At 69.4% G+C, this 115343-nt stretch carries 91 protein-coding genes and 1 pseudogene (2 of these 92 running past the window's edge); 59 read left to right on the plus strand and 33 right to left on the minus strand.

The window, feature by feature from the left end; translation table 11 throughout:
- The 13 genes from ACIQNU_RS17415 to ACIQNU_RS17475 all read left to right on the plus strand — a co-directional run.
- Nucleotides 1-749, plus strand: the 3' portion of a protein-coding gene (locus tag ACIQNU_RS17415) for an ABC transporter substrate-binding protein (protein ID WP_401366773.1). 913 nt of this gene lie to the left of the window's left edge; 749 of the gene's 1662 nt are visible here — the last part of the coding sequence; the start codon falls outside the window, past its left edge; its stop codon occupies nt 747-749.
- 23 nt (nt 750-772) lie between these two features.
- Nucleotides 773-1807, plus strand: a complete 1035-nt coding sequence (locus ACIQNU_RS17420; RefSeq protein ID WP_401367116.1) for an ABC transporter permease — start codon at nt 773-775, stop codon at nt 1805-1807.
- 6 nt (nt 1808-1813) lie between these two features.
- Nucleotides 1814-2710, plus strand: coding sequence for an ABC transporter permease (locus ACIQNU_RS17425; RefSeq protein WP_401366774.1), 897 nt, complete (start codon nt 1814-1816; stop codon nt 2708-2710).
- Between the two features lie 37 nt (nt 2711-2747).
- On the plus strand, nt 2748-3782 hold the full coding sequence (locus ACIQNU_RS17430; protein WP_401366776.1) for an ABC transporter ATP-binding protein: 1035 nt from the start codon (nt 2748-2750) through the stop codon (nt 3780-3782).
- A complete protein-coding gene (locus ACIQNU_RS17435) occupies nt 3782-4852 on the plus strand; it encodes an ABC transporter ATP-binding protein (protein ID WP_401366778.1) in 1071 nt (356 codons plus the stop codon). The genes ACIQNU_RS17430 and ACIQNU_RS17435 overlap by 1 nt, the downstream gene beginning before the upstream one ends.
- On the plus strand, nt 4849-5889 hold the full coding sequence (locus ACIQNU_RS17440; protein WP_401366780.1) for a LacI family DNA-binding transcriptional regulator: 1041 nt from the start codon (nt 4849-4851) through the stop codon (nt 5887-5889). Before ACIQNU_RS17435 ends, ACIQNU_RS17440 begins: the two co-directional genes overlap by 4 nt.
- A gap of 114 nt (nt 5890-6003) precedes the next feature.
- Nucleotides 6004-7596: an FAD-dependent oxidoreductase gene (locus ACIQNU_RS17445; protein ID WP_401366782.1), complete on the plus strand. Its 1593-nt coding sequence runs from the start codon at nt 6004-6006 to the stop codon at nt 7594-7596.
- A gap of 56 nt (nt 7597-7652) precedes the next feature.
- Nucleotides 7653-9683 carry a beta-galactosidase gene (locus ACIQNU_RS17450; protein ID WP_401366784.1) on the plus strand — a complete coding sequence of 677 codons (2031 nt, stop codon included), beginning with the start codon at nt 7653-7655 and terminating at the stop codon, nt 9681-9683.
- Between the two features lie 116 nt (nt 9684-9799).
- A complete protein-coding gene (locus tag ACIQNU_RS17455) occupies nt 9800-11974 on the plus strand; it encodes a glycoside hydrolase family 3 N-terminal domain-containing protein (RefSeq protein ID WP_401366786.1) in 2175 nt (724 codons plus the stop codon).
- Nucleotides 11975-12004: 30 nt separating this feature from the next.
- Nucleotides 12005-13702, plus strand: coding sequence for a right-handed parallel beta-helix repeat-containing protein (locus ACIQNU_RS17460; RefSeq protein ID WP_401366788.1), 1698 nt, complete (start codon nt 12005-12007; stop codon nt 13700-13702).
- A gap of 295 nt (nt 13703-13997) precedes the next feature.
- Entirely contained in the window at nt 13998-14951 is a 954-nt protein-coding gene (locus tag ACIQNU_RS17465) for a hypothetical protein (RefSeq protein WP_401366790.1), read from the plus strand.
- 198 nt (nt 14952-15149) lie between these two features.
- Nucleotides 15150-16529 (plus strand): rifampin monooxygenase, encoded by a 1380-nt coding sequence (gene rox, locus ACIQNU_RS17470; protein WP_401366792.1) that lies wholly within the window; start codon nt 15150-15152, stop codon nt 16527-16529.
- 246 nt (nt 16530-16775) lie between these two features.
- Nucleotides 16776-18644, plus strand: a complete 1869-nt coding sequence (locus ACIQNU_RS17475) for a LamG-like jellyroll fold domain-containing protein (RefSeq protein ID WP_401366794.1) — start codon at nt 16776-16778, stop codon at nt 18642-18644.
- Nucleotides 18645-18734: 90 nt separating this feature from the next.
- On the opposite strand, the gene dacB is transcribed toward ACIQNU_RS17475, so the two are convergent.
- Entirely contained in the window at nt 18735-20087 is a 1353-nt protein-coding gene (dacB, locus tag ACIQNU_RS17480) for a D-alanyl-D-alanine carboxypeptidase/D-alanyl-D-alanine-endopeptidase (RefSeq protein WP_401366796.1), read from the minus strand.
- A 438-nt stretch (nt 20088-20525) separates the two neighbouring features.
- Between dacB and ACIQNU_RS17485 the strand changes: the two genes are divergently transcribed.
- From ACIQNU_RS17485 to ACIQNU_RS17510, 6 genes are all read left to right on the plus strand, one after another.
- Nucleotides 20526-21992, plus strand: coding sequence for a Gfo/Idh/MocA family protein (locus ACIQNU_RS17485; RefSeq protein WP_401366797.1), 1467 nt, complete (start codon nt 20526-20528; stop codon nt 21990-21992).
- Nucleotides 21993-22052: 60 nt separating this feature from the next.
- Complete coding sequence (locus tag ACIQNU_RS17490; RefSeq protein WP_401366799.1) at nt 22053-23045, plus strand: NEW3 domain-containing protein; 993 nt, start codon at nt 22053-22055, stop codon at nt 23043-23045.
- Between the two features lie 509 nt (nt 23046-23554).
- Nucleotides 23555-24403 (plus strand): CAP domain-containing protein, encoded by an 849-nt coding sequence (locus ACIQNU_RS17495; protein ID WP_401366801.1) that lies wholly within the window; start codon nt 23555-23557, stop codon nt 24401-24403.
- A gap of 88 nt (nt 24404-24491) precedes the next feature.
- Complete coding sequence (locus tag ACIQNU_RS17500) at nt 24492-25220, plus strand: oxygenase MpaB family protein (RefSeq protein WP_401366803.1); 729 nt, start codon at nt 24492-24494, stop codon at nt 25218-25220.
- A 158-nt stretch (nt 25221-25378) separates the two neighbouring features.
- Nucleotides 25379-25696: an SH3 domain-containing protein gene (locus ACIQNU_RS17505; protein ID WP_401366804.1), complete on the plus strand. Its 318-nt coding sequence runs from the start codon at nt 25379-25381 to the stop codon at nt 25694-25696.
- Nucleotides 25697-25734: 38 nt separating this feature from the next.
- Complete coding sequence (locus ACIQNU_RS17510) at nt 25735-27132, plus strand: M1 family metallopeptidase (RefSeq protein WP_401366806.1); 1398 nt, start codon at nt 25735-25737, stop codon at nt 27130-27132.
- Between the two features lie 185 nt (nt 27133-27317).
- Here ACIQNU_RS17510 and ACIQNU_RS17515 read toward each other — a convergent pair whose 3' ends face one another.
- Nucleotides 27318-28166 (minus strand): LacI family DNA-binding transcriptional regulator, encoded by an 849-nt coding sequence (locus ACIQNU_RS17515; protein WP_401366808.1) that lies wholly within the window; start codon nt 28164-28166, stop codon nt 27318-27320.
- Between the two features lie 463 nt (nt 28167-28629).
- On the opposite strand from ACIQNU_RS17515, the gene ACIQNU_RS17520 reads away from it, so the two are divergent.
- The 9 genes from ACIQNU_RS17520 to ACIQNU_RS17560 all read left to right on the plus strand — a co-directional run bounded on the left by ACIQNU_RS17520 (nt 28630) and on the right by ACIQNU_RS17560 (nt 44647).
- Nucleotides 28630-29649 (plus strand): LacI family DNA-binding transcriptional regulator, encoded by a 1020-nt coding sequence (locus ACIQNU_RS17520; protein ID WP_401366809.1) that lies wholly within the window; start codon nt 28630-28632, stop codon nt 29647-29649.
- A gap of 432 nt (nt 29650-30081) precedes the next feature.
- Complete coding sequence (locus ACIQNU_RS17525; protein ID WP_401366811.1) at nt 30082-31728, plus strand: alpha-galactosidase; 1647 nt, start codon at nt 30082-30084, stop codon at nt 31726-31728.
- A gap of 65 nt (nt 31729-31793) precedes the next feature.
- A complete protein-coding gene (locus ACIQNU_RS17530; RefSeq protein WP_401366813.1) occupies nt 31794-34724 on the plus strand; it encodes a hypothetical protein in 2931 nt (976 codons plus the stop codon).
- Nucleotides 34725-35007: 283 nt separating this feature from the next.
- Nucleotides 35008-36273: an enolase C-terminal domain-like protein gene (locus ACIQNU_RS17535; protein WP_401366814.1), complete on the plus strand. Its 1266-nt coding sequence runs from the start codon at nt 35008-35010 to the stop codon at nt 36271-36273.
- Between the two features lie 72 nt (nt 36274-36345).
- A complete protein-coding gene (locus ACIQNU_RS17540; RefSeq protein WP_401366816.1) occupies nt 36346-37743 on the plus strand; it encodes an ABC transporter substrate-binding protein in 1398 nt (465 codons plus the stop codon).
- 39 nt (nt 37744-37782) lie between these two features.
- Nucleotides 37783-38685 carry a carbohydrate ABC transporter permease gene (locus tag ACIQNU_RS17545; RefSeq protein WP_401366818.1) on the plus strand — a complete coding sequence of 301 codons (903 nt, stop codon included), beginning with the start codon at nt 37783-37785 and terminating at the stop codon, nt 38683-38685.
- On the plus strand, nt 38682-39638 hold the full coding sequence (locus tag ACIQNU_RS17550) for a carbohydrate ABC transporter permease (protein ID WP_401366820.1): 957 nt from the start codon (nt 38682-38684) through the stop codon (nt 39636-39638). Before ACIQNU_RS17545 ends, ACIQNU_RS17550 begins: the two co-directional genes overlap by 4 nt.
- Nucleotides 39635-43738, plus strand: coding sequence for a hypothetical protein (locus tag ACIQNU_RS17555; protein ID WP_401366821.1), 4104 nt, complete (start codon nt 39635-39637; stop codon nt 43736-43738). Before ACIQNU_RS17550 ends, ACIQNU_RS17555 begins: the two co-directional genes overlap by 4 nt.
- A gap of 18 nt (nt 43739-43756) precedes the next feature.
- A complete protein-coding gene (locus tag ACIQNU_RS17560; protein ID WP_401366823.1) occupies nt 43757-44647 on the plus strand; it encodes an NAD-dependent epimerase/dehydratase family protein in 891 nt (296 codons plus the stop codon).
- 37 nt (nt 44648-44684) lie between these two features.
- Here the strand turns inward: ACIQNU_RS17560 and ACIQNU_RS17565 are convergent, their stop codons facing one another.
- Nucleotides 44685-45305: an alpha/beta hydrolase gene (locus ACIQNU_RS17565; RefSeq protein ID WP_401366824.1), complete on the minus strand. Its 621-nt coding sequence runs from the start codon at nt 45303-45305 to the stop codon at nt 44685-44687.
- Between the two features lie 49 nt (nt 45306-45354).
- Complete coding sequence (locus ACIQNU_RS17570) at nt 45355-47544, minus strand: hypothetical protein (RefSeq protein ID WP_401366826.1); 2190 nt, start codon at nt 47542-47544, stop codon at nt 45355-45357.
- Nucleotides 47545-47803: 259 nt separating this feature from the next.
- Here ACIQNU_RS17570 and ACIQNU_RS17575 point away from each other — a divergent pair, with 259 nt between their 5' ends.
- From ACIQNU_RS17575 to ACIQNU_RS17585, 3 genes are all read left to right on the plus strand, one after another.
- Entirely contained in the window at nt 47804-48832 is a 1029-nt protein-coding gene (locus tag ACIQNU_RS17575; protein WP_401366828.1) for a LacI family DNA-binding transcriptional regulator, read from the plus strand.
- 237 nt (nt 48833-49069) lie between these two features.
- On the plus strand, nt 49070-51013 hold the full coding sequence (locus tag ACIQNU_RS17580) for a prolyl oligopeptidase family serine peptidase (protein WP_401366829.1): 1944 nt from the start codon (nt 49070-49072) through the stop codon (nt 51011-51013).
- 286 nt (nt 51014-51299) lie between these two features.
- Entirely contained in the window at nt 51300-55868 is a 4569-nt protein-coding gene (locus tag ACIQNU_RS17585; protein WP_401366831.1) for a glycoside hydrolase family 2 TIM barrel-domain containing protein, read from the plus strand.
- A 58-nt stretch (nt 55869-55926) separates the two neighbouring features.
- On the opposite strand, the gene ACIQNU_RS17590 is transcribed toward ACIQNU_RS17585, so the two are convergent.
- The 3 genes from ACIQNU_RS17590 to ACIQNU_RS17600 form a co-directional block, all read right to left on the minus strand.
- The gene (locus tag ACIQNU_RS17590; RefSeq protein ID WP_401366833.1) at nt 55927-56946 is read right to left on the minus strand and encodes a DUF5954 family protein; all 1020 of its coding nucleotides are present in this window, start codon (nt 56944-56946) and stop codon (nt 55927-55929) included.
- Between the two features lie 122 nt (nt 56947-57068).
- Nucleotides 57069-57710: a cysteine hydrolase family protein gene (locus ACIQNU_RS17595; protein ID WP_401366835.1), complete on the minus strand. Its 642-nt coding sequence runs from the start codon at nt 57708-57710 to the stop codon at nt 57069-57071.
- A 129-nt stretch (nt 57711-57839) separates the two neighbouring features.
- Entirely contained in the window at nt 57840-59207 is a 1368-nt protein-coding gene (locus tag ACIQNU_RS17600) for an amidohydrolase family protein (RefSeq protein ID WP_401366837.1), read from the minus strand.
- A gap of 382 nt (nt 59208-59589) precedes the next feature.
- On the opposite strand from ACIQNU_RS17600, the gene ACIQNU_RS17605 reads away from it, so the two are divergent.
- Complete coding sequence (locus tag ACIQNU_RS17605; RefSeq protein ID WP_401366839.1) at nt 59590-60252, plus strand: cupin domain-containing protein; 663 nt, start codon at nt 59590-59592, stop codon at nt 60250-60252.
- Nucleotides 60253-60360: 108 nt separating this feature from the next.
- On the opposite strand, the gene ACIQNU_RS17610 is transcribed toward ACIQNU_RS17605, so the two are convergent.
- The 5 genes from ACIQNU_RS17610 to ACIQNU_RS17630 form a co-directional block, all read right to left on the minus strand.
- Nucleotides 60361-61131, minus strand: coding sequence for an alpha/beta fold hydrolase (locus ACIQNU_RS17610; protein ID WP_401366840.1), 771 nt, complete (start codon nt 61129-61131; stop codon nt 60361-60363).
- A gap of 91 nt (nt 61132-61222) precedes the next feature.
- On the minus strand, nt 61223-61975 hold the full coding sequence (locus ACIQNU_RS17615) for an enoyl-CoA hydratase/isomerase family protein (protein ID WP_401366842.1): 753 nt from the start codon (nt 61973-61975) through the stop codon (nt 61223-61225).
- Nucleotides 61962-62408, minus strand: coding sequence for a Zn-ribbon domain-containing OB-fold protein (locus ACIQNU_RS17620; protein ID WP_401366844.1), 447 nt, complete (start codon nt 62406-62408; stop codon nt 61962-61964). The genes ACIQNU_RS17615 and ACIQNU_RS17620 overlap by 14 nt, the downstream gene beginning before the upstream one ends.
- 82 nt (nt 62409-62490) lie before the next feature.
- Nucleotides 62491-63693, minus strand: a complete 1203-nt coding sequence (locus tag ACIQNU_RS17625) for a thiolase family protein (RefSeq protein ID WP_401366846.1) — start codon at nt 63691-63693, stop codon at nt 62491-62493.
- Between the two features lie 47 nt (nt 63694-63740).
- On the minus strand, nt 63741-66341 hold the full coding sequence (locus ACIQNU_RS17630) for a CaiB/BaiF CoA transferase family protein (protein ID WP_401366847.1): 2601 nt from the start codon (nt 66339-66341) through the stop codon (nt 63741-63743).
- A 255-nt stretch (nt 66342-66596) separates the two neighbouring features.
- On the opposite strand from ACIQNU_RS17630, the gene ACIQNU_RS17635 reads away from it, so the two are divergent.
- The 5 genes from ACIQNU_RS17635 (at nt 66597) to ACIQNU_RS17655 (ending at nt 71293) form a co-directional block, all read left to right on the plus strand.
- Complete coding sequence (locus tag ACIQNU_RS17635) at nt 66597-67118, plus strand: DoxX family protein (RefSeq protein WP_401366849.1); 522 nt, start codon at nt 66597-66599, stop codon at nt 67116-67118.
- A gap of 46 nt (nt 67119-67164) precedes the next feature.
- Nucleotides 67165-68346 carry an acyl-CoA dehydrogenase family protein gene (locus tag ACIQNU_RS17640; RefSeq protein ID WP_401366851.1) on the plus strand — a complete coding sequence of 394 codons (1182 nt, stop codon included), beginning with the start codon at nt 67165-67167 and terminating at the stop codon, nt 68344-68346.
- On the plus strand, nt 68343-69416 hold the full coding sequence (locus ACIQNU_RS17645; protein WP_401366853.1) for an acyl-CoA dehydrogenase family protein: 1074 nt from the start codon (nt 68343-68345) through the stop codon (nt 69414-69416). The genes ACIQNU_RS17640 and ACIQNU_RS17645 overlap by 4 nt, the downstream gene beginning before the upstream one ends.
- Nucleotides 69417-69653: 237 nt before the next feature.
- Nucleotides 69654-70559, plus strand: a complete 906-nt coding sequence (locus ACIQNU_RS17650; protein ID WP_401366855.1) for a 3-keto-5-aminohexanoate cleavage protein — start codon at nt 69654-69656, stop codon at nt 70557-70559.
- Nucleotides 70560-70582: 23 nt separating this feature from the next.
- A complete protein-coding gene (locus tag ACIQNU_RS17655) occupies nt 70583-71293 on the plus strand; it encodes a class II aldolase/adducin family protein (RefSeq protein ID WP_401366856.1) in 711 nt (236 codons plus the stop codon).
- 145 nt (nt 71294-71438) lie between these two features.
- Here ACIQNU_RS17655 and ACIQNU_RS17660 read toward each other — a convergent pair whose 3' ends face one another.
- The 3 genes from ACIQNU_RS17660 to ACIQNU_RS17670 all read right to left on the minus strand — a co-directional run bounded on the left by ACIQNU_RS17660 (nt 71439) and on the right by ACIQNU_RS17670 (nt 73742).
- Entirely contained in the window at nt 71439-71975 is a 537-nt protein-coding gene (locus ACIQNU_RS17660; protein ID WP_401366858.1) for a GNAT family N-acetyltransferase, read from the minus strand.
- A gap of 127 nt (nt 71976-72102) precedes the next feature.
- Nucleotides 72103-72366, minus strand: coding sequence for a hypothetical protein (locus tag ACIQNU_RS17665; protein ID WP_401366860.1), 264 nt, complete (start codon nt 72364-72366; stop codon nt 72103-72105).
- Between the two features lie 89 nt (nt 72367-72455).
- A complete protein-coding gene (locus ACIQNU_RS17670; RefSeq protein ID WP_401366861.1) occupies nt 72456-73742 on the minus strand; it encodes an amidohydrolase family protein in 1287 nt (428 codons plus the stop codon).
- 390 nt (nt 73743-74132) lie between these two features.
- Here ACIQNU_RS17670 and ACIQNU_RS17675 point away from each other — a divergent pair, with 390 nt between their 5' ends.
- The 11 genes from ACIQNU_RS17675 to ACIQNU_RS17725 all read left to right on the plus strand — a co-directional run bounded on the left by ACIQNU_RS17675 (nt 74133) and on the right by ACIQNU_RS17725 (nt 87385).
- Complete coding sequence (locus tag ACIQNU_RS17675) at nt 74133-74522, plus strand: MarR family winged helix-turn-helix transcriptional regulator (protein WP_401366863.1); 390 nt, start codon at nt 74133-74135, stop codon at nt 74520-74522.
- A gap of 94 nt (nt 74523-74616) precedes the next feature.
- The gene (locus ACIQNU_RS17680) at nt 74617-75288 is read left to right on the plus strand and encodes a GntR family transcriptional regulator (protein ID WP_401366865.1); all 672 of its coding nucleotides are present in this window, start codon (nt 74617-74619) and stop codon (nt 75286-75288) included.
- Nucleotides 75289-75403: 115 nt separating this feature from the next.
- Nucleotides 75404-76543: a thiolase family protein gene (locus ACIQNU_RS17685; RefSeq protein WP_401366867.1), complete on the plus strand. Its 1140-nt coding sequence runs from the start codon at nt 75404-75406 to the stop codon at nt 76541-76543.
- An 8-nt stretch (nt 76544-76551) separates the two neighbouring features.
- The gene (locus tag ACIQNU_RS17690) at nt 76552-76977 is read left to right on the plus strand and encodes a Zn-ribbon domain-containing OB-fold protein (RefSeq protein ID WP_401366868.1); all 426 of its coding nucleotides are present in this window, start codon (nt 76552-76554) and stop codon (nt 76975-76977) included.
- A gap of 59 nt (nt 76978-77036) precedes the next feature.
- A complete protein-coding gene (locus tag ACIQNU_RS17695) occupies nt 77037-77846 on the plus strand; it encodes an enoyl-CoA hydratase/isomerase family protein (protein WP_401366870.1) in 810 nt (269 codons plus the stop codon).
- Nucleotides 77843-80224: a CoA transferase gene (locus ACIQNU_RS17700; protein WP_401366871.1), complete on the plus strand. Its 2382-nt coding sequence runs from the start codon at nt 77843-77845 to the stop codon at nt 80222-80224. Before ACIQNU_RS17695 ends, ACIQNU_RS17700 begins: the two co-directional genes overlap by 4 nt.
- Before the next feature lie 71 nt (nt 80225-80295).
- Complete coding sequence (locus tag ACIQNU_RS17705; protein ID WP_401366873.1) at nt 80296-81159, plus strand: alpha/beta hydrolase; 864 nt, start codon at nt 80296-80298, stop codon at nt 81157-81159.
- Nucleotides 81160-81206: 47 nt separating this feature from the next.
- A complete protein-coding gene (locus ACIQNU_RS17710) occupies nt 81207-82844 on the plus strand; it encodes a flavin-containing monooxygenase (protein ID WP_401366875.1) in 1638 nt (545 codons plus the stop codon).
- 7 nt (nt 82845-82851) lie between these two features.
- Nucleotides 82852-84423 (plus strand): class I adenylate-forming enzyme family protein, encoded by a 1572-nt coding sequence (locus ACIQNU_RS17715; protein WP_401366877.1) that lies wholly within the window; start codon nt 82852-82854, stop codon nt 84421-84423.
- 50 nt (nt 84424-84473) lie between these two features.
- Nucleotides 84474-85910: a 4-hydroxyphenylacetate 3-hydroxylase N-terminal domain-containing protein gene (locus tag ACIQNU_RS17720; RefSeq protein WP_401366879.1), complete on the plus strand. Its 1437-nt coding sequence runs from the start codon at nt 84474-84476 to the stop codon at nt 85908-85910.
- The gene (locus ACIQNU_RS17725; RefSeq protein ID WP_401366880.1) at nt 85907-87385 is read left to right on the plus strand and encodes an aldehyde dehydrogenase; all 1479 of its coding nucleotides are present in this window, start codon (nt 85907-85909) and stop codon (nt 87383-87385) included. The genes ACIQNU_RS17720 and ACIQNU_RS17725 overlap by 4 nt, the downstream gene beginning before the upstream one ends.
- 18 nt (nt 87386-87403) lie before the next feature.
- Here ACIQNU_RS17725 and ACIQNU_RS17730 read toward each other — a convergent pair whose 3' ends face one another.
- The 5 genes from ACIQNU_RS17730 to ACIQNU_RS17750 all read right to left on the minus strand — a co-directional run bounded on the left by ACIQNU_RS17730 (nt 87404) and on the right by ACIQNU_RS17750 (nt 92833).
- Complete coding sequence (locus tag ACIQNU_RS17730) at nt 87404-88594, minus strand: glycerate kinase (protein WP_401366882.1); 1191 nt, start codon at nt 88592-88594, stop codon at nt 87404-87406.
- A 165-nt stretch (nt 88595-88759) separates the two neighbouring features.
- Entirely contained in the window at nt 88760-90172 is a 1413-nt protein-coding gene (locus tag ACIQNU_RS17735) for an SLC13 family permease (protein WP_401366884.1), read from the minus strand.
- A gap of 196 nt (nt 90173-90368) precedes the next feature.
- The gene (locus ACIQNU_RS17740; protein ID WP_401366886.1) at nt 90369-91031 is read right to left on the minus strand and encodes a response regulator transcription factor; all 663 of its coding nucleotides are present in this window, start codon (nt 91029-91031) and stop codon (nt 90369-90371) included.
- A 31-nt stretch (nt 91032-91062) separates the two neighbouring features.
- A complete protein-coding gene (locus ACIQNU_RS17745; RefSeq protein ID WP_401366888.1) occupies nt 91063-92589 on the minus strand; it encodes an ATP-binding protein in 1527 nt (508 codons plus the stop codon).
- Nucleotides 92507-92833 carry a small secreted hydrophilic protein gene (locus ACIQNU_RS17750; RefSeq protein WP_401366890.1) on the minus strand — a complete coding sequence of 109 codons (327 nt, stop codon included), beginning with the start codon at nt 92831-92833 and terminating at the stop codon, nt 92507-92509. The genes ACIQNU_RS17745 and ACIQNU_RS17750 overlap by 83 nt, the downstream gene beginning before the upstream one ends.
- 359 nt (nt 92834-93192) lie before the next feature.
- Between ACIQNU_RS17750 and ACIQNU_RS17755 the strand changes: the two genes are divergently transcribed.
- Nucleotides 93193-94326 (plus strand): ABC transporter substrate-binding protein, encoded by a 1134-nt coding sequence (locus ACIQNU_RS17755; protein ID WP_401366892.1) that lies wholly within the window; start codon nt 93193-93195, stop codon nt 94324-94326.
- Nucleotides 94327-94377: 51 nt separating this feature from the next.
- On the opposite strand, the pseudogene ACIQNU_RS17760 reads toward ACIQNU_RS17755, so the two are convergent.
- The 3 genes and pseudogenes from ACIQNU_RS17760 to ACIQNU_RS17770 all read right to left on the minus strand — a co-directional run.
- Nucleotides 94378-94701, minus strand: a pseudogene (locus ACIQNU_RS17760) (response regulator transcription factor); the annotation flags it as partial.
- 573 nt (nt 94702-95274) lie between these two features.
- Nucleotides 95275-95667: a VOC family protein gene (locus ACIQNU_RS17765; protein WP_401366894.1), complete on the minus strand. Its 393-nt coding sequence runs from the start codon at nt 95665-95667 to the stop codon at nt 95275-95277.
- An 89-nt stretch (nt 95668-95756) separates the two neighbouring features.
- Entirely contained in the window at nt 95757-96488 is a 732-nt protein-coding gene (locus ACIQNU_RS17770; protein WP_401366895.1) for an SDR family oxidoreductase, read from the minus strand.
- A 132-nt stretch (nt 96489-96620) separates the two neighbouring features.
- Between ACIQNU_RS17770 and ACIQNU_RS17775 the strand changes: the two genes are divergently transcribed.
- Complete coding sequence (locus tag ACIQNU_RS17775; protein WP_401366896.1) at nt 96621-97106, plus strand: MarR family winged helix-turn-helix transcriptional regulator; 486 nt, start codon at nt 96621-96623, stop codon at nt 97104-97106.
- Nucleotides 97107-97163: 57 nt separating this feature from the next.
- On the opposite strand, the gene ACIQNU_RS17780 is transcribed toward ACIQNU_RS17775, so the two are convergent.
- Both ACIQNU_RS17780 and ACIQNU_RS17785 read right to left on the minus strand, forming a co-directional pair.
- Complete coding sequence (locus ACIQNU_RS17780; protein ID WP_401366898.1) at nt 97164-98441, minus strand: amidohydrolase family protein; 1278 nt, start codon at nt 98439-98441, stop codon at nt 97164-97166.
- Nucleotides 98442-98561: 120 nt separating this feature from the next.
- Nucleotides 98562-99818: an amidohydrolase family protein gene (locus tag ACIQNU_RS17785; RefSeq protein ID WP_401366900.1), complete on the minus strand. Its 1257-nt coding sequence runs from the start codon at nt 99816-99818 to the stop codon at nt 98562-98564.
- A gap of 81 nt (nt 99819-99899) precedes the next feature.
- Between ACIQNU_RS17785 and ACIQNU_RS17790 the strand changes: the two genes are divergently transcribed.
- A complete protein-coding gene (locus tag ACIQNU_RS17790; protein ID WP_401367118.1) occupies nt 99900-100346 on the plus strand; it encodes a MarR family winged helix-turn-helix transcriptional regulator in 447 nt (148 codons plus the stop codon).
- A gap of 136 nt (nt 100347-100482) precedes the next feature.
- Here the strand turns inward: ACIQNU_RS17790 and ACIQNU_RS17795 are convergent, their stop codons facing one another.
- Nucleotides 100483-101046 carry a hypothetical protein gene (locus ACIQNU_RS17795; protein ID WP_401366902.1) on the minus strand — a complete coding sequence of 188 codons (564 nt, stop codon included), beginning with the start codon at nt 101044-101046 and terminating at the stop codon, nt 100483-100485.
- 98 nt (nt 101047-101144) lie between these two features.
- Nucleotides 101145-102023, minus strand: coding sequence for a sigma-70 family RNA polymerase sigma factor (locus ACIQNU_RS17800; protein ID WP_401366904.1), 879 nt, complete (start codon nt 102021-102023; stop codon nt 101145-101147).
- An 83-nt stretch (nt 102024-102106) separates the two neighbouring features.
- Here ACIQNU_RS17800 and ACIQNU_RS17805 point away from each other — a divergent pair, with 83 nt between their 5' ends.
- The 5 genes from ACIQNU_RS17805 (at nt 102107) to ACIQNU_RS17825 (ending at nt 105963) form a co-directional block, all read left to right on the plus strand.
- A complete protein-coding gene (locus ACIQNU_RS17805; RefSeq protein WP_401366906.1) occupies nt 102107-102556 on the plus strand; it encodes a carboxymuconolactone decarboxylase family protein in 450 nt (149 codons plus the stop codon).
- Between the two features lie 210 nt (nt 102557-102766).
- Nucleotides 102767-103756: a phosphotransferase family protein gene (locus ACIQNU_RS17810; protein ID WP_401366908.1), complete on the plus strand. Its 990-nt coding sequence runs from the start codon at nt 102767-102769 to the stop codon at nt 103754-103756.
- Between the two features lie 436 nt (nt 103757-104192).
- Nucleotides 104193-104396: an RlpA-like double-psi beta-barrel domain-containing protein gene (locus tag ACIQNU_RS17815; protein ID WP_326613926.1), complete on the plus strand. Its 204-nt coding sequence runs from the start codon at nt 104193-104195 to the stop codon at nt 104394-104396.
- Between the two features lie 14 nt (nt 104397-104410).
- Nucleotides 104411-105028 carry a cell wall protein gene (locus ACIQNU_RS17820; protein ID WP_401366909.1) on the plus strand — a complete coding sequence of 206 codons (618 nt, stop codon included), beginning with the start codon at nt 104411-104413 and terminating at the stop codon, nt 105026-105028.
- Nucleotides 105029-105060: 32 nt separating this feature from the next.
- Complete coding sequence (locus ACIQNU_RS17825) at nt 105061-105963, plus strand: MauE/DoxX family redox-associated membrane protein (RefSeq protein ID WP_401366910.1); 903 nt, start codon at nt 105061-105063, stop codon at nt 105961-105963.
- 110 nt (nt 105964-106073) lie between these two features.
- Here the strand turns inward: ACIQNU_RS17825 and ACIQNU_RS17830 are convergent, their stop codons facing one another.
- From ACIQNU_RS17830 to ACIQNU_RS17845, 4 genes are all read right to left on the minus strand, one after another.
- Complete coding sequence (locus ACIQNU_RS17830; RefSeq protein ID WP_401366912.1) at nt 106074-107285, minus strand: ATP-binding protein; 1212 nt, start codon at nt 107283-107285, stop codon at nt 106074-106076.
- A gap of 292 nt (nt 107286-107577) precedes the next feature.
- Nucleotides 107578-108276, minus strand: a complete 699-nt coding sequence (locus tag ACIQNU_RS17835) for a hypothetical protein (RefSeq protein ID WP_401366914.1) — start codon at nt 108274-108276, stop codon at nt 107578-107580.
- 89 nt (nt 108277-108365) lie between these two features.
- Complete coding sequence (locus ACIQNU_RS17840) at nt 108366-109574, minus strand: sensor histidine kinase (RefSeq protein WP_401366916.1); 1209 nt, start codon at nt 109572-109574, stop codon at nt 108366-108368.
- Nucleotides 109575-109925: 351 nt separating this feature from the next.
- Complete coding sequence (locus ACIQNU_RS17845) at nt 109926-111221, minus strand: MFS transporter (RefSeq protein WP_401366918.1); 1296 nt, start codon at nt 111219-111221, stop codon at nt 109926-109928.
- 98 nt (nt 111222-111319) lie between these two features.
- Here ACIQNU_RS17845 and ACIQNU_RS17850 point away from each other — a divergent pair, with 98 nt between their 5' ends.
- Nucleotides 111320-111772 carry a winged helix-turn-helix transcriptional regulator gene (locus tag ACIQNU_RS17850; protein WP_401366920.1) on the plus strand — a complete coding sequence of 151 codons (453 nt, stop codon included), beginning with the start codon at nt 111320-111322 and terminating at the stop codon, nt 111770-111772.
- A gap of 184 nt (nt 111773-111956) precedes the next feature.
- Here ACIQNU_RS17850 and ACIQNU_RS17855 read toward each other — a convergent pair whose 3' ends face one another.
- Nucleotides 111957-113051, minus strand: a complete 1095-nt coding sequence (locus ACIQNU_RS17855) for an endonuclease/exonuclease/phosphatase family protein (protein ID WP_401366922.1) — start codon at nt 113049-113051, stop codon at nt 111957-111959.
- A gap of 164 nt (nt 113052-113215) precedes the next feature.
- Nucleotides 113216-113611: a GNAT family N-acetyltransferase gene (locus ACIQNU_RS17860; RefSeq protein WP_401366924.1), complete on the minus strand. Its 396-nt coding sequence runs from the start codon at nt 113609-113611 to the stop codon at nt 113216-113218.
- A gap of 238 nt (nt 113612-113849) precedes the next feature.
- On the opposite strand from ACIQNU_RS17860, the gene ACIQNU_RS17865 reads away from it, so the two are divergent.
- Together ACIQNU_RS17865 and ACIQNU_RS17870 are read left to right on the plus strand one after the other, a co-directional pair.
- Nucleotides 113850-114596 (plus strand): response regulator transcription factor, encoded by a 747-nt coding sequence (locus ACIQNU_RS17865; RefSeq protein ID WP_401366925.1) that lies wholly within the window; start codon nt 113850-113852, stop codon nt 114594-114596.
- Nucleotides 114597-114606: 10 nt separating this feature from the next.
- A protein-coding gene (locus tag ACIQNU_RS17870; RefSeq protein WP_401367121.1) for a sensor histidine kinase crosses the window boundary here: on the plus strand, nt 114607-115343 show its 5' portion. 385 nt of this gene lie beyond the right edge of the window; 737 of the gene's 1122 nt are visible here — the first part of the coding sequence; it begins with the start codon at nt 114607-114609; its stop codon lies off the right edge, out of view.

Raw genomic sequence — 115343 nt, forward strand, 5'->3', positions numbered from 1 at the left:
CGATGACCATCCCCCGTACGGACATCGTGGCCACCCTGGAGCGCCCCGGCACCGAGGCAGGGCCGACCGGCCTCGTCGACGAGATCTACGAGGACCAGCTGCTGCCCGAATACCGGGGCAAGGTCCAGAAGGTCGACCCCGCCGCGGCCAAGGCCGAGCTGGCCAAGAGCGGATTCACCGTCCAGGGCGGCAAGTTGGTCAAGGACGGGAAGTCCTACAGTCCGACGCTGTCGTTCAACCAGGACTACGGCTGGGACGCCTACGCCAACATCATGATCAAGAGCTGGGAGAGCGTGCTCGGCATCAAGGTCAAGCCGGTGGGCACGCCTGGTGCGAACCTCTTCGAGGCGCAGCAGAACGGCGAGTTCGACATGACCATCAACACCACCGCCGGGGCCGGGGCCGCCGGCGTCTTCAGCGCCCTGAGCAGCCGGGCCCTCCGGCCGATCGGCCAGAAGGCCGCCACCAACTTCGGCCGCTGGGACGACCCCGAGACCGACGCCGCCGTGACCAAGCTGATCAGCTCGAACGATCCGAAGTCGCTGGAGGACGCCAGTCACACCATGCAGCGGATCGTGGCGCAGAAGGTTCCGTACAGCCCGATCTACAACAGCTACTGGTTCATCGCCATCAACAGCAAGCACTGGACCGGCTGGCCCACGCCGGAGAGCTTCCGTTCCGTGCCGTTCCCGGGGCTCGGCCCCGACACCACCCTGACCCTTCTGCGGCTGAAGCCGGCGGCGCAGTGACCACGCTCACCGCGGCACCCCGGATCAGCACCGCGGGCCGCAGCAGGACGCCGGTCGCCCGCCGCTGGCGGTTCGTGCTGCGCAGGCTCGGCTTCTACCTGGTCGCACTCTGGTCGGCGATCACGCTGAACTTCTTCCTCCCGCGACTGATGCCCGGCGACCCGTCCGCGGCCATCGTCGACAAATTGCAGCGCGTCAGCGGGCAGCAGCTCGACCCGGCGGCCCTCCGATCGGTGCAGAAGATCTTCGGCGAACCGAGCGCCAACCTGGGGCGGCAGTACGTCGACTACCTGGCGCAACTGGCCCGCTTCGACCTCGGTGTCTCGGTCTCGAACTTCCCCGTACCGGTGAGCGACCTGGTGTGGCAGGGGCTGCCCTGGACGATGCTGCTTGTGGGCTCGACCACGGTCGTCGCGTTCGTCCTGGGCACGGGCCTCGGCGCGTTCGCCGGCTGGCGGGCGGGCAGCCGCTTCGACACCGTGATCAGCCCGCTGACCACCTTCGTCTCGGCCGTCCCGTACTTCTGGACCGCGCTGATCGCTCTGTGGGTGTTCGGGTTCTCGCTGGGCTGGTTCCCGCTGTCCGGCGGATACGACGCCGATCTCGACATCGGCTTCTCGCCCGGGTTCCTGCTGAGCGTGCTCCACTACGGAGCCCTGCCCGCCACCACCATCCTCTTCTCCGCGTTCGGCGGCTGGCTGCTCGGTATGCGCAACATGACGGTGACCACCGTCCGTGAGGACTACGTCCTGCTCGCCCAGGCCAAGGGTCTCTCGGAGAAGCGGGTGCTGCTCCGGTACGCGGCCCGCAACGCGATGCTGCCGAACTTCACCGGCTTCGCGCTCGCTCTCGGACACGTCGTCGGCGGAGCGCTGCTCACGGAGATCGTGTTCAGCTATCCCGGCATCGGCTATCTGCTCTTCACCGCCCTCCAACAGCGCGACTACCCCGTGATGCAGGGTGTGTTCCTGCTGATCACCCTCACGGTGCTCCTGGCGAACCTGCTCGCCGACTCCGTGTACGCCCTGCTCGACCCCCGTATCCGGGAAGGAGGCTGATCTGCCGTGCGTACCGAGTTCCTGAGCAGTTGGAAGGTCCGGATCGGCCTCGGCACCCTCGCCTTCTTCGCGCTGCTCGCCCTCTTCGGCCCCTGGCTGGTGGACCTGCTGGGCGTGGATCCCCGGGCCAACGAGATCACGAGCATTTCGAGGCCCCCGAGCGGTGAACACCTGCTGGGCACCAACCAGTTCGGCCAGGACGTACTCGCCCAGGTCGTCGCGGGCGCCCGCGGTTCGATGTACGTCGGCGTGCTCGCCGCGGTCGTCGGCACCGCGATGGCCATCCTCGTCGGCGTGCCGTCCGGCTACTACGGCGGCAAGGTCGACGCCGCCCTGAACTTCCTCACGAACCTCTTCCTGGTGATGCCCGTCCTGCCGCTGATCCTGATCGTCGCCGGATATCTGGAGGGCACCAGCCTGACCACCGTCGCGCTGATCATCGGCCTCTTCGGCTGGTCGGGAGGCGCCCGCACGCTGCGGGCACAGGCGCTGAGCATCGCCGGGCGGGACTTCGTCCGGGCGATGCGGCTGCTGGGGGAGCGGGGACACCGGCTGGTGTTCTTCGAAGTCCTGCCGCATCTCACCGGACTGATCGCGTCGATGTTCCTGCACGCGATGATCGGCGCGGTGCTCGCGGAGGCCGGGCTCGCGTTCCTGGGCATCTCCGACGCGAGCGCGATCAGCTGGGGCACCATGATCCAGTCCGCGCAGCAGCAGAGCGCGGTCCTGCGCGGGCTGTGGTGGTGGTTCGTGCCGCCGGGCCTGTGCATCGCCCTGATCGGCACCGCCGCCGCGCTGGTCAACTTCGGTGTCGACGAGCTGGCAAACCCGAAGCTGCGGGTCGTCCGCGCGAAGACGGTACGGCGGCCGAAGAAGCTCGTACAGGCGGGAGGGTCGTCGTGAGGACAGCACCGGCAGGACGAGTGGGAGGTGACCACCGATGACCGTACGGACCGAAGAACGCCCTCCGGCCGCCGCGCCCGCCGGACAGGCGGTGCTGGAAGTACGCGGACTCGACGTGGAGTACGCGACCGGCGACCATCCTGTACGGGCCTGCGTGGACGTCGGATTCACCCTCCATCGCGGGGAGATCCTCGGCATCGCGGGGGAGTCCGGCTCCGGCAAGTCCACCCTCATCACCGCCCTGACCCGGCTCCAGCGCCCGCCGGCCGTCACCACCGCCGGGGAGATCCTGTTCCACGGCCGCGACGGGTCGCCGCCCGTCGACCTGGTCGGCCTCGGCCCGAAGGAGCTGCGCCGCTACCGCTGGACGGCCCTGTCCATCGTCATGCAGTCCGCGATGGACGCGCTGAATCCGGTGATGCGCATCGGTGCCCAGTTCGCCGACGTACTGCGCGCCCACGACAGGGACCTGGGGAAGCAGGGGGCCTGGCGGCGCGCGGCCGAACTCCTCGCCATGGTCGGCATATCGGCGGAACGCGTCCGCGACTACCCGCACCAGCTCTCCGGCGGGATGCGCCAGCGCGCCGCCATCGCACTCGCCCTGGCCTGCCGCCCCGAACTGGTCGTGATGGACGAACCCACCACGGCGGTCGACGTGGTGATGCAGCGTCAGATCCTGGCCCAAGTGCTGCGGATGCGCCGGGAGCTGGGGTTCTCCGTCGTCTTCGTCACCCACGACCTGTCGCTGCTCCTGGAACTCGCCGACCGCATCGCCATCATGTACGCGGGCCGGATCGTCGAGTCCGGCGACGCGGAAACCCTCTACCGGGACCCCAAGCACCCGTACACCCGCGGCCTGCGCGACTCCTTCCCGCCGCTACGCGCACCTCTGCGCACCCTCCGCGGCATCCCCGGTACGCCACCCGATCTGCGCCGGCCGCCCTCCGGCTGCCCGTTCCACCCGCGCTGCGCGCAGCGCGTGGAGGGCTGCGACCGGACGCTGCCCCCGCTGCTGGAGATCACTGACGGCCATCGGGCCGCCTGCCTGCTGCACACCCCGGGAGACCGCTGATGAACGCGCACGACGACAGTCCGGTCCTCGAAGCCCGCGAGGTCTCCAAGCACTTCACCGTCCGCGGCTCCCTCGGCCGCACCTCGGTCGTCCGCGCCGTGGAGGACGCCACCGTGAGGCTGCGGCCCGGTCACATCCTGGCCCTCGTCGGCGAGAGCGGCAGCGGCAAGACCACCCTGGCCCGGCTGCTGTCCCGCTTCTACGAGCCGACGTCGGGCGAGATCCTGCTGCGCGGCAAGCCGGTATCGGCCGGGCGTGGCGCCAGGACCTACCACTCCGACGTGCAGCTCATCTTTCAGGACCCCTTCGGTTCGCTGAACCCCCTGCACCGCGTCCGCTACAACCTCGACCGTGCCCTGCGGCTGCACCACAAGCGCCTCGACGCGGGCGCCCGCCGGCGCCGCGTCACCGAACTGCTGGAGCGTGTCAGCCTCACGCCCGCCGAGGAGATCGCGGAGAAGTTCCCGCACGAGCTGTCCGGCGGCCAGCGTCAGCGCGTCGTCATCGCGCGGGCCCTGGCGGTGGAGCCGAAGGTCCTGCTCGGCGACGAGCCGATCTCGATGCTGGACGTGTCCATCCGCCTCGAAATGCTCAACCTGCTGCAACGCCTGCGCGAGGAGGACGGGCTCGCCCTCCTCTACATCACCCACGACATCGCCGGCGCCCGCTACCTCTGCGACGACATCGCGGTGATGTACGCGGGACAGATGGTGGAGTCGGGCCCCAAGGAGGAGGTGATCGCCGCGCCTCAGCACCCGTACACCAAACTGCTCATCGAATCCTCACCGGACCCGGAGCGCGGCATCGGGCGCCGTGACGAGCTGTTCAAGGACGCCGACGAACTCGGCGAACCGCCCAGCCTCGTCGACCCGCCCACGGGCTGCCGATTCCATCCCCGCTGCCCCTTCGCGATGGCAGAGTGCGCGACCGAGGCCCCGCCGCGCACCGAACTCGGCGCCGGTCACTGGACACGGTGCTGGCTGCACGCCAAGGGCCGGGCCGGGGAACTCGCACAGACCACGCACGCCGCGGCGATGGCCCGGCGCGTACCGCAGGAGGCGGCACAGTGACAGCCAGACGCCGGGACAAGGCACCGAACCAGGCCGACGTGGCCCGCCTCGCGGGGGTCTCCCAGTCGGCGGTGTCCCGGGTGATCAGCGGGGACACGGCGACGAACCGGATCCCGGAGGAGACACGGCAGCGAGTCCTCGACGCGGTACGCCAACTCGGCTATGTGGCCAACCCCGCCGCCCGCGCCATGCGCAAGAAGCGCAACAACCTGCTCGGCGTGCACACCTTCGAACCCGTCTTCCCGCACGCCCGCGAGGACTTCTACTTCGAGTTCCTCCTCGGCATCGAGGAGCGCGCCGAAGAGACCGGCTTCGACCTCGTCCTCTTCACCTCGACCGGCGTCGGAGGCGGTGGCGAACGCAAGATCTACCGGGACGGCACCAACCGGCTCAACCTCGCCGACGGCAGCATCCTCCTCGGCGTCGCCACCAACCGCGACGAACTCGCCCGACTCTGGTACGAGGGCTACCCGTTCGTCCACATCGGCCGCCGCGAGGTGCCCGGAGCCGAGATCCCCTCCGTGATCCCCGACTACCGGTCCGCCGCGGCACGGATCGTGGAGAAGCTGGCCGGACACGGCCACCGACGCCTCGGCTATGTGCGCGAGTACCTGGAGATGGAGCCGTACGAAGACCGCAGGACCGGCTACGCGCAGGCCGTGGCCAGGCTCGGGCTGACCGACGACTCACCCGGCTTCCACGGTGAGCAGGGGATCGGCGGGGCATGGCTCGACGAGGTGGCGCGCGGCGGTGCGACGGCGGTGGTCGTGGAGAGCGTGCGGCTCGCGAACGAGCTGCGTGACGGCCTTTCGGCGCGCGGGCTCAAGGTTCCCGACGACGTGTCCGTCGCCGTACTCGAAGGAGCACCGCCCGACCTCGGCGGCCAGTGGGACTCGCTGGAGATCCCGCGCATCGAGATCGGACGCATCGCCGTCGACCGGCTGCGGGCGATCCTCGACGATCCCGACGCGCGTACGGAGAACCTGTTCGTCGACTGCGCGGTGATCTCGGGCACCACCATCACCGACGCACCCTAGACCGCTGTCACTGGAGCCCGACTGGCCATGCAATCAGACGACTTACGGGGGGCCCTGCGATGCGGCCTGCCCACACCCGCCACATCCGCGGAGCACAGAAGGAGCCTACGGGGCATGGAAGAAACACGGACCGAGGTACTTGTCGTCGGCGGTGGTCTCGGCGGTGTCGCGGCAGCGCTGACCGCGGCCCGGTTGGGCCGCACGGTGGTGCTCACCGAGCCCACCGACTGGCTCGGCGGCCAGCTCACGGCCCAGGCCGTGCCACCCGACGAGCATCCCTGGATCGAGGGCCCGGCAGCGCCGCCCGGCTACGCGGAGCTGCGGCGCCGTGTCCGCGACTACTACCGGCGCACCTATCCGCTGCGCCGTCCCGACGACCCCCTCCTCGACCCGGGCCTCGGCATCGTCAGCCGGATGTGCCACGAGCCGCGCGTGTCCGTGGCCGTGCTGGAGGAGATGCTCGCCCCCTGGCGTTCCGCCGGCACGGTCAGGGTGCTCACCCGCCACCGGCCCGTCGCCGTGCACACCAGCGGTGACAGGATCGAAGCCGTCACACTCCAGGACCTCGACACCGGCACGGAACTCACCGTCTCGGCCTCCTACACCCTGGACGCCACAGAGCTGGGCGACCTCCTTGAACTCGGCGGGATCGAGCACGTCATCGGCGCCGAAGGCCGCGACACCACCGGTGAGCCGCACGCGCCCGACACCGCCGATCCGCTGGACCAGCAGGCCGTCTCCTGGTGCTTCGCGCTCGAACACCGGCCGGGCGAGGACCATGTGGTCGACCGCCCAGCGGCCTACGAGGACTGGAAGAACAGGACCGCCCCCTTCTGGCCCGGGTCCCAGTTGTCGTGGACCGATGTCCATCCGATCACCCTCAAGCAGCGCACCTGGCGGCTGATGGACGCCGACCGGGAGGCCGGCGAGCACTTCGACCTCTTCCAGTTCCGCCGGATCAGGGCCCGCGAACAATTCACCGACGGCGCGTACGGCACCGATCTGACCATCGTCAACTGGCCGCAGATCGACTACTGGGAGCGGCCCGTCCTCGGCGTGACCGAGGCGGAGGCGGAGGCCGCGCTCGCCGCAACGCGTGAGCTGTCGCTGTCGTTCCTGCACTGGATGCAGACCGAGGCACCGCGACCGGACGGCGGTACCGGCTACCCGGGGCTGCGGCTGCGACCCGATGTGACGGGCACGGCGGACGGTCTGGCCAAGACGCCGTACATCCGTGAATCGCGCCGTATCCAGGCCGAGTTCACGGTGCTGGAGCAGCACGTGGGTGTCGAGGCCAGGCCGTTGGACTCGGGCAGCGAGATCTTCGCCGACAGCGTGGGACTCGGCAGCTACCGCATCGACCTGCACCCGAGCACGGCGGGACGCACGTACGTCGACATCGAGGCGTACCCGTTCCAGATCCCGCTCGGCGCTCTGATCCCCGTACGCGTCGACAATCTGCTGCCCGCCAACAAGAACATCGGCACGACCCACATCACCAACGGCTGCTACCGGCTGCACCCGGTCGAATGGGCGATCGGCGAGGCCGTGGGCGCACTCGCGGCGTACTGCCTGGACCACGATCTACCGCCCCGCAAGGTCCGCTCCGATCAGACGCGGCTCGCCGACTACCAGCGGCTGCTCGGCGACACCCTGGGCATCACGCTGGCCTGGCCGGAGGAGGTCCGTACACACCGCCATATGTAGGTGGTGCCTGTCCCTTCATTCACCAGCCACCCATGCCAGGACACAGGAGCCCGCGCATGCCGCCACCTCCGCCACCTGACGAGCCGCAGCCAGGTTGGGGCCGCATCCCCCGCCCCGCCTTCGGCGCCGACTACAACCCCGAACAATGGGACAGGGCGACCTGGAAGGACGACATCCGCCTGATGCGCGAAGCCGGGGTCAACCTGGTGTCGCTCGGCGTCTTCGCCTGGTCCTGGATCGAGCCCCGCCCTGACGTCCTCGACTTCTCCGGCCTCGACGAGAGCTTGGCCCTGCTGCACGAGGGGGGCATCTCCGTCGACCTGGCAACGCCGACCGCCGCGCCCCCGCTCTGGTTCTCCCACGCCCACCCCGAGTCCCTGCCCACCACCGCCGACGGACGCCACCTCGCCCCCGGCTCCCGACAGGCGTACTGCCCGTCCTCACCCGCCTACCGGGAACGCGCCGCCCTCATCACCCGCCGCCTCGCCGAACGCTACGGCGAGCACCCGGCGGTGGTGATGTGGCACGTGAACAACGAATACGGAAACGGCAACCCCCACTGCTGGTGCGACACATCGGCCGCCGCCTTCCGCACCTGGCTGCGCGCCACGTACGGCAGCGACCTCGAAGCGCTCAACGACCGCTGGGGCACCACCGTGTGGGGCGTGCGCTACAGCGACTGGGACCAGGTGATCCCGCCACGCACCAGCACCGGCGGTCTGCCCCCCGGCCTGTGGCTGGACTTCTACCGGTTCGGCGACGCCGAACACCGGGCCTGCTTCCGCGCCGAACGCGACATCCTGCACGCCCACTCGCCAGGCCGCCCCGTCACCACCAACTTCATGACCGCGAGCATGCGCTGGGCCGACTACTGGCGGTGGGCCCGCGACGTCGACCTCGTGTCGAACGACCACTACCTCGGGGCCGAGGACCCCCACCGGAACGCCGAACTCGCCCTGGCCGCCGACCTCACGCGCGGGCTGGCCGGCGGTCGGCCCTGGCTGCTCATGGAACACTCCACGTCCGCCGTGCAGTGGCAGCCCCGCAACCTCGCCAAGGCCCCCGGAGAGATGGCCCGCAACACACTCGCCCACCTCGCCCGGGGCGCCGACGGTGCCCTGTTCTTCCAGTGGCGGCAGTCGGCGTACGGACCGGAGAAGTGGCACTCCGCGATGGTGCCGCACGGCGGTGAGGACACCCGGATCTGGCAGGAGACCAAGGCTCTCGGCGGCGCGGTGGCCCGCCTCGCCGACCTCGGCGGCAGCACCTGCCCGCCCGCCGAGATCGCCCTTCTGCTGGACTACGAGGCCATGTGGGCGCTGGAACTGCCGCACCGCCCCAGCACCGACATGACGTACACCGAGGTGTTCCGCGCCTGGCACCGCGCCCTGTGGACCACCGGCCTGACCTGCGACGTGGTCCCCGCCCCCGGCGACCACCGTCTTCTGCTGGTGCCCTCGCTCTACGCCGTGTCCGCCGCCACGGCCCGCGCCCTGGAGGACTACGCCGGGCGCGGAGGTCGCCTCGTCGTCGGCCCCTTCAGCGGACTGGTCGACCCCGACGACCGCGTCCATCCCGGGCCCTACCCGGGTGCACTGCGCGCTCTCCTCGGGCTGCGTGTGGACGAATATCTCCCGCTGGCCGCCGGACGGTCCGTCGGCCTGGAGGACGGCTCGGCCGGCCGCCTGTGGGCCGAGCGTGTCCTGCCCGACGCGGACACCGTGGTGGAGAGCCGCTTCACCGACGGACCGGCGGAAGGCGGCCCCGCCGTCCTCCGCCACGGCACCACCCGCTACCTCGCCACCCGCCCCGACGACCCCTCCCTTCTGCGCCTTCTGCCCCGATGGGCCTCGGAAGCGGGCTGCGCACCCCCGGTACGCGGGTCCGGAGGCGGTGTCGAGGTCACCCGAAGAACGGCGCCCGACGGCCGATCGTGGCTCTTCGCCGTCAACCACACCCACGACCCGGCCCAGTTGGACGCCAGGGGAGTCGACCTCCTGACGGGGGCCACCGCACCGGGCACGTTCACCCTGCTTCCGGGCGGCGTGGCGGTGATACGGGAGGACGGCGCGAGCGCACCCGTATGACCCTTCCTCAACTCCCGCACACCTCCTCAACTCCCGCGTGAATGAAGCCACGTTCGCTCGTTCCTCCCTTTCCCCGCCCCTGAATGCCCCCAAATGCCCCAGGAGGGCCCCTTGCCATGAGCACTCACCACGAGGACCGGATCAAGCAGCTCCTCGACCTGATGACACCGGACGAGAAACTGGGCCAGCTTCAGCAGCTCGCCTGGGCCTGGGACACCGGACCCGGCTCCGGCAGCACCGAGGAGGCCGGGGCAGCCGCCCGCAAGGGCCTGCTCGGCTCCGTGCTCAACGTCTTCGGCGCCGCGAGCACCAACGCCCTCCAGCGCATCGCCGTGGAGGAGTCCCGGCTCGGTATCCCGCTCCTCTTCGGCCTCGACGTGATCCACGGCTACTGGACCACCTTCCCGATCCCCCTGGCCCAGGCGGCGGCCTTCGACCCCGCCGTCACCGAGACGGACGGGGAGATCGCCGCACGCGAGGCACGGTCCAACGGTGTGCACTGGACGTTCGCGCCGATGATGGATGTCACCCACGAGCCGCGCTGGGGCCGGATCGCCGAGAGCCACGGCGAGGACCCCTATCTGACGAGCCGTTACGCGGCGGCGAAGGTGCGCGGTCACCAGGGCGCCGATCTCGCCGCACCCGACAGGGTCGCCGCCTGCGCCAAGCACTTCGCGGCCTACGGAGGGCCGGAAGGCGGTCGCGACTACAACACCGTCGACGTCTCCGAGCAGCGGCTGCGCAACCTCTACCTGCCCCCCTTCAAGGCCGCGGTGGACGCGGGTGTGGCGTCGGTGATGGCCTCGTTCAACACCATCAGCGCCGTGCCCGCGCACGCCAACCCGCACACCCTGACGCGCATCCTCAAGGAGGAGTGGCGCTTCGACGGCCTGGTGGTCAGCGACTGGACGGGCGTCCTCGAACTGGTCGCCCATGGCTTCGCCGAGGACGGGGCGGCTGCCGCGCGGCGGGCGCTCGGTGCCGGTGTCGACATGGAGATGGTCAGCACCACGTTCGCCGACCACGGCCGGGAACTGCTCGCACGCGGCGCCCTCACGGAGGCCCGGCTCGACGACGCGGTGGCCCGCGTCCTGCGGCTGAAGCTGCGGCTCGGCCTCTTCGAGCGGCCCTACGTCGACGAGTCCGCGGCCGTGACCGAACCGACCGCCTCGACACGGGCGGCGGCACGCGATGCGGCGGTGCGGTGCATGGTGCTGCTGAAGAACGAGGGGCACACACTGCCGTTGGCTGCCGGACCGCGGTCCATCGCCGTGGTCGGGCCGCTCGCGGACACCGGCGATCTGCTGGGGACGTGGACGGTGCCGGACGCTCAGCAACGCTTCCCGGCCGTCACGGTCGCGGAAGGGTTGCGGACGGCAGTGCCGGAGGCGCACCTCGTGTGTGTCCCCACCGGGGGTGCTCCGGGAGCCGTGGAAGACGCCGACGCGCGGGCCGTGGCCGCCGCCGCGTCGGTCGACTTCACCGTCGTGGCCGTCGGGGAGCCACCGGCGCTCAGCGGCGAGGCCGCCGTACGGAGCGACCTCGAACTACCCGCTGGACAGCGGGAGTTGATCGAAGCGGTCGCGGCGACAGGGAAACCGTTCGCCGTGGTCCTCTTCGCCGGTCGCCCGCTGGTCGTCGGCGACTGGCTCGACTCCGCCCCGGCCGTGCTCCTTGCCTGGCATCCGGGCCTGGAGGCCGGCCACGCCCTGGCGGACGTCCTCACCGGGGCGGTCGCACCCGGCGGCAAACTGCCGGTGTCGTTCCCGCGTGCGGTGGGCCAGATCCCCGTCCACTACAACCACGAGAGGACCGGCCGCCCGTACGACGCCACTCAGCCCGACGAGAAGTACGTGTCCAAGTACCTCGACCTGGCCGAAGGACCGCAGTTCCCCTTCGGCCACGGGCTGAGCTACACGACCTTCACCACGGGTGACCCGCGCCTGAGCCGCACGGAGATCCCGACCGCCGACCTGTCGGAGGGCGCGACGGTGGAGGTCACCGTCTCCGTGCGCAACACCGGGGACCGAGCAGGGGACGAGGTGGTCCAGTTGTACGTCCACGACCTGGCCGCGGACATCGTCCAGCCGGTGCGCCGACTGCGCGGCTTCGAGCGGGTGACGCTCGGGGCGGGGGAGAGCACCGAGGTGCGATTCCTGCTCGGGGCCGAGGACTTCGGCTACTGGACGAACGACCCCGAGGGTGTCTTCGTCCTGGAGCCGGGGGCGATCGACCTCTATGCGGGAGCCGATTCCACGGCGCGGAACCGCTGCCGTCTGACCATCAACTGACGAAGATCTCGACAGATGTGAGGAGAAGGCGTGAGAGCGAAGACATTCGCAGTAGTGATAGTTCAGGTGCTGCTCGGATTCCTGCTGGCCGCGGCCGGTACGGGGACCGCGCAGGCAGCGGCGGCCACGTACTACGTGTCGCCGAGCGGCAATGACAGCAACAGTGGTCTGTCGCCGACGCAGGCATGGAAGTCGACGTCGAAGGTCAACGGATTCACGTTCCCGCAGGGCAGCACCGTCTCCTTCGAGGGCGGGCAGGGCTTCACCGGCTGCCTGGTGTTCAACTCCGGCAACGTCCCCGCGTCGTCCGCGACGACCCCGTTCAAGGTCACCTCGTACGGTACGGGCCAGGCGGCCCTCACTTCGAACTGCACCGGGGACTACTCGGCGGCGATCACCGCGGACAATGTCAGCGGTTTCCAGGTGAGTGGCCTGAAGGTGGTCAACGGCGGTACGACGGCGGCCGGGGTTCTGCTCCAGAACCAGACCTCGACATCGCCGACGAAGGGGCTGGTGGTGGCCGGCTCGGACATCTCCGGATTCTCCGCACCGACCGGCAGCAGCAGCACGTTCGGCGGGCAGATCATGGTGCTCGGCTACGCGGTGAACGGGAACAGCGGACCGCTGGACGATGTGCAGATCCGCGACAACAAGCTGCACGGCTCCACCGTGACCTCGGCGGCAGGACCCGGTGTCTACGGCTGGGGCAGCGGCGTCAACATCACCAATGTCACCGTCGAGGGGAACACGGTCTACAACCTCGGGATGGCGGCGAAGACGACAGGTGCCGCCATCACGGCGAACGGCTGGAACGGTGCCGTGATCCGGCACAACGTGGTCCATGACATCGGCGCCAACGTGACCTCGTGCGGTGGCACCAGCGGCATCATGGCGTACACGTCGAACAACGTCGCCGTCCGCTACAACGAGGTGTACAACGTGCGGCCCTCGCCGAGCTTCACCGCCGGGTGCGACTGGGACGGCATCGACCTGGACGGGGGTACGACGAACTCGCTCGTGGAGTACAACTACACCCACGACAACGCCGGCAGCGGACTCCTGGCGTACACGTCCACCGTCGGTTCACGGGTCTGGGGCCCGAACACCTTCCGCTACAACATCTCCGAGAACGATGACGCGGCGAAGGCTCAGGGCGGCCTGTTCAACGTGGTCCCGGTGGCCCCGAAGAACGCCCTGTCGATCTACGGCAACACCTTCTTCACGAACAAGGCCCAGAGCACGCAGTCCACGTCCAGCGCGTGCTTCCTCTTCGGCTACAGCTCGGGGACATGGGGCAGCGGATCGCAGATCAAGGACAACATCTGCTACATGGCCAACAAGAACATGTACGGGAAGACCGGGCAGCTCTACTACAACCCGAACGGCCAGACAGGGATGGCGCTGTCGAACAACCTGTACTTCGGGACGAGCACCGCCGGCTGGCGGTGGGGCGGCACGACGTACAGCGACTTCGCCGCGTGGCAGGCGGCGGGCCTGGAGACGGGCGCGGTGTGGGGTGACCCGCAGTTCACCTCGCCCGGTGGCGGCGGTACGTGCGCGTGGTCGCCGACGTCCGGTACGGGACCGCAGCCGTGCCCGCAGGCGTACACGCTGAAGGCCGGGTCCCCGGCCGCCGGAGCGGGAGCCGCCGTATCCGGCAACGGTGGACGTGACTACTACGGCACCACCATTCCGAGCCCGCCGAACATCGGAGCGGACGCCGGCTAGCGGACGCCGGACAAGCGGACGCCGGACAAGCGGACGCCGGACAAGCGGAAGTGCCCTCCCGCACGGGTACGTCGAACCCTCCTGACGGGGTTCCATGAATCCGGGCGGAGGGCACTTTCTCCGCGCGACCGCCTTCTCAATCCCCCGGGAGTGAGGGGAACTTGGGGACGGTCCGAAGCGCCCAGGTGAACAGTCGCACCCCCGGGTTGAACATTCATGACCAGGTCTCGGCCCTGGGCCCGCCCGCCCCGAGCATGGGGAGTCGTCACCTCGACTGCCCTACCGGAGGTCTGCCATGCCCCGTTGGAGATCCGCCCTGGCCACCCTGTCGGCCGCGTTCATCGGCGCCACCACGCTGCTCTTCGCCCCGCCCGCGCACGCCGCCCCCAGCGACGCCGACCTCGCCTACCGCTGGGCACCCGTGCACTACCAGGACACCTCGTCCGCGTACTACACCGCCGACTACCTGGCGCCCGTGAACTACGACGGCGACTGGAACACCCTCAACAACTGGGAGAACCTGGACGCCAACGCCGCCCGGCTGACCGGCACCGCGTACTACTCGGTGGCCGAGACCCAGACCCACTGGTACATCACGTACGCCTTCTACCACCCCCGGGACTGGAAGGACTACCCGCTCAACCTCTTCTCGCACGAGAACGACATGGAAGGCCAGTTGGAAGTCGTCCGCAAGGACGGCAGCGCGTACGGCACCCTCCAGGCCGTCGTGACGCTCGCGCACGACAACTTCTACTCCTACACCCCGAGCGGCAGCCCCTTCACCGACGGCCGCGAGGACATCGACGGCACCGTGATCATGCAGGACCACGACGGCGCGGCTCACCCGACGAGCTTCCAGGAGGCCCGCGGCCACGGTGCCTACGCATGGAACGGCGGCAACTTCCCCGGCGGCGACGGAATCGTCTACAAACCGAGCCGCACCGCGGGCTCGGTCCCGACCGGCGGCAACGACCGCGACGCCCGGTACGCACTCACCGACCTCACCGCCGCCGACAGCCTCTGGGGCCGTCGCAACAACAGCGAGACCTACGCCAAGTGGGGCGCCTTCCGCGGCGACAACGGCAAGGACAACGCCGCGCACACCCCCTGGGCCTGGGACGACATGAACGACGGCAGCGACCTCCAGGCGGGCGCCATCGCGACCGACCCCGCCTATCTGATCTCCCGGTACTTCGGCAACACGGGCGACCTGAGCCTGACCTATGTGCGGAACCCCTACCGCGTCTGAGCGACGGTGTGGGTGGGTGAGCGGACAAGAGTAAAGGCAAGGAGGCCATGCGCTCCTTGCCACTCTCAACATATAGCGCCCTGGGGGCCTTGCGGCAAGGCCCCCGTCGTGCCGCAGAATCTCCGGTCGAAGCCGGAATCGGTACCGGTTCCGGCGGAATTCAGGGATTCACGGCATACATGCGTTATGTGAGGTTTCATGATTGACGTGACCATTGTCGGCGGCGGACCGGCCGGCTTGATGCTGGCGAGCGAGCTGCGGCTGCACGGCCTGCACACCGTCGTGCTGGAGAAGGAGCCGGAACCGACCAAGGTGGTCCGCGCGCTCGGCCTGCACGCGCGCAGCATCGAGGTGCTGGACCAGCGCGGACTGCTGGACCGGTTCCTCGCGCTCGGCCGGAAGCACCCGCTGGGCGGCTTCTTCGCCGGCATCAAGAAGCCGTCGCCGGACCGGTTGGACACCGCGCATCCCTACGTGCTCGGCATCCCGCAAACCACCACCGATCGCCTGCTCGCCGAGCACGCCACCGAAGTGGGCGCCGAGATCCGGCGCGGCTGCGCACTGGTCGGGCTGAGCCAGGACGAGGACGGGGTGACCGCCGAGACGGCCGACGGTACGCAGGTGCGCTCGCGCTACCTCGTCGGCTGCGACGGGGGCCACAGCACGGTACGCAAGCTGCTCGGCGTCGGCTTCCCCGGCGAGCCCAGCAGGTCCGACACGCTGCTGGGCGAAATGGAGATCACCGCGCCGCCGGAGACCGTGGACGCGGTGGTGGCCGAGGTCCGCAAGACGCAGCGACGGTTCGGCGTCGGGACCTTCGGGGACGGGGTGTACCGCGTGGTCGTACCCGCCGAGAAGGTGGCCGATGACCGCTCCGTGCCACCGACACTCGATGAGGTCAGGCGACAGCTACGGGTGTACGCCGGCTCCGACTTCGGGGTGCACTCACCGCGCTGGCTCTCCCGCTTCGGCGACGGCACCCGGCAGGCCGAGCGCTACCGGGTCGGCCGGGTGCTGCTGGCGGGCGACGCGGCGCACGTCCACCCGCCGATCGGCGGCCAGGGCCTCAACCTCGGCCTCCAGGACGCGTTCAACCTCGGCTGGAAACTGGCCGCCGAGATTGCCGGCCGGGCACCGGAAGGGCTGCTCGACAGCTACCACACCGAACGGCACCCGGTGGCCGCCGACGTACTGAACAACACCCGCGCGCAGATGGAACTCCTGTCCACCGACCCCGGCCCCCGGTCGGTGCGCCGGCTGCTGTCGGAGCTGATGGACTTCGAGGACGTGAACCGGTACCTGATCGAGAAGGTCACCGCGATCGGGATCCGCTACCCCTGCGGCGAGGGGCATGAACTGCTTGGCCGGCGGCTCCGGGACATCGCTCTGAAGCAGGGGCGGCTCTACGAGCTGACGCACGGTGGCCGCGGGCTTCTGCTCGACGGGACCGGCCGGCTCTCGGTGGCGGGCTGGGCGGACCGCGTCGACCACGTCGTCGACGCCGGCGAGGAACTGGACGTCCCCGCAGTGCTGTTGCGGCCGGACGGCCACGTGGTGTGGGTCGGCGAGGACCAGTAAGATCTGCTCGGCCGGCTGCCGCAGTGGTTCGGCGCCGCCCTGGGCTGAGCGGGTGGGGTACGAACAGGGTCCTCGCCGAGGATCGGCAGCCGCGTTCACCCCATCGCCCCGCGTCCTCAGGTGGGGATATAGCCCCACGCATCGGGGGACACTGTTCAGCTCTCTGCCGCCGCGTGGTCACGGCCGTTCACCAGAGTTCGGTCTGATCCCATCCGTTCCCTCTCCCGTTCCTACACAGGAGTACGTATGAGCGCAGCAGAGCGCAACCGGCCGGACAGACGTGCCTTGTTGCAGGCCGCCGTCGCTATTCCGGCGGCCGGTGCCGCCGCCTCGGTGCTGAGCACCGAGGCGGCGCGGGCGGCCGTACCGGCGACGGCCGCGGGCAGCCGGTTCGACGCGTCGAGCCCGCGGTTCGGTCTCGCCGTACTGCCCGACACGCAGTACCTCTTCGACGCCGACAGCTCCGACCCGGAGCCACTGCGGGCGACCTTCCGCCACCTGGTCTCGGAGCGCGAGAACATCGCGTTCATGGCGCATCTCGGCGATGTCACCGAGCATGGCACCGAGGAGGAGATCAGGCTCGCCGCCGACACCTTCGGAACCCTGCACGGCAAGGTCCCCTACTCCGTGCTCGCCGGGAACCACGACATCGACTCCCGTACCGACGACCAGCGGGGCGACAGCGCCTACCTGAAGAGCTTCGGCCCACGGCGGTTCGCCACCATGCCGACCTTCGGCGGAGCGTCCCCCGACGGATACAACACCTTCCATGTGATCCGTGCGGCCGGGCGGCAGTGGCTGATCCTCGCACTGGACTGGCGGGTTTCCGGGGAAGGCCTGCGCTGGGCCCAGGGCGTACTCGACGCCCGTCCCACCCTGCCGGCCGTACTCACCACGCATGACCTGGCATGGGCCGACGACGAGGGAGCCGCACAGCTCTCGGACAACGGCAAGCGCCTGTGGGACGGCATCATCCGTGGCAACGACCAGATCTTCCTGGCGCTCGGCGGTCACTACTGGCCGCCCGGCCGTACGGTCCTGACCAACGACTCCGACAACGATGTCCACGTACACATCACCAACTATCAGGACCGCTACTACGGCGGAGCGGGCATGATCCGCCACTACGGGTTCGATCTCGCGCGCGATGTCATCGACGTGACGACGTTCTCGCCCTGGTTCCTCGCCCGGGACCCGGCCAGGAGGACTCCGCTGGAGGCCGAGACCGTCGAACTGACGGGTCCGGTCGACCGGTTCACCCTCGACATCGACTTCGAGCGCCGCTTCTCCGGTTTCGCACCGGTGGTGCCGCCGAGGCCGCGCCCGGCCGAGGCCGTCATGCCGCGCGGCACCGTGGCGTACTGGCGCTTCGACGCGGCGGGCGCTCCGGCGGCGGGCAAGGCGGGCAGCCCCGTAGGTACGGGCACGGTCATCCGTGACCTGTCGGGACACGGCAACGACCTCACCGCGTCCCGCCTGCACGACAGTGGCGCGGAAGCCCTCACCTGGTCGGACGACCACCACTTCGGTCAGCCGGCGCACGCCAGTCTCCGCTTCGACGGAGGCAAGGGCCCGGACCGGGGCGCCATTCTGACCACCTCGGCCCGAGCCCCACTCAACTCCGAGAAGTTCACGTCCGGTTACACCCTGGAGACCTTCATCAGGCTTCCGGAGCCCTTCGAAGGCGACCACGCCTGGATGGGCATCCTGAGCTGGGAGGGCCGTAACGGCGACGCGGGCAAGACCACCGGCTGGTCGCCCGACGAGCCGACATGCAGCCTCAACCTCTCGCCCGAGCGGTTCCTCCAGTTCGTCGTCTACCCGCACCGGCAGAACGCCGACCCGACCTCCTGGAGCCACGCCGTCCCCGTGGGGCGGTGGATGCACATCGCCGTGGTCAACGACGGGCGACGCACCGTGATGTACGTGGACGGCTCGAAGATCGCCCGTAACCCCACCCAGCCGTCGACCGGCATCGCCACCCTCGGCAAGCCCTTCGTCATCGGCGCCACCCAGTTCGACGAAGCCTTCGGCCAAGGCTTCTACGGCTGGATCGGCGACACACGCATCGTCAGTCGCGCTCTGTCGCCGGGGGAGTTCATGGCACGCGTCTAGGCGGGCCGCGTCCCTGATACGGCGGTGGGTTGAGGGATGTCCTGCTGTTGTCAGCAGGACATCCCTATGGAGTCAGGCAGCGGCACAGGGTCAGGCCCAGCAGCCGTTCACCGTGGCGGCGAGGCCGTCCAGGGAGTCCTTGATGGCGCCGCTGTCCGCCGTGGAGTTGTTTTCGATGAAGGAGAAGACCTTCCAGCGGCCGTCCTTCCCCTGAGTGATGCCGCTCAGGGCGATGGCCCCCGTCAGGGTGCCCGTCTTGGCCTTGACCTGGCCCACGGCACACTCGGAGTTCGCGGTGTCGAACCGGCCCCACTCGGGTCCGAGGGTGCTGCCCGCTTCACCGGCGACCGGCAGCCCGTCCGTGAGCGACTTCAGGATGTCGCTGTGCCGGGGGTCGGTCGTCAGATCGAGGATTTCGGCGACGGTCTGCGCCGAGATGCGGTTGGCGCGGGACAGCCCGCTGCCGTCGTGGATCTCGAAGTTGGCCAACGAGACCCCGTACCAACCGGTGAGGACGTCACGCACGGCCGCCGTGCCGCCCTCGTAGGTGGCCTTGCGGCCGGAGGCGAGTCCGGTCATCCGCAGCAGCGTCTCGGCCGTGTCGTTGTTGCTGGTCTTGAGCATCTGCTTGACGATCACGGACAACTCGGCGGACTGGTGCGCGGCCACCGGGAAGTCCGTCGAAGCGGCTTGACCGCGGGTCACCTCTCCGGTCACGCCGATGCCCTGCCCGGCGAGCTGCTTGGCGAAGACCTTTCCCGCGTCGATGGCGGTGTCCTGGACGAGCTTCCCGTCCACCACCAGCGAGCGCACCGGCGCGATCTGGTCGTCGTAGTAGCTGCTGTTCCAGCCCTCGGCGAGAGTCGGTTCGGGGAACAGGCTGTCGTCGATCCGGACCTTCACCGTGTCAAGTCCCGTGCTCCGCAGACCCGCTGCCGCGCTCTCGGCAAGCTCGGCGACATCGGCGGTCGTGAGGGTCCGGTCGCCTCCGCCGACAAGGGTGAGCGTGCCGTCGCCGTAAACCACGTTGGTCGTGAACCTGTGGTCCGGGCCGAGAAGGGTCAGGGCGCCCGTGGCGGTGGCGAGCTTCGTGTTGGACGCGGGCATCAGCGCCGTCTTCGCGTCGTGGCCCCAGATCACCCGGTCGGACTCGGCATCCAGCACCACACCGCTGAAGGTGGTGCCGATGTTCTTGTCCTGGGCTCGGGCGTTGAGGTTGTCCACGAGCTTCTGTTCGGCGGGGTCGAGTCTGTTGACGCTTTCCCGGCTCGCTGCCGACTGGTCGGCGGCGAAGGCCGACTGACCGGCCATGACCGCGCCGGCGACCGGGGTGAGAACCACGGCGACGAGCGTCCGGCGGACGGTTCTGTTGAGGGGCTTGAGCTTGCGGTGACGGCCGCCGGAAGGCGAGTCGGACAGGGCGGCAGAACTGGGGGGTATCACAGCGTCTCCACGTCACGTGCGTGACGAATGGGGAATAGGAATACCAAGGAACTTAGTGGGTGTCACCTTGTACGAAGTGGCGGCCTCAGCGGCTTGCTGTGCAGATTTGGTGACGGCATGAGGGCTGGTCAGGAGCCCTGGAGGCCGCATTCCGAGCGGTACCGGTCCCTCCGCGCGGTGATCACAGGCTCGGTCGACACGCCCTGCCCGTCCGTCATATCACCAGGTGTGCACGCGGTGTTGGTCGACGGCGCCGTCCCGGGTGACACCACCCGACGGGGGGCCTCACACGGATCCAGCCTGTCGGTTCAAGCCACCGCCGGATGCTCTTTTCTGCTCGCAACAAGCAACTTGCGAACAACAATTGACATGAACGTGAATCTGCCGCCAGAGTCGTCACCGCCAGATACCGCGCACGTACCGAGGGGTGATGCCGTCATGTCTGAAATACCCGCAGTCTCACGCCGGTTGCTTCTGGGAGGGGCGCTGGGGGCCGGTGCCCTCGCCGCCGGAGTGGGGGTCGGTGCGGCGCCCGGCGCCTTCGCGGCGGCCCCCGGCCTCGCGCCCGACGGCGCCACGGCGCTGGAGACGGCCATGGCGCCGCGCCGCAAACCCGGCCAGAAGAGCATGATCGACGTCGCCTACCCCGTCCACAAAACCGTCCGCGTCGGCGTCATCGGCCTGGGCAACCGGGGCTCGGGCATGACCACCGGCTGGTCGGTCGTACCGGGCTGCACGGTGACCGCCGTCTGCGACATCCGCGCCGACCGCGCGAAACGTGTCGCCGACGGGCTGGCCGGTCAGGGCAAGCCGCGCCCCGCCGAGTACGGCGGTTCGGCGAGCGCGTACCAGAAGATGCTGGCGCGCGACGACATCGACCTCGTCTACATCGCCACCCCGTGGGAATTCCACTACGAGCAGGGCAGGGCCGCACTCCTCGCCGGCAAGCACGTCGTCGTCGAACTGCCCATCGCCACCGGCCTTGACGAGCTGTGGGATCTGGTCGACACCTCGGAGCGCACCCGCAGACATCTGATGCTGTCGGAGAACTGCAGCTACGGCCGCAACGAACTCGCCATGCTCAAGATGGCGCACGAGGGCCTGCTCGGCGACGTCACCAACGGCCACGGCGGCTATCTGCACGATCTGCGGGCCCTGCTCTTCTCCGACACCTACTACACGGACGCGTGGCGACGCCGCTGGCACACGCGCAGCACCGCGTCGTTCTACGCGATGCACGGGCTGGCGCCGATCGCCGCCGCCATGGACGTCAACCGCGGCGACCGGATGACGACGCTGACCGCCACCGCCACCGAACCCAAGGGCCTCGCCGACTACCGCGAGCGTTTCGTCCCCCGGTCACACCCGTCGTGGAAGGAGACGTACATCAACGGTGACCTGGTCACCTGCATGATCGGCACGGCGAAGGGCCGGACGATCCGCGCCGAGCACAACGTCAGCTCACCCCGCCCCTACAGCCGCATCAACACGCTCGCCGGAAGCCGGGGCATCTTCGAGGACTACGCGGGTGGCTCACCCACGGGCGCACGGGTCTACGTGGAGCCCGACCACAGCGGCGACACCTGGCGCGACTTCGACGCCTTCCGCAAGGAGTTCGACCACTGGCTGTGGAAGAAGATCGGCGACGACGCCGAGAACAACGGCGGCCACGGCGGCATGGACTACGTGCTGCAATGGCGCACGGTCCAGCTCATGCGCGCCGGACTCGTTCCCGACATCGACGTCTACGACTCGGCGGCCTGGTGCGCTCCGGTGCCGCTGAGCGTCAAGTCCCTTGCCGCGGGGGGCCGTCCGGTCGCCATCCCCGACTTCACCCGGGGCTCCTGGGTCAATCTGCGCATGGGACTCGACTCGCGCGCCACCGACATGCCCCCCGTCGCCTGACCACGCCCTCGCGGGTTCTTTCCTTCCCCAGGACAGGTTCCTCTTTCCAAGGAGCGGACAATGAGAACAGGCGGACTGATCAACTCGCTGAGAGCCGTGGCGGTCGCCGGGGCGATCATGCTGATCCCCGGTCAGGCGATGGCGGCGGACACCCGGGCCGAGGCCGTGGACAGGACCGAGGTGACCATCGCGCCGGTGGATCTCGACGGACCGGCCATCGCGACGGTGAAGGTCACGGTCAAGAACGCGGGGCCCGACCGGATGCGGTCCCTGAAGGTGTCGTTCAGCGGTCCGGTCGGCTGGGCGGTCCAGCCGTCCGCCCAGGAGCCGGGCGGCACCTACGCCAAGGGCGCGGCGGTGGACCTCACCTTCCGGATCCAGGTTCCCGAGCAGCGGCCGGGGTTCCGGATCCGGACCTTCGAGGCGACGGCCTCCTACCGGGGCGGTGACGGAGTCGGCTCGGCCACCGGCACCCGGTCCCAGCGGACCGGCGCACCGTCGCCGAACCTCGCGGCGGCCTACAACAACGTCGCGATCACCGACGAGAACAACACCGCACCCGGCAACTACGACGGTGAGGGAAACAGCTTCTCCGCCCAGAAGCTCGCCGACGTCGGCCTGGTGCGCGGTGCGCGGGTGAAGGCCCTCGGAGCCGATCTGACCTGGCCGGACGTGCCGAGCGGCAGCAAGAACAACGTGTCGGGCGCCGGACAGGCCGTCGCGCTCAGCGGCTCCGGCAGCAAGCTTGTCCTCCTCGGCTCGGGGGTCACGAGCAACGCGGTCGGCAGCGCGACCGTGTACTACAAGGACGGCACCAGCACCCAGGGCTCGTTCGGCTTCCCGAACTGGTCGTTCGACCCGGTGACGGCGCACGGCGCGATCCTGGTGGCGTCCAGCGACGGCCGAAACCGTCCGAGCGGCTACGGAAACGCGGGCATCAAGTACAGCGTCTTCGCCCACTCGATTCCCCTGGACAAGTCGAAGGAGGTCGAATTCGTGGTGCTGCCGAGCAACGGCAACGTCCACATCTTCGACATCGCCCTGGCTCCCTGACGGCCGCTCCCACCGGGCCGCACGGCACTCAGCCGCACCCACTCAAGGGCACGCCCCCTCACCTCGGTGACAGGGGGCGTGCCCGATTCGTACCCCTGTGCCGTGGCACTCGCGTGACATCCCTCACGCCGATGGGCCCGCCTGACCAGGCACGTTAGTAGATGTCACGCCGGGAGCAAGAGGCGATTTATCCGCTGGTAGTGCGCCATAAGCCGCAGGCGAGTCCTCGGCCGAGGCCCTTCCGGGCCCCTGCTCGATCCGGCGCCTCCCCACCGATTCCTGACGGAACACCAGGCGCCCTCGCGCTTCCGCGAGCCGGGTCAGCACACCCCAGCGCCCACTTCAAGGGCCGTCGATCGCTACGACGCCGGGTAGTAGAGGCTCACGTTGCCCGCGCCGAGGAGGGTTTCGACAATGACGAATCCGTAAGGAGTCCGTGCGGCCCCTATACCGCGTCCGCGCAGCCCGGCCGCGCCGACACCCCCGGCGATCACCCGATTGAGGTCCGAATGAGGAAGCACCGCAGGAAGCCGCGCTACCGGCGGACAACCGTCGCCGCGATCACTCTGGGCGCGCTGGCGATACCGTCCGCCGCGATGGCCTGTCTGGCCGACCGGTCAGGCCCGGAGAGCGGCACCCTGGCCGCGTCCACAGGTACCCGTACCGCACCCTACGAACAGGGGACGGCCACGTCCGCGGGCAGTCGGGCCGAGCCCTCCGGGCTGCGGACCGCCGCGTCCTACGACCGGCCGAAGAGCGAGTCGCACGGCCGCGAGAAGCGCAAGGAACACGCCCCCACCGAGAAGCGGCGCGGGCACGGCAAGCGGACCCCGCCGCCGGCGGGGACGACAGCTCCGGCTCCCGTAACGACGACCCCCAGCACACCTGCCGCGCCGTCCTCACCGTCCTCGACGCCCGCGCAGCCCTCTCAGCCCGCCGTGTCCCCGGCGTCCGGCGCTCCGGCGTCCGCCGCTCCCGCGTCGGCAGCCGTGGCCCGGGTCGTCGCCCTGGTGAACAGCGAACGCGGCAAGGCGGGCTGCTCCCCGTTGACCCTGAACGCGAAACTCGCGAAGGCCGCGCAGGACCACAGCGCGGACATGGCGAGCAACCGGAACATGTCGCACACGGGCTCCGACGGTTCTGATCCGGGCGAGCGGATCACCCGTGCGGGCTACAGTTGGAGCACCTACGGCGAGAACGTCGCGTACGGGTACTCCACTCCCGAACAGGTCATGGACGGGTGGATGTCCAGCCCCGGCCACAAGCGCAACATACTGACGTGCGACTTCAAGGAGATCGGCGTCGGTCTCGCCCAGCCCGGCGGCTACTGGACCCAGGACTTCGGCACCGCCCGCTGACCGGCCTCGTCGGCTGAGGCCGTTTTCCGGGCGGGGCCGTCAAGGCCCTGCCCGGAACGGCCCGGCGACGGCATCCGATAATGCCGCCATGCACCCCGCCCGCCGCCCCGATCCCGCCCATGAGCCCTACCGGCACCTGGCGTTGAACGACTGCCCCCACGATCTGAAGATGGGGCTGAACCTGGGCTTCTACCGGGTCTTCGGCATCCCCGCCATCGCCCGCGTCCTGGTCGGCACGGGAAAGCTGATCGACCGCCCCCTGGTGCGCGCCAAGGCGACCGGCGCCCTCATGTACGCACTGGTGGAACACGGCCTGGACAGCCCCGACGGCCGTCGGGCGGTGACGGCGCTGAACCACCTCCACGCCCGGCTCCCCGTGGGCAACGCCGAGTTCGTGTACGTCCTGAGCGCCTTCTGCGTCACGCCGATGCGCTGGACCGACCGCCACGGCACCCGCCGCACCACCGCACGCGAGAAGATCTCCGCCCATGCCTTCTACGCCGACCTGGCGGACCGCATGGACATCGCTTCCGTACCCGGCTCGTACGCCCGACTGGCCCACTGGATGGACGACTACGAGCACCGTCACATGGCGCCGAGCCCCGAGGGCAGAGCCCTCCTGGAAGCCACCCGCTCGGTGCTCGCGGCCCGCTTCCCGTCCTGGAGCGCCCCCGCCGTCCGGGCCGCCTCCGCGACCCTCTTCGACGCGCCCCTGCGCACAGCCCTGGGCATCCCCACCCCACCGGCCCCCGTCCGCTGGACGACGGACGCGGCACTGCGCCTCATGGCGGCGCGACGCCGCTCGGCCGCCACTTGACGCCGCCCCTGTCCGGAACTCACCTGCTGTGGCGCCGGTATCAGCCCCTACGGTGTCCAGAACGAAGCGTTTGGCTCAAGGCGCCGCCGACTGGGCGCCGAGTAGGGGGAACTGTGAGAAAGCGTGCGTTGCACTTCGCTGTTGTCACTTTCGCGGCCTTGCTGCTGGGGCCCTTCACCTTGTCGCCGACGGCGGACGCGCATGCCGCGTGCGGATCACGTCGGCCGCCGAATCTCGACGCGACACCGATCAGCAGCAAGGGGCACGGCATCAACATGCGCAGTGGCTCCAGTACGGCATGTGCGATCACAGGCGAGATCTTCGGTACCCATCAAGTCGACTACTACTGCTGGACGACCGGCAGCCCCAGTGGCTACACCTGGACGTACGCCGGGAATGTCACCGCCAGCTACGCGGGGTGGATGCGCGACGACCTCCTCAACGACGGGGGAAGCAAGGTCTGGTGCGGCTTCTGAGGTGTGGACGCCCGGCGGCTGTGGCATGATCCAGCGGCATGTCGCCACATCCCACCGCACCGTCAACCCTCCTTCGCCGTCTGCTGGTTGTGCTGCTGGTGTGGCTCGTGGCGGCGGGAACCACCGCTCCCGCCGCCTTCGCGACGCCCCCGGCGGGCGAGGACGTCCCCGGCACGGCGACGCCCGACGGTCTCCGCTACGACGTGCGCCTGCGCGCCGACGCCGACGGCTCCCACTGGACGGGCCGGCAACGCGTGTCCTTCCGCAACGCATCCGACCAACCACTGCGTGAGGTGTACGTACGGTTGTGGGGCAACGGCGAGGACAAGTGCGGCACACCTGGCGCGCCGTCCCCCGTGAAGGTGTCGGGAGTGCGAGGTGGCACCGCGGGTGACCTCACCGTGGACTGCACCGCGCTGGCCATCACCCTGCCGGAGCCGCTCGCGCACGGTGAGCGCACATCTGTCGCCTTCGACGTGTCCATCACCGTGCCCGAGCGCAACGCCCGCTTCGGCCGCGAGGGAGCCTTCCGCTTCCTGGGGAACGCGCTGCCGGTACTCGCCGTCCACGACGAAAAGGGGTGGCACCTCGATCCGTACATGTCGCTCGGAGAGAGCTTCTACGCACTGGCGAGCGACTTCCGGGTGCGCATCGACCACCCCGCCGCCCTGGAGATCCCCGCGACCGGGCGCACCTGGACCCGGCCCGGCGGCGCCGGACGCGCGATCACGTGGAGCGTCGCGCACCAGGTGCGGGACTTCGCGTGGGCGGCCGGCCCGTTCCGGACGGCCACGGACGTGTCGCCCGGGGGTGTGACGGTGAAGTCGTACTGGGCGCCCGACACACCCGCCGAGGGCGTGCGCCTGAACCGTGCGGACGGCGTCGCCGCCGTCGACCGGTTCGGCGAGGAGTTCGGCCGCTACCCGTACGGCGAGATCGACCTGGTGATGACCAGCGGGTTCGGCGGCGGCATGGAGTATCCGGGCCTGGTCCTCGTGGGCACCACCGAAGAGGGCAGCGCCGTCGTCCACGAGGTGGCCCACCAGTGGTGGTACGGCATCGTCGGCAACGACCAGTACGACGCGCCCTGGCTGGACGAGAGCTTCGCGCAGTACGCCAACGCACGTTTCTACGGCTGGGACATGAGCGAGTGCTGGGCGGACACGTACTGGCCGAGCGAGCAGAGCGCCGTCACCAACTCCATGGCGTACTGGGCCGGCCACCGCAACGAGTACCACCTCATCTACTCGGCCGGCTCCTGCGCCCTGTCCCGTCTGGAGCTGACCCTCGGATCCGACACCATGGCCCGGCTGCTCAAGGAGTACGCCCGTGACCACTGGTACGGCGTCTCCACCACCGCCGACTTCAAGAACGCGGCCCAGGCACTGACGGACCAGGACCTGACTTCCTTCTGGGAGGAACACCGCATTCGGTGAGCGTGCGGTCGCCCGCTGGACAGGCGCCGTCCGATGGACTCGGCCGGATCGCCGAACGCGTGTGCGGCGCCAGTGCCCTCGGCGGCGTGACGGGCCGACCCGCGTCGAATACGTCATCTGGGGCCGCACCGACCTCACACCGGCGGCGACCGCCTTCCTCGCCGCTCTCGACATCAAGAGTGGGGTCAGTGTGTGAGGTGTGCGTTCGGGGGGCGGGTGCTTTCGCCGAGCCTGACCGTGCCGCGGATGCGCTTCACCCTCGGTGTGAGACCGGTGTCCTCGGTGAGTACGAGGTTCATCGCCTCCATCCCCATGGTCTCCAGCGGGATGTGCACGGTCGTCGCCAGCGGCGAGATGTCCCGGAGCGGGAGGATGCCGTCGAACCCGGCGATCGACACATCGTCCGGCAGAGTCAGGCCGAGTTGCCGCAGCGCGTCCATGGCGCCCACCGCCATCACGTCGTTGACCGCGAACAGGCACGTCGCCCCGATACCGGAGCGGTGCCACTGCATGGCGGCGGCGAACCCGCCTTCCCGTGTGAAGTCCGCGTGGATGACATGCCTCGGGTCCAGCCGCGGGCCCCGGTCGGCCAGCCCCTGGCGGAATCCCGAGACCCGGTCGCGCGAGGTCCGCAGCGACGCCGGTCCCGCGAGGACCGCGAACGACCGGTGCCCCAGGTCGAACAGTTCGTGGGCCAGGTCGCGGGCGCCCGCGCGGTTCTCCACGAGCACCGTGTCGACTCCGGGCAGTTGTTGGCTGATCATGGCGAACCGGCCACCGCCGCCGGTGAACGAGGAGATCTCCTGCCGTAGTCGCTCCTCCGACGACCGGTCCGTGCTGCGGCTGCCGGCAAGGATCACCGCCCGGCAACGGAGTCCCCGCAGCGCCGCCAGATACATCGGTTCCCGCTCCGGCCTGCGCCTGGTGTCGGTGAGCGTGACGATCATGTCCTGCTCATCGGCGGCCCCGATGACCCCGGCCGCGATGGAGGAGAAGTACGGGTCGTTGATGTCGTGGACGATCAGTCCCACCACGTTGGTGGGGGTGTCGACACGCCGTCGGCGCGGCTGCGTCCGAGGGCGCCGGGATCCGCCGACCGGGGCTCGCGAGGCGGACGCGGCCGACACGCCGGTGACTCCCGCTGCTGCAGCCGACACCGTGGGGCTCACCGGTTCCACATGCCCTCCCGAACCCGAACCTGGACGATGCGTCGTATCACCGCGTAGGCGCGACGATCACGCGAATCGCCACGGGCTCCGGGCCCGCGCCAACACCACGGCCGGTGATCCGCGTTCGTCCCGAACGCCGCCGCACGGGGCGCCCGCCGCCCGTGCCGTCCGGTTGCCAAGACTGGGCCATCAACCCTCCCCGCGCAATACCGTGAGCCCCACGGTTCGCACGTTGTCGCGGTCCGCCCGCCGCCGCCGGACGACCTGATCGTGGCTCGGGATAACGTGGGTACCCCCGACCGCGCCGGCGTCAGGAGCCACCAGTCCGATGAGCACACCGTCCACGACCGGCGCGGGCCCCACCCGCCCCACCATGGCCGACGTCGCCCGCCTGGCCGGTGTCAGCCTCAAGACCGTGTCGCGAGTGGTGAACCATGTGCCGACGGTCGACCCCGCCCTCGCCGAAAGAGTCCTGGCCGCGGTCGCGGAACTGGGGTTCCGGCGCAACGACATGGCACGCAGCCTCCGCGCGCGCAGCACGTCGGGCACGATCGGCCTGGTGATCGACGAGGATCTGGCCAACCCGTTCTATTCGAGCCTGGCGGCCGGGGCGGCGGAGTGCGCGCTCGATCACAACGCCATGCTCCTCACGGCCACATCGGGGGAGGACGGCGACCGGGAACGCGGCCTGGTGCTGGAGATGTGCGAGCGGCGGGTCGGCGGACTGCTGGTGGTCCCGGCGGGCAGCGACCAGACGTACCTGCGCGTCGAGATCGAGGCGGGCACACCGGTGGTGTTCATCGACCGCCCACCCGTCAACGTGCGCGCCGACAACGTGCTCATCGACAACGCTCAGGGAGCCCGCAGTGCCATCGAATACCTCGTGGCCAGGGGGCATGAGCGCATCGGCGTGCTGGCGGACCTGCTGACGATCTACACGATGCGGGAACGGCTGTCGGCCGCGGAGGCGGCGATGGAGCGGGCGGGGCTCCCGTACCGGCCGGATCTGATCCAGGACGGACTGCACACCGTGCCCGACACACAGGCGGCGGTGGAGCGGATGCTGGCGTCACCGGAACCCCCCACCGCCCTCTTCACGCTCACCAACCGGCTCACGCTCGGTGCGCTCGGCGTGCTGAGCCGGCGCCGAGGAGACGTGGCCATCGTCGGTTTCGACGACTTCGAGGCCGCCGCGCTGGTGCCGCACCCGCTCACGGTCGTCTCCTCCGACGCCCGTGAGATGGGCCGGGTCGCCGCGGAGCTGCTGTTCCGCCGGATCGCCGGGGAGCAGTCCCGGCCACGGACGATCGTCGTACCGACCACGCTGGTGGAGCGCGGCAACGGCTGACGGATACGTCGGCCCGGGACAACGTAGGACTGAGAGTACTGCTCGCTCCTGACCTGCGCCGACGACTTCCCACGGAAATCCGGACGCCATGCGCGGCGTGCGACGCCCATCCGGTGCCTGTCAACAGCCCAGTAATAGGTGGTGAGTTGAGCCAGGCGAGGGCCAACTCTCGTTGAAGATGATCGCGCCCCGGCCTCCCCACCCGCTCAAGCGGTCGAGAGATTGCGTGTGCATGCCTAGACAACGTTGACTCAGGCAGACTACGGTCCTGCACGCCAAGCCTCCGCTCAACCCGGAAGAGTCGCATTCATGCAGTTAACGGATATACCTCCGCTCTGGACCGCCAGTGATGCGCATTATGCGCATGATGTCGCCGTTGCGGCTCTGACTGATGGAGTACGGCTGGAGGCCGATCCACAGGCCGAAGCCACCGTGATCCGGGTCAAGTGCACGCAGACCGAGACAACGTTGGTACGGCTCGATGTCCCACTCGGCGACGGTGTCGGTTACTGGCACCCGGCAGCAGGCTGGGAGCGTCCGCTGCCGGCCGACTGGGAGGGGGAGTGGCGACGTGTCGGACTGGTCGACTCGGCCGCCGCAGGCTGCCTGTACGACGGCGCGGGCCGGTCACTGCTCGCCTTCGCCGGCGACCACGGTGACGCGACGACCCTCGTCCGCTTCGGCGTCTCGGAGGACTCGGCCCGCTTCGGCGTATGGCTGGCGACACCCCTGCGCGCCGGCGAGGAGTACCGGCTGCGCATCGAAGCACCTGGCCGCCCGGTCGACGACACACTGCGCACGCTGGCCCGGTGGATGCCGGGCACCGGTGACGCCCTTCCCGCACCGGAAGCCGGGCGCACCCCGGCGTACTCGACCTGGTACTCGATGCACCACGCGGTCAGCGAGGCCGCCGTCGAGGCCGAAGCCGCGATCGCGGCCGACCTGGGATGCGGACTGCTGCTCCTGGACGACGGCTGGCAGGAGCAGGCCGACCACCACAAGTACTCCGGCTGCGGCGACTGGACCCCCGATCAGGCCAAGTTCCCGGACTTCCGGGCACATGTGCGCAGGGCGCGGGAGACGGGCCTGCGGTATGTCGCCTGGATCGCGCCGCTGCTGCTCGGCGAGCACAGCCGCACCCACGCCACGCTCGCCCGCCTCGCCCCCCACCGCGTGCCCCGGCTCGCGTGCCAGGTACTGGACCCCCGGCAGGACGAGGTGCGGGCCTTCGTGGTCGAGCGGTGCGCCGACCTCGTGGAGCGCTACGGACTCGACGGCCTGAAGCTCGACTTCCTGGAGACCGCGATGGTCTACGCGGACACGGTCGGCGGCAACGGGGACGGTACCGGTGCGGCCGGTGCCGATGTCAGCCAGGCGATGCGTGTGTTGCTCGACGACCTGCACACACGGCTGCGAGCGCTGCGCGGCGCCGACGTCCTCATCGAGCTGCGCCAGCCCTACGCCGGGCCCGCCATGCGCCGCTTCGGCAACCTGCTGCGCGCCGGCGACTGCCCGGCGGACGCGACCGCCAACAGGCTGCGCACGCTGGACATCGCCCGGCTCGCCCCGGGCGCCTCGGTGCACTGCGACATGCTCATGTGGGACCCGCGAGCCCGCGTCGAGGCGGCTGCCCGACAGCTTCACTCCGCCCTCTACTCGGTGCCGCAGATCTCCGCACGACTCACCGAACTGTCCGCCGAACACCGCGAGATGACGGCCTGGTGGCTGGAGTTCTGGCGGCAGTACCGCGACGTGCTGATCGACGGCGAACGCCACACCGGCCGGCCGGACGAACGCGACGCCACGATCACCGCTTGGTCCGGAGACCGGGCCGTCATCACCGTCTTCGGCGAGCACCGGGTGGTACCGCTGGATCCGGGCCGCTTCACCGATGTCGCTCTGGTCAACTCGACCACCGCGGACCACGTCGTACTCGACCTCACGGAAGGCACCCGGATCCGCCTGGCGGTCTCCGACGCCCGCGGTCGGCCCACCGGTACCCAGGTCCGGGAGTTCGGCCCCGGCCTGCACCACCTGTCCGTACCGCCGTCAGGGCTGTGCCGACTCTCCCCGGCCTGACCCGCGACTCCGCATGGCAACTCCGCACCCCACGGTCCTCGTGACACACCCTCGGAGGTCTGTTCATGTCCGACGCACCCCGGTCCGACGCACCACGGTTCGACCCCTCACACTCCGACGCGCCAAGGTCCGATTCGCCCCCCTCAGACACCGACTTCCGCGACATCACCCGTCGCCGCGCGCTCTTCTACGGTGCCGCAGGCGCCGCCGGTGTCGCGCTGGCCGGTGTCGTGGGCACCGGCCAGGACGCCCAGGCGGCCTCCGGCCCGTCGGTCGTCCTCGCCTTCGACGACCCGACCGCGCTGTTCCCCATCGACGGCTCCGGCCGCGCCACCCCCGACCTGCTGGCCACGGTCACCGGCCCGGCCGCCGTGAGCGGCACGATCGCCTGGAAGGTCAGCGCCCGCAGCACCCGGATCGTCGCCAGTGGAACCGCGGCCTTCACCGCCGCCGCAGGTACGCCGCAGACCACCACCGTCCCGCTCGGCGCCCTGGACCCCGACTACTACCGGGTCTCGGTCACCGTCACCGACTCGGCCGGGACACAACTCGCCGCTCAGACACTGGGGTTGGGCGTGCTGCGCCCCACCGTGTCCGGGTTGCGCCCCGGCTCGGCGTTCGGCCTGGGGATCCGGTCGGAGGGCAACCCGGCCGTCACCAAGCGGATCGCGCAACTGATGGGCGTCAAGTGGACCCGGGGTATCGCCGCCGTGCAACCGGACACGGTCAGCCCGGCGCCCGGCGTCTTCTGGGGCCAGGCCGACATCGACAAGGCGCGCGCGGAGGTGGCGGAGTGGCAGAGTTACGGCATCTCCGCGATGGGCGGCATCAACTACAACATGTCGTGGAACGTGCAGCCCGACGCGAACGGCCAGCCGCTGCCGACGTACCGGAACCGGCCGAAGGACATGGTGGCGCACACCGAGATGGTGTACCACGCGATCGAACCGTTGCGGGACCTGGTGAAGAACTGGGAGCTGTGGAACGAGCCGTGGGTGCACGGCCGGTACTGGACCACCGGTGACTCGCAGGACTACCGGGACATGACCAAACTGATCTGGGACCGGGTCAAGCCCGGCATGCCCGACGTCAACCTGATCGGTGGCGGCTCCGTCAGCTACAACCGCGACACGGTGTACGCCAAGGGATCCACCCGCGCCGGTTACATCGACGGCTCGGTGAACCACGCCTACGGCTACCCGGACGCCACCCAGTACGCGATGGCCAAGACGCAGGTCAAGATGGACCGGCTCTGGTCCAAGTCCGGTGGTGAAGGCGGCCAGTGGCAGACCGAGTGCGGTACCGCGGTGGTCCACTCGTTCCCCAGCCTGCCCGTCGAGGAAGCCATCTACGGAGTCGCCCGCACCCTGGCTCCGACCTACCTGCTGCACATGCTCGCCGGGGCGGAGGAGGACTCGCCGATCAAGGTGTTCTGGTTCTCGCTCTGCTACGACAAGGCCTACTCGGGCCAGGAATTCAACATCTACGACATCCAGACCAGGACACCGTTGCCCGCCGTGGTCGCGTACACCACGATGACCAGCGTCCTTGAGGACGCCACCCTGCAAACCGAGCTGTATCCGGACGCCAAGTCCACCTGGGGCTTTCTGTTCCGCACCGAGGACGGCAAGGGCAGGGCGGCGGTCTACGCCGACCAGATCTACGACGGCACCGACGAGTCACCAGCCGCCGGGTACCACGGCACCCTGACGCTCCGAGGCGCCGCCGGCATCCGCGTCCACGACTACCTGGGCCACCAACTCGCCGACGGATCGTCGGACCGGGTGACGCTGACGCTGAACCCCTGGGAGGTCCTCTACTTCGACACCGACCGCAGCGCGGAGGAACTGCGCGACGTGCTGACCACCAGGGCGGACTTCGCGTACGACACACCGCTCCTGGTCACCCCGCTGTCGCTGGTCAAGCCGCTGGGCGCGGGCAGCGAGCTGGAGGTGCGGGTGGAGAACGTGTCGCCCGGGGCGGTTTCGGCGGTCGTGCAGGTCGCCGAACCGGCCGGGTGGAAGCTGCGGTGCACCCGTCTCCCGGTGACCGACCTGGCAGCGGGCGAGCAGCGGACGGTCCGTTTCCCGATCACGAGCCACACGGTGAGCCCGGACAACGAGTACGAGGTCGACTGGACGCTCCACGTGACCGGGCGGGACGACATCGCACCGAGCGGGTCGCAGACCGTCCGCGTCGCCCACCTGCCGTACCGGTCGATCACCGTGGGCGGCGGCACGGACCAGTGGAGCGGCACCATCCCGGTGACGCTGACCAGCGTGAGCAAGACCGGTGACACCAGGAAGTACGCGATGCGCGGCGCGTGGGACGACGCCTTCCTCTACCTCCGCGCCGAGATCCAGGACGTGACGCCGTACTTCCAGGTGCCGTTCGCGGCCAACCCGTACGTCTTCCCGTTCCAGGCCGACAGCATCCAACTCGGCTTCGACACCGGGGACAAGCCGGACGACCTGCTGGCCGGCGACCCGCACTACGAGAAGTGCCTGACCTCGCTCTCGCATCTCTACGTGGCCACGCTCGGCAGCAGCACCCCGGACCACGCGAGCCAGAACGCCGTACCCCAACTGCACCGGCAGTGCGCACCCGGCACCAACTACCAGACGTACTACCCCACCAACGCCGCCCTGCCGACCCCGCTCGGCCCGATGGACGCCACGCCGACCGGCGGCAGCGAGGGCCGGATCCTCATCACCCGGGACGCCGTCGCCAAGGTGACCGTGTACGAGGTGGCCATCGCCTGGAGCCAGCTGCCGGCGCTCGCGGCGACCCTGCCGGCCTCGGCGGGCGGGACCACCACGACGGCCTTCGGGTTCGCCGTCGGCGACGCGGGCACCGGTGGGCACGGCATGACGTACTCGATCACCCAGTCGCAGGCCCCGCAGTCGGGTTGCTACAACTTCGCGGCGTTCTGGGGGACCGGCGCCCAGTTCAGCGGCGGCCGTGTCGACACACGCTGGGGCCTAGGGCGCTTCTGATGGATCTCCGCGGCGTCGCGACGCCCGGCACGCACTCTCGCCGCACCGCACGAAAGCCCACGTAGCGCCTCCCCCAAGGTCTTGAGGACCAGGGGGGACCCCCATCGAGGACTTCCGCGCGGCACGTCGAGAGCACGCACCGAACGCCGCTCCTTCACCCACGGATATCCATCAGAAGCCCCCTAGCCGCTGACCTCCCGGCTGCTCACTCCTCGGCCGCCGACTCTTCGGCTGCCGACTCTTGGGCAGCCGACCCCGCCCGATCAGACAAGGAGCCGCAGACGTGACCAGCGTCGCAGGCACGCCCTCCGCACCCCCCTGGGCGGACGCGCCGGCCATCCGCATCACTGGCGTGCGGGCGGTGCTCACCGCCCCCGCCGGCAAAACCCTCGTGGTGGTCCGTGTCGACACCAGCGAGCCGGGCCTGTACGGCCTGGGCTGCGCGACGTTCACCCAGCGCGCCGCGGCGGTCGCCACCGTGGTCGAGGAGTATCTGGCGCCCCAGCTCATCGGCCGGGACCCCGCCGACATCACCGACATCACCGCCACGCTGCACGTCAGCGGGTACTGGCGGTCAGGGCCCGTCCTCAACAACGCACTGTCCGGAGTGGACATGGCGCTGTGGGACATCAAGGGCAAGCAGGCCGGTGCGCCGGTGTGGCAGCTCCTCGGCGGGCGCTGCCGAACCGCCGTACCGCTGTACGCCCATGCCGCGGGCCGCGATGCCCGCGAAGTGGCCGACGAGGTAAGGCAGTTGACGTCCGACGGCTACCGGCACGTGCGGTGCCAGGTCGCGGTGCCGGGAGCCGGCACGTACGGGGCACCCGGCACTGCGGCGCCCGCCGGCTCCCGGCCACCGCTGACCGCAGGTGCATGGGATCCGGCCGCGTACCGGCGCACCGTCGTCTCGCTCTTCGCGCATCTGCGGGCGGAGCTGGGAGAGGAGGTCGAACTGATCCACGACGTGCACGAGCGGGTCCACCCGACCGACGCCGTCGGACTCGCCAAGGACCTTGAACCGTTCCGCCTTTTCTATCTGGAAGACCCGGTGGCTCCGGAGGACATCGAGTGGCTGCGCCGGATACGCGCCCAGTGCGCGACCCCGATCGCCATCGGTGAACTGTTCACCAACCCCGCCGAATACCGTCCGCTGCTCGCCGACGGACTCTGTGACTTCATCCGCGTCCATGTCTCAGCGATCGGCGGCATCACGGCGGCCTGGCGGCTGGCCACCGCGTGCGACCTGTTCGGGATCCGGACCGCCTGGCACGGACCGGGCGACGTCTCACCGATCGGGCACGCGGCGAACCTCGCCCTCGACCTCGCGAGCCCCAACTTCGGCATCCAGGAACAGCACCTGTTCACCCCACGGCTGCGGGAGGTCTTCCCCGGGTGCCCCGAGATCCGCGACGGCCACCTCTGGCCGAGCGACCGGCCGGGCCTCGGCATCGACTTCGACGAGCGTCTGGCCCTGCGGTTCCCGCCCCAGCGCCTCGGCCACGCCTGGACACCGCCGCGCCGGGCCGACGGCGCCCTGCAACGCCCCTGATCCGCCCACCCGACCCGCACACCCGCCCCACACACCTGAGCCACCCACGTGATCCGCGAAGGAGCAACCCTCATGCACACTCGTGACACCGCAGCGGCCGGCGCGCGGCCCACCCCGGCGAGACCACGCATCAGAACGGTGCCGCTGATCGCCGCCGTCGCGACCGGATGCCTCCTCGCCGGTCTGACCGCCTGCTCCGGCGGCGACTCGGCGTCCTCCTCGTCGAACGTCACCCTGACCATCGGTGAGTGGACCAACCCGGGGGCGATCGAGTTCACCAAGGAACTCAACGCCGCGTTCGAGAAGGAGCACCCCGGTGTCACGGTCAAGCTCCAGCAGGCGCCGACAGCCAACGGCGCATGGCAGCAGCTGACCAGCAGCATGCTCCAGTCCAAGTCGGTCGACGTACTTGCCCAGTTCGCCCCCACGCAGCAGGGCTTCGCACCCTCCTACACCAACATGAAGCCGGGCGGCTCGGCCGCGCTGGTCGCATCCGGCCAGCTGGTCGACCTCAAGGACCAGCCGTTCATGAAGAGCTACGACCTGGACAGGCAGAAGGCCGCCGTCGGGTACAAGGACGGGATCTACGGTGTGATGGCCGCGGAGTACGTGTCCGCCGGCGCCGTCTGGTACAAGAAGGACCTGCTCGCCCAGCACGGCATCGAGGTGCCGGAGACGTTGCAGGAGTTCCTCGACGCCTGCGCGAAGCTGAAGGACAAGGGGGTCACGCCGATCTTCGCCGCGGCGAAGGAGGGCATGCAGGGCGGTGTCTGGCAGGGCATCATGAACCAGACGCTGATGGCGGGCCGCCCCGCCACGGACTCGGTGAAGGTGTCCAGCGACCGGGCCGAGGCGTTCTGGAAGAAGAAGGAGTCCTGGACCGACCCGGTCTACAAGGAGATCTCCGAGCAGTACCAGAAGGTCGTGCAGTACCTGGAGCCCGGCGCGACGGGCGTCGCCCAGCAGACCGCGCCCGGCGTGTGGGCCAGCCAGCCCGACGACTTCCCGTTCCTCCTCGACGGTTCGTGGGACGGTGCGGCGATCCAGCAGGCGAACCCGAAGCTGAATCTGGGCTTCTTCATGCTGCCCGGCACCGACGACCGGGCCGCCAACAGGGTGGCCGTGAAACCGGACCTGACCTGGGTGGTGCCGACCAGCGCGCCGCACCGCGACCTCGCCATGGAGTGGCTGGAGTTCTTCTCCCGGCCGGAGAACTACAAGAAGTGGCTGACCTCGACCGGTTCCGTGTCCACCCAGCCGGCGGTGAAGAACACCGGACTGCCCTGGATGGACTGGCTGAACTCGCACATGACCGACTCGTTCCCGCTGCTGACCGTCCCCTGGACGCCCGTCGGCGCCTCGACCGACGCCGCGGGGCCCGACCTGTCCAAGATGGCGCCGGTCGGCAGCGAAAGCGTGGACACCGTCCTCGAACGCTCCGCCCGCGCCTACCAGAAGGCCGTCCAGTAGTCGTCCGGTGGTTCGGACACCACGTGGAAGGAGGGCGGCGTGTCTCGCTGCTTGTTCGGCACACCACGGACCCGGCGGTTCATTCCCTGGGCGAGTGTCGCGATACCCGGACTGGGGTGGCTGCTGTTCGGGCTCTATCCGTCGCTGGCGACCATCGGGTACTCGTTCACCCAGTACTCCGGCCTGCCAGGCACACCGCTCAACTTCTGCGGCCTGTGCAACTACTCGACCGCGTTCACCGCGCTGTCGTCCGAGGTGTGGGGCGCCGTCCGGGTCACTCTCATCTACGTGGCGGGCGTGACGATCGCCCAGAACGCCCTCGGTATCGGGCTGGCGCTGCTGCTCAACCGGCGGGGCCGCTCCTACGCCGTGTACCGGGCGCTCATCTTCATGCCGCAGATCTTCTCCGTCGCGGTCGTCGGGGCGATCTTCTCCCTGATCTTCGACCCGTTCTCCGGCCCGACGGGGCGGCTCCTGCACGACATCTTCGGGACCACCAGCGCCTTCTTCGGCTCCGACCAACTGGCGCTGCCCCTGGTGATGTTCGTCAACGTGTGGATGTTCTCCGGCTACTCGATGCTCATCTACATCGCCGGACTGCGCAACATCCCGTCCGAGGTGTACGAGGCGGCCTCGATGGACGGCGCGGGACGCTGGCGCACGTTCCGCAGCGTCACCTTCCCCCTGCTCGCGCCCGCCTTCACCGTCAACATGTTCCTCACCGTGGTGGGCGCGCTCGGTGAGTACGCGCTCATTCTGGTCCTCACCGGAGGCAACTTCGGCACCCGCACCCTGGGCATCTACATGTTCAACTCGGCGTTCCTCAGCGGCTCCAGCCAGCTCGGGTTCGGCTCCATGCTGGCGATGCTCCAGTTCTTCCTCACCCTGGTCCTCGGCGGCACCGTGCTGTGGTCCCTGCGCCGCCGGGAGGTGACCCTGTGACGACCTCGACCGTGCCGACCGACCACACCCCGGCCCCGGCCGCACCCCAGCCCCAGCCCCCGCCCCGGCACCGACGCACTCTCGGCCCGCTGCTGCGCGGCGCGCGGATCAACCTGGTGTGCTTCCTCATCTCCGTGCTGCTGTTCGCGATGCCGCTGATCTACCTGCTGGTGCAGGCGTTCAAGACCTACCCGGGGTTCCTTCAGGACCCCACCGGTCTGCCGGGCACCTGGACGGTGCAGAACTTCACCGACGCGTGGACGCAGGGCGACTTCGGCCGCCAGATGATCAACAGCCTGGTCTATTCGGTGATCCCGACCGCGATCACCCTCGTACTCGGGGTCTTCCTCGCCTTCCCCATCTCACGCGGCTACTTCAAGCACTCGAACGCGCTCTACACGTTCTTCATCTTCTCCGGCTTCCTGCCCGGCGGCCTGATCCCGCTGTTCATCGAGGCCCGCACGCTGCACCTGTACAACAGCATGCCCGGATACCTCGTACTGACCAGCATGTCGGGCGCGGGGTTCTTCTTCTTCGTCGGATACATCAAGGGGATCCCCCGTGAGCTGGACGAGGCGGCGGTCCTGGACGGCTGCGGCTACGTCCGGTTCATCTTCACCATGATCATTCCGCAGATGAAACCGGCCCTAGCCACCTTCGGCATCTTCGGTTTCGTCTCCTCCTGGAACAACCTCATCCTGCCCCTAGTCATGCTCTCCGACAGCGCGCTGTGGCCGGTCACCCGCGGCCTGTACTCGTTCTTCGGCGAGCACACCCAGAACTGGCCCCTGGTGGCCGCAGGCACGTTCATCGTCGCGGCGCCGATCCTGGTCCTGTTCGTCCTGCTGCAACGCCACCTCGTCGAGGGCGTCGCGGGTGGTGCGAGCCTGGGCAGCCAGGGCATCGTGCCGAGTGCGTCCAGGGCCGGCGAACAGGCCGGTGGTGGCAGGTGACCGATCCGTCCATGGCCGGGCGGCGGACCGTGTGGCAGCTGGGCAGGGACGGTGTCACCTTCCCCCTGCGCGACCCGATCGGCCATCCCGAGTTCGTGTGGCCGAGGACGCTGCTGCACTGGCCCGTCCACTGGCCCGAGCCGTCGGTCCGGGCACGGGGACTGCGCCTGGTCGACACCACGGGCACCCCGGTGCCGTTCCAACTGTCCGAGGTCCGCCTCGACGGCGCCGGACTGCTGCGTGACGCGGTGGTCGCCTTCTTCGCCGGGCTCACCCCCGGCCAGTCCCACGTGTTCACACTGAGCGCCGACGCATCGGTCCGGTCGGCAGGGGTCGTCGACCCGGTGACGGTTGTCCACGGCGCCGACGGCATCGTGGTGGACACCGGGCCGGTCCGCGTACGGCTGCCCCGGTCCCACCGGCCCGGCGCGCGACCCGCGCCGGGCCCGGTCCTCGCGGTGGACCGAGGCCACGGCTGGGTCGGCCGTTCCGCGCTGGTCGGCGAGCACGCCCGGGTGGAACGGATCGACGTACGCGAGGTGCAGGCAGGGCCGCTCGTCGTCGTCCACGAGATCCGCTACCGGTTCGCCGACGGTGGCACGTACATCGCGACCGTGCGCTGTGTGCAGGGCTACGACTTCATCGAGCTGACCGAGCGGATGCACGGTACCGGCCGGCCCGCGCCCGCATGGGAGCTGTACTGGGACGGGTTCGCACCGACGCACCGGTACTCCTCGACCTGGCCCTACTCGCAGGACGCGGCCGACCACCTCGACCCCGGCTCCCCGGAGACCTACCGGTGGCCGGGCATCACCGACCCGCTGCTGGTCGCCGACAGCGGCGAGGACCCGGCCTTCTCCGGACCGGGCAGGACCGAGGAACCGCACGAGGAGATGGCGTTCACCGTCGGCCCGTACGCACCCGCGTACGCCTGGGACATCCGTCCGCACGCGACGTTCTGGGACGTGCGCAACGGTGACGCCGTCGGTGTGTTCGTCCGCGACCCCGCCGACTGGGACGACCACCGTTACGCCTCCTGGGCCTCCGCCAGGGATCTGCAGATCCGCTTCCGGTACCGCGACGGTGTGCTGCGCTGGCGGTGGCCGCTGTGTCCCGGCACCCGGCGTACCGCCCTCGCCTTCCACGACCACGAACGCGACCGCGAAGTGCTCCGGGCGCAGCGCCGGCACGCGGACGCGCTGTCGGCCCGCTACGACCTCGACCCCGAGGAGGCCCTGCGAGCCACCTGCCACCCGACGACACACGTACGCCAGTTGCATCACTGGCACAGCACGCTGGACCTCGACCGGGTCAAGGACTGGGTGCTCGCCTACGACGGGCGGCGCCCGGCCCCTCTGTGCGTCACCGGCGACATCCCCACCGGACGGCACCTGCTCACCGCGCTGTTCGCCGGCCCCGAGGGCCCACGACTCATCGCGCACGGCGTCAACGAGGTCCACGGCTACCTCAACATCGGCCAACGCCCGCTCTACGACCGCCTCCTGGACGCCTACGACAGGCTCCGCGGCGAACTACCACCGGAGCAGGCCGCCCAGGTCGACGCACTGCTCTTGTTGACGGCATACGTCTCCGCCGGAGAGGAGATCGGGCCGATGCGGCGGATGCTCGGCGGCCATCCCAATTTCCTGTCGGACGGCAAGGCGGCACTGGCCTGTCTGGCCTGGCTGTACCCCGAGCATCCGGCGGCAGGGGAGTGGCTCGACCAGTTCGAGTCGTTCCTGCGCCTGGCCGGGGTGTTCCACGTCCGCCCCGCACTGCCCGGCAAGCAGGCCAGAGCCGGCCGGTGGACGGAGAGCCTGGCCACCTACGTATGGGCGTTCCTGCGCCCGGCAACGCTCGGCAACGCACTGGGCATCCGCACCGACGGCCGCAACCGACTCTGCACCCCGCACTTCGCGGCCCTCGGCGAGTGGCTCGTCGACGCGCTCACCGCACCGGTGATGACCACCGCCGTACCGGACGAGCACGCGTCGGCCACCGCCCCCGGCACCCTCCGCATGCACCCGCCGCAGGGCGCGCACGCCGCCTGGCCGCGCCGCCCGCCCATCGAGATGCGGCTGCTCGGCGACCAGTTGCGGCGCTACCGCCCGCTCGTCGCCGAACATCTGCTGTGGGGCTGCGACGCCGAAGGACACCGCCTGGACCAGCCGCGCGGGACCGCCGACCCCTGGCGCGTGCTGCATCCCCCTGCCCGGGACCGGGGCACCAACCCGCGCCTGGGCAGCACCAAATACACCGGGTACGGCATCACGCTGCGCGCCGACGTCGGCGAACCCACGGAGGTGTCGGTGCACCTCCAGCAGACCGACCGCGGCCCCAACTACCGGTGGGGCATCGCGGACGAGAACGGCAGCGGCCACCTCTACTACTACGCGCGCGGGCGCGCCTACAGCGGACACGGCCGGGAGGACGCGGGGGACCGGCGCGCACCGGACGCCACCTTCGTCACCTCCTGCGGCATCTGGCGCGCGGGGGCGATCCGCTCACTCGGCCCCCACACACTCGACCGCCCGCACTACGACCTCGACACCGCGCAGTACGCCGAGATCGCCCCCGCCCCGGACAGCCCCGTGTACGGGCACTACCTCGGCCGCAGCGTCACCCTCGTCGGCAGCGACTACCTCGTCGTCCACGACGCCGTCGCGGCACCCCAGCGGATGGTGTGGACCTGGGCCACACTCACCGAACCCACCGGCGACGACGCCAACAGCTTCGACCACCTCAGCGACCGGATGCCCTTCGTCCACGTGGTGCGCGGGGTGCGCACCGACGGCGCGGGCGGCGGTGACTTCCGGACCCCGGTGTCCCGGGGGATACGCCTGGAGGGCCCGTCCGACGCCCCCACGGGCAGCACCCTCGCCGTCGTCAGCCACCGGGACGACCTCACGATCGACCCGCAGCACCGCACGCCGTGGGGCGCCCGGATCACCACCCCAGACGGCGTGGACCATGTGTTCCGCCATGAGCGGGCGGGCCACCACGCCCCGGCCGCGCTCGATGTCACACTCAGCGGCACGCCCGGCGGCGCACCTGTTGCCGGAGGTTCCGGCCTGCGCTTCCGCGGCACCGCCGGAGTGATCCGCCTGCGGCACGACGGCGAGCGGCGACTGGCGCTCTTCCACGGCACGGCGATCGGCACCGGCGACCTACTCCTGACCACCGACGACACGGACCTGGGCATCAGCGCGCGCTACCGGGAGGACGCGCACGAATGCCACGGCACCTACCGCGCCCCGGCCGACACCACGTTGACCCTGCGCGTGCCGAACGGCCTGCACGGCGCGGTGTTCCATATCAACGGCGCACGTGTCCGCCCACTGCGCGAGACACCCCACGAGATGACCGTGACACTGCCGCAGGGACGGCACCGATGGGAACTGACCGCACACACCCCACGTCCCGTCGCAGCCGAGGTACTGCGCACTGTCAACGCCCGTGGCACAGCCGAGGTGCACTTCACACTGGTACCGGCGGCCGATGAGTATCTGATGCAGCTCAGCGAGGACGGCGGCGACACCTGGCGCACGGCCGCGACCGCCCGCACCAGCCCGTACCGGCTGACCGGCCTGACCGACGGACGGAAAGTGCACATACGAGTCGTCGCCGCCAACTCCCGCCACCATGCCCCGCCCGGCGCGGACTACCCGCTTTACGTCACCGACGCCCCACCCGCCCCGCCGGACGGGTTGACCCTGCGACCGGGGCCCGACGGGACCGAGCTGACCTGGGGCGAAGTACTCGGTGCGAGCGGATACCGGGTGCTGCGCCGCCGCAGCGGCGAATCCACGTATCGCGAGATCTTCTCCGGTCTCGCCTTTTCGTACGTCGATACCGCCCCCGCAGACACCGGCTACGAGTACGCGGTGGCCGCCGAGAACGGCAACGGCCTCGGCGCACCCGGCACACCGGTACCGGCCGCCCCGCGCGGCTGGCGCCACTGGCGCCCTCCGGTACCGCTCGTCTTCCGTCGCCGCCACAGCTACCACGAGCCGCCCTACCTGGCCGACCAGGCGATTCCCGAGTACTACGACGGGCAGGAAGAACCGCCCGAACTGCCGGCCATCTCCAGCGATCTGTAGCAGAAGGGGGTTCCTGTCATGCCCCAGCCGTCACCACCTCAGCCGTCACCGCCTCAGCCGTCACCGCCCGAGCCGGGGGAGTCCGGCGCCGCACCCACCTCATCCGCCCGTCGAATCCTGCTCACCGGTGCCGCCGGACGCATCGGCACCGTGCTGCGGTCCGGGCTCGCCCATCCCGACCGGGTGCTGCGGCTGCTCGACGTCGCCCCCCAGCGGCCCGCGGACCCGGACGAGCGGGTGGAGATCGTACGGGCGTCGTTCACCGACCCGCACGCGATCCGCGACGCCTGCCGGGGCGTCGACGCGGTGGTCCACTTCGGTGGGTGCAGCGGCGAGGCGCCCTGGGAGACCGTCCGCGCCGTGAACGTGGACGGTACTCAAATGGTGCTGGCCGCCGCTGCCGAGACGGGCGTCCGGCGGGTGGTCCTGGCCGGAAGCATCCACGCGGTCGGCTTCCGCAACCGCGACGAGACGGCGCACGGCCCCCTGCCTGCGGACAGCCCGGCCCGCCCGGACACCTTCTACGGCGTGAGCAAGGCCGCGGTGGAAGCGCTGGGCAGCCTGTACCACTCGCGGTTCGGCATCGACGTGACCTGCCTGCGCATCGGGGCGTTCCGGCCGCGTCCGGCCGCCCCCGAGGATCTGGCCGCATGGCTGTCCCCGGCGGACGCGGTACGCCTCGTCGAGGCATGCCTGCGGGTCGAACCGGCCGGATTCCGCGTCCTGTGGGGCATCTCCGCCAACACCCGCCGATGGTGGTCGCATGCGGAGGCGGAGGCGATCGGATACCACCCGCAGGACGACGCCGAGCGGTACGCCGACCAGATCCCGGGGCACGACGGAGCGGCCCCCGCCACACTCCGTACCCACCAGGTGGGTGCGGGCTTCTGCACGATGCCGCTCGGCTGAGCGGGGACCGACACCGCCGGGTCACCTCAGCACCGGGTCACCTCCCGGCCAGCCACTTCGCGCACAGCCCCGTCCACGCCCCGACCGACCTGTCATCCCCGGCAAGCCCGAGCCCGTGCCTGCCGTGCGGGAAGACATGCAGCTCGTGCGGGACGCCGTGCGCGGCCAGCGCGCCGGCCAACCGGTAGCTGTGCTCCACCGGGACGGCCTGGTCGTCCGAGCTGTGCCAGACGAAGAACGGCGGCGCCTGCGGCGTGACCAACTCCTCCAGCGACACCTCCCGGCGCTGCGCCGGCGTCGCGTCTGCACCGAGCAGATTCACCCGCGATCCTGAGTGGCGCTCGGTGAGCATCGTCACGACCGGATAGCACAACACCGCGAAATCCGGCCGCTCTTCGGGCCGCGCGTCCGGCGCCAGTGCCGCGTACCCGGCGAGGTGGCCGCCGGCCGAGAAGCCGACCACGCCGATCCGCCGTACGCCGCGCCGCCGCAGCCCGGCGATCTCCGCCCGCACCGCCTCCACCGGTGCGGGATGGCGCGCCCGCACCGGATAGCGCAGCACACTGGCCGTGATGCCCAGCGATGCCAGCCATTCGGCCACGGGCTCGGCCTCGTGCGCGGCGTGCATCTCGTACCCACCGCCGGGCAACACGATCACATGAAGCGGCTTGCGCGCCGACTTGTGCACAGTTCCGTCATCCCGTTCTCTAGGGGGTCCAGCGGTACAGCAGTACCTTGTTGAAGAGATCTTCCTCGACGTTGACCATGTAGTCGCCGTTGGAGCGCTGCACCGCGGAGATGCCGTACGGGATGTCCACCCAGCCGGTGCGGTCGACCCCGCCCACGACATCGCCGGGCAGCCAACTGCCCACGAGGCTCCCGTCGGACGCCTTGAAGGCCCACACCTGGCCACGGGTCTGGACACCGGCGGTGAAGATGTAGTCGCCGGCCCACGCGAGGCTGACCATCGCCACCATCGGCGTCGATGTGGTGTCCCAGGGGAGAACGGTGGTCCAGGTCGGCGTCCGGTTGCCGGTGCTCCACCTGTCGTAGCGGGCCAGAACCTTTCCGCACTCCTTCCAGTGGGCGTTGTCGAATACCTGATCAGGTGTGTAACCGCACATGTACATGACGTCCTTGCTCACGTCGTAGTGCAGGCGGCGGACGCGGTTGAACGGCGCGGGCAGCGGAATCGTCACCCGGCTCGCGTAGTCGTAGATCGGGTTGCCCTGGGAGTCGAAGCCCTGGAGGGGGTAGCGGCGCAGATCACGGTCGCCGCCCTCCCAGATGTCACCGTCGGTGTCGACGAACCAGACCCAGCAGTTGCCCGGGGAGTTCAGGCCCGTGCCGGGCTGGAGGTATTCGCTCGCCTCGAACGCGCCGTTCCCGCTCGTGTCGCGCCAGATCCACTCGCCCTGCGCCGGCTGGTACGGCGGCCATGTGGGGTCGTCGCCGGTCCAGCGCTGTTTGAAGATGGCCCCGGATGGCTTGGCTATCTCACCCTCGAAGCGGTAGATAAGCATGTGCGCGGCGTACATGCCCGTGATGTACATGTACAGATTGCCGTTCATGCGCCGCAGGAACGGGGACGTGGCGGAGTGCGAATGCCCGGTCAGGAACAGGCGTGCGTCCTGGGGGTACTTGACCGAGTCGAGGGAGTAGCCGCGCCAGGCCACGTCCCGGCCCGGCGGCTTCGTGACGTCGATGCGGTAATGGCACTGCTTGGTGAAGACGTCCAGTCCGTCGGACTGCGGGTCGAAGTCGGCGGCGTCGACAAAGGCGCTGCCCTGGAGCTGCCAGACCGTGTTGCCGAGCGCGTCGAACTTCCGCAGCCACGAACCGAACTCGCACATACCGACGTAGACGTTGCCCGCCGAGTCACCGCCGACGCCGGTGATGCCGTAGAACTTGTCGGCGATGTTCCGGCCCGGCGTTCCCGCCCCGATGCCGCCCGCCTGGCCCAGGCTCCGCGAGAGTACCGGTGTCCCGGAGAGGTTGCCGTAGGTGTGCACCTGGCGGAGCGGGCCGTTGTCGCCGACCAGCAGGTCGCCGTGGACGTCGACCGCCAGTGAGGTCGGGATCCAGTTTGCCGAGGGGCCGTTGATGGTTCCCGACAACGCTGTCCCCGTGTTGGAGAAGTGCCGGATCCGCGCCGGATTCGCGGGATCGACGTGCCAGAAATGCCCGTCGTTCGTGTCGCGGGTGATGTTCTCGACCACCCAGATGTCACCACCGGAGCCGATCGCGACCGCTCCCGGCCGGGTGACGCTCCAACTCCGCAGCAGCGCCCCGGTGGCCGCGTCGAAGACCTTCACCAGGTTGGCCGCCCGGTCCGTGGCCACCACCTGGGTCGCGGAGGCAGCGGCGGCGGCCGGCGGACTGCCCACGTTGAACGTCAGCGACGTGGCGGCCCCGTTCAGGCCGAAACGCGTCAGGCCGTTGCCGACGGACAGATAGGCGTAGGACGCGTTGACCGCGACGGCGTCCCCGTTGGCCCCCTTGCAGTTGCCGACGAGGTGGCCGTCCTTGTAGATGCCCGCGTAGTTGCCGCCCTCGTCCCAGAAGCTGACGGTGTAGACCGTGCCGTCGGCGGCGACGGCGATGTTGAAGACGAAGTCCTGCACCCACTCCGTGGCCCCGGAGAACGTGTTGCCGGTCCAGGACGTGACGACGTTCGACAGAGCGGCTGCCCGCGCGACAGTGGTCGACTGCCCGGCGAGAGCCTCCGGCACGCCGCCGCTCGGTGCCGCCGCGGCAGGGGACGCGCTCACGGCGGAGAAGGTTCCGCTCAGCCCCGCGGCGATCGCCACATGGGTGCCCAGGACCAGCGCCTGACGACGAGTGAGACCGCCCGTCCGGGGTGAGGGTGTGTTCCGTTCCGACGTGCTGTCGCTCATGATCGGCATCCTTTGTTCCGTGAGCCCGGTCCGGTCGGTCGGACGTCAAGTGCCGTGAGTGACCGGTCACTTGACAGCCATGAAGCTAGAGGCGCCCGGTCAGTGCGTCAATCCGTCGTACGGCTTTCGGTACGTGCGGACGGACCGTACGATGCGACCAAAAGTGAAGTGAACGGTCATGTGTACCGGTCATCTGTCCCCGTCGTCCGACCTCATCAGCTGTACCTGTCGCCCGTAACCGTCCAAGAGGGGTTTTCGCGTGTCCGATCGGCCGACCCTGCGTACCGTCGCGTCCCAGGCGGGTGTCTCCCATCAGACGGTCTCCCGGGTGGTGAACGGCGATCCGACGGTCACCGACGGGGTCCGGGCGAGGGTGCTGGAGGCGATGCGTCTGCTCGACTACCGGCCGAGCGCGGGTGCTCGTGCGCTGGCGAGTGGACGTACCGAAATCGTGGGCGTCGTGCTCCCGCACAACCCTGGTTTCGCGTTCTCCAACGACCACCTGGTCCGCCTGATGGGCGGCGCGGACGCGGAACTCGCCGCACGGGGATACGGCCTGCTGCTCTCCACCCGCGAGGTGCCGGACGACGCGGGCTCGGCCCACCGCCGTTTCATCCGGCGGCGGGTGGTCGACGGGCTGCTCGTGGAGGCGGGTGCCGGTGGCGAGGCGCTGTCCGACCTCCGGTCGGCCGGCTGCCCGCTGGTGGTGATGGGGTACACCGATGACGACCTGTTCTGCGTCCACCCCGACGACGAGGGCGGCGCCTACGCGGTCGCCCAGCATCTGCTCGCCCTGGGCCACCGCCGAATCGGTGTCGTCAACGGCCCGGCGGAGAATCGCCTCGCCATGGCCGCCCGGATGCGGGGCGTACGCCGTGCCTTCGCCGACGCGCACCGCGAGTTCGCCGGCGACCTGGTGGAGACCGGCGACTTCACCGCCGAATCCGGCTTCACGGCGGCCGGACGTCTGATGGCACGGCCCGAGCCACCCACCGCGGTCTTCGCCTTCAACGACGGTATGGCCTTCGGCGTGACGCGGTGGTTGAGGGAGCACGGACGAGCGGTCCCGGGGGACGTGTCGGTCGCGGGCTTCGACGACACTTCGGCCGCGGAACTTGTCGATCCGCCGCTGACCAGCGTCAGCCTGCACAGCGTCGAGGTGGGCCGACGAGCCGCCCGGCTCCTCCTCGACCTCCTGGACGGCCGCCCTCCGGCCCACCGCGAGACCGTGATGCCGAGTTCATTGAAGGTCCGCGCCTCGACGGCACCACCGTCCCCGCAGACGTGACCGGAAGGCAGGACAGGCAGCACCCAAAAGGTGGCCCCGCCCAGTCGTCGCATCGACTGCTGCGCATATCCCCGCCATCACGCAACACCTGTTGCATGCCCGCCGTCCATGGCGGTGCCACACTTCCTGCAAGCCGAATCCGCTGACCGCCGCAGAGTGCCCACCTCGCGCCGAGCGCAGCGCCCCGCCGCGCCGCGCAGCGCCGCCGACACGATGCCCGCCCGACGGTAGGACGACATGGACACGCACCTGATACCCGCGCCGGAGACCACCCGCCTCGTGGAGGAGTTCTTCGCGCGCACGCACGGCGACCACGGTGTGAACGACGCGCTCGACCTCGATGTCTCTCCCGACGGCCGGTCGATCGCCTTCACGGCGGCGGTCCGGACCGCCGGAGCACCGGACCCGGTGCACAAGACCGCGATACTCGACCTGGCCACCGGGGCGCTGACCCGTCAGGACCACGGGCGGCGCCCGCGCTGGACGCGCGACGGCGCGCGTCTCGCGTGGCTCGGCGACACATGGGTGGAGACGGCGCGCTACGACGACGGGCCGGGGGAGGTCAGGCGGTTGCCGCTGCCCGGAGTCCCCGAATATCTGGAGTGGCGGCCGGACGGTGGCACCCTCCTGGTGGGGCTCGCCGAGTTCGGGGCGGAGCGCTCCGACGTCGACGGATCGGGACGGCTCCCCGGCGGCCCGGCTGTCGTCCCCGGCCGCCCCGTGGTGAGCGTGGGCCGCGCCCCGGCACCGGGACGCGGACTGTGGCTGGTCGACCCCGCCGGCGGCACACCGGTCCAGGTGTCACCCGCCGACCGCACGGTGTGGGAGGCGGCCTGGGCCGGACCGTCCGCGATCGTGTGTGTCGTCTCGGACGGTGCCACCGAGTCCGACTGGTACCAGGCCGAACTGGCGCTCCTCGACCCACACACCGGCTCGCTGCGCACCTTGTCACGCCCCGGGACGCAGGTCGGCCTTCCGGCCGCGAACCCTTCCGGCTCATGGGTCTCCGCGGTCGTCGGGGCGATGAGCGACCGGGGACTGTACGGCGGTGAACTCGTCGTACTCCGCCCGTCGGACGGCGCGGCGACCGCGGTGGACTGCGCCGGCGTGGACGTGACCTGCGCACGGTGGGAGGACGAGGGCACCGTCGCGTTCGCCGGGATACGCGGTCTGGACACAGTGATCGGCAGGTTCTCCGTGGCCGAGACACCTAGTGAGGTGCTGTGGGAGTCGAGCGCCACCTGCGGCGATCTGCTGCCCGAGGTCGCCGTCGGTGGCGGCGTCGTAGCCTGCACCACGCACAGTTATCGCCAGGCCCCTGCGCTGAGCGTCCTGACACCGGACGGAGACATGAGGGCCTGCCTCTCCTTCTCCCCGCCTCCCGCCTCCGTACCGCAGGAGTCGGCCGAGCGGATCACCTGGACCGCCCCCGACGGGGAGTCGGTCCAGGGCCTCCTGGTCACCCCGCCGACTCCGGGGCCGCACCCGCTCGTGGTGAACATCCACGGCGGACCGGTGTGGTTGTGGCGCGACGAATGGGCCCTGCGCCACCCGCTCGTGCCCTTGCTGGTCGGCCAGGGATACGCCGTGCTGTCCCCGAACATCCGCGGAAGCCTCGGCCGCGGACAACGGTTCGTGACCGCCGGTCTGCACGACATGGGCGGAGCCGACGCGGACGATCTCCTGGCGGCCGTCGACACACTCGTGGCCGAGGGGCGGATCGACGGCAGCCGCGTCGGTGTCACGGGCAACAGCTACGGTGGCTTCATGTCCGCGTGGCTGATCGCTCACAGCGACCGGTTCGCCGCGGCCGTGGCCCGCTCACCCGTCACCTACTGGGTCAGCCAGCACCACACGAGCAACATCCCCGGCTTCGACCGGATGTGCCTGGAAGGCGACCCGCTCGACCCGGCGTCCGACTACCGCACCCGCAGCCCGCTGTATCGCGCCCGGCACGTCCGGACCCCGGTGCTGCTGATGGCGGGCGCCCACGACCTCGCGACCCCGCCGGAGCAGGCGAGCATGTTCCACCGCGCCCTGAGCGAGCACGGCCGGGACAGCACACTGGTGATCTACCCGGACGAAGGACACGGTGTCCGGGCCCACACCTCCGTGGTCGACCAGGCGGCCCGCCTGCTGGAGTTCTTCGACCACCACCTCGGCGCGGTACGGGAGACATGACGGCGTAGATCCACCCGGAGTGCACCCTCGGTGGCCTTAACTCCCTCGTGGGAAGGCGTGAACGGCCCTGCTGGATCGGCCTGTTCAGGCTGGCGGAGCCTACATGGCGGCCACCTAAAGCTGTCCTGTCGCATCTCTTGGCACCTCATCCGATGTTCGCTACCGTCCGGTCCTGTTGACTTTGGAGCGGTTTTGCTCGCCCAGAAGGGTGGAACGCCGGATGCCCCCACTCCGACGAACCGAACGAAGCGCACGGACCGAACGAAGCGCACGAGCCTTACGGAGCGTGCGAGGCGTACGAGGGCTGCGGGCGCTTGCCGTGCTGGCGCTGGCCGGGGCGCTGATGGCGCCCCTTCCGTCCGCCGTGGCCGCCGACACCCCCTCTCAACCGTCCGACGTCTACAAGCTGTTGGAGGATCCGGAGGTGACCGGCGTCGGACAGGAGCCGGCGCACGCCGAGCTGACTCCGTACGCCGACACGCGCGCTGCGCTCGCGGGAGAGCCGGGCGGACCGTGGACCAAGTCCCTCGACGGCACGTGGAAGCTCCATATGTCCGACCGCCCCGAGGACGTCCCGAAGGACTTCTCCCAGGAGGGCTACGACACCGGCGGGAGCGGCTGGCGCAGCGTGCGCCTCCCGCACACCTGGCAGACGGACGGTCTCGACCATCCGCTGTTCCGCAACATACCCACCGAGATGTACCCGGACGACCCGCCGAAGGTGCCGCACGACACCAACCCGACCGGCGCCTATGTCCGCACCTTCGACCTGCCGCGGAACTGGAAGGACCGTGAGACCTTCCTCCGCTTCGAGGGTGTGACCAGCGGCTATCTCCTCTGGGTCAACGGCACATACGTGGGCTACGACCAAGGCGGCTACACCCCGGCCGAGTTCGACATCAGCGAGCGACTGCACCCGGGGAAGAACACCATCGCCGTCCAGGTCCACCGCTGGGGCTCCGGATCCCACCTGGAGGACTACGACCAGTGGAGGTTCGCGGGCATCTTCCGCTCGGTCGACCTGTACTCGACGCCCAGGACGTATCTGCGGGACATCACGATCGGCACCGACCTGGACGCCGAGTACCGCGACGCGTCGCTCACCGCCGAAGTCGACGTGACGGCCAAGGAGACATCCGGGGCACGCACCGTCACCGGCACGCTGTACGACCCGCGTGGCCGAAAAGTGACAACGATGTCCGGCACCGTGGACCCCCGGGACGGGACCGCCTCCACCACCCTGCGCGCAGCAGTCGACGCCCCGGCCAAGTGGACCGACGAGACCCCGAACCTCTACACACTCCTCGTCCAACTCGTGGGCCCCGACGGCAGAGTCACCCACACCACCACCCAGCCGGTCGGCTTCCGGGACATCGAGGTCAAGGACAGACAACTCCTGGTCAACGGCGAACGCATCCTGGTGAAGGGCACCAACCGCGCCGAGACCGACCCGAAGACCGGCCGTCACGCACCCCGCGAGCGCACCGCGTCCGACGTCGCCCTGATGAAGCAGCTCAACATCAACGCCGTACGCACCTCGCACTACCCGTCGGACCCGTACCTGTACGAACTGGCCGACACCCAGGGCCTGTGGATCGCCGACGAGGTGGACATCGAGACCCACCACCACGACGGCTGCCCCAACAACTGCCTGGCGGAACGGCCCGAGTGGCAGCGTGCGTTCATGGACCGCCTCACTGCCATGTACGAGCGCGACAAGAACCATCCCAGCGTGTTGATGTGGGACACGGGCAACGAGGCGGGGCTCGGCAAAGCGCACTACGCCATGGCCGACTTCCTCAACGAGCACGACCCGAGCCGACCCCTCTACCACCAGCCCAACTACCCCGACGGCGACGCCCCGTTCGCCGACATATGGGGACCGCGCTACCCGTCACCATCGGGACTCGAAGCCAAGGCGAAGACCACCACCAAACCCATCATCATGGGGGAGTACGCCCACGCCATGGGCAACTCGCTCGGCAACTTCCGAGAGTTCTGGGACGTCGTCCGGAAGTACCCCCAGGTCCAGGGCGGTTTCATCTGGGACTGGGCCGAACAGAACATGACCCAGCCCCTCATCACCACCCCCGACTCCTCGGGCAACGACATCCTGACCTACCTCTCAGGACAGCCCGAGCATGTCCCGGGCAAGAAGGGGAAGGCGCTCGAACTCTCCGGCCTCGACGACTTCGTGGAGGTCTACCGCGACCCGAAGCTCGACGCGGTCTCCGACGCGCTCACCCTCGACGCCTGGGTCGAACCCGCCGACTGGACCGGCGACTTCACCGTGATCGCCAAGGGAAACCGCAGCTACGCCCTCAAGATGCGGGACAAGGACACACTGGAGTTCTTCGTCTACGGAGACGGCGACTGGCACGCCGCACGGGCCGACGTCCCCGCCGACTGGTACGGCTCCTGGCACCGCGTCTCCGGCACCTTCGACGGGACCTCGGTCAAACTGTTCATCGACGGTGCCCAGGTGGCGGCCACCGACTGGACCGGTACGGTCGACTACTCCGCCCAGCCCGTGAACATCGGCCGGAACCCGGAGACCGGCCAGGAGAACATCACCACCCGCATGGCCCACGGCACCGTCGACCAGGTCCGCGTCTACCACAAAGCACTCACCCCGGGGCAACTCGAAGCCGACCCCGCCGCCGAATCCGTGCTGGCCCTGGACTTCGACCGGCTCACCGAGAAGGGCACGTACGACTCCTACGGCGCCGGCACCGGCGGCGTCGACGGCGTGGTCTCCACCGACCGCACCCTCCAGCCCGAGGCACAAGCCCTGGCCGCCGTCCACGCACCCATCAGGATCAGCGACGCGGACGCCACGGCCGGGAAGGTCACCGTACTCAACGAGCGCTCCTTCACCGGCACCGGCGACCTGCGGCTGCGCTGGAAGATCACCGAAGGCGCCCGCGTCCTCGACCACGGGACCCGTCCCCTCTCCCTCGCCCCCCGCGAGCAGGCCGACATCCGCCTGACCACACCCCCCGCCAACCCGAAGGACGCCGACCGCCAACTGACCGTCGAAGCGGCGCTGACCAAGAACACGGCATGGGCGAAGGCCGGGCACACCGTCGCCGTCGAGCAGTACGACATCGGGGGCGGACAACTCGCCGGAGTCCTGCCCGCCGCACCCCCGGGCAAGGTGACGACCACCGGGACGGGCGACCGGCTCACCGTGTCCGGCAAGGGCTTCGCGTACACCTTCGACCGCGAAGACGGCGAGCTGATCTCCATGAATGCGGGAGGGCGCGAACTGCTCAGCACCGGGCCCGAGTTGGACGCCTGGCGGGCGCCCCTCAGCAACGAGACCGGCTCCGAGGAGGGACCGTGGCGCGCGGCCGGGCTCGACCGGCTGCGCACCGAGCCGGGAAGAGTCACGGTGTCCGAACGGGACGACGCCGTGACCGTGACCGTGCCCAGCACGGTCAGCGCCCCCGGAGTCAAGGACTCCTCCTTCACCCAGACCCTCCGGTACACCGTGACCGGCGCCGGCGAGCTGCGCATCGACCACCGGGCCGAGGCACACGGAGCCGCACGCACCGTGCCGTACCTGCCGCGCATCGGTCTCAGCCTGCAACTCCCGGACCGCTACGACCAGTTCACCTGGTACGGCCGGGGCCCGCAGGAGAACTACAACGACCGGAAGGACGGCTCACCCGTCGGCGTGTACTCCACCGACGCGGACGATCAGTTCTCCGGGTACACGCGGCCCCAGGACTACGGAAACCACGAGGACGTCCGCTGGGCCTCGCTGACCGACGGCCGAAGCGGGCTCCTGGTCTCCGCCGGCTCCGGGAACTTCTCCGCAGGTGTCACCCCGTACGAGGACATCGACCGCGCGGCCTACCCGTTCGCCATGAAGCGCAGCCCCCAGGGCAACACCCTGCACCTTGACCACGCCGTCAGCGGAGTCAGCGAGACCTTCCACACCGTGCTGCCCGAGTACCAGGTGCGGCCCGACCAGGAGTACGCGTACACACTGAGCCTGCGCCCGCTGACAGGGGCCGAGGCCCGCACCGGAGTACCGCGGGGGCCCGTGGTCTGCACGCCGGAAGCGGAGCTGACCGCCGAGGACACCGGCCTGTCGGCGGGCGAGTCGACACCGGGCAAGCTGACCGTCACGAACCCCTGCGACGGCCGGCTGACCGATGTGTCCGCGGACTTCGACGCACCGGCCGGCTGGAGCGTGGACCCCGCATCGCCGGACCTCGGCGACCTGGCGGCCGGCGATTCGGCGACCGTCGACGTCGTGATCACCCGCGGAGACGACACCCCGGACGGCCGGCGGTCCACCGTGGCCACCGTCTCCGCGACCTCCACGGGCGGCGCACGAGCGCGGTACGAAGCGCCCCTCGCCCTCGACGGCACACCACCCCCACCCCGCGGTGACACCTCCGTGTCCGACCTGGGCTTCATCACGGCCGACAACGGCTGGGGCCCGGTGGAGCGGGACCGGAGCAACGGCGAGGCGGCACCCGGCGACGGCGGGCCCCTCACCATCGGCGCGAAGTCCTACGACAAGGGGCTCGGCGTGCACGCCGACTCGGTCGTGACGGTCCACCTCGGCGGGGCGTGCTCGGCCTTCACCGCGGAGATCGGCCTGGACGACGAGGTGGGTTCCGACGGAAGCGTCGCCTTCGAGGTCCTCGCCGACGGCAGGAAGGTCTACGGGAGCGAGGTACTCACCGGCGATGACACCGCCGTGCCGGTCCGGGCCGCGGTCGACGGCGCCGAGCGTCTGACCTTGCGTGTCACGGACGGCGGCGACGGAAACGCCCACGACCACGCGGACTGGGCGGCGGCGACGGTGCACTGCGGGGGAGGAGGATCCGGCTCGTGACATCCGGCCCGTGACATTCGGCCCGTGACCAGGAGCGCAGAGGTGCTGGGGCGCCGGCTCAGTCGTCGTGGTGGAGGGTGCCGTCCTCGTCCATGGTCGGATGCATCTTCATGGGTTCGTACTGGTCCCGGTCCGACGGGCGGGGTGGTTCCGGTCCGTCGGGTCCGGAGCGGGCCAGGCGTTCGATCCGGCAGATGCGGAACAGGCTGTCACCGACATGTACCTCGTTGGCGCGGCCGGCGTTCTTGAACCGTTCGGCGGCCTTGGCGTAGACGGCCTTCTGCGCCTCGTCGAACTGGTGGATGAGGGGCCAGGTCTCGGTCATCGCGTCGTACAGCATCCGCCGGGCGTCATGCGGGCTGGGCAGGAGGCTCCCTTGGGGCCGCCAACCCTTCTCGTTGCGTTCGGCGATGCTGAATCCGGTGGGGAGCAGGATCATGTCGGGGTGAGTGGTGACCGCGCGGTGTGAGTCTTCACGTAAGGCTTTGGGGATGCGCGTGTCGGTGTAGACGAAGTCGCGCAGCCCCAGTCGCAGGGCGGCCGTCGCCGGGCTCGTGTCGCTGCGGCCGGGCTCCAGGACGTAACCCGGGTCCGGCAACCGCATGTCGTACCTGCCGTCCCAGGACCGGTCGTCCGGTTCCCTGTCCGTCGGCCGGGCCGGCTCCAGGCCGTCGTCGCCGCTGCGCACGAACTCGTCCGCGCGCACCACCCGGTAGCGCAGGCCGAGAGCCTCCAGCTCGTTGACCGGTTCGCGTTCGAGGACGGCGACAGCGGCCAGCAGCTCGCGGCGTACGGCGGGATCGTCGGTCTCGTCCTTGGCCTGGAACCACAGATGGGAGTTGAGCCCGTCCCGGGCCTGTTGCGGCAGGCCATCGGCCATCTCGGTCAATAACCTCCAATGGCGGTCGCGTCGGGGGTCCTGCACGGCGATACCGAACACCGGCCCGCGCACCGCGACGTACGGATATCGGTGGGACGCGTCGACGGCGTCGGCCTCGGCGACCCACTCGGCCGGGTCGTTGCGCTCCACCATCTCCGCGTGGAGCCGGTCCAGTTGCTGCTTCCAGTCATCGTTCATGCACACATTGTTGTGCTCCGCGAGCGGCCGTCTGACTAGAACGCCTCATTCCACACACCTTGCGAGTGACGCGCGATGAATACGTGGGGGCGTGCGCGGCTCAGGTGCGAGTCAGGTGCGAGTCAGGTGCGGCGCGTGTGCGGCTCGTTCCGCCGTTCAGCGGCGAGTGAGCGGCGGGTCAGGGCCTTCAGGTCGGACGTCGTGATCACGTCCGCCTGGCGCGGGAGAACCTTCTCGATGAGAACCCGGTGCACTTCCGGGTCCTGATCGTCGGTGGCGTCGCCGAGCACGAAGATCCGGTAGTCCTGGTCGGATGCCTCGCGAACCGTGGACAGCACGGCTCCCGCTGTCGAGATGCCGCCGATCACCAAGGTGTCGATCGACTCGTCACCCAGCAGAACGTGCAGATCGGTAGTACTGAAGGCGCCGTAACGGGTCTTGCGGACGACGATGTCCCCCTCACGTACGTCAAGGGCGGAATGGAGATCCAGCAGCGGATCTCCGTCGGGCATCAGACGGTCCTGCTTCGCGCCCGCGAAAGCCTTGTGGTGGTGCGGGATCGCGTCGTAGTCCTCCGGTGCGAACGCCACCCGGACGTACGCCACCTTGACACCGTGCTCGCGGGCCCAGCTCAGCGCGGACCGCGCCTTCTCCAGTACTGCCTCCTGGTCCGGGGCATGACGCAGCACCGCCGGCTGGAAATCGAGCAGCATCAGCGCTGTCTGCTGCGAAACGATGCTCGGATCACTGCTTGACGTCGTCACGAACGTCACTCTCTTTCCTGTCGCATTGGTACTTCAACAGCACGTACGGCGGCACCCGGCGAACTCGACTCGCGCGGAGTAGGCCAGGTGCCACGGCACGGGTGCCCACCGCACAACCAGGGGTGGGGGTCATCGCATGGCAAGTGCCTTCTGGATGTCCTCGATGACCGCCTCTTCGGTCTTCTCCTCCTCGAACGAGACCTGCTTGTTGAGCCCGTTGCGGTTGTTGAGGTGGTCGATCACGCCCTGGTCCACGGTGTGCGCCTGCCCCAGGATGTCCGCCGGCTTCGGCCCGTGCTGCGCGCCGAGGTTCTCCAGGTACGCGCGGTCGAGTCCGTAGAAGTCGATCGCGTTGTCGCCGAGGATGGCGCGCGCGTCGGTCTCGGGGACGTCGTCGAGCACGAACCGCAGGAAGTCCAGGGTGTTGGGCCATGTGCCTTCGGCGTGCGGGTAGTCGCTGCCGAACATCACCTTGTTCAGCCCGACGTTCTCGCGTACGTCGAGGTCCGTGAGCCGCATGAAGGTGGGTGTCACCGAGCAGTTGCGCTCCCAGTACTCCCAGGGAGTGAGCTTGAGGACGCCACCGGCCTCCTCGTTCTTACGGGTCAGGGCGTCGAGCGTCGGCGGGATCCAGTAGCTGCGGATCTCGACGAACACCACACGCAGCTCGGGGAACCGGTCGAAGACGCCGGACCACATCAGCTGCCACAGGGGGCGCCGCTCGTCGAAGATGCTCTCGAAGATCTGGGCGAGGGCATCCGGTCCCTGCCCGGCCCGCTCCAGCGCGCCCTTGATACGAGTGAGCATGAAGCCCTGGGGCTTCCCACTGCCGGCGTGCAGGTGGACCTTGATGCCGGTCTCGGCGCACGCGGCCCAGAACGGGTCCCAGGAACGGTCGTAGATCGGCGGCAGGTCGTCCTTGGCGCCGGCGAAGCGGGCCGGATAGACGCCCACCATTCCCTGTTCGGCGGCCCACCGCACGGTGCGTGCGGCAGCCTCCATGTCCGGCCAGGGGTAGGTCGAGGGCACACCGAGCAGCCGCTTGCGGTCCACGCTGCAGAAGTCGGCGAGGAACCGGTTGTAGGCGGCGGTGCCCGCCGCGCGCAGCTCTTCGGAGACCCTGCGGGTCCCGGGGTCGGCCCACGGAGTGATGGCGATCGGCCCGCCGGGGTGAAGGACCTCGGCGACCAGGCCGTCCTCGGCCTGGATACGCAGCCGGCGATGGGCGTCCCAGAAGCCGGCGACGCCGCCCGAGGAGATCGCCCCGCGCGTGTCGATGACGTCCAGGATCTCCGGCGGGAAGGGGTACCCGAGCTTCCGGAACAGCGACTGGAAGACCAGGTTGTCCTGGATGTAGTCGTCGAGGGCGGGCCGGTACTGCGGGTCCAGGTACGGGCGGTACTCCTCGGGGAGAAGGCCGACATGCGAGTCGGCCGACACGATGGTGAACGGTTTGCTCGACCCTTGGTTCGCTGCGCTGGAAACCTGATCGGACATTGAATCGGCTCCTCTTGCCTGATCGTTTGCACTTGTTCCAGTCGGCACGGTTCCCGTTGCCGGGACGGCCGCCGTCTTGCTCTGGTCAGAGATGCGTCAGGAAGGTCTCCTTTCATCGTGCGGGGCACAGATATACATGTCAAGTAGAGAGAGCTATGACAAGTAGACGCTGGTTGGTTCTCGCCGCACGTCAGCCATCGGTCCATCGCGCGGTCCATCACGCCTCACGCCAGGGGTGACCCCGAAACGAGCGTCAGACGGCCAGTGCGGCACCACAGGCGCAGGAGTACCGCTGAGACCGCCGGACTGTACATGTACAGTTGGGTTGTACTGTTCGAGACTTCTTGCATGACAGGCGATGCCTGAGACGGGAGCAGTTGTGGTGTCCGAGCCCGACATCATGCTCGGCGCGAGGTTGCGCGCCGGGCGGCGGAACAAAAGCCTTACCTTGCGTGAGCTGGCAAGCCGGGTGGGCGTCTCGGCCCAGTTGCTCTCGCAGATCGAGAACGGCAAGACCGTGCCGTCGGTGGGGACCCTCAAGCTCGTGGTCACCGAACTCGAACTCTCGATGGACGACGTCTTCCGCGCCATCGATTCGGCGCCCGCCGGCCGCCGCTCCGCTGCGCCGCCGGCCACCTCGCGGGTGCCGCGGAAGACCGAGGAACTGGGTGGCCCGGTGTTCCGCGCCGGCTCCCTCCCTGAGCTGCGCATGACCGGCGATGTCGTTCTCTCGCAACTGCCGACCCGCATTCTCGGCTCGTCGATCGAGAGTTTCGTGGTCACACTGCCGCCGGGCACGGCGTCCTCCACCGACGGCTCGCTCATCCGGCACGGCGGCACCGAAATCTGCTTCGTCTACGAAGGCACCCTCACGCTGAAGCTCGGCTTCCAGAGCCATGAACTCGCCGTCGGCGACGTGGCCGCGTTCGATTCATCCGCACCTCACGTCTACGTCAACAACGGAGACGTACCCGCGAAGGCGTGGTGGCAGCAGACGGAGCCTCTTGGGTACGACCACTGGGCCCCGGGCCAGGAACAGGGGTAGGCAGCCTGCCCCAAGGTGCGACCGCCTGACCTCGGGCCAGGAGGACTCGCCCGCCGAGAACCAGCAGCGATCCGCCACCGGCCGCACGAGGGCGTTCCCCGACTGCGACTACGCCGCGCGGATCGCCCGGATCGGCTTGGTGGTGGTCGCGCGTACCAACAGCTCGGCCAGTTCGCGCGGCCGGCTGAGGAAGGGCGAGTGCGCCGAGTCGATGGTCAGCGGCTCGACCCCGAGGCGCTCGATCACCTGGGCGGCCATCGTCGGCGGCACCGCGCGATCCTGCTCGCACCTGATGAAACTGCGCGGCAGGTCCGCCTCCCAGAAGCGCGGCAAGGACACCGGCTCGGTCAGGAACTCGACCGGCGCCGGACACAGTTGGTCGAACGCCCACCGCGCGGTCGCCTCGTCGCAGTCGTGGTAGAAGAAATCGCGGACGGGCGCGAACTCCGTGCACTCCATCCGCCCTCTGGCGTTCGGTCGCGTGAACCGGGACATCCCGGTCTCATCCGTCATCAACTCGCTGACCTCGCCGTCACCGTCCTCGCCGGGCACGCCGCCCGTGGCCTCCAGCACGGTGCGTCCCTCCAGTGGCAGCCCGGCCGCCAGATACACCATGTGCCCCACCAGGTCCGGTGCCGCGTCGGCGGCCATGGTGATGTCGTAGCCACCTACGGAGTGCCCCACCAGTACATCGCCGGACCGCAGCACCGCGACGATCGCGTCCCGGCGGTCGCCGAGCGTGGAGCGCTCGTCGCGCCGTGCGCCCTGTCCCGGCAGGTCGATGGCGATCGCGTCGTGCCCGAGTCTCTCCAACTCCGGAATCGTCCGGCTCCAGCACCACGCGCCGTGGAACCCGCCGTGGATCAGAACGAACCTCATGACAGAACTCCTTCGGTCTGCGTGTCTCCGCGCCTCGTGCGCGGTGGCCCATCAACTCCTCGCCGACGTCCGCCGTTCGACGTGGCGACGACTACTCGGCGGCTTCCGATCCGTGTCGGCGTCGCAATGACCACATCTGCGCGCCGCGCTCCATGGCGACCGCCGCCGGCCAGGGCACGCCAGGCGGCCCCAGCTCACCGCGCAGGGACGACAGTGCCCGCCGGGCCAGTTCGGGATCCGCCGCCACGCGCCGCGCCAGCTCGAACGCCCGCTCGTCCACCTGCTCGCCCGGCACCGCGTCCCAGGCCAGGCCGAGTTCTCTCGCCCGCGCACCCGAGATCTCCTCGCCGAACAGACCGATCGCCGCCGCCGCTTCACGGGTGACGAGACGTCCCAGGAGCGTGAAGTGTCCGCCCCCGGGATGGATCCCGATGCTCATGAAGCCGGAGAAGATCCGTGCGTCCTCGGCGACGATGCGCAGGTCGGTGGCCAGGAGGAGGTTGACTCCGGCACCGACGACGCCTCCGCGGGCGGCGGCGACGGTCGGCACCCGCAGGTCGCCGACGCGCGTGAACGCCTCGTAGATGGAGCCGAGTTCGTCGAAGCGCCCCGGCTCCGCCGGGTCCTCACCGGCGCGGGCCAGCACCTCGCGGCCGGCACCCGAGCAGAACGCTCCGCCCGCGCCGCGTACCACAACGGCGCCCACGTCGGGAAGCCGGTCGATGTGGTCGCAGATCTCGACGACTTCGCCCGCGGAGGCGGGGGACAGCGCATTGCGTGTGGCCGGGTCGTTCAAGGTGACAATGGCGACGTTCTGATCAATGGTGAACTCAACCGCTCCCATGAGGACTTCCTTGCGCGAGCTTGAACACGGGCAGCGTGACACCGAGGGAGACGTCCTTGAAGACCATCTCGACCGGGGCACCGAGCTTCAGCCGGTCGCCGACCCCGTCGACCAAGGTGGCCGTGAAGGTCAGGCTCGGCTGATCGTCGAAAGACACCAGGGCGTGCACCCACGGGACGTCGTCGGTGAAGCCCCGCACCATCGCGTCACGCATGACCGTCCAGTTGAGGATCTTGCCGCGAGGGTTGACGGCGGCGAAGTGGAACGACGGCTCGGCCACGTTGTGGCAGCCACGGCAGAAGGACACCGGCGGATGGGCGTAGGTACCGCAGTGGTCGCAGCGCTGGAAGGCCAGCTCGTGCCGCCGGGCCGCCTCCCAGAACGGCGCTGTCTCCTCGTCCGGGACCGGAACCGGCTTGGCGTACTCGGTCAACGTGCCACCTCCTGGTGCTCCACCGGGGCCTCGGGTCCGCACCCAGATCCTGGATCCGGACCGTGTCTGTACTCGAACCGACCTAGGACGACCGGTCGGAGCTGAAGAGAATCGCGGTGGAATCCACCAGGCCCGGCACGCTGTACGTCGATATGCCGGTGGTGGCGTCGCCGATCTGACGCTCCCCTGCGCGGCCGGACAGTTGCAGGTAGTTCTCCAGGACGTGCGGGATGCCGTGGATCCGGCCCCAGCCGAGGTTGCCGCCGCCGGACAGCAGCGGGAACCCGCCCTTCGGATCGATCCGGCCGGCCTGGACCACCTGCCATGCCTCGCCGGCGCCGCAGAAGCCCAGACACTCCATCCACCACAGCACCAACGGCAGGAACCCGTCGTAGAACTGCGGGACGCGCACATCGGAGGGCTTCCACCCGGACCGGTTCCACAGCTTCTTGGCCATGTACCGGGTCGGCTCGTACATGGCGTCGAGCGACCCCAAGGTGCCCGGCACCGGCCGGTAGGTGTTCTGCACCAGCCCCCAGTCGGTGATGTACACCGGAGTGTGCGGCATGTCCGCCGCGCGCTCGGCCGTGGTGATGACGAACGAACCGCCGCCGTCGACGGGGATGTCGTTGTCGAACAGGCACATCGGCTCGCTGATCATCCGCGAGTTCATGTACGCGTCGAAGGTCAGCTCTGTTCCGTACCAGTACGCCTGCGGAATGGACTGCACGTTCCTGCGGATCTGGAGCGCGAGCGGGGCCATGTGTTCGCGCCTCATGCCGTAGCGCTGCTGGTACTCCATGTAGGGCATCGCGATACCCGAGGTCCCGGCGACGTAGCCGTACGGTGCCGTCCACTGTGTGTTCCCGGCGGCGGCATTCCCGGTGAACGAGTTGTACCGGCCCGACGGGTTGTGCAGGGTCCGGTTGAGCAGCACGTAGTTCGCCGCGCCCGAGGCGACCGCCTGTACGGCACGCACCAGCGCCGGCGGGAAGGACACGTCGTCGTAGGACCACGACGTGTCCAGCGCCATGTGCTCCATGAGGAAGCCGGCGTCGATGAACCCGTGCCCGGCACGGAGCACCCGGTCACTGCCGTAGGCGGGCATGCTCGTGCCCGTCGCGACCCCGTCGATCTGTGCCCGGGTCAGACCGGCGTCCCTGATCGCCTGGTCGGCGGTCTCGACGGCCAGGCTGCCCACCGGCACATCGGCATGTCGACGTGATGTGGTGATGCCGTACCCGACGATCGCCACCTTGTTCCGAAACGGCTGCCTGTCCACCATGCGTCCTCCTGGAAACCGACCGACCCGGTCGGACGGGCCCGGCCGTGTCAGAGCGCGCCGTCCTTGCGCAGGCTGTCGATGGTGTCCTCGTCGAGCTTGAGGACTTCCTTGTACACGTAGTCGTTGTCCTGGCCGTAGCTGGGCCCCGAGCGGTCGTGCCGGCCGCCGATGTAGGGCGGGGTCGCCGACATCCGGGTCGGCAGCTCCCTCACCGGCCAGCGGCCGATGTCGGTCTGGTCCAGCTCGACCAGCCAGTCCAGCGCCTTGAGCTGGGGATCGGTCTCGTAGCGGTCCTGCGCGTTCTGGCAGACCCCGGCCGGGAACCCCCGCTGCTGGAGCGCGTTCATCAACGCGTACCCGTCCCACTCCGCGGTGGCCAGGGTGACCAGGGTGTCCAGCTCGTCCTGGTGGGCGAGCCGCAGCTCCAGAGTGGCGAAGCGCTCGTCCGCGGCCCACCCGGGGCGTTCGAGCACGTCCAGCAGCGTCGCCCAGTGCGCGTCGGTGAAGCATGCGAGCGCGATCCACCGGTCGCTGCCCGCTGTGCGGTACGCGCCGTGCGGGGCGGCCGGTTTGTACGGGGACCGGTTGCCGTAGCGCTGCCAGCGGCGTCCGTTGGCGGTGTAGTCCAGGATCGCGGTCCCGGTCAGGTACAGCCCCGTCTCGCCCTGCGAGGCGTCGATGTGGCACCCGAGCCCGGTCACGTTGCGCCGGTACAGCGCGGCGAGCATCGCGTTCGCCATGTTGTAGGCGCCGAACCAGTCCAGGTAGGAGTAACCGATGCCGGCCGGCGGGAAGGGCTCCGGCAGCCCGGACATCTCGCTGACCCCGGAGATGGCCTGCGCGGTCGGCCCGTACGCCCGTGCGCGGCCGTAGGTGCCGACCTCGCCGAAGCCGGACTGCTGGACATAGATGATGGCGGGGTTGATCTCCTTCAAGCGCTCGTACGACAGCCCCATCCGCTTCATCGTGCCCGGCGAGAAACCCTCCACCACCAGGTCCGCGTCCCGGATCAGCTCCTCCAGCAGCTCGCGGGAGCGTGGATTCTTGAGGTTCATCGTCGCCGCGAGCTTGCCGGCGTTGATCTCCATGAAGACACCGCTCTGGTTCGGTGTCCGCGTCTTCGGCGCCTCCAGCGGGCCGGTCGCTGCGTCGCGCACCGCACGGCCGCCCTCGGGCGCGATACCGCGGCTCCAGCGCATGCCGTCCCACCGGGACTCGTGCTCGACCTTGATGACCTCGGCACCCAGGGCGCTGAGGAACCGGCCGGCACCCGCGGAGGCGAGCATCCAGCTCAGGTCGATCACCCGGACGTCGGACAGCGCGAACGGCTTGCCGCGTGCGCTGGTCAGCGGTGGCCGCTTCGACGATTCCCTGACGTGGACGCGGTCGTGCTTGACGGCGCCCGCCGTCCATTCACCCCGGACCTCCTCGGTGTGCTCGCCGACCAGGGGCGCGCGCGGGCCGTGCTGCCACGGCACCTGCTGGGCGAGCCACTTCGCCCCGGTGTAGACGAAGGAGTCGTTCAACTCCGGGTGGCGCACCTCGGCGAAGGCGTCCCGGGCCTTCCAGTGGTCGTCGTCGATGTTCTCCTCCGGGCGGCGCACCGGCGCCCACGGCAGGTTCTTGGCCTGCGCCAGCCGCCACAGATCACGGTCGAACAGCAGCCGGGAGACCAGTTTGTCGGTCTGCACCTGGATGTGCTCGATCGCCTCCGCCGAGAACCGGTAGTCCTCGTCGTTGTACTTGTCGTCCTCCAGATCGCCCTGGAACTGGAAGTCCTTCAGGAGCGCGACGGTGCCGTCCCAGGGGCTCAGCGCGCTCTTGAGGTAGGTGCGGTACGGGAGCAGGTAGCGGCCGTCCTTGGTCGCCGAGAGCGCCGGACCGCTGGCCGCCGGCATCGAGTGACGACACGTCAGACGCAGGTGGGTCTGGCGTTGGTAGATCCAGTTGGGGAGGTCGTTCTCGGTGTTCTTGCTGACCGCTTCGTGCACCGCCGTGGACAGGAACTGCCCCGTCCCGCCGGTGGTCAGCCGGTAGCTGAGCGCCGCGAGGATCCCCATGACCGTCATCTCGCCCGCGATGTGGTAAGCCTGCCACATCTGGGGCGCGACCGGCGGGGTGTCGTAGAACCCGTTCGGATCCGGGTCGTACCCGCAGTTCATCATCATCCCGCCCAGGGCCAGATGAACCAGGTCGCTCGCCTGGAAGTCGGCCCAGGGGCCGGTGTCGCCGAACGGTGTGATGCGCGCCCAGATCAAGCCGGAGTTGATGCCCGCCAGATCCTCGTAGCCTACGCCGCGTGCGTCCAGGTATCCGCGCGGCCGGGAGTCGATCACCACGTCGGCCGTCCCGGCCAGCGTACGCAAGTCCGCCTGGCCTGCCGGGGTGTCCAGGTCGCAGGTCACAGAGCGCTTGCCAAGGTTGTAGTGCCAGAAGTACAGGCTGCCGTTGGGATCCGGCACGTCCCGGTGGAACGGGCCGTACGAGCGTGTCGCCTCTCCGTTCGGCGGCTCGACGCGCACGACATCGGCGCCCAGCCCGGCCAGCACCTTCCCGCAGTACTCGCCCAGCTCGTTGCCGATCTCAAGAACGCGGATCCCTCCGAGATACCCCGTGAACGGCGATGGGGCGGGCGCGGTCGTAGACATCTGTGTCCCCTTCTGCTGCCAGGACCCGCGGGCGTGCGGCGGTTCTCCGTGGGCCGCGGGCCGTGTGCGCGGGCCGTACGAACGCGGCCGGACCGCCGCTGTTCGCCTCATGTGGTGCGGCGACCTCTTGTGTCATCCTGATTACGTCAGATAGACATGTCAAGTAGATTGAACCATGTCTAGTAGACGGCTGCCGCTGTGTGAGGGTGTGAGGCGGGCATCGGCGGCTACGAGACGGAGGCGAGGAGATGTCTCTTGAGTGCCCTTGAGGCCACGGACGTCGCGCTGGGTGTCCTGCGCGTCACGGTGGGTACCGTGTTCGTCCTGCACGGGTGGAACCATGTGTTCGGCGGCGGGCGGATCGCAGGCACCGGGCAGTGGTTCGAGAGCCTGGGCATGCGCCCGGGACGGCTGCACGCCTGGACGGCCAGTCTGACCGAGGCCGGCGGCGGGCTGCTGCTCGCCGCCGGCCTCCTGACACCCCTGGCCGCCGCCGCCCTGCTCGCCACCATGCTGGTCGCCTTCGCCACCAGCCACGCACGCAACGGCTTCTTCATCTTCCGGCCCGGCGAGGGATATGAGTACGTGCTTGTGCTCGGCATCGCATCGATATGCCTCGGCGGCGCCGGCGGTGGACGCCTGACCGTCGACCACGCACTCGGCATCTTCGGTGCCGGCTGGTTCGCCCTGCTGCTGACCGCGTGCCTCGGAATCGTCGGCGGAGCGGTGCAACTGCTGCTCTTCTGGCGCCCGACGAGGACGAACTCCACCGGGTGACGCCTTCCCCCGTACCGCCACCCCACTTCGTGAAAAGGATCAGCCGGTGAATGCTGGAGCTGGGCTGGATGTGGTCCCGCCCTCGGTCGAACTGCCGCCGCGGGCGGAGCAGTTGCGTGCCCGGGTGCGTGACTTCGTGGCGCGACAGCGCGCGGAAGGCCGCATCGTGCCGCATTGCGACGCGTGGCTGTCCGGCTGGGACGAGGAGTTCAGCAGGGCCCTGGGCGCCCGCGGCTGGCTGGGCATGACCTTCCCGTCGCGGTACGGCGGACAGGGCCGCGACGCGGTGGAACGGTATGTGGTGACCGAGGAGTTGCTGGCCGCGGGCGCACCGGTCGCGGCGCACTGGATCGCCGACCGGCAGATCGGGCCGTCGCTGCTGCGTTTCGGCACCGAGGAGCAGAAGCGACGCTACCTGCCGCGCATTGCCGCCGGTGAGTGCTACTTCGGCATCGGCATGAGTGAACCGGACTCCGGATCCGACCTCGCGTCGGTGCGGACCAGAGCGACACGCGCCGACGGCGGGTGGGTGCTGTCCGGGACCAAGGTGTGGACCTCCGGTGCACATCACGCACACGCGTTCTTCGTGCTGGCCCGCAGCTCCCCGGCGCGGGAAGGGGACCGGCACGGCGGGTTGAGCCAGTTCATCGTGGATCTGAACGCACCCGGCGTGACGATCCGGCCGATCAGACTGCTCACCGGAGCACACCACTTCAACGAGGTCGTCCTGGACGACGTCTTCGTCCCGGACGAACAGGTGCTGGGCGACATCGGCGCCGGCTGGCACCAGGTGACGTCGGAGCTGGCGTTCGAGCGCAGCGGTCCCGAGCGATTCCTGTCGACGTTCCCCCTGCTGGTGTCGCTCGTGGGGGAGCTGTCGGCGGTGGGCGCGGACGGGCTGGGCCCCGCCGGGCTCCGTGAGCTGGGCTCACTGGTGTCCCGGGTGTGGACACTGCGCCGGCTGTCGATGAGCATCGCGGCGGCGCTCGGTTCGGGCAGGGCGGTCGACACGTTGGCCGCGGTGGTCAAGGACGTGGGCACACGCTTCGAGAACGAGGTCATCGACGCGGCCCGACTGCTGGTGGCCACGCCACCCGCACCGGGCGCGGACGGTGGGTTCGCGCGCCTGCTCGCCGAGGCGGTGCTGCACGCACCGGGTTTCACGCTGCGCGGCGGCACCAACGAGATCCTTCGAGGCGTGGTGGCACGGGGAATGGGGTTGCGGTGACCATCAACCGGGAACTGTGGGAGACCGTGCGAGCTGTGCTCGCCGACCACCCGGCCGACGTGGACAAGGGCTGGCCGACAGAGCTGTGGTCCACACTGGCCGACCTCGGACTCGTCCGGTTGAGCCTGCCCGAGCGCGCCGGCGGCAGTGGAGGAGAACTGGCCGACGTCGCGACGGTGCTGCTGGCAGCCGGCGAGGCGGCGGCCCCGGTGCCGCTGGCGGAAACCGAGCTGGCCGTCTGGCTGCTGCACACAGCCGGGCAGGACGTACCGACCGGACCGCTCGCGGTGGCCGCGGCCGAACCGGCATCGACCATCCTGCGCACCACACCGGCGGGCGCGGTGGTGACCGGTGTGCTGCCCCGCGTCGGATGGGCGCGCCACGCGACCCACGTGGTGCTGCTGATGGTGGATCAGGACGGCGTCGAGCGGGTGGTGACCGTCGAGATCGACCCGTCCCGCCTCCGCTACGGCACCAATCTGGCGGGGGAGCCGAGAGATGAACTGGCGCTGGACACCGAGGTGGGTCGCGAGGTGGGTGCGGTAGCGGAGGCGCCGCCCGGAACGCGCGAGCTGTTGGCGCGGCGCGCGGCGATGTACCGGGCGGTGCTGTTGGCCGGGGCGGCGGAGCGGGCGTTGGCGCTTTCGGTACGCCATGCGGGGGAGCGGACTCAGTTCGGGCGTCAGATCGGCGGGTTCCAGGCGATCCAGCAGCAGCTGGCGCTGGCCGCGGGCGAGGTGGCGGCCGGCCGGGCAGCCGCGGAGGCGGCGGTGCGCGTCGCGGCCCGGACGGATTTCGGCGGCGGGGACGCGGAGTTCGCCATCGCGTGCGCGAAGGCGCGTACCAGCGAGGCGGCGGGCGTGGTCGCACGCGTCGCTCATCAGGTGCTCGGAGCCATCGGCTTCACGCTGGAGCACCCCCTGCGGCTCGCCACGACCCGGCTGTGGGCATGGCGGGAGGAGGACGGCAGCGACGCGTACTGGAACGCCGTGATCGGGCGGCGAGTCCTCGCCGAAGGAGCCGACGGACTCTGGCCGTTGCTCACCGGGGGCGGGAGCGCGCACCGTTGACCGCCCCAAAACACCTGTCGTAATATGACGTACGTCAGACAAACTCTTCTGATTCTTCAGGCGGTCGAGCAGCCGAAGGCGCCCGTCGCCCGGCCGGACGAACCGGCCCAGGGGTGTTCGCCCCGCGCGCCAGGAGATGCGCGAGCGACACACATGGCGCGCCATATCCACTGAGCGCGGCCACATCGAATCGCACTTCACGCGTCACATCGGATCGAACTTCAAGGGAGAGGGCGCATGGCAGAGAAGCCTGTTGTGATCGTCGCGGCAGTGAACGGAGGTGCCCAGCAGAGCCGTGACGGGGCCATTGTTCCCGTCACGCTGGACGAGATCATCGAGGAAGCCGTCCGGTGCGAAGCGGCCGGCGCCACCGTCCTGCACTTCCATGGACGCGACGCCGAAGGCCGGAACACCGGGGACCCGGCCGTCTACAACGAGATCATTCGCAGGGCGCGGAAAGAGACCGACCTCCTCATCCAGACGACGAACGGAATCGGCTACCGGGTCGACCCGAAGACCGGCGAACACTTCTTCCCGCCGGACGAGGAACGCCTCGCACTGCTGAACCTCAAGGAGACGCCGGACTACTACGGCGCGATGACGGTGTCCATCGACTTCTACGACCCTGACGGGGGATTCCCCGAGGAGGCGTCCTTCCGCAACTCCGGACGCTTCCTGCAAGAAACGCTCAGGACGGTGTACGGGCGCGGATCGACGATCGAGTTCGAGATCCCGCATGTCAGCGCACTGCACCGGCTGCACCGGTACCTGGCGGAGGAGGGAATCGACCCGGCTTCGCCGTACATCGCGCTTCTGATGCCGATCATTCCGTCCTTCGTGCCGAACCACCGCACCTTCCTGTACTTGCAGGACGAGGCGCAGCGCATGTACCCGAACGCGATCCGCAACCACTGCGGCGGCGGCACCGAGGCGTTCGAGGCCGTCACCCTGGCCCTGGCGCTGGGCTTCGAATGCGTCCGGGTGGGCTTCGAGCAGAGCATCCATCTGGCGGACGGCTCGGTCGCCCGCCACAACCACCAGCAGGTCGAGCAGGCGGTCCAGATCGCCCGCACCTTCGGCAGGCGCCCGGCGACCCCGGAAGAAGCCGTCAAGATCCTCCAACTCGACCGGGGCCCCAAGTGACTTCAGGTTCCGAAGGAGCCACTGTGACCGACGCCGGCCCGTTCGGCACGGAGTTCGCGGAACTCGTGACGGCCAACCGGATCCTGGCGGCCAGAGGAGTCGTCGACGGGTGGGGCCACGTGAGCGTGCGCGCACCCGGCAGGCCCGACCGCTTTCTGCTGGCCCGCCCCCTCGCGCCGGCCCTCGTCACCCGGGGCGACGTGCTCGAACTCGACGTCGCCACCGGCGAAAGCATCACCGGCGAGAACACCTACCTGGAACGCCACATCCACTCCGGTATCTACCGTGCACGCCCGGACGTGGCCGCGGTGGTGCACAGCCACGCACCCGACCTGATCCCCTTCACGGTCACCGACACCCAACTGCTGCCTCTGCTCCACGCGAGCGCGTTCCTTGGGGAGGGCGCACCGGGGTTCGAGGTCGGCGGTGTCCCGACCGGGAAGCTGATCGACACACCGGAAGCCGGCGACGAACTCGCCACCTCACTTGGCACGGCACCGCTGGTGCTGATGCGCTGGCACGGTGTGTCGGTCGTCGGCGAATCGCTGAGACAGGCGGTCTACCGCGCCGTCTACGCGACGGAGAACGCCCGAATCCAACTCCAGTCCCTCGCACTCGGCCCGGTCACCTACCAGCCTCCGGACGAGGCGCGCACTGTGGCTGCGACAGTCGACGGGGTCATCGACCGTGTATGGGACCTGTGGCTCCACGAACTGAGCGACACATCGGTGTGAGCACGATCCCCACGAGGGGGCACCGCCCGGACCGTACACGGCGGAGCGCGGGCGGGCCGGCCCCTGTGGGGCAATGCCGGCGTCCTGGTCCCCGGCCGTCCATGTCGGCCGCTCCGGCCCTCTGACCGCAGGCGGCAACCTGGTCCTACGCGTCCCGGTTCCAGTCCTGCGCGAGGAGTCCGAGCAGCACCTCGTCCAGGAACTCGCCCAGCACCCAGGCGGAGGAGCGCAGCACACCCTCGCGGACGAAGCCGTTGCGTTCGGCGGAGCGCAGCATCGCGGTGTTGTCCGACAGCGTCTCGATCTGAAGGCGTTGCAGGCCGCGTACGACGAATCCGTAGTGGCAGAGCACCGCGACGACGTCAGTGCCGTAGCCCTTGCCGCGCGCGGACGGCAGCAGCCCCAGTCCGATGTGCGCGCAGCGGTTGTGGTTGTCGATGCCCCACAGGGTCGCGGTGCCGACCAGCGTGCCGCCGTCCAACTCCACCACGGAGAACGGGACGACCGCCGGATTGTTGTCGTCCCCCACGAGCCGCGGGTCCTTCGAACCCGGCGTGATCGGCCGCCACGGACCGCCTTCGGCCCGCGAGCCGTTGACCACGTCGTCGTACAGTTCGGTCAGCAGGACCGGGATGTCGTCCTCGTGCCGGGCTCTCAGCCCGACCTTGGTGCCCTTTAGCATGCCGGCTTTCTATCCGACCGGATCGGCCGGAGGCAAACCAATTCGAGGGCGTCCGAGGTGGTGCGGCGGCGGTGCCGACGCGGGCACGGAAGACCTGGTCGATCGCGCACCGGGGTCTGTCCGACAGCTATGCCCACTGTGTGCGGACCCCGACCTGGCACGGCAGATCAAGTGCGCTCCCGTCGCGGTCGAGCAGGAGGCGGGACAATTGCGATGCCGCTTCGACGGTGAGTCCGATCTCAATGACGGCGCCGTCGCGCCCGGCCGTCGGTCCGGTCGGCCCGAGAGTCAGTGAGAGGCCACCGCTGCTGTCCCGCTGGAGCGTGATCGAGCCGTCGACCAGGCCGGCGATGTGCCCTGGCGCGGACAGGTGGGAGGGCTGGGAACTCATTCGGGACCTCCATCGATGGCGTCACACGTTGTCGCGCCGTGTGCGTGGGTGCCCCGGCCGGACACCGGACCGGCCGGGGGTGGTGCGGGTCAGACGTGGTCGGGCAGGTCGATGTTGTAGACCCTGGCGGCGTTGCTGCCGAGGAGCTTCCTGCGGGTCTCCCACGGAGCGTCGGTGTCGGCGAAGGTCTTGGCGATGCCGTGCAGAGGCTGGGGGTAGAGGCAGGTCGGGTGGGGGAAGTCGGTCTCGAACATGCAGTTGTCGACACCGACGCGCTCCACGTCCTGCATCATCTGTTCGCCCTCCTCGAACCAGAAGCAGCCATAGATTTGGCGCCGGAAGTAGTCCGAGGGCTTGAGCTTGAGGTTGTCGACGTTGTTCTCGTCGGCCTGGTAGTCCAGGGCCGTGAGAAGGAACGGGAGCCAGCCGACACCGGACTCGACGGAGACGACCTTGAGCTTGGGATGGCGGTCCAGCAGTCCGGAGTAGATGAAGTTGGTGATGATCCGGGAGTTCGACATGTACATCAGCGAGGAGCCGACGGCGATCTTCTGGTCGTTGGTCATCGACGGCCACGGACCGGTGCCGCTGTAGCTCGTCTGCGAGACGCTGGCGCCGATGTGGAAGTTCACCGGCAGGTCGAGGGCGGAGATGGCGTCCCACATCGGCGTGTAGTACGAGTCCGAAAGCTCCGGCAGTCCCTGGTTCTGCGGGTCGGCATTGAGGTTGACACCCCGGATGCCCAGCGAGTGGATGCGCTCGACCTCTCCCACCGCCAGGTCGATGTCCCACCAGGGCACGATCCCCATGCCGAACAGCCGGCCCCCCGACTGCTGCTGCATCTCGACCATGACGTCGTTCCAGATGGTCAGACACAGCAGGCGAAGCTCCGGGTCCTTGATCTTCGCGAAGCCCTGGCCCCCGAAGCCGACCGCGTTCGGGTAGACGATCTGGGCCAGGACACCGACGTCGTCCATCATCTCCAGCCGCGGTTCGACGAAGGTCGCACCCGGCGACACATCGGTCAGCGGCCACTTGATGAACTCCGAGCCTTTGACTTTCTCGTTGTCCTTGTTGATGACACTGCCGCCACCGGCGAATCCCAGGGCGATGTCCTCTTCGACCACCCACACCGGCGACGGCTTGTCGCTGTCCCTGGTCCAGCCCATCGTGGTGTAGAAGTCGGCCCCGTCCAGAAACGACACACGCGGCACGAGGTCCTTGTACTTCGTCGGCGCCCTGGACGTCCACAGGTCACCGGGCTCGGTGAGATGTGTGTCCACGTCGATGACCGGGATCCCCTTGATGGCGTCCAGCGACGGGTGATCACGGCCTACGGGCCGATCGGGGTCGGGTGTTTCCACTGACAGGGGCATACGAGTGCTCCTTCGTCGCGCGACTACTCCCTGTGGTATCTGCTGTATCCGCAGGCACACCCGGCCACTCTCTCGCTCGATATCAACCTGTCTACTAGACATGGCCGAGCACACTTGATATGTCTATCTCATGTCGTCAGGATTACGCAAGAGGGTCGACCGCCGGCGCAGGTGACGTGCGCCGGCCTCGGCGGGCGCCGCCACGACTTCCCGCCGCTGGGCGGATGCCGGGCGGTCGGGGACGGCGCATCTCCCGAATGATCCGTCGATGATCACCGACAAGCCCCGGATCGCCGGCAAGCCCCCCGCGTCACCCGTGGGGCGGGAAGGCACGGCCCGCTCATGACGGCACCACTTCCCCCCGACGTCGCACACGAGCTCCCGTCCGCGATGAGCCGACTGCGCGCGCGACTACGAGCCGAATCCGCGCCCAGCGAAGCCCGCTGGACGTGGTCACAGCTCAACACCCTCCGGCGGATCGCCGACCAGGCCCCCACGACGGTCAGTCAACTGGCCGCCGCCGAACACGTGCGCCCCCAGTCGATGGGGGAGACGGTGGCCGCGTTGCGCCGGGAGGGGCTCATCAACAGCGCGCCGCACACGACGGACGGCCGTAAGACGCTCATCTCCATCTCCGCCGAGGGGCGCGAACTCCTCTCCCGTATCCCTGCCGTCCGTGAGGCATGGCTCGGGGAGGTCATCGCCAAGCACCTCTCGCCCGCGGAGCGCCGGATCCTGATCAGGGCGGCGCACCTCATGGAGCTGCTGGCCGACTCGTGAGCCGAGAGGGACCGGATCCAACGCCGCCGATCGGTTGACCCTGCGAACAGCCAGTCGTACGATGAATTACGTCAGACAAAGTTATGAGGGACGTATGGCAACCGAGAAGCTCGATCTGCTCATCGACCGGCCGACCGAGTCGATCCCGGAACGTGTGGTGCGACGGGTGTGCCAGGCCATCGCGGAGGGCCTGCTGCCCCCCGGTCGCCGGCTCACCGAGCGCGAACTCATGGAGCTGACCGGCGTGAGCCGGACATCGATCCGGGAAGCGGTGCGGCACCTCCAGACGCTGGGACTGGTCGAGGCGTCGCCGAGCCGGGGTGTACGGGTGTCCCTGCTGGGCCGTGACGAGGTCCGGGACATCTACGAGATGCGCGAGGCGCTGGAGTCCAAGGCGGCCGAGCTGTTCACCATCAGGGCCACCGACGCGGAAGTGGCCGCGCTGGTCGAGAAGGTCAAGCCCGCTGCCCCCAAGGAGGGGCGACTGAAGGCGATCTTCGAGTTCGACGAGATGCTGCTCGACGGTGCCCGGAACTCCCTGCTGAAGTCGTCACTGGGAGCCCTCCACGTACGGATCCACGCCCTGCGCAGCCTCTCCGTGACCGTTCCCGGCCGCAAGGAGCAGTCCTTCCAGGAGTACTTGGACCTGACCGCGGCAATCAAGGGACGCCAACCCGAGCGAGCCGCGGAAGCCTCGCGCCGTCACGTACAGGCGGCGGCCAAGGCGGCGCTGGAAGCCGTCGAACTGATGGAACACAAGTCGTAACTCCCGGCCCCGTTCCACCTACTCGCACCCTCGCTTCGAATGCGGTGCGCGGGATCGGTGACGCGCACAGATCAGTGACGTACGTACGCGGTTGTCGCGGCGACTAAGGGGTGAAATGTCCGGGAGCATAGCCGACGTGGCTGTAGTGGGCGTTGGTCAGTCCAACTTCCAGGAAATGTATGCGAACAAAGACACACCTCGCGATCTCTACAGCCTGGCGGCCGGCGCCTTTCGCGAGGCATTGACGGACGCCGGGATCGACAAGCGCGAGGTCGACGGCCTGCTGTGCACCAACCTCAAGTACGGCCGCATGGCCGACGTGCTCGGCATGCACAACGTACGGTTCGTGCACGACCTCGAAGGCAGTGGCCGCATGAGCGGCATCGCTCTGCAGGAAGCCTGCGCACTGGTGCGCTCCGGCCTCGCCGACGTGGTCGCCTGCGTCTACGCCACGAACGGGCGCTCGGCCAGGCTCACCTACGGCGGCGAAGAGGCCGGCCCCACCGCCGGCTACGACACGATGTACGGGATGACATCGCCGGGCGCCTACGTCGCGCTCATGTACCAGCGGTACCGGGAGATGTACGGCGTCCCGGACGACGGACTGGCGGCGTTGGCCATCAACAACCGGCGCAATGCGGCACGCAACCCGGTGGCGGTCTTCCAGCAGGAAATCGACCGCGACGCATACCTGTCCGCGCGCTATGTCTCCGAGCCGCTGCGCAAACTCGACTACTGCATCATCAATGACGGCGGAGTCGCTTTCATCGTCACCTCGCTGGAGCGCGCGAGGTCGATGCGGAAGCCGCCGGTACGGGTCGCCGGGACGGCGGGCATGAGCAATTTGACCAACTACTACACCAGTGAGGACTTCTTCTACTCGGCCTGCGATGACGTGGCCGGCCGCCTCTACGGCCAGACAGGGCTGAGGCCCGAGCAGATCGACTGCATGCAGGTGTACGACAACTTCCTGCCCACGATCCTGTTCACCCTGGAAGGCTTCGCGCACGCCCCTCAAGGAACCGCGTGGGAGTGGGTGCGGGACGGCCGGATCCACCGGGAGGGGCCGCGGCCACTGAACACCTCGGGCGGCCACACCAGCGAGAGCTATATGCAGGGGTTCGCGCTGCATGTGGAGGCGGTGCGGCAGATCCGTGGCGAGGCAGGCGAGCGACAAGTCACCGACTGCGCATCGGTGCAGTACATGTGCGCCTCGCCCATCGTGACCTCCCATGTGCTGACCGTGGACAGGTGAGGTGGGGAATGAAGGTCGAAGCGTATGCCGACCTGCTGCCGGCGATCACCCCGACGAACCAGCCTTTCTGGGACGGCTGCGCCGAAGGCGAGCTGCGCCTCCAGGTGTGCGACACCTGCGGCAGCCACCGCTTCCCTGACGCCCCGGTGTGTCCCCGGTGCCTGTCCGACACCTTCACCTGGAAGGCGACCGGCGGGACGGGCCGACTGTGGTCGTGGACCCGGATTCACCAGCGCTACCTGGCCGCGTACGCCGACGAAACGCCCTACACGGTGGCCTTCATCAAGCTCACCGAAGGGCCCTGCGTGATCAGCCACCTGGTCGGTGAGCCGCCCGAGAAGTGGCTGGACCACCCCGTACGGGCGGTCTTCGAGCCGGACCCGACCGGGCGGGCGGTGCTGAAGTTCGCGCTCGATCCGGCCAAGGAGCCGTGATGAGAGGGGCCGCGATGAGAGGGGCCGGGGCGAAAAGGGCCGCGACGAAAGGAGCCGTGATGGGCCGGGCAGCAGCCGAAGAACTCGTGCGGCACGAGGACCTGGGTGGTGGTGTCGCGCGGGTGACCCTGAACCGCCCCGAGAAACGCAACGCGATGAACCGCGCCGCTCGCACAGCCTTGTTGGACGTACTGGACACCTGCGAAGGCACGGCCAAGGCGATCGTACTCACCGGTGCGGGGCCCGCGTTCTGCGCCGGGATGGACCTCAAAGAGGCCGCCGAGGACGGGCCCTACGCGGACTCGGAACTGCCGGGCCGCCACTCCAACTGGCTGACGGTGCAGCAGCGGATCCACGACCACCCCGCCATCGTCATCGCCGCCGTCAACGGCTCCGCACTCGGCGGCGGGCTCACCCTGATCAATGCGAGTGACCTGGCGGTCGCCGCCGAGGACGCCCCCATCGGGATGCCGGAGGTGGGCTTCGGAATCTACCCGGGCCTGGCCGGCCCCTCCACCCAACTGCGGCTGAGCCCCAAACGGGCCGCCTGGATGGTTCTCACCGCGGACCGGATCACCGGTCGGACAGCAGCCGAATGGGGATTGGTGAACCAGGCGGTGCCCGCCGATCAACTGGAAGGGACCGCAGTGGAGTTGGCCCGCCGGATCGCGCGGTACGACGCGGTCACCCTCGACTGGTCGAAGCGAGCACTGCACCACGTCCCGACCCACCTCTCCGACTGGACCGCCGCACTGCGCTACGGGGAGAGCGTCAGGGCACAGATCCAGGTCCGCTCCCACGTCCTGGACGACGGCCAGGCCCTGCACCGGCGAGCCGTGCGCGGCCCCTCCGCCGAAGGGGCGTCATGAACGAAGGGGAACGGTCCCGGCGTACGCACGCCGATACGTCGCAGGCCACGTTGCGAGTGGTGGAACTGACGACCGGAGTCGCGGGCCAGGCCTGCGGCCAGTTGTTCGCCGCCCTCGGCCACGACGTGCTCCGATGCGAGCCGCCAGGCGGCGGCCCACTCCGCACGCATGCGTCGCTGGGCGAGGGCGGAACGAGCCGCACCTTCGCCGCGCTGAACTCGGGCAAGCAGAGCCGGCCGATCGACGCCGCGACCGAAGCGGGCCGCGTGGAGCTGTTCCGGCAACTCTCCGGCGCCGACGTCCTGATCATCGACACGGGTCCGAACACGGCGGCGGCACTCGGCCTGTCGACGGCCCAACTGCGTACGAAATGGCCCCACCTGACCGTGGTCTGGCTCACCCCCTACGGCCTGGACGACAGCCGGTCCGACACGTACGGGGACAGCCTGCTCGCCGAGAGCTACGGCGGCCTGGCCTGGATGATCGGAGAACCGGATCGGGCGCCCCTGAGCCTCGGAGGGGAACAGGCAGCGCACGCCTCCGCGTTCGTCGGATTCTTCGGCGCGATGCTGGCCCTGTGCCGGGGCGGCGACGTCGTGGACGTCGCGCTGTGCGACGTCGCCGCGTACATGGACTGGAAGAGCACCATCAGCTACGCGCACGACGGACGCCTGCCAGCACGGACCGGGGCGAGCACCGGGCTGTGGCGGATCGTGCCCGCCGCCGACGGATGGGTCGGCGTGATCTTCCAGCCGGAGCAGTGGGACTCGGTGGTCGCGCTCGTCGGCGACCCGGCCCTGGCGGATCCGGAGCTGCGGGACCTGGCCACACGGTCGGCGCAGCCCGAACGATGGTGGCCGGCTGTCGCCCGGTGGGCCCTCCAGTTGCCCAAGCAGGAGATCTACCGGCGTGCACAACTGCTCGGCCTGCCCTTCGGCTACAGCGCGGACATCGCGGACCTCTGCACAGACCCGCAGTTCCGGGCCCGGGGTTTCCTCGCCGAGACCGCCGAAGGCCGGGCGCAGACGGTCGGCCCGCTCGCACGCTCCGCGAGGCTTACTCGTGGCGCCGAATCCCCGGAGCCGGGCGAGGAGGACCGGCCGCTCACCCGAGGCGCTCGGCGCGGTGGGTCGTCGGAGTCCGACAGCGCGCCGCTGGCCGGGGTGGTGGTGCTGGACCTGGGCACCATCACGGCCGGAGCGGCCACCGGGCGCCTGCTCGCCGACTACGGCGCGACGGTGATCAAGATCGAGGCGCCGGATCGGCCCGACGCGTTCCGCGCATGGTCGGCCAGCGGACCCGGCGCGGCAGACGGAACCGGAACCTCTCCGCTCTTCGCGTCGAACAACGCGGGCAAGCTCGCCATCACGCTCGATCTCAAGTCCGACGCGGACCGCGCGGAGATGGCCGGACTCGTCGCAGATGCCGACGTACTCGTCGAGAACTTCTCCGTCGGCGTCACGGAGCGGCTGGGCATCGACCACGCAACCCTGCGGGAGATCAACCCGCGACTGATCTTCGCCTCGCTCTCCAGCCAGGGCCAGTCCGGGCCGGACGCACACGGCCGGTCCTACGGCTCGACACTGGACCTGCTGTCGGGCCTGGCCTCGGTGACCGGCTACCCTGGCGGCGGCCCCATCTGGTCCTCGGCCGACGTGAACTACCCCGACCAACTGGTCTCCCTGATGGCTGCCGGGCTGATCGTCCACTGCCTCCACTTCCGCCAGTGGGGCGAGCACGTGGACGTGTCCCAGCGCGAGGTGGTCAGCTGGACACTGGCCGACCGCATCGCCGAGTACGCGGACACCGGGCAGGTCCCCGGACCCGAGGGGAACCGGCGCCCCGGGCGCACACCGCACGATCTGTACCCGTGCGCCGACCACGGCCGCTGGGTGGCCATCGCCTGCCTCCAGGACATCGAACGCGCAGGCCTCGCCGCCCTCCTCGGCCGACCCGGCTGGGTGAAACAGTCTCATGAGTGGTGGCGGGACCACGCCGACGACGTGGACCAGGCGATCACCCGCTGGTCGGTCCGTCGCTCACGAGCCCAGTGCGTACGCGCGCTCACCGAAGCGGGAGTGCCCTGCGCACCCGTGTACACCGCCGCCGACCGGGAGCGGGATCCGCGGTTCAGGAACCGCCGGGTGTTCCTGGACACCCCGCTGCGCAAGGGCTTCCCCATGCGGTTACTGGGCTACAGCCCACCGGACCCGCGCCCCGCCCCGGAGATCGGACAGGACAACGCGACCGTCCTGGCCGGCGATCGAGGAGACGGTGGCAGGGACGGCGACCGGCAGCACAGCAAGCGGGCACACATGTCGGCACCCATGCCGGCACAGCACCGGCGGGGACGACACCTCGATCAAGGTGGCCGCTGAAGACGGCGAACAAGAAGGAGGCCATGATGCCCAGCCCGGAGTCCGACGCGCTCCGTGCGCACTATCAGGACATGGCAGACCGTATGGCCGCCACCCCTGATATGCCGCTTCCCGCTCGGCGCGCCCTGTTCGAGGAACTGCACGCACGGGCCGCCGAACCCACGGACGTGACGTACGAGGAGGTCACCGCGGGTTCCTGCCGCGCCGTGTGGTGCGACCCGCTGGACGCGGCCACCGACCGTGTGCTGCTCTACCTGCACGGTGGCGGATTCGTCACCAACTCGGCGGACAGCCACCGCAAGATGGCAGGACACCTGGCCAAGGCGGCGGGCGTCCGGGCACTCGTACTGGATTACCGGCGCGCCCCCGAGCACCCCTATCCCGCGCAGATCGAGGACGCGGTCGGCGCGTACCACTGGCTGCTCGCCCAGGGACACACCCCCGGTCACATCGCCTCGGTGGGTGACTCCGCGGGCGGTAACCTGGCCACGGTCACCGTCCTCGCCCTGCGGGACGCAGGCATGCCGCTCCCGGCGGCGATCGTGGCCGTCTCGCCCGCGTACGACCTGGAAGCGACGGGCGAAAGCATCGAGGCCAACAGGGACAAGGACGCCATCCTCTCCAAGCTGCCGCTGGACAAGGCCGCGATGTACCTGGGGGAGCACGGCTCCGTGAAGGACCCACTGGCCAACCCGCTGTACGCGGACCTCACTGGTCTGCCACCCGTCTACCTGTCCTGCGGCACCCACGAGATGTTGCAGGACGACGCTGTCCGCTTCGCCGCACTGGCATCGAAGGCCGGGGCCGACACCACCCTCGACATCAATGAGGGCATGCAGCACGTGCACATCTACATGGCAGGTAGGGCCCCCGAGGCCGACGCCACCATTGCCGCGATCGGAGCCTGGTTGCGGCCCCGGCTCGGACTCGACTGACGGCCGGTTGGAACCTGCGCCCCTGTATCTGGAAGGTGAAGGTCAGTATGTCTGCTCACAGTGACGTGTTGTCCGGCGGTGCGAGCGAGTCCGCGGTCGACTTCGACGCCCTCATTGTCGGCGCCGGTTTCGCCGGTATCCGCACTCTCTACGAACTCCGCCAGATCGGCCTGACCGCCCGAGTCCTTGAGACGGGCTCCGACGTAGGCGGTACGTGGTACTGGAACCGCTACCCGGGCGCACGCACCGACAGCGAGGCGTGGGTGTACGCGTTCTGCTTCTCCAAGGACCTGCTCAACGAGTGGTCGTGGAGCGAGCGCTACCCGAGCCAGCCCGAAGTGGAGCGCTATCTGCGCCACGTGGTCGACAAGTTCGACCTGCGCAAGGACATGCAGTTCAACACTCATGTCGCCTCCGCCGTGTTCGACGAGAGTACCGACACCTGGGTCGTGACCTCCGACAGCGGCGCCACTTACCGCACGCAGTACCTCATCACCGGCCTCGGCCACTCCTCGCACCCGTACCGGCCCCCGTTCCCCGGCCTCGACGGTTTCAGCGGCGAGTGGTACCAGTCCGCCCGCTGGCCCAAGGAGGAGGTGGACTTCCGAGGCAAGCGCGTCGCGTTGGTCGGCACCGGTGCCACCGGTGTGCAGCTCGTGCCCGCCATCGCCGATCAGGCCGAGCACCTGACGGTCTTCCAGCGCACACCCAACTGGGTGCTGCCGGCGCGCAACCACACCCTGGACGAGGAGACCTGGGCCGAGATACGCGCGGACTACGACGCCATCTGGCAGAAGGTGTTCTCGCAGAACTTCGCGCTGCCCTACGACTCGGCCCACCGCGTGGCGAGCGACGTCACGCCGCGGGAACAGCAGGACATCCTTGAACGCGGCTACCGGATCGGCCACTTCCAGTTCCTGTTCGAGACCTTCGACGACGTCCTGGTCGACGAGAAGACCAACGAGCTGGTGTGTGAATTCCTGCGCGGCAAGATCCGGCAGACCGTCAAAGACCCCGCCACGGCCGAGCTGCTCTGCCCGAGGTACCCGCTGCTGGCGAAGCGACCACCGCTGGGAACCCTCTACTACGAGTCCTTCAACCGCGACAACGTCACCCTGGTCGACGTGTCGGAGAAGCCGCTGGAGGACGTGGTCCCGGACGGCCTGCGCACGGCCGATGCCGAGTACCCGGTGGATGTGATCGTCTTCGCGACCGGGTTCGACGCGGTGACAGGCAGCTATCACACCCTCGACATCGTCGGTCGTGACGGCGCCCACCTGATGGACACATGGAAGGACGGGCCGCGGACCAACCTCGGCGCGATGGTCGACGGATTCCCGAACCTGTTCATGGTCGACGGGCCGCATGTGCCGTTCGCGAACATCCCGGCCGTCGTCGACCGCTCGGTCCGATGGATCGGCCGGACGCTCACCGAGATGCGCGACAAGGCGCACACGGTCATCGAACCCACCCCGGACGCGGTCGAGAAGTGGACCAACCTCATGTCCGAGCTGCTTCAGGGAACACTTCTCGCGAAGGGCGCCTCCGTCCATGCGTGGTTCCTCGGCGGCAACATCCCGGGCAAGCCGATCGTGGCGATGAACTACCACGGCGGTGCCAACAACTACTTCGCCACCCTCGACGAAGAGATCGACGCCGACTACCCCGGCTTCACCCGCCGGTAGTGCGGCCATGAACATCCTGAACGCGTTCGAACGCGTCGCCCGGTGCCACGGCGATACCGTGGCGCTGCGGTGCGGCACCGCCACGCTCGACTACCGCGCGCTGCTCGACACCGTGTCGGCCTTCGCCGGCCACCTCGTCCGCAACGGGGTGCGCCCCGGCGACCGGGTCGGCCTGTTCCTGCACAACGAGCCCGACTACCTGCCGGCGCTCCTGGGCGTGTGGAAGGCCGGCGGCGTCGCCGTACCGCTGAACTACATGTTCGCCGCATCGACGCTCGCGCACGCGGTGCGCGACTCGGGGGCGTCATGGCTGGTGACGCTCGCTGCGGAGGTCGACCGCCTCCTGGAGAGCGTCGACTCGGTCACGGCGGACCATGTCGTCACCGTCGGCGCCGCATACCCCGGCAAGGGAGTACGGTTCCGCGATGTGATCGCAGGCGACCGGCTGGAGACCACCGTTCCCCGCCGGGACACCGACGACGCGCTGCTCATGTACACCAGCGGCTCGACGGGCGTACCCAAGGGCGTACGCCTGACCCACCGCAATGTGGCGGCCGAGTGCGAGGCGGTCATGGACCTGTGGGGCATCGGACCCGACGACCACGGTCTCGTGGCCACGCCGCTGTTCCACGTCGGCGGACTGTGCTGGGCCGCTCTCCCGCTGTTCCTGGCGGGAGGCACCGTCACCGTGCGCCGCTGGAACGTGTCCGCCTGGCTGGACGACGTCGAGGCGCTGAGGCCCACGGTCGTCACCCTGGTGCCCACGATGATGATCGACATCGTCAACCACCTGGGCAACCGGCGGCGGAAGCTGGACTCCTTGCGGATCTGCGGCATCGGCGGCTCGGCCCTGCCCGAGGCCCGGTTGCGGGCCTTCACCGAGGCGGTCGGGGTCACGCCGGTCAACGCCTACGGGCAGACCGAACAGAGCGGCCTCGCCATCACCCAGCACCCCGACCGGCCGCGCCAGGAAGGCTCGCTGGGCCGACCCCTGGAGCAGATCGTCGAGTGGCGGATCGCCGACACCGCGACCGGACGCCCCGCCGACCCCGGCGGCGTCGGCGAACTCCAGGTACGCGGGGACGCTGTGGCAGCCGGCTACTGGCGGTTGCCGGAGGTCGAGGAAGAACGGTTCGTCGACGGCTGGTTCCGTACCGGCGACCTGGTCCGCCAGGGGGACGGCGGCGACCTGTACTACGTCGAGCGCATGGACGACATGATCATCAGCGGTGGGGAGAACATCTACCCGCAGATGGTCGAGGGCCACTTGCAGGCGTGCCCCCTGATCGCCGAGGTCGCCGTCATCGGGACCCCGCACGAGCGGTTCACCCAGCAGGTCACGGCCGTCGTGGTGCCCGCCCGCCCGGACGTGACCGCGCAGGACATCGCCGACTTCTGCGAGGCCCGACCCGAACTGCGGGGACTGCATCGGCCTCGCCGCATCGAGATCGTCACCGAGATCCCGCGCACCGGCAGCAACAAGATCGACCGCCAGGCACTCAAAACCGCGTGCGCGACACCACCGGCCACCGACGGGGCCGCACCTCCCGCGCCGCGACACAAGGCGCGCAGCACCTGACGATCCCCGCAAACCGAGCAGGGCCGAACGGCACTTCACGAAGGAGCACCGTGGGTATCCGCACCGCAGAGCAGTACCGCAAGGGGCTCGCCGACGACCGCACGATCGTCTACCGGGGCCGCCGGGTAACCGATGTGGAACAGGAGCCGGACATCCGGTCCGCCACCGACCGGTGCGCACTGTGCTTCTCCCTCTCGACCGACCGTCCGGACCTCGCCGTCAAGAACGGGTACTCGGCCTTCTACCACCTGCCCCGATCCCGCGAGGACCTCGTCGCCCGCAGCGCCCTGTTGCGGGAGATCTCCCGGCGCGGCGCGGGGGCGATCGTCCTCAAAGAGGTCGGCAGCGACGCGCTGTTCGCCCTTCTGCGGGCCTGCGAAGGCGAAGGGCTTGAGCGCGCGCGGGCCTTCCACCGACGCTGCCTGGACGAGGATCTGGCGCTGGCGGTCGCCCAGACCGACGCGAAGGGCAACCGTGCCCTGCCCCCGTCCCGGCAGGCCGACCCCGACCTGTATCTGCGGGTCATCGACTCCGACGCGGACTCGATCACCGTGCGCGGTGCCAAGGCGCAGACGACGTACTCGCCCAACGCCGACGAGATCCTCGTACTCCCCACCCGGGCCATGGGGCCCGACGACGCGGACTACGCGGTCGCCTTCGCGATTCCGCCGGCCACCCCGGGTCTCACCCTGTACGTCTCCCCCTACTCGGCCGGGCAGCGCAACGCCTTCGAGTTCCCGCTGTCGAGCAAGCACCGCATGCTGGAGTCGCTGACCGTCTTCAACGACGTCCGCATCCCCCGCGAACGGGTCTTCCTGGAACGGAATCCGACCACGGCAGGCCCGCTGACTCTGGCATTCGTCGACTTCCACCGGCACACCGCGATCAACTACAAGCTGCCCTTCCTCGACCTGATGCTCGGCGCCGCGCATCTCGTCGCCGAGGCGAACGGCATCAGCCGCGCAGGTCACGTCCGCGACAAAGTCTCCCGGATGGTGTCGTGGGCGGAGACCGTCCGCGGGCTCACCGAACTGTCCGACATCCGCGCCAAGCCCGATGACCGCGGTGTGTGGCGGCCCGATCCGCTCGTGGTGAACCTCGCCAAGTACACCTTCGCCCACGGCTATCCCGAGGCGGCGGCCGTCCTTGTCGACCTGGCAGGCGGGCTGCTGGTCACGGGACCGGGCGCCGAGGACTGGGCGGACCCGGAGATCAGGCCGGTGCTGGAGAAGTACTACGCGGGCGCCGTCCCCGGCGAGCGGCGACTGCGTATCGCCCATCTGGTCGCCGACCTGACCGTACGCGATTTCGGCGGCTACCAGATGTCGCTCAACAGCCACGCCGAGGGCTCGCTTGAGGCGGAGAAGCTGCAGATGATCCGCTCCTTCGACCCGGGTCCGGCGATCCGCTACGCCGAGGAACTGGCCGGCCTCGCCGACGACACACCCCTGAGCCGTGCACCATCCCACCCCATGGAGGAGCAATGACCGTCATGCCCGGACTCCGGACAGAACTCGACCGCACCCGGTTCTTCATCGACGGGAAATGGACCGAGCCCCATGGAGCCGAGACACTTCAGGCGATCGAGGCCGCCACCGGCGAACTACTGGGCGTCGCGGCCCTGGGCACCGGAGCCGACATCGACGCGGCCGCCAGGGCCGCACGCACAGCCCTCGACGAAGGCCCGTGGGGACACACCACCGCCGCCGAACGAGCCGCCGTCATGCGGCGCTTCGCCGACGCGCTGTCCACCCGCGCCGAAGCCACCTCGGCGCTGGTGAGCCGCGAGAACGGCATGCCGATCACCCTCTCCAACCCCTTCAACGGCGCCGTCCCGGCAGGCCTGCTGCGGATGTACGCCGACCTGATCGAGGACTTTCCACTGGAGTCGGTGCGTCCCAGTTCGTCCGGGGCGACGATCGTGCGCCGCGAACCCGTCGGCGTGGTGGGGGCCATCGTTCCGTGGAACTACCCCCAGGCGCTGGCGATGTTCAAGATCGCCCCCGCACTGGCCGCCGGCTGCACGATCGTGCTCAAGCCCTCCCCGGAGACCGCGCTCGACGCCTACGTCCTCGGTGAAGCCGCCGACGAAGCCGGCCTTCCGCCCGGCGTGCTGAACATCGTGCTCGCCGACCGGGACGCCGGGTCCACCCTGGTGTCCCATCCTCTCGTCGACAAAATAGCCTTCACCGGATCCACTGCGGCGGGCCGGAGCATCGGCGCGGAGTGCGGTCGGCTCATCCGCCGCTGCACCCTGGAACTGGGCGGAAAGTCGGCCGCCATCTTCCTCGACGACGGCGACACCGACACCCTGCACGCCGGGCTGTACAACGCGTCCTTCATGAACAACAGCCAGACGTGCACAACCCAGTCGCGCATCCTGGCCCCCCGGTCCCGCTACGACGAAGTCGTGGACGCCGTCGCGTCGTTCGCCAGAGGTCTCACCCTGGGCAACCCCCTCGACCCGTCCACCACCTGCGGCCCCATGGCCAGCGAGGCCCACCTCAACCGTGTACTCAACTACATCGACGTGGGCTGCAACTCCAACGCCAGGCTGGTCACCGGCGGCGGCTGTCCGGCCGACATCGACCACGGCTGGTTCGTCGAACCCACCGTCTTCGCCGACGTCGACAACAGCGACCAGCTCGCCCAGGAAGAGGTGTTCGGACCGGTCATCGCGGTGATCCCGTACACCGACGACGACGAAGCCGTGCGGATCGCCAACGACTCCGCCTACGGTCTCGCCGGATCCGTCTGGTCCGCGGACGAGGACCGCGCCCTGGCCGTCGCCCGCCGCATCCGCACCGGCACGATCGGCCTCAACAACTACAACCTCGACCTCGGCGCACCCTTCGGCGGCATGAAGGACAGCGGCATCGGAAGGGAACTCGGTCCCGAAGCACTCGACAACTACCTGGAGTACAAGTCCATATACGCCAGCGCCCGGCAGCTCGGGGACTGACCTTCGGCGTCCCCGGAACTACCGCACAGCCGACGGACGTTGTGCCTCCGCCGCAGCCTGAGCGGGCAGCCTGGAGCCCAGCACGATCATCCGCAGCGCCCGCTCAGTGGCGTCGGTGAGCAGTTCCGCGGCCCGTACCAGCGCCTCGGCCAGCGCCATCGGCGCGGGCAGGATGCCATGGCAGGCGTCCACGCCCGGCACCTCGTGGGCGCCCGTGCCGAGGGTTCCGGCGAGCGCCAGTACGGGACGGTCGTAGAGCTTGGCGCGGCGGGCCACCTCACCCGGGACCTTGCCGCGCTGAGTCTGCTCGTCGAGGGCGCCCTCGGCGGTCAGTACGAGATCGGCGCGGGCCAGCCGGGCGTCGAGGTCGAGATGGTCGAGCAGCACGTCGAAGCGCGGCAGCAGCCGGGCACCGAGCGCGGCGAGCCCGGCGCCAAGGCCGCCCGAGGCGCCCGTCCCCGGCCCGGACCGCAGATCGACACCCGACAGCCCGAGGTCGCGCTCCAGCACGTACGCCCACTTCTCCAGCCCCTTCGACAGCCGTTCGACCTGCGCCGGGGTCGCCCCCTTCTGCGGCCCGAAGACCCGCGCCACGCCCCGCTCGCCGCACAGCACGTTGTACGGATTGCACGCCACCAGCAGCTCCGTCCCGGCGAGCCGCGGATCGAGCCCGGACGGATCGATCCGGTGCAGCCGCACCAACTCGCCGCCACCGGAGGGCAGTTCGAAGCCGTCGGCGTCGAGGAGCCGCGCCCCCAGCGCCTGGAGCGCGCCCGCGCCGCCGTCCGAGGTTCCCGAGTCCCCGCACCCGACCACGATCTTCCGTACGCCGGCGTCGAGCGCCGCCCGTATCAGCTCACCGACGCCGTAGGTGGTCGTCACGCCCGGGTCCCGCAGACTCGCCGGAACCAGTGACAGCCCTGCCACGGCCGCCATCTCCACCACGGCGGTCCGACCGGAGTCCAGCAGGGCGAAGTGCGTCCCGACGGTCTCCCCGAGCGGCCCGGTCGCCGACAGCGCGACCAGCCGCCCCCCGCCTGCCGACGCCAGCGCACGCGCCGTGCCTTCACCTCCGTCCACGAGCGGAATCAGATCGACTTCCGCATCGGGCAGTACCCGCCGCACGCCGGCCGCTATGGCCTCGGCAGCGGCCTGGGCCGACAACGACTCCTTGAACCCACTCGGGGCGACGACGATACGAGAGAGCATGAGGGATGCCCTGCCTTTCTGGGGGGTTCGACGTGATCATTCGTAGAAGCAGCGGGACCCGGAGGTTCCGCGCGTGGCCGGCGACGGTGAGACCGTCGGACAGCTCACGGACCCGCAGTCCGCACACAACGGATCGATCCGCGTCCGACGGACCGGAGAACGGCGCTACCGCAGAGGCACACCCAGCACGGGCCACACCACCAGCGCGAACAGCAGCACCAACAAGGCCGTCAACGGCCCCAGCACAGCGGAGAGTCTGAGCAGGTCGCGAGGTGTGTACGTGGCGACGCCCGGCACATCCGCGAACAGCGCCACCGGCTTCGCGGACGCGGGCAGCGTGTGACAGAAGCCCGCCGCGGCAGTGGACGCGAGAGCTGCGGCAACGGGGTTGACCCCGACGCCCACGGCCGCCGCGACCACCAACGGCACCAGTACGGACGACCGCGCCGACCGCGATTGCAGCACCAGGTGCGCGGACGTGCTGACCACGATCACGGCGGCCAGGAACACCGTCGGCCCCACCCCGGTCGGCACCCCCGACACCAGCCACTTCGCGGCACCGGAGTCGGACAGCGCGACACCCATGGCCATCGTCGCCGCCATGAAGATCAGCAGGGACCACGGCACGGTCTTGAGGGCGTCCTTGAGTCCCACCGTGCCGAGGGCCGGTGACGCCGCCACCACCGCGCCGATCAGCGCGACCAGCGCGGGCGGCACCTGGTGCAACGGCTCGCTGCACCACAGCAGAACGACCGTCGCGAGAAGCAGCGCGCAGCGCGACTCGGCGGGCGACCAGGGGCCGGTCACCGGGTCGTCGGTGTGCCGCTGGATGTCCTCCGCGCTGATCGCGATCGGCAGCTTCCGGTCCGCGCGCCGGGTCGTGGTGAGCAGAACCACCTCCGCCGCCAGATGCGAGGACGTGACGGCCAGCGGCAGCCCGAGCAGCAGCCACTGCGTGAACCCGACCCGCTCGCCGGTGGACTCCCACAGCACGGAGACGGTGATCAGATGCGCCCCGGCGCCGATCAGGGTGGCCACCGCCGACAGCAGGATGACCGTCGGGAACAGCAGCGCCAGCATCACGACCAGCCGCCGGTGCGCGGAGAGCGCCTTGGCGAGGGCCAGGAACACCGGCAGCGCGAGCGCGGCCCGGCCGGACGTGGCGGGGACGGCGAACGCGGTGACCACCACCGCGGCCGTCGTCAGATGGGTCAGCTGCCGCACGGAACGCGCCCCGCCGACGAGGAACGCCGCCGCCCGTCCGGCGAGCCCTGTCCGGGTGACCGCAGCCGCCAGGACGAACGCGCAGATCAGCAGCCACACCGTGGAGTCGCCGAGGGTGCCGAAGAAGGTCTCGCTGCTGATCACCCCGGTCACGGTCAGCGCCAGCCCGGCGCCGAGCGCGATGTAGGTGTCGTCGATGGGTGTGGCGATCCAGGCACAGGTCGCCAGGGCGAAGACGGCGAGTGTCAGCCGGGCGGTGCCGGACAGGCCGGGGAAGGTGCCGGGGACCGCCAGCGCGGCGCACAGCGAGAGCGCCAGGCACAGGCCCACGGTCAGTCGGAGGTTCAGTGTCACATCATCGAGCGTTCATGCGGGGGGTGAGCCCTCGATGAGCCGTTGATGAAAGAGACTTCATGCTGCCTGGTGGCGGGCGCTCGGCAGGCGTTCGGACACGGTGACGACACACCTCCACCGGGCCCCGGCGTACGCCTCCGCGGCGCCTCCCCGCCTACGCCCGCACCCCGCACGCATACGTCCGTACACCGGGACCTCACACCGGCAGCCGGTACCCCATCCCCCGTACCGTCTCCACCTGTTCCGCCCCCAGCTTCTTGCGCAGCGCCCGCACGTAGACGTCCACGATGTTGGAGCCGGGGTCGAAGTCGTAGCCCCACACGTGGGACAGGATCTGCTCGCGGGAGAGGACCTGGCCGGGATGGCGCAGGAACAGTTCGATGAGGACGAATTCACGGGCCGTCAGATCGACGGTCCGCTCTCCGGCGCGGGCACGGCGGGTGCGCAGGTCGAGGGTGAGCGTGCCGGACCTGAGGACGGTCACCTCGGGCGCCCTGGCCGCCGTACGCAGGCGGAGCCGGACCCGGGCGAGGAGTTCCTCGAAGCGGAACGGCTTGGTCATCCAGTCGTCCGCGCCACCCTCAAGGCCCGCCACCGTGTCCCGCACCGAGTCGCGTGCGGTCAGTACGACGACGGGGGTGGTGACGCGGGCCTCGCGCAGTTCACGCAGGACGGTGAAGCCGTCGCGGGCGGGCAGCCCGATGTCCAGGACGATCAGGTCGAAGCCGCCGTTGAGTGCGTACTCGTAGCCCGCGTCGCCATCGGTGACGACGGTCGTGGTGAAGCCGTTGGCGCGCAGGCCCTTCTCGACGAAGGAGGCGATGCGTTCCTCGTCCTCGACGATCAGGATGCGGTTCATGTGTGCCTCTCTTCCGGATCTTTCGAACGGTTCATGGGCGGGTCTCGTCCAGGGTGAGGACGAACGTCGCGCCGCCGCCCTCGGTGTCGTGCAGGCGGACCCGGCCGCCGTGGGCCTCCGCTATGGCGCGGACGATGGACAGGCCGAGCCCGGCGCCGGCGCCATGGCTGCCGCGCCGGGTGGTGCCGCGCCGGAACCGTTCGAAGATCACCTCGGCGTCCTGCGGCCGGACACCGGAGCCGGAGTCGGCGACATACAACTCCACGAGCGGGCCGTCCGCGCGGGAGCCGATGCTGATGCGCTGGCCGGGGGCGGTGTGCTGGACGGCGTTCTGGGCGAGCTGGACCATGGCCTGGGTGATGCGCTGCGGGTCGAGGCGGACCTCGGCGTCGGTGACCTCGGCGAGCCGCCAGTCGCGTGCGCCGAGGGCGCGGGCCTTGACGTAGACATCGGCGGTGAGTTCGCCGAGCTGGACCGGCTCGGGCGTGACGAAGTCGGGGCGTTCGGCGTTGGCGAGCAGCAGCAGGTCCTCCACGATCCGGCTCATCCGGTCGAGTTCGTCGGTGACCAGACGGAGGGTCTCCTCGCGCTCGGCCGGGTCGTCGCCCATCACTTCGAGGTGGCCGCGCACGATGGTGATCGGGGTGCGCAGCTCGTGCCCGGCGTCGTCCACGAACTCGCGCTGGGCGGCGAAGGCGCGCTCCAGCCGGTCCAGCATGGCGTTGAACGTCTCGGCGAGTGCGGCGATGTCGTCGCGGCCGTGCACCGGGATGCGCTGGGTGAGGTCCTGCTCGGTGAGCTGCGCGGCGGCGGTGCGCACGAGCCGGACGGGCTGGAGTATCCGCCCGGCGACGACCCAGCCGATGCCGGTGGTCATCAGCAGTGCGACGCCGGAGATGACGAGCAGGACGCGGAACACCTCATCGGCGCGCGCCTGTTCCGCCTGCGGGTGGAACGCGACGACGAAGGCCGCCTCCGGGTCACCGCCGTAGGGGGCTATCGCCACCTTGGCCCAGCGGATCTCGCCCGTCGGGCGCTCCAGGGTGCCTGTGGTGCCGGGGGAGTCGAAGATGCGTCGGCGGGCGTCGGCGTCCTGGTGCAACGGCACCCGCGCAGGGATCTCGCGCGTCTGGATGATCTTCGCGAGGTCGCCGTTCGAGCCGGCCACCAGGCCGATCAGCTCCTCGTCGGCGTCGGCGTGCTGACGCTGCAGGAAGACCCGCAGCAACTGGGCCGGGTCGGTGAAGGGGCCCTTGGTCTTCGGGTCTATGCCCTGCTCCTCGAACTGGGTGAACTCGATGGCCTCCTGGGCGAGCAGATCCCCTATGCGCTGATCGGTGTCGCGCAGCAGGATCGTACGTACGGTGGTGGCGACCGAGCCGAACGCCATCGTCATCACCAGGAGCAGCCACAGCAGGATGCGGACGCGGGCCGAGATCCGCGTCCGGCCCCTTCGCTTTCGCTCGCGCCTTTGCTCAGCCGTCGCCGCTGGGTCCGTCGTCGTCCCCGTCGTCGTCTCCGGCACCGCTGCCGGCTGATCCGCCTCGGTCGTCGTCATCGTCTCCGCCGGTGGGGCTGGTCGTGGGTGGTGCGTCGGTCGCCGGGGGCGGCGGGACGACCTCGTCGCTCGGGTCCGGGGCCGTGGGGTCGGGGCTCGCGCTCGGGGAGCCGCTCTCCAGCTCCACCTTGGCGGGCACCTTCGGGGACTCCGGCCGGTCGGAGAGGGCGAAGCTGGTGGCGGCGATCCCGAGCGGGATCACGACGACGGCGGCCAGGGCCGCCATGCGGTGGGAGAAGTCCATGTCAACGATGCTGCAAGGAGGACCCGCCGGTCCACATGAGCCCCAGATGAAGAACTCTTCATGAAGCCGCCGAGCACGGGTGCTCGCGCGAAGCCGAAAGCGCTGGTCACGTGGTCCTTCTGGTTGTGTACCTGTCGCTGGGCAGCATCCCATGGGGCACGGAGCGGTGGTCGGCCGCCTCCCACGCGGGTTCTGTTCAAAATCGGTTGCCCGTGGGCGATGGTGGTGGATGCAATGTTCGGCATGATCGGCCGGGTGTGCACATCACGGCGGGATGAGACGCACACGTACCACTGGGTGTCGCCACTCTGTCATCCGGGTGGTCCGCAACTGAACAGGCACAGGGGAGACGTCAGCGCATGAGTAGTACGCGACCATCGCCATCATCGTCACCATCGCCACCTGGAGTGCAGCGGGCTGACGGCTCATCCGTCCGGATCGGCGCTCTCGTTCCGCTGACTCGGCCCGGCTGGGTCGAGGCGGGCCACCACCTGCTCGCCGGCCTCGAACTGGCCGCTCGCGACGTCAATGACTCCGGCGGGATCGACGGAAGACCGCTTGAGCTGGTGGTCCGCGACACCGCTGCCGATCCCCGGAAGGCCGTTGCCGCCGTGGAGGAGTTGGCCGAACTGGGCGTGGCGGCGTTGGCGGGGGAGTACCACAGCGTCGTCGCTCGCACCGCCGCGACCAGGGCCGACGCCCTCGGCCTGCCGTTCCTCTGCTCGTCGGCGGTGCTCGACGCACTCACCGAACAGCCGACGGACTGGGTCGCGCGCCTCGCCCCGGCGCAGTCCCGGGGCTGGCGGATCTACGCGGACCACCTCATCGGCGCGGGCCACAGCCGCATCGCCGTGGCAACCCAGCCAAGCGTCTACTGGGCGTCCGGCGCCCGCATTCTGCGGGACCACCTCGCTCCACGCGGCGGCACCGTCATCGAACTCGACATGAGCACGCTCGCGCCCACGGCTGTGTGCGACGAACTTGTCGACCAGCGTGCGACAGCCCTCCTCCTTCTGGTCGGCCAACCGGACCCGGCTGTGCCGATCGTGAAGGCCGTACGCGGCGACCAGCGCCTCGCCGAGATCCTGATCGGCGCTCCGGCCGGGCAACCGGAGTTCGCCTCATGGGCGAAGCTCCTGGGCGACGACGGCGCCGCGATCCCGTTCCTGCGCTACCTGCCCGAGCGCCTCGGCCCCCTCGGTGCACGAGTCGGGACGGCCCTGCGCGAGAGGCTGGCCGAAGCGCCCTCGTTCGTCGCTTTCGAAGGCTACGACACGGTCACCGTCCTCGCCGATGTGCTGCGTACTCATGGCACGGACCGGGCGCGCATCGCCGCATCCTGGCCGCGCGTCGCGGTCGAAGGCACTCGCGGGCTGATCCAGTTCTCCCGCACGCCAGGGATCGGCGTGTGGCAATGGGCTTGGCCGGCCATTCAGGTCGTCGACCGGGACCCGGCGCAACCCGATCGCTTTCGGATCCTTCGCAGCGGCTGAAGGGCAAGGAGGTCCGACGGCAGGCTCGGGGGTGTGTCGTCGGTCGTGTTCCACCGCGCTCAACACGTCCAGCTCACGGGCGGTCAGTACCACCGGGGCGGGCCGGCGCATCCTGGCCACCAGCCGCTCCGCCACCCGAGGAGCCAGTACCGTCTCGCCCCGCGCCGCCGAGCGGATAGCGGCCACGAGCTGTTCGCGGGTGGTGTCCTTCAGCAGGTAGCCGATGGCGCCGGCTTCGACGGCCCGTTCGATCTCCACATCCGTGTCGTACGTGGTGAGGATGAGAACCCGGGTCCCGGCCGGTCCGGCCACGATCTCGGCGGTGGCCGCGACCCCGTCCATGACCGGCATCCGCAGATCGATCAGGGCCACATCGATGGAGCGGGAGTGTGTCTCGCGTCCCATGTCGGTGAGGTTCAGGACGGGCAGGGCGAGGGGCGACCATGGCGAGGGTGGCGACGGTCAGCGTGGTGGCGGGGTGCTTGGCGGTGGGGCGCAGCACGGCGGCGGTGAGACGGCCGGTCCCGGTCCTCGGCTGCCTGACGCGCGGGGTACGGCCCTTGGCGTCGGCGCGGGCCGCCCTGCGGGCCTTGCGGCGCTCGGCGCGCCCGCCGAGCTTGGCCAGCAGTGCGGGCAGCACGGTCAGCGAGCTGAGGACGGCGACCAGGGAGACGAGGGTGATCAGGGTGACGGACAGCCCGATCATCTCGCTGCGGGCGAGGTCTTCGCTACGGAGCTTGTCGACGCCCTTGCTGATGGAGGGGCTGCCGACCTCCTCCAGCCACAGTTGTGGTAGGCGTCCTGAACGGCGGCGGTCTGTTCGAGGAGCGCGTCGTCATGACATTCATGCTGTTCGGAGCGGTGGTGGCGGTGACAGGCTCTACCGGTTGAACCTCGGGTCCACCAACTGGTGGACTCCGGGGTGGCCCGGACCGAACGAAGGCCACATCATCCCTGGTCGTAGGGCGTGGTGATGAACTCGGCCAGGACCGTACCCCCGGGGTCGAGTGTGTAGAGGCCACGACCGCCGTAGCCGTGGTTGATCTCGCCTTCGGAGGACTTGCTCGGGTTCGCCCAGAAGGGGACGGAGTCCCTCTTCAGGCGGGCCAGGATCGCGTCGAACTCCTCGTCGGTCACGAGGAAGGCGATGTGGCTTTCGTTGATGCGGTCATGAGGGACCAGATCGTCGGCGAAGTCGATGCCGACGTTGTTGGATGTGGTCACTTGGGTGAATCGGCCCCAGTCGAGTGGGGTGGGGGCCGCCATCAGGCCGGCCAGAAACGCGGCGGACTCTCGCCGGTCGCGGCAGTGGACGATGATGTGGTTCAACTCGTTCGCCATCTCGGCTCCTTGTGCTTCTCGGTCGTGACGAGGGCCTTGCCCGTGGGCCGTGCGGCGTGCGTCGGGGGGCAGGTTCGGCTCGCGGTGAGTCAGCTCTTGAGCGTGCCACCGAACTCTTCCGGGACCAGGTCGGCCTGCTCCGCACCGCTCCTGATCAGGCCGAGGATCGCGTCGGCGACGCCCTCGGGCGACTGAGGTTTCAGTCCGCTGGAGGCCTCCATCCGCACTGCGTCCTCGACACTGCCACGGAGCGTCCCGACGAACTCGGTCTCGGTGATCGACGGGAACATCAACGAAACGGCGATGCCGGCGTCGGCGACTTCGGCGCGGGCGATGGCCGAGAGCTTCTGAAGACCTGCCTTTGATGCGGCGTACGCGCCGGATCCGGGCAGCGTCGACCAGGTGATACCGGAGCTGACATTGATGATGGCGCCGGCCCCCTGCTGACGCATCACCGGGAGGACTGCCTGCATCATGACCAGCGGCGCGACGAGGTTGAGTTCCAGGAGCGCCCGGAAATCGTCGGGGTCGATGGCGTCGACAGTGGCCTGGAGTCCCTGACCGGCGTTGTTGACCAGGACGTCGATCCGTCCGAACTTCTCGACCGTGTCTCGTACGGCCTTTTCGACCTGGGTCCGGTCCGTCACGTCGCACGGCACGGCCAGGGCCTCGCCCAGTTCTTCGGCGAGCTGCCGGATGCGGTCCTCACGGCGGGCGAGGAGCACCACTCGCGCACCGGCCCGGGACGCGGCTCGCGCGGTGGCCGCTCCGATGCCCGACGACGCTCCGGTCACGAGCACTGTGGCTCCGTCGATGTCCATGGAAGGTCTCCTCGTGTGTGAATCAGAGATGGCTTCGCACCCGCGGCGGCACGGTCTATGGGCCGACCGCCCCCGCACAAGCAAATACTATCAGATGATAGCTATCATATGACAGGAATGTATTCTCGCGGTATGAGCGATGCCGAAGCCGCCAGCCTCCACGAATTGGCCGACCTGATCCTCGCCGTGGGGCGACAACTGCGGCCCCCGAGCGACCCCTCGTTCGAGCCGTGCACGCCGATCGAAATCAGCGTCATGAGGTTCATCAACCACAACCCGGGAACCTCTGCGCGCGCCGCGTCGGAAGCGACACTTCTGCCCACGAGCAACTTCAGCCGCGTTCTGCGCGGACTGGAGCAAAGGGGCCTCGTGGACCGCGTCGTGGACGACCGCAGCGCCCGAAGCGTCTGCCTGTACCCCACGGAGAAAGCCCGCCGGAATCTGCAGTACCTCCGCGACAACTGGGACAGGACCCTCCGGGGCATCGTCGACGACCCCGCCGCGATCGGCGCCGTCAACGCCACACTCCGACGCATCGAGGAAGAACTCATAGCCCGGCGCCGCGGCACGGACTCTCCAGGCTTGACGGGGTCGAGCAGCGCGCCTGCCCAAACCTGACGGTCGCTTCGGCAGCTTCGAGGGGAGCTGGTCGGGTGTACGGCGGGGTCTCCAATGTCAGCGAGCGGCGATGTGGCCGGAGCTGACAACGGTACGGAGGTGTCGCCGCTCGACCAGATGGGAGATGTCCGCGAGGGGGTCGGCGTCCAGGAGGAGGGCGTCGGCAGCGCTTCCCACGGTGATGGTTCCCCTCGTGGAAAGCAGACCGACCTTCTCTGCCGCCCGGCTGGTGGCGGCGGCGATGACCGCAGAGTTCGGCACGCCGGCTTTCGCGAACAACTGCAGCTCACGCAGCAGTGCGCGGGCGGGGGTGGGCATGACCCTCGCGATGTCACTGCCCGCGACGAGTTTGACGTTGGCTTCGTGGAAGATCGGCAGCGTACGCATCGCGTAGTCGAATCGGATCCGGCACTCGTCCGCAGGGTGCTTGGGAAACGGTTGACCGTAGGTGGGACGTGCGGCGATCTCTTCGGCCTCGTCCGGGTGGAGAATGCCGTCGGTGTTGAGCCGGTCCAGATAGTCGGGGTACGCCCCGAAAGCCAGTTGCTCCCAGGTGGCGATCGTCGGGCAGTAGAGCGTTCCCGCTCCGGCCATGATGGCGGCGAGTTGCTCGGCCTCGCTCAGGTCGCGGGGGTCTCGCGGGATCGGAGAGTGCTCGATGCAGTCGGCGCCCGCCTGGACGGCCTCCCGCATGTCGGTGACCGTCGCGATGTGTACGAATGCCTTTTTGCCTGCCTTGTGGGCGGCGGTGATGATCACCTCAAGCGCTTCCAGGGGCAGGCGTCGGCCGCCTCCGGGCTTGCCGTCGAACATGCACTTGATGTAGTCGACCTCACTGAGTCGCAGCCCCCGAAGGTAGCGGCGTGCGTCGTCGGCACTGCCTACTTCCATGACCCCCGAACGGTCACCCTTGATGCCGGTCACAGGCCAGCCGTCGATACCGGTGAACGCCACTTCAGTGGTGAACAGCGACGCCATGGCGCTCTCCGCCTTGCTCACGTCGCGCAACTCGGGACTCAGTTCCGGCATACCCCCCAGATCGCACACCGATGTGACGCCCTCTGCGAGATACCCCGCGAGCACGTCCTGCAAGTGGGCGACCCTCTCAGGGCGGGGGAGCGCCGCGCCGTAGTCCCTGAGGTGGGTGTGACCTTCCCAAAGGCCCGGCAGCAGATAGCCGCCACGGCCGTCGAGCACCGGCTCTCCGGTCGGCGTCGACGAACTCTCGGTGCTCGACGGACGGATGTCCGTGAACCGTCCGTCGGCGATGTGGACATCCATCCCAGCCCGCGGGGCGCTGCCTGTGCCTGTGTCGGTGCCGTCGATGACGGTCACATTCTTGATGATCAAAATGCTGCCTCGATTCTGTTCTGCCGTGCGCTGTCAAGGGTCGGGAAGCGGGAAGTGGGACGTGGGAAGCGAGAGCCGCTTCAGCCGACGGGCATGGACCGGAGGTCAGAGCAGCCGGCCACCCCGGAGTGTCCACACCCGGTGGGCCGGACTGATGAGGTGTGTCAGGTCCGCACAGGGGTCGGCGCTCAGCAACAACGCATCGGCGACGGCCCCCGGCCTGATCGTCCCCGCATGCGCCCCCTGACCGATCTTCTCGGCCACATACCGGGTGCCGGCGGCCAGGACGGCGGGCAGCGGTAGGCCCGCCTTGGCCAGTAGTTGCAGTTCACGGAGGAGGGCGATCGGTGCGGACGGCATCAGGATGGCGATGTCGCTCCCGGCGGCGATCTTCACACCGGCCTCGTGCATCAGCCCCAGCGTGCGCATCGCGTAGTCGAGTCGGATGCGGGACTCCTGGGCGGGGTGGCGCGGGAAAGGGCGCCCGTACCAGGCACTGTTGGCGATCCGCGGGATGTCCGCAGCGGTGAGGATGCCGTCCTTGGCAAGTTCGTCGAGGTAACTCGCGTCGCCGTTGCGTCCGATCTGTTCCCAGGTGACAAGAGTGGGGCAGTAGTAGGTGTTCGATTCGACCAGCAATGCGGCGATGTCGACGGCTTCTTGTGTGCTGCCGGTGTCCTGGGGCAGGAAGGCATGCTCGATGCCGTCCGCGCCGGCCGCGACCGCCTCCTCGACGTCGCGGCTCCGATGGACGTGAACGAGGACCTTCTTGCCCTTCTCGTGCCCCGCCGCCACGATGGCCCGCAGGGCGTCGAACGACAGCTTGTCGGGTGCGCCCGGTTCGCCGTCGTACACACATTTGATGAAGTCGACTTGATCGGCCAGTGCCAGAGCCTGTTGGTGGGCGTGGCCGGGATCATCGACCTGGAAGGCGATCGCGGCGCGCTCGGTGTCGTCGAGGACAGGCCAGCCCTTGACTCCGGTGAACAGGCGCCCGGCGAAGAACAGCGTGGCGGCCGGGTCGGAGGCCGTCTGCCGGTAGCCACGGATCTCCAGTGCCACATCCAGCGAGCCGCCCAGATCTACGACGCTGGTGATCCCGGCGGCCAGGTAGTCGGAGAGCAGCCGTGACATGCGCTGGACGCGTTCGTTCTCGGGGACGGCCCGGGTGTGGGCCCCGGCCAGATGGGTGTGGCCCTCCCACAGTCCCGGAACTAAGTATCCGCCCAGTCCATCGATGGACGGCCCCTCGCCGGTCGTCGGCCGGATGGCGGTGAATCTCCCCTCGGACACGACGACCTCCATGTCGGAAAGGGGGGCGCCGCCGGTGCCGTCGACGACAGTCACGTTCCGAATGATCATGTGTGTCTCCGTGGGGGGCAGGCTAAATGCATAGGTACCTATGCATCCATAATACATAGGTACCTATATGATGTGCGCGTGATGCTTCCAACTTCCAGTTCGCCGCCCGCTTCGCTGGTCAACACCGCCGCCCGCGTGCTGGCGCGGCTCAACGACCGCCGTCTGCGACCGCTCGGGCTGAGCTTCGGACAGATGCCGGTGCTGGCCGCACTGGCAACGGGAGGCCCGCTCCCTCAGAAGGAGCTGGTCCGACTGGCCCGGATCGAACAGCCGTCCATGGCGCAACTGCTGTCCCGCATGGAGCGCGACGGACTGGTCGAACGCGCACCCGATCCCGACGACCGTCGCGTGAGCCTGATCTCCTTGACCGATGAGGGCATGGCGAAGCTGCCTCAGGCCCACTCGGCACTCCTGGACACCAACAACCGGGCACTCGACGGCTTCAGCGCCCAGGAAATCGAGACCTTGCAAAGTCTGCTGCGCAGATTCCTCGCGAATCTCGACAAGGAACTCGCCGATCAGCAATGACGCACCGGCAGCGGTCGAGCGCGGACACCATCGCGATTCGGAATGGCCGACCTGCTCAAGCCCCGGTCGGCGAACGCCACGATCACGGGCACCGCCATCCGCCCGCGTCATCGGAATGACGTCAGGGTTGATGCCCTCAGCCGCGACGTCGAGGGCGTCCCAGCAGGCCCGACTGTTCCTGCTTGAGCCGGTCGAAGTTCTCGCGGACGTACCGGCGCATCTCCGTCATGGGGAAGGGCTGCGGAGGCTGTTCGAGGGTGAGGTCCCCCTGCTCCCACCTGGTCACGGTGATCTCGTGCCAGGAGGCATGCGCGTACACCTCCAGCAGGATCGGCGGCATACGCGGCTCCGACAGGAGGTCTGCCTTGTTGACCAGGATGTCCCGCATGGCCCGGTGGTTGGGCAGAAAGGTCCCGGTGACCCACAACCGCCACTCCGCCAACTCCTCCTCGGTCAAAGGCAGCTCGTCCGGACCGTGTTGCAGAGGCGAGCGGCCGTCGGGGCGGGGATGCCGTTCCGAGAAGGTCCCGTACACCCGGCTGTTGATCTCGGTCAGCGCGAGCAGCGGACCGTAGAACTCGCTGAGCTGGCGGCTCACCCGTGCCAGCCGCTCCTGGCGCTGTGTCAGCCGCAGACTGTTCAGGTACGTCACGAGATACCCGGCAAAGGCCAGCCCGACGGTGATGATCGCTGCATTCATGGCCGCACGCTAACTGTGTGTCTTGTCAGATGTGTGGGGGACGGGATAGCCCCGGTACACGAACTCCATGTCCGCGGGCGCCCCGGCGGATCCCAGACTCACGCCGGATCCGGCAGGTCCATCAGCGCGAGCTTGGCCGGGTCGATCATGATCGTGATGTCGGTGATCCGGCCGTCGGCGACAGTGAACGCGACGACCGACAGTGGGGTGCCGTCCTCGCGCCAGGAAATGATCCCGGGCAGGCCGTTGACGAGTACCGCCCGCCCCACTGCGGCTGCGCCGGCGGACAGACGCGCGCCGGCCGCGACCTTGGTGGCGCCGAGGGTGACGACCACGCCGGTCGGGGTGTCGACGGTCAGTCTCACCTCGGGGTCGAGCACCCGCAGCAACTCTTCGAAGTCGCCGTGGCGAGCCGCTGCCAGGAAGGCCCGGACCACCTCTCGCTGCTCCGGTCCGGCACCGGTCGGCCGCTCCCTCGCCTGCACCTTCCTGCGGGCGCGGCTGGCGAGCATCTTGGTGGCGGCGGTGGACTTGCCGAGGATCCGGCCGATCTCGGCGAACGGCACCGCGAACAGGTCGTGCAGTACGAACGCCACCCGCTCGCTCGGCCCGAGCGACTCCAGGACGACGAGCAGCGCAAGCCCGACCGAGTCGGCGCGCACCACGTCGTCCTCGGGAACGGGACTGTCGTCGAGCGTCACCACGAGTTCGGACATGCGGTCGCCGTAGGACGCCTCCGGGCGGGCCTGGCGCGATCGCAGGACATCGAGGCTGATCCGGCCGACCACCGTGGTCAGCCAGCCGGCGAGGTTGCGGATGGACGGTCCGTCCTGGCGGGAGAGGCGCAGCCACGCCTCCTGGACCACGTCCTCGGCGTCGGCGTGCGATCCGAGCATGCGGTACGCGACCGCGCGCAGCCGGGCTCGCTGGGCCTCGAACGCCTCGGCCATCGGGTCCGCCGGGCTGGTGTCGGACATGTTGTTACCTTCCTCGGCTCTGCTCCGTCGTGGGTGATGACGGGCCCGAAGGGGCTCAGGTAACCGATGAAGGAGCGACACCGATGGAAGCACGTATGAACGGCCCGGCGAACCCCGACGTGATCACCGCGATCCAGTACCTCTACAAGGCGATTCACTCCGCGGGCGTCGACAAGCACCTGCTGTCGCTGATCCATCTGCGCACCAGCCAGATCAACGGTTGCAGCCCGTGCGTCTTCGCCTCGATCGAGTCGGCGCGGAAGGCAGGGGAGGCGGACGAGCGGCTGCACAACGTGGTCGCATGGCGCGAGACACCCTTTTACACCGAGGAGGAGCGGGTGGCCCTCGCCCTGACCGAGGCCGCCACCCGACTCCAGGACGGCGCACCGGGCGTGACCGACGAGATCTGGGAGGCCGCCGCCGACCACTTCAGCGAGGAGCAACTTGGCGCGATCATCCTGGAAATCGCGATGACCAACTTCTTCAACCGGATCAACCGCACGACCCGGGAGCAGGCCGGCAAGACCTGGTGAGCCGGACGGCGACACGACCGGACGGAGACACGAATGGTTCCGCACCCGCACCCGCACCGCCTTTCGAAGGGCGGGCCTGATACGGCTGGGTTGATCCGTCGCCCCATGTCACCGACCACATCTTCGACACCGAACACGACCTCGCCCGCCTCCCAAGTCCGTTCTCCCGTAAGGTGCGTGGGTTGTCGTGGCGGAGAGGTGGTTCGGAGCGTGGCACCTAAGGCAGTGGCGTGGGAGTGGTTGGCGAGTGCGGCGCGGGTCGCGCTGGGCGGCGGGCGGCGGCTGGAGGGGGTCGAGCGGGTCGCGGGCGGGAGTAAGAAGGGTGTGTACCGCCTGGTGATGGACGACGGGACGACGGCGATCGCCTATCTGTGGGACGACGCCGAGAACTACTGGCCGGCGGCCGAGGGCGACGACGACCTCACCGACCCGTTCTCGCCCGGCCTCGGGCTCGATCTGTTCCAGGCCGCGCACGCCCGGTTGGACGCGCTCGGCGTCCGCGTTCCGGCGCTCCGTCTTGTGGACCGGGACGGCGCCCACTGCCCGGCCGACCTTGCGATCGTCGAGGACCTGACGGGGGAGAGCCTGGAGGAGTTGCTCGCGCGGGACCCCGGCGCGGCTGCTCCGGTCATGGCCCGGCTCGCGGAGTCGCTGGAGGCGATGCGGGGGCACCGGGCACCGGCGTACGGCAAGGTGGCCGTGGTGGACGGAGGGGGAACGTCGCGCGGTGCGTCGTGCGAAGGGGTGGTTCTCGACCGTGCGCTGCGGGACCTCGCCGAGGCGGCCTCGCGCGATGCGCGGATCGCGGGCGCCCGTGACCGGCTGGAGGAGCGGCTGCTGCACCTGGCGGCGGCGGTTCGACCGCGCACGGAGTACGCGGTCGTGCACGGCGAACTGGGGCCCGACCATGTGCTGGTGGACGCGGACGGGAACCCCGTGGCGATCGACATCGAGGGGCTGATGTACTTCGACGTCGAGTGGGAGCACGTGTTTCTGCGGATCCGCCTGCACGACGCCTACCGGCCGCTGGAGGTGGACGGGCTGGACGAGGACCGGCTCGCGCTCTACCTGCTCGCACAGCGACTCTCGCTGACGGCGGGTCCGCTGCGGCTCCTCGACGGCGACTTCCCCGACCGGGCGTTCATGGCGGGCATCGCCGAGTACAACCTGAAGCAGGCGTTGGAGTTGGTTCACGTCTGAATTCCCAAGGTGCCTCGACTCGTTCGCGGAACATCTGCCAGCCGTGCCGCCCATGCCGGAGGTCTGAACCATTGAATGAGTGGAGGGCTTGACGGACGCTGGGGTGCCCTCTAGCCAACGCGCGTAGACGTCAGCATCATGGAGTTGCTTCGAGCGCACGACCTTCGCTCTATGTTTGTCATGGACGCGTCAGTTCTGAACTGAGGGAGGCGGCACGATGGCTTGTGGATCGACCAGCCTGTGGGCTGGTGAGACGAGTTGGTTCTGTTGCGGATCCGCGTGGGGTCCGTGCGGCAGCGCCGGTGGCGGTGCCTGCGGAAACTGCCGGTCGAGCGCCAATCACGGCGCCTGGCCCAACGCGTCGCAGGCATGCTGGGACATCACCCGGCCCGACCTGTGCGGTGAGAGCATCCCGAGACGCGGCTGCGGTGCCGTGATGAACGTCAGGCACCAGTGTTCCGGCGCGACGGTGTGCATCACGATCACCGACTGCGGGCCCCGTACCAAGGAGTGGTGCGGCGAGGCGGCCTGCTGCAACGGCGCGTGCCGCACCAACCGTGTCCTGGATCTGACGCCGGCCGCGTTCTCGGCCATCGGCAACCTCAGCTCCGGCAAGCTGCCCGTCTACATCTACGAGTGAGGAGGCACACGGACATGACTTCTCGTCAGGAAGGCCACCGCGGCCTGGGCCGCCGTCGCTTCCTCACCACCGCCGCCCTCAGCGGCGCCACGATCGTCGGCGCGACCGCGCTCGGCGGAATCGACGCCGACGCCGCGTTCGCGGCCGAGCCGTCACTCGACCCCGCGATCGCGAAGTCGTCCTTCGTGGAGGGCCGGATCACGGGTATCACCGGCAGCGTCCTGGAGGTCGCCGGCTCCTACGGTGACCACGCGCGCGTCCAGATGACCAATGCCACCAGTGTGTGGAAGGTGCGCGCCACCACCGCCGAGGTGATCGAGATCGGTGACGGGCTCTACGCCCGCGGTGTGCCGATGCCCGACGGCACCGTCGCCGCCGACGCGGTGTGGGTGAACATCGTGAACCTCGACACCCAGATCCGCGGCATCGCGAAGAACCGGCTCCACCTCGCCCACGGCCGGCACGAAGTCGTCGGCAACGTCATCTCGAACACCACGAACGCCTCGTACGCGGGCCGCGCGCTCACGTCCGACCTGTCCCAGTTGCGTATCGGGCAGAGCGCCCAGGTCCTCGGGGCCTGGCGGCCGTCCGACAACTCCGTGGACGTCGTCCGTATCTCGGTCGGGCACTGACAGCGGGAGACGAGGAGGAGGTGGACGCGGACATGCTCACACTCACAACGGGCCTCGCACCGCTGGTCCTTGCCGCTCTGCTGGGCTGGACCGGCGCGGTCAAGCTGCTCAGCCGCGGCACCGTGCTCCAGGCACCGAAGACGGCGCTGGCCCGCATGCTGAGCAGCAGTGAGCGGGCGGTGCTGGTGCTGCGCGGGGTGGGCGCCGGTGAACTGCTCGTCGCCGCGGGGCTGGTGGCCGTACCGGCGAGCCCGCTGCCGGGAGCGGCAGCCGCTGTTCTCGGCGCGGGATTTCTCGGCTATCTCGGCTACGGGCGGGCGCTCGCACCGGAGTCCTCGTGCGGCTGCTCGGCGAACGAGGACACGCCGATCACCTGGCGCGCTTTCGCACGGGCCGGGGTGGTGCCGGTGGGCGGTGTGACAGCGGCCGTGGCGCACACCGGCTGGTGGCCGGTGGTCTCCGATCGGCCCGCCGGGTCGCTCGGATTCCTGGCCGCCGCCGCGGTCGTACTCATCGCTCTCTCGGCCGATCTCGACCGGTGGTGGCTGCTGCCGCTGCGCCGGGCGAGGCTGCGTGTCTTCGGGCATCCGCTCTTCGGTACCGGTTCGGGCGAGCGGGTGTCTGTCGCGGCGAGTGTCGAACTGCTGGAGAACTCCCTTGCCTGGCAGGCCGCTTCACCGGTGGTCCGGTCTGCTCTGCTGGACCATTGGGAGCAGGACGGCTGGCGCATTCTCCTGTTCTCGGGTGTGTACGGGACAGAGGCGAGCGCCCGGCCGGTCTCCGTGGTGTTCGCCCTGGACGCCACATCCAGCCGCGACACCCCCGGCGACCCGGCCGTCCGCGTCAGTTTCCTCGACGCAGACAGTGGGGAGCCGGTGGGGGCGGAGCTGTTGAGCGCGGCGCCGTCGCGCAGGATGCTGCCGCTGGTGGGCTGATACGGCTGACACGGCTGACACGGCCTTCGGCCCGAGGGGGCGAGGGTCCGGGGGCGTGACGTACGCTCCCGGACCCGTCCCCTGTACGGCGAGGGCCGTGTCGCAGGGTCTCACTCCTCCCGGCATGTTGTCCGGACCATACGGCCGATGACGACGGCGGCCTCTTGCGGGTGGCGCGCCAGCCATGTGCCGAGGTGTTCCCGTACGGCCTGCTCGACGCAGTCGCGCACGGCGGCGCCACCCAACTCGCCGTGGGTGGAGCCCAGGTATTGGGGGTGATCCAGCTTCACCGACACGACCGCCGTCAGGCCCTCGCCGATCCGGTCGGCGGTGAGATCGGGCTCCGCCGCCGTGAGCAGCCTGTGCTGTCGCGCGTGTGCGTTGACCGCAGCGGCCATCCCGTCGCGGAACCCCTCCGCGTGCACGCCGCCCTCGGGGGTGGGCACGCTGTTGGCGAAGGTCCGCACGTGCTCCTCGTGGGAGTCGGACCAGCTCAGGGCCACATCCACCGTTCCCGCCATCCGCGTGTCCTCCTGCTCGAACACGATGACATCCGGGGGAACGTGCGCCCCGGCCTCCGCATCGAGCAAGGCGACGAAGTCCCCTGGTCCGCCGGGGAACCGGAACCGTACCAACCGGGGCCCGCCAAGGGGCTGTTCGTCGGTCAGCGAGATGCTCAGGCCCCGGTTGAGCAGGGCCACATCCCTGAAGCGCTTCGCCAGCACGGCGAACGAGCACCGTGTCGTCTCGAAGATGTCGGCGTCGGGCCAGAAGGCGATGGTGGTACCGGTGTCGGAACCGGTCTCAGCGCCGGTCACCGGTCCTGCGGTGGTCGGCGGGGCGACCGCGACACCTCTCGCGTACTCCTGGACCCAGCGTATTTGCTCGCGCCGCACCTCGGCCGTCAGGCGGCTCGACAGAGCGTTGGTGACACAGGCTCCCATGCCGAAGGCGGTCATGGTCACGGTGTCGCGGCGTGAGGTCCCGGTGCCGGCCCCGAATCCGGCTCCGGCCCCTGAGTGCATGCGGGTCAGCGAGGCTTCGAGCCCGACACCGTGGGTGTCCCCGGCCGCCGCGACCGGGACACCCGGACCGTCGTCCGTGACACGGACGCCGCCGTCGCGCGTGAGGGTGACGTCGACGCAGCCACCGCCGACGGCCAGGACCTCGTTCACCGCCCGGCCGACGACCTCGAACACGAGCTGATGCAGGCCGCGTATGCCGGTCGAGCCGACATACATCCCCGGCCGCTTCCGAATGGCCTCCGTCCCTTCCCACACCTCGATGTGAACCGCGTCGTAGCTGATGGCTCGGTCACCCACGGAGTCCCCTCCCACACCGTCCGGCAGAACTCCTCCACCCTACGTGGATTCCCGAATAACACCAGGTCAGACTAGGTTTCCTGAGGGTGTGAGCCGGTGCGTGGGGGCCCGTCAGGAGGCGGTCGGACCGGGAGCCGCGGACAGCGGTCACAGCGCGTCCGGCACCCCGCGGAGGCCGCGGACGGCCCTGATCCGGGCCGCCCCGACATCCGTAGTTTCCTTAGTTTCCTTTGTTCCCTGGTTGGCGATCAGGTCGAGCCGCCCGCCTGGGAGTCGACTTGGAGTGTGTGTGTCACTGGCCGTCCCGACGGCGGAACCACCCCCGCTTGGTGGTCGGCGCGTCCGTCGTCGGAGAAGCCGGGAACGCCGGCGGGGGCGTCGGGCCGGCGAACGGCGGGAGGACCTTGAAGCGCTCGTCGAAGGTCACGGTCGGTGTGATCCGTCGGAGCGTCGCGCGGACGAGTGTGAGCGGGTGGTCGGGGAACTGGGGGTCCCACCCCTCGTGATCACCCACGTGGTAGGGGAGCCCTCCTTGAAGGCCGGTCGCGTAGGGGTGCGGGCGGAAGTAGTCGGCCGGGCCCACCTGCGCCAAGACCGTCGCCTCGCGGAAACCGGTCGTCGCGCCCTCCCCGGCCTGGACCTTGAGTACGGTGCTGCAACCGGCCTTCGGCACGGTCCAGGATCCGAGGAACACCTGACCGGGACCGCCCGGCCGAGGGACCTTGATCAGCTGTCGGACCGCCGGAACCCTGTCCACGGCACCGAACTCCGCCTCGATCAGACCGCCACCGACTCCGGCCGTGTTCTGCGCCAGTCCGAAGAGGAGCCGCTCCGGCTCGTCCAGGCGGGCAGGCAGGTCGGGTACAAGGGGAAAGAAGTGGACCGACACCACGAGTCCACGTGCGTCCGTCCACACGCCTTGCTCGCGCTCCGTGAAACCCGTCAGGTCCATGCCAGTGAGCGGGGTGCCGGTCCCAGATATGGAAGTCATGGAGATCATCATGGCGGGCGGGGAGCGCGATGTCCCAGCCGCCGATGCCACGTTGGTGCTTCGCGGCCCCCGGGACTTGCAGACGCAACTCAGTTCGAACCCTGAGGTGGTGGTGGGCCGGGTGGAGCGGTGGGTGATCCGGGGATCCTGACGACCGCTTCCGTGCCTGCGTCTTCGGCGGGCTGCAAGGTCACGGTCCCGCCCGACCGGTGCACGGTCTGCGCGACGATCGCGAGGCCGAGGCCGCTTCCGGGCAGGCTGCGGGCCGCGGGAGAGCGCCAGAAGCGGTCGAAGACGTGCGGCAGTTCGTCGGGCGCGACCCCCGGCCCCTGGTCGCGCACGCTGAGCCGGCCGCCGGCGAGTCTCAGGCTCACGGTTCCCCCGGCAGGCGAGAACTTCACGGCATTGTCGAGCAGGTTCACCACCGCACGCTCCAGTGCCGCGGGGTCGGACATCACGTACCAGGGGTCCAGCTCGCAGGCGAAGTGCAGTTCCGTGCCGCGGCGCTTGGCGCGTTCAAGGGCCCGCTCGGCCACCTCGTGCAGGCCGACAGGCTGGAAGGAAAGGCTCCCGGGGACACCATCGGGGCGGGAGAGTTCCTGAAGATCCTTGATGAGACCGGCCAGCTCCCCGATCTGCGCTCCGATGGACGCCAGAAGATCGCCACGGGCGGACGGTGGCAACTGACGGCCGCTCTTCTCGCTCCGGATGAGGAGTTCGATGTTGGTACGCAGCGATGTCAGCGGGGTGCGCAGCTCGTGACCCGCGTCGGCGATCAGCTGTTGCTGTCGGTCCCTGGAGGAGGCGAGGGCCTGGGTCATGGTGTTGAAGGATCTGGAGAGCCGAGCGATCTCGTCATCCCCGTCAGCAGGGATACGTACCGAAAGGTCCTCAGTCCTCGCTATGTGCTCGACGGTGCTGGTGAGGCGCTCGACAGGGCGGAGACCGGCACGAGCAATTCCGAGTCCGGCCGTCGCCGCACCGATGACTCCGAGGCCCGCAACGCCGAGGAGGAGCAAGGCGAGGCTGTTCAGAGGGTCACTCACACCGCTCAAGGGCTGCGCGATGGAAACGGCGTAGGGCCCACTCAGTCCGGGTGGAAGGTCGGTGCGCGAGGTGGCGACGCGCATCGCCTGCCCGTCCTCGGACTTGGCGTCGTGCAGTGTGTCCTCCTGTATGCCGCGGGCCACGTCGATGTCATGGTCCGCGACCTCGATAGGTGTGCTGCCGGGGGCCGCGCAGACGGTGCCGTCGGCGGTGACGACCTGAACCGTGTAGGGGGTCGGTGTGTCGTCCACTTGATCCGGTCGAGGCCGTTCGATCCCGCACATGCGCAGGAGTTCTTGTACGTACCCGGGCGAAGCCTGCACGCTCCGCAGATTTGAATCGAGCTGCTGCATCAGTTGCTGACGCGTAACGAGCCAGGCGGCCACAGCGGCAACGCTGACAGCGACAGCCACAGCGACCGCGGCGAGCAGTCCGAGCCTGGCCCTCAGAGTCAACCGACCGAGTTGAGTCTTCAACGGTTCCCGTCCCCGTACACAGTGACCATGGAGGCTGCTCCTGTGCTGTTGAGTTCTCGCCCGGCGCTCACGCCGGAAGTGTCCAACGTCAAGATGAGAGCCGGGTGAAGGCACCGGCCACCAAGCTCACGCTGCCTTGCGGTCGGCTGTGTTGGTGTTGGTGTTGGTGTTGGCGTCGGCGTTGGTGTCCGGGGTGGTGTGTCGTGTGAGTGCCCACAGTGCGAGCGCGAGGGAGCTGAACGCTGCGCCCAGTGCGCACACGGCGCCCCAGCCGGCCACTGTGTAGAGGGAGGTCGCGGCGATGGCGCCGGTGGCGCTGCCTATCGAGTAGAAGACCATGTATCCGCCGATCAGCCGACTGCCCGCCTCCGGGTGCAGCGCGTAGATCAACGGCTGGTTGGTGACATGGACCGCCTGCACGGCGAGGTCGAGAAGGATCACTCCGACGACCAGGGCCCACAGCGAGCTGCGGGTGAAGGCCAAGGGCAGCCAGGAGGCGGCGAGCAGGGCGAGGGCGGTTCCGGTGGTCTGCCGGGAGATTCCGCGGTCGTTGAGGCGGCCCGCCACGGTCGCGGCCAGGGCCCCGACGGCACCGATCAGCCCCAGCGCGCCGATCGCGCTGTGGGACATGGAGTACGGGGCTTCGCTGAGCGGCAGCGCGACGCTGCTCCACAGGGTGCTGAAGGCGGCGAACGTCAGCAGGGCGAACAGGGCCCGGAGGCGCAGCAGTCGTTCCCGTGCGAACAGGGTGATGGTGGAGCGCAGGAGTTGTCCGTACCGCAGGGGCGACGGGGCGGCGTCGCCGTGGCGCGGGAGCACTCGGTACAGGACCAGGGCGAGCAGAGCGGTGAGCGCGGCCGAGGCGAAGTACACGGAGCGCCATCCGGCGAGGTCGGCCATGAGGCCGGAAGCGGTGCGGGCGAGCAGGATTCCGATGACCACGCCGCTGGTCACGAGGCCGACGACCCGGCCGCGTTCGGCGGGAGGGGCCAGAGAGGCCGCGAAGGCCACCAGCGTCTGGGTGACGACCGCGAGGAGCCCTGTCGCGGCCATGCCCGCGAGCAGGATGGCCGCCGTGGGGGCGGCGGCCACCACGGCCAGTGCCGCCACCAGGAGAAGCAGTTGGGCCACGATGAGCCGTCTGCGGTCGGCCATGTCACCCAGCGGCACGAGGAAGAAGAGCCCCAGCCCGTATCCGACGTGCGTGAGAGTGACCACGCTGCCGACAAGCGCCGGGCTCATGGCGAGGTCGTGGCCGATGGTCACCAGGAGTGGCTGGGAGAAGTAGACGTTGGCCACCGCGGTCCCGCAGGCGACGGCGAAGAGTATGACGACGCCACGGGACATGACGAACGCGGAACTTTCGCCGTTTCGCGCCTCGGCCTGTCGTGTCACAGCCTCACCGCTGCCGGACATCGGCATCACTCCTTAGATCTGGTTTCATCTTGCTACCAATGATGCTCATTGACGGTAACCTTGTTTGGTAGCATGTTGCAACCGTCGTGAAAGTGAGGGACGCCATGGTCACCAGGACGCGCTTCGACGACAGCGAATGCCCCGTCGCCCGGTCGGTGGACGCGATCGGTGACTGGTGGTCGCTGCTGATCGTGCGGGACGCCTTCGACGGAAGCCGGCGCTTCGGGGAGTTCCAACGCAGCCTGGGCGTGGCGAAGAACATCCTCACCGCGCGTCTGCGCACGCTCGTCGCTGGTGGCGTCCTCGAATCCGTCCCCGCATCGGACGGCAGCGCCTACCGCGAGTACGTACTGACCCCGAAGGGCAAGGCCCTCTTCCCCGTCATCGTGGCACTGCGGCAATGGGGCGAAGAGAACTTCTTCGCCCCCGGTGAGCCGCACTCGGAGCTGGTCGACCGCGGGCAGGGGGACCGCCTTCGCACACTGGAGGTGCTGTCTGCGGACGGGCGGCGGCTGGACCCCGACGACACCGTCGTCCACAAGGTCTCCGCCCAGTGATGCCGACCGGAGGCGTCCCGGCGTCCGCATCCCCTCGTGTCCCGGAGATGACGGAGAACTCCGCCCACGGCGCTGTCGCCCGCCCGACGGACACGCACCACCACGTCACTGCACGTCACCCTGCTCGCCGGCAGCTCGTAGCCGACGGCGAGCAGGGTGAAGTACTACGAGCCGTTGCGTGGTGTCACCAGCTGATTCCGGCCGCCACCGGACGGTGGTCGCTGCCGGTGGTCGGCAGCACCCAGGAGCTGTCCGGCTCCACGCCCCTGACCAGGATCTGGTCGATCCGCACCACCGGGAACTTCGCCGGCCAGCTGAAGCCGAAGCCACTCCCGGCCACGTCCTGGGCCGACCGCATCCGCGAGGTGATGTCGGCGAACGCGCGGTCGTCCATGGTGCCGTTCAGGTCACCCAGCAGCACCACCCGCTCGTTCCGCTCGGCGGCGATCGCCCTGCCGAGCGCCTGCGCGCCTCCGTCGCGCGAGTCCGTCCAGAAGCCCGTCCTGGGATTCACCCGTGCGGACCCCAGGTGGGCCACATACACCGCCAGCGGACCCTGGTCCGTGGCCACCGTGGTGCGCAGCGCCCGGTTGTAGGCCATTTTGATGTCGACCGGCTTGGTGTCGGCCAGCAGCCCGTAGTCCATCTCGATGTCGACCGGCCGGGTGTCCGACAGTGGCAGCTTGCTCCACAGCCCGACCGTGCCCTGCACCGTGTGGTACGGGTATGCCTCGGCCAGCGCTTTCTCGTACAGCGGCTTCGCCTGCGGGGTGATTTCCTCCAGGGCCAGCACGTGCGCGCCGGACGCGGCCAGGTCGCGGGCGGTGCCGGCCGGGTCGGGGTTGTCGGCGCCGACGTTGTGGCCGACCACCACGAGGTCGCTGCCCGGGTGGGACTTGTCACTGAGCAGCCCGCCGAAGAGGTTCAGCCACACCAGGACCGGCAGCAGCAGCGCGGCGACCGCTGAGGCGGACCGGCGCCACAGCGCCCCGGCAAGCAGCACCGGGATGAACAGGCCGAACCACGGCAGGACGGTCTCCACCAGGCTGCCGAGGTTCCCGATCCGGTTCGGGATCCGCGCGTGCAGCAGCATGAACAGGCCCAGCAGCAGCGCCAGCGCCGCGAGCACCGGGCCGCGCTTCCAGGGCCCTGGCCGGGAGGCGATGCGGATCGCCCGGCGGATGCGCGCGCGCCTGTCACCTGGGCGCCGGGTTCCTGGGCCGTTGTCCCGGAGTCCGGCGCCGCCCTGCTGGGTCTCCGGCGTGTCCACCTGCGTCATCGTCTGTACCGCCTCTTCTCGTTGACTGCCGGTCACTGCTGCATCCTCGGTGGATCAAGAAGAGCCGGCCGCTCTGCGTGATCGGAGACTCCGGCACCGGCAAGCCCTTCGGCGGCTGGACCAAGGTCTTCACCGACATGTCCCCAGGGCCGGGAGGCCCAAGGTCACAAGGCAATCAGCCCTGCCGCCGTCTCTCTGAAGCCGCAGGCATCGAAGTAGAACGATCGCAAGTGCTCTTCGAAGTCGACATGCAGCCACTCACACCCTGCGGCACGGCATTCCTCTGCGGCAGCCTTGACCAGCGCGGCTCCCACCCCGTTCGAACGATTGCGCTGAGTTACGACCGTGTCCAGGACGAACGCGTGGACGCCGCCGTCCCAGGCGACGTTGACGAAGCCGACCAAACGATCACCCTCCCAGGCGCAGACCCAGCCGAGGCTGTGACGTCGAAGCCTTGTACGCCAGTCCGTCTGTCCGACCGGATGACCGAACCCTTCGGCATGCAGTTTGTTGAGAGCCGAGTTGTCGACGTCGCCCCGCCACTCATACGTGATCGTCATGATCCGAACCTAGCGACCACCCGGAGTCGGATTGCAGGGAGTGGTGCGCAGTTCGTAGCGCCAGGTTTCGTTCCGGGCGGTCGAGGCCCGTGGCAAGGAGCGCGTGAGTCCGGCGGGTCGTGGTTCGTGCTGTGGGTGGGCTTTGAGCCATGCCGCCAGTCAAGGCGGTGCGGTGTTGCCGGCACGTATGTGGTTTTCGATACGCCGACGATATGTGTCGACTCGTAGCATCGACAGCATGCGTGTGTTGATCGTCGAGGACGAACCGTATCTGGCAGAGGCCATCCGCGACGGCCTGCGCCTGGAGGCGATCGCGGCCGACATCGCAGGTGACGGCGGTACCGCACTGGAACTGCTGCGTATCAACACGTACGACATCGCCGTCCTCGACCGGGACATTCCCGGACCGTCCGGTGACGAGATCGCCAAACGGATCGTCGCCTCCGGCAGCGGCATGCCGATCCTCATGCTCACCGCGGCCGACCGTCTCGACGACAAGGCCTCCGGGTTCGAACTCGGCGCCGACGACTACCTCACCAAACCCTTCGAACTCCGAGAACTCGCGCTCAGGCTCAGAGCGCTCGACCGCAGACGTGCCTACAACAGGCCGCCCGTGCGGGAGATCGCAGGTCTGCGGCTCGACCCGTTCCGCAGAGAGGTCTACCGGGACGGCCGCTACGTGGCGCTGACCAGGAAGCAGTTCGCCGTACTCGAAGTCCTCGTCGCCGCCGATGGCGGTGTCGTGGGAGCCGAAGAACTCCTGGCACGCGCGTGGGACGAGAACGCCGACCCGTTCACCAACGCCGTACGCATCACCGTCTCGGCACTGCGCAAGCGCCTCGGCGAACCCTGGATGATCGCCACGGTGCCAGGCGTCGGCTACCGCATCGACACGCAACCGGAGACGGGACGCAGTCCAGAGGCCGGAGACAGCCCAGAGGCCGGCGACAGTCCCGCCGGGGGCAAGGGAGGCGAGCGTGGATAGGGCACCCGGGTTGAGCGTCCGCCTCAAACTCGCCCTCAGTTACACCGGATTCCTCATGGTCGCCGGCGTCATGCTGCTCGCGGCGGTGTGGGTGTTTCTCCTGCGATACGTCCCCGAACGCGCGCTCATCGTCCCCGGCTCCACGGATACCCCCATTCATGATCTGTTCCCCGTCCGGTCCAACCTCCTGCACGTTTTCGCCCCGAGGGCAGCGGCGGTACTGGCATTCCTGCTGCTGTTCGGCCTCGTGGGAGGGTGGCTCCTCGCCGGTCGGATGCTCGCCCCGCTGACCCGCATCACCGGCGCCACGCGCATGGCCACGAACGGATCGCTCTCCCACCGAATCCGGCTACCGGGCCGCAATGATGAGTTCCGCGAACTCGCCGACGCCTTCGACACGATGCTCGCGCGGCTCGAAGCACACGTCGCCGAACAGCAGAGATTCGCAGCCAACGCCTCTCACGAGTTGCGTACCCCACTGGCGACATCGAAGGCGCTTCTCGACGTGGCCCGCACCGATCCGGACCACGACGCCGGTGAAGTCATCGACCGCCTCCATGCGGTCAACACCCGAGCGATCAACCTCACTGAAGCACTGCTCGTGCTCAGCCGCGCCAATCAGAGGTCCTTCACCCGAGAACCTGTCGACCTGTCCCTGCTGGTGGAAGACGCCACCGAAACACTCCTCCCGCTCGCGGACAAACGCGGCGTCACTATCGAGACCTCCGGCGACATCACCCCCACGAT

Source organism: Streptomyces sp. NPDC091292 (assembly GCF_044757265.1).
Classification (GTDB): Bacteria; Actinomycetota; Actinomycetes; order Streptomycetales; family Streptomycetaceae; genus Streptomyces.

Coding starts and splice junctions, on each gene's coding strand:
- ACIQNU_RS17495 (WP_401366801.1), top strand. CDS start 23,555: ATGAGGAAGCACCGCAGGAAGCCGCGCTACCGGCGGACAACCGTCGCC.
- ACIQNU_RS17630 (WP_401366847.1), bottom strand. CDS start 66,341: ATGTCTACGACCGCGCCCGCCCCATCGCCGTTCACGGGGTATCTCGGA.
- ACIQNU_RS17560 (WP_401366823.1), top strand. CDS start 43,757: ATGCCCCAGCCGTCACCACCTCAGCCGTCACCGCCTCAGCCGTCACCG.
- ACIQNU_RS17600 (WP_401366837.1), bottom strand. CDS start 59,207: ATGTCCGATCAGGTTTCCAGCGCAGCGAACCAAGGGTCGAGCAAACCG.
- ACIQNU_RS17650 (WP_401366855.1), top strand. CDS start 69,654: ATGGCAGAGAAGCCTGTTGTGATCGTCGCGGCAGTGAACGGAGGTGCC.
- ACIQNU_RS17675 (WP_401366863.1), top strand. CDS start 74,133: ATGAGCCGACTGCGCGCGCGACTACGAGCCGAATCCGCGCCCAGCGAA.
- ACIQNU_RS17705 (WP_401366873.1), top strand. CDS start 80,296: ATGGCAGACCGTATGGCCGCCACCCCTGATATGCCGCTTCCCGCTCGG.
- ACIQNU_RS17485 (WP_401366797.1), top strand. CDS start 20,526: ATGTCTGAAATACCCGCAGTCTCACGCCGGTTGCTTCTGGGAGGGGCG.
- ACIQNU_RS17570 (WP_401366826.1), bottom strand. CDS start 47,544: ATGAGCGACAGCACGTCGGAACGGAACACACCCTCACCCCGGACGGGC.
- ACIQNU_RS17775 (WP_401366896.1), top strand. CDS start 96,621: ATGAGCGATGCCGAAGCCGCCAGCCTCCACGAATTGGCCGACCTGATC.
- ACIQNU_RS17800 (WP_401366904.1), bottom strand. CDS start 102,023: ATGTCCGACACCAGCCCGGCGGACCCGATGGCCGAGGCGTTCGAGGCC.
- ACIQNU_RS17855 (WP_401366922.1), bottom strand. CDS start 113,051: ATGACGCAGGTGGACACGCCGGAGACCCAGCAGGGCGGCGCCGGACTC.
- ACIQNU_RS17445 (WP_401366782.1), top strand. CDS start 6,004: ATGGAAGAAACACGGACCGAGGTACTTGTCGTCGGCGGTGGTCTCGGC.
- ACIQNU_RS17690 (WP_401366868.1), top strand. CDS start 76,552: ATGAAGGTCGAAGCGTATGCCGACCTGCTGCCGGCGATCACCCCGACG.
- rox (WP_401366792.1), top strand. CDS start 15,150: ATGATTGACGTGACCATTGTCGGCGGCGGACCGGCCGGCTTGATGCTG.
- ACIQNU_RS17510 (WP_401366806.1), top strand. CDS start 25,735: ATGTCGCCACATCCCACCGCACCGTCAACCCTCCTTCGCCGTCTGCTG.
- ACIQNU_RS17530 (WP_401366813.1), top strand. CDS start 31,794: ATGTCCGACGCACCCCGGTCCGACGCACCACGGTTCGACCCCTCACAC.
- ACIQNU_RS17520 (WP_401366809.1), top strand. CDS start 28,630: ATGAGCACACCGTCCACGACCGGCGCGGGCCCCACCCGCCCCACCATG.
- ACIQNU_RS17610 (WP_401366840.1), bottom strand. CDS start 61,131: ATGAGGTTCGTTCTGATCCACGGCGGGTTCCACGGCGCGTGGTGCTGG.
- ACIQNU_RS17660 (WP_401366858.1), bottom strand. CDS start 71,975: ATGCTAAAGGGCACCAAGGTCGGGCTGAGAGCCCGGCACGAGGACGAC.
- ACIQNU_RS17475 (WP_401366794.1), top strand. CDS start 16,776: ATGAGCGCAGCAGAGCGCAACCGGCCGGACAGACGTGCCTTGTTGCAG.
- ACIQNU_RS17795 (WP_401366902.1), bottom strand. CDS start 101,046: ATGAATGCAGCGATCATCACCGTCGGGCTGGCCTTTGCCGGGTATCTC.
- ACIQNU_RS17805 (WP_401366906.1), top strand. CDS start 102,107: ATGGAAGCACGTATGAACGGCCCGGCGAACCCCGACGTGATCACCGCG.
- ACIQNU_RS17700 (WP_401366871.1), top strand. CDS start 77,843: ATGAACGAAGGGGAACGGTCCCGGCGTACGCACGCCGATACGTCGCAG.
- ACIQNU_RS17865 (WP_401366925.1), top strand. CDS start 113,850: ATGCGTGTGTTGATCGTCGAGGACGAACCGTATCTGGCAGAGGCCATC.
- ACIQNU_RS17540 (WP_401366816.1), top strand. CDS start 36,346: ATGCACACTCGTGACACCGCAGCGGCCGGCGCGCGGCCCACCCCGGCG.
- ACIQNU_RS17790 (WP_401367118.1), top strand. CDS start 99,900: ATGCTTCCAACTTCCAGTTCGCCGCCCGCTTCGCTGGTCAACACCGCC.
- ACIQNU_RS17850 (WP_401366920.1), top strand. CDS start 111,320: ATGGTCACCAGGACGCGCTTCGACGACAGCGAATGCCCCGTCGCCCGG.
- ACIQNU_RS17860 (WP_401366924.1), bottom strand. CDS start 113,611: ATGACGATCACGTATGAGTGGCGGGGCGACGTCGACAACTCGGCTCTC.
- ACIQNU_RS17785 (WP_401366900.1), bottom strand. CDS start 99,818: ATGATCATTCGGAACGTGACTGTCGTCGACGGCACCGGCGGCGCCCCC.
- ACIQNU_RS17770 (WP_401366895.1), bottom strand. CDS start 96,488: ATGGACATCGACGGAGCCACAGTGCTCGTGACCGGAGCGTCGTCGGGC.
- ACIQNU_RS17625 (WP_401366846.1), bottom strand. CDS start 63,693: ATGGTGGACAGGCAGCCGTTTCGGAACAAGGTGGCGATCGTCGGGTAC.
- ACIQNU_RS17835 (WP_401366914.1), bottom strand. CDS start 108,276: ATGACTTCCATATCTGGGACCGGCACCCCGCTCACTGGCATGGACCTG.
- ACIQNU_RS17500 (WP_401366803.1), top strand. CDS start 24,492: ATGCACCCCGCCCGCCGCCCCGATCCCGCCCATGAGCCCTACCGGCAC.
- ACIQNU_RS17710 (WP_401366875.1), top strand. CDS start 81,207: ATGTCTGCTCACAGTGACGTGTTGTCCGGCGGTGCGAGCGAGTCCGCG.
- ACIQNU_RS17725 (WP_401366880.1), top strand. CDS start 85,907: ATGACCGTCATGCCCGGACTCCGGACAGAACTCGACCGCACCCGGTTC.
- ACIQNU_RS17680 (WP_401366865.1), top strand. CDS start 74,617: ATGGCAACCGAGAAGCTCGATCTGCTCATCGACCGGCCGACCGAGTCG.
- ACIQNU_RS17750 (WP_401366890.1), bottom strand. CDS start 92,833: ATGGACTTCTCCCACCGCATGGCGGCCCTGGCCGCCGTCGTCGTGATC.
- ACIQNU_RS17455 (WP_401366786.1), top strand. CDS start 9,800: ATGAGCACTCACCACGAGGACCGGATCAAGCAGCTCCTCGACCTGATG.
- ACIQNU_RS17430 (WP_401366776.1), top strand. CDS start 2,748: ATGACCGTACGGACCGAAGAACGCCCTCCGGCCGCCGCGCCCGCCGGA.
- ACIQNU_RS17615 (WP_401366842.1), bottom strand. CDS start 61,975: ATGGGAGCGGTTGAGTTCACCATTGATCAGAACGTCGCCATTGTCACC.
- ACIQNU_RS17465 (WP_401366790.1), top strand. CDS start 13,998: ATGCCCCGTTGGAGATCCGCCCTGGCCACCCTGTCGGCCGCGTTCATC.
- ACIQNU_RS17490 (WP_401366799.1), top strand. CDS start 22,053: ATGAGAACAGGCGGACTGATCAACTCGCTGAGAGCCGTGGCGGTCGCC.
- ACIQNU_RS17745 (WP_401366888.1), bottom strand. CDS start 92,589: ATGACGACGACCGAGGCGGATCAGCCGGCAGCGGTGCCGGAGACGACG.
- ACIQNU_RS17755 (WP_401366892.1), top strand. CDS start 93,193: ATGAGTAGTACGCGACCATCGCCATCATCGTCACCATCGCCACCTGGA.
- ACIQNU_RS17590 (WP_401366833.1), bottom strand. CDS start 56,946: ATGAACGATGACTGGAAGCAGCAACTGGACCGGCTCCACGCGGAGATG.
- ACIQNU_RS17695 (WP_401366870.1), top strand. CDS start 77,037: ATGGGCCGGGCAGCAGCCGAAGAACTCGTGCGGCACGAGGACCTGGGT.
- ACIQNU_RS17845 (WP_401366918.1), bottom strand. CDS start 111,221: ATGCCGATGTCCGGCAGCGGTGAGGCTGTGACACGACAGGCCGAGGCG.
- ACIQNU_RS17730 (WP_401366882.1), bottom strand. CDS start 88,594: ATGCTCTCTCGTATCGTCGTCGCCCCGAGTGGGTTCAAGGAGTCGTTG.
- ACIQNU_RS17435 (WP_401366778.1), top strand. CDS start 3,782: ATGAACGCGCACGACGACAGTCCGGTCCTCGAAGCCCGCGAGGTCTCC.
- ACIQNU_RS17740 (WP_401366886.1), bottom strand. CDS start 91,031: ATGAACCGCATCCTGATCGTCGAGGACGAGGAACGCATCGCCTCCTTC.
- ACIQNU_RS17715 (WP_401366877.1), top strand. CDS start 82,852: ATGAACATCCTGAACGCGTTCGAACGCGTCGCCCGGTGCCACGGCGAT.
- ACIQNU_RS17820 (WP_401366909.1), top strand. CDS start 104,411: ATGACTTCTCGTCAGGAAGGCCACCGCGGCCTGGGCCGCCGTCGCTTC.
- ACIQNU_RS17580 (WP_401366829.1), top strand. CDS start 49,070: ATGGACACGCACCTGATACCCGCGCCGGAGACCACCCGCCTCGTGGAG.
- ACIQNU_RS17765 (WP_401366894.1), bottom strand. CDS start 95,667: ATGGCGAACGAGTTGAACCACATCATCGTCCACTGCCGCGACCGGCGA.
- ACIQNU_RS17450 (WP_401366784.1), top strand. CDS start 7,653: ATGCCGCCACCTCCGCCACCTGACGAGCCGCAGCCAGGTTGGGGCCGC.
- ACIQNU_RS17670 (WP_401366861.1), bottom strand. CDS start 73,742: ATGCCCCTGTCAGTGGAAACACCCGACCCCGATCGGCCCGTAGGCCGT.
- ACIQNU_RS17825 (WP_401366910.1), top strand. CDS start 105,061: ATGCTCACACTCACAACGGGCCTCGCACCGCTGGTCCTTGCCGCTCTG.
- ACIQNU_RS17685 (WP_401366867.1), top strand. CDS start 75,404: ATGTCCGGGAGCATAGCCGACGTGGCTGTAGTGGGCGTTGGTCAGTCC.
- ACIQNU_RS17815 (WP_326613926.1), top strand. CDS start 104,193: ATGAACGTCAGGCACCAGTGTTCCGGCGCGACGGTGTGCATCACGATC.
- ACIQNU_RS17665 (WP_401366860.1), bottom strand. CDS start 72,366: ATGAGTTCCCAGCCCTCCCACCTGTCCGCGCCAGGGCACATCGCCGGC.